The organism is Pilosibacter sp. NGB245 (assembly GCF_057397225.1).
On sequence record NZ_CM171584.1, the window covers coordinates 3,428,874 to 3,542,895 of the forward strand.

123 protein-coding genes, 1 tRNA gene and 1 pseudogene (2 of these 125 only partly in view) are annotated in these 114,022 nt (G+C 47.9%); 55 read left to right on the forward strand and 70 right to left on the reverse strand.

The genetic code is table 11. The annotated features are described in order from the left end of the window. Window positions 1-899 carry the 5' portion of a hypothetical protein gene (locus tag ACXMYH_RS15415; protein WP_055145297.1) on the reverse strand. It extends 28 nt beyond the left edge of the window, so 899 of the gene's 927 nt are visible here — the first part of the coding sequence; the start codon lies at window positions 897-899; the stop codon falls past the left edge of the window. A gap of 47 nt (window positions 900-946) precedes the next feature. Continuing rightward, complete coding sequence (locus ACXMYH_RS15420) at window positions 947-1,825, reverse strand: hypothetical protein (RefSeq protein ID WP_055145300.1); 879 nt, start codon at window positions 1,823-1,825, stop codon at window positions 947-949. A gap of 250 nt (window positions 1,826-2,075) precedes the next feature. Here ACXMYH_RS15420 and ACXMYH_RS15425 point away from each other — a divergent pair, with 250 nt between their 5' ends. The 9 genes from ACXMYH_RS15425 to mobQ all read left to right on the forward strand — a co-directional run bounded on the left by ACXMYH_RS15425 (window position 2,076) and on the right by mobQ (window position 10,412). After that, window positions 2,076-2,285, forward strand: a complete 210-nt coding sequence (locus ACXMYH_RS15425) for a transposon-encoded TnpW family protein (RefSeq protein ID WP_055145303.1) — start codon at window positions 2,076-2,078, stop codon at window positions 2,283-2,285. Then, on the forward strand, window positions 2,282-4,330 hold the full coding sequence (locus ACXMYH_RS15430) for a recombinase family protein (RefSeq protein ID WP_055145306.1): 2,049 nt from the start codon (window positions 2,282-2,284) through the stop codon (window positions 4,328-4,330). Before ACXMYH_RS15425 ends, ACXMYH_RS15430 begins: the two co-directional genes overlap by 4 nt. 83 nt (window positions 4,331-4,413) lie before the next feature. Further along, on the forward strand, window positions 4,414-5,049 hold the full coding sequence (locus ACXMYH_RS15435; protein ID WP_055145308.1) for a CHC2 zinc finger domain-containing protein: 636 nt from the start codon (window positions 4,414-4,416) through the stop codon (window positions 5,047-5,049). Continuing rightward, the gene (locus ACXMYH_RS15440; protein WP_330375650.1) at window positions 5,012-6,337 is read left to right on the forward strand and encodes a DNA primase family protein; all 1,326 of its coding nucleotides are present in this window, start codon (window positions 5,012-5,014) and stop codon (window positions 6,335-6,337) included. Before ACXMYH_RS15435 ends, ACXMYH_RS15440 begins: the two co-directional genes overlap by 38 nt. A gap of 283 nt (window positions 6,338-6,620) precedes the next feature. Beyond that, the gene (locus ACXMYH_RS15445; RefSeq protein ID WP_055145311.1) at window positions 6,621-7,550 is read left to right on the forward strand and encodes a ParM/StbA family protein; all 930 of its coding nucleotides are present in this window, start codon (window positions 6,621-6,623) and stop codon (window positions 7,548-7,550) included. Beyond that, complete coding sequence (locus ACXMYH_RS15450; RefSeq protein WP_055145314.1) at window positions 7,547-7,921, forward strand: hypothetical protein; 375 nt, start codon at window positions 7,547-7,549, stop codon at window positions 7,919-7,921. The genes ACXMYH_RS15445 and ACXMYH_RS15450 overlap by 4 nt, the downstream gene beginning before the upstream one ends. A gap of 203 nt (window positions 7,922-8,124) precedes the next feature. Next, window positions 8,125-8,313: a hypothetical protein gene (locus ACXMYH_RS15455; RefSeq protein WP_055145756.1), complete on the forward strand. Its 189-nt coding sequence runs from the start codon at window positions 8,125-8,127 to the stop codon at window positions 8,311-8,313. A gap of 164 nt (window positions 8,314-8,477) precedes the next feature. Continuing rightward, on the forward strand, window positions 8,478-8,708 hold the full coding sequence (locus ACXMYH_RS15460) for a hypothetical protein (RefSeq protein WP_055145317.1): 231 nt from the start codon (window positions 8,478-8,480) through the stop codon (window positions 8,706-8,708). A 6-nt stretch (window positions 8,709-8,714) separates the two neighbouring features. After that, window positions 8,715-10,412 (forward strand): MobQ family relaxase, encoded by a 1,698-nt coding sequence (mobQ, locus tag ACXMYH_RS15465; RefSeq protein WP_055145320.1) that lies wholly within the window; start codon window positions 8,715-8,717, stop codon window positions 10,410-10,412. A 133-nt stretch (window positions 10,413-10,545) separates the two neighbouring features. Here mobQ and ACXMYH_RS15470 read toward each other — a convergent pair whose 3' ends face one another. Beyond that, window positions 10,546-11,214, reverse strand: coding sequence for a hypothetical protein (locus tag ACXMYH_RS15470; protein WP_055145323.1), 669 nt, complete (start codon window positions 11,212-11,214; stop codon window positions 10,546-10,548). Further along, window positions 11,211-11,771: an RNA polymerase sigma factor gene (locus tag ACXMYH_RS15475; RefSeq protein ID WP_055145326.1), complete on the reverse strand. Its 561-nt coding sequence runs from the start codon at window positions 11,769-11,771 to the stop codon at window positions 11,211-11,213. Before ACXMYH_RS15475 ends, ACXMYH_RS15470 begins: the two co-directional genes overlap by 4 nt. A 401-nt stretch (window positions 11,772-12,172) precedes the next feature. On the opposite strand from ACXMYH_RS15475, the gene ACXMYH_RS15480 reads away from it, so the two are divergent. The 19 genes from ACXMYH_RS15480 (at window position 12,173) to catA (ending at window position 27,790) form a co-directional block, all read left to right on the forward strand. Then, window positions 12,173-12,385: a helix-turn-helix domain-containing protein gene (locus tag ACXMYH_RS15480; RefSeq protein ID WP_055145329.1), complete on the forward strand. Its 213-nt coding sequence runs from the start codon at window positions 12,173-12,175 to the stop codon at window positions 12,383-12,385. Beyond that, complete coding sequence (locus ACXMYH_RS15485) at window positions 12,382-13,050, forward strand: response regulator transcription factor (protein ID WP_055145332.1); 669 nt, start codon at window positions 12,382-12,384, stop codon at window positions 13,048-13,050. The genes ACXMYH_RS15480 and ACXMYH_RS15485 overlap by 4 nt, the downstream gene beginning before the upstream one ends. Window position 13,051: 1 nt before the next feature. After that, window positions 13,052-14,059 carry a sensor histidine kinase gene (locus ACXMYH_RS15490; protein WP_055145335.1) on the forward strand — a complete coding sequence of 336 codons (1,008 nt, stop codon included), beginning with the start codon at window positions 13,052-13,054 and terminating at the stop codon, window positions 14,057-14,059. Window positions 14,060-14,159: 100 nt separating this feature from the next. Next, window positions 14,160-14,840, forward strand: a complete 681-nt coding sequence (locus ACXMYH_RS15495) for an ABC transporter ATP-binding protein (protein WP_055145338.1) — start codon at window positions 14,160-14,162, stop codon at window positions 14,838-14,840. Continuing rightward, window positions 14,840-17,344, forward strand: a complete 2,505-nt coding sequence (locus tag ACXMYH_RS15500) for an ABC transporter permease (protein ID WP_055145341.1) — start codon at window positions 14,840-14,842, stop codon at window positions 17,342-17,344. The genes ACXMYH_RS15495 and ACXMYH_RS15500 overlap by 1 nt, the downstream gene beginning before the upstream one ends. Window positions 17,345-17,386: 42 nt before the next feature. After that, window positions 17,387-17,749: a hypothetical protein gene (locus ACXMYH_RS15505; RefSeq protein WP_055145343.1), complete on the forward strand. Its 363-nt coding sequence runs from the start codon at window positions 17,387-17,389 to the stop codon at window positions 17,747-17,749. 123 nt (window positions 17,750-17,872) lie between these two features. After that, window positions 17,873-19,675 (forward strand): DUF4368 domain-containing protein, encoded by a 1,803-nt coding sequence (locus tag ACXMYH_RS15510; RefSeq protein ID WP_486555865.1) that lies wholly within the window; start codon window positions 17,873-17,875, stop codon window positions 19,673-19,675. Beyond that, window positions 19,672-20,055, forward strand: coding sequence for a TnpV protein (locus ACXMYH_RS15515; RefSeq protein ID WP_158433341.1), 384 nt, complete (start codon window positions 19,672-19,674; stop codon window positions 20,053-20,055). Before ACXMYH_RS15510 ends, ACXMYH_RS15515 begins: the two co-directional genes overlap by 4 nt. Window positions 20,056-20,064: 9 nt before the next feature. Continuing rightward, window positions 20,065-20,244 carry a hypothetical protein gene (locus ACXMYH_RS15520; protein ID WP_158433342.1) on the forward strand — a complete coding sequence of 60 codons (180 nt, stop codon included), beginning with the start codon at window positions 20,065-20,067 and terminating at the stop codon, window positions 20,242-20,244. Window positions 20,245-20,259: 15 nt separating this feature from the next. Then, complete coding sequence (locus tag ACXMYH_RS15525; protein ID WP_158433343.1) at window positions 20,260-20,547, forward strand: hypothetical protein; 288 nt, start codon at window positions 20,260-20,262, stop codon at window positions 20,545-20,547. Window positions 20,548-20,576: 29 nt separating this feature from the next. After that, window positions 20,577-20,879: a hypothetical protein gene (locus ACXMYH_RS15530; RefSeq protein WP_227392427.1), complete on the forward strand. Its 303-nt coding sequence runs from the start codon at window positions 20,577-20,579 to the stop codon at window positions 20,877-20,879. Window positions 20,880-21,291: 412 nt separating this feature from the next. Next, window positions 21,292-22,725 carry a serine/arginine repetitive matrix protein 2 gene (locus ACXMYH_RS15535; RefSeq protein ID WP_173757423.1) on the forward strand — a complete coding sequence of 478 codons (1,434 nt, stop codon included), beginning with the start codon at window positions 21,292-21,294 and terminating at the stop codon, window positions 22,723-22,725. 229 nt (window positions 22,726-22,954) lie between these two features. Next, window positions 22,955-23,485, forward strand: a complete 531-nt coding sequence (locus ACXMYH_RS15540) for a CHC2 zinc finger domain-containing protein (protein WP_486555196.1) — start codon at window positions 22,955-22,957, stop codon at window positions 23,483-23,485. Further along, window positions 23,400-24,839 carry a virulence-associated E family protein gene (locus ACXMYH_RS15545; RefSeq protein WP_227992422.1) on the forward strand — a complete coding sequence of 480 codons (1,440 nt, stop codon included), beginning with the start codon at window positions 23,400-23,402 and terminating at the stop codon, window positions 24,837-24,839. Before ACXMYH_RS15540 ends, ACXMYH_RS15545 begins: the two co-directional genes overlap by 86 nt. A gap of 288 nt (window positions 24,840-25,127) precedes the next feature. Next, window positions 25,128-25,295 carry a transposon-encoded TnpW family protein gene (locus tag ACXMYH_RS15550; RefSeq protein ID WP_081695227.1) on the forward strand — a complete coding sequence of 56 codons (168 nt, stop codon included), beginning with the start codon at window positions 25,128-25,130 and terminating at the stop codon, window positions 25,293-25,295. An 87-nt stretch (window positions 25,296-25,382) separates the two neighbouring features. Then, window positions 25,383-26,045 (forward strand): hypothetical protein, encoded by a 663-nt coding sequence (locus ACXMYH_RS15555; RefSeq protein WP_330384708.1) that lies wholly within the window; start codon window positions 25,383-25,385, stop codon window positions 26,043-26,045. A gap of 73 nt (window positions 26,046-26,118) precedes the next feature. Further along, a complete protein-coding gene (locus ACXMYH_RS15560) occupies window positions 26,119-26,637 on the forward strand; it encodes a ClbS/DfsB family four-helix bundle protein (RefSeq protein WP_173852643.1) in 519 nt (172 codons plus the stop codon). A gap of 42 nt (window positions 26,638-26,679) precedes the next feature. After that, window positions 26,680-27,132: a VOC family protein gene (locus ACXMYH_RS15565; protein ID WP_173852649.1), complete on the forward strand. Its 453-nt coding sequence runs from the start codon at window positions 26,680-26,682 to the stop codon at window positions 27,130-27,132. A gap of 34 nt (window positions 27,133-27,166) precedes the next feature. After that, a complete protein-coding gene (catA, locus tag ACXMYH_RS15570; RefSeq protein ID WP_173852651.1) occupies window positions 27,167-27,790 on the forward strand; it encodes a type A chloramphenicol O-acetyltransferase in 624 nt (207 codons plus the stop codon). A 101-nt stretch (window positions 27,791-27,891) separates the two neighbouring features. Here the strand turns inward: catA and ACXMYH_RS15575 are convergent, their stop codons facing one another. The 37 genes and pseudogenes from ACXMYH_RS15575 to ACXMYH_RS15755 form a co-directional block, all read right to left on the reverse strand. Beyond that, window positions 27,892-29,409, reverse strand: a complete 1,518-nt coding sequence (locus ACXMYH_RS15575; protein WP_486555866.1) for a VirB4 family type IV secretion system protein — start codon at window positions 29,407-29,409, stop codon at window positions 27,892-27,894. A gap of 83 nt (window positions 29,410-29,492) precedes the next feature. Further along, a complete protein-coding gene (locus tag ACXMYH_RS15580) occupies window positions 29,493-30,092 on the reverse strand; it encodes a hypothetical protein (protein ID WP_002593804.1) in 600 nt (199 codons plus the stop codon). Further along, window positions 30,089-30,349, reverse strand: coding sequence for a hypothetical protein (locus ACXMYH_RS15585; protein WP_038292378.1), 261 nt, complete (start codon window positions 30,347-30,349; stop codon window positions 30,089-30,091). Before ACXMYH_RS15585 ends, ACXMYH_RS15580 begins: the two co-directional genes overlap by 4 nt. Before the next feature lie 68 nt (window positions 30,350-30,417). Further along, window positions 30,418-30,768, reverse strand: a complete 351-nt coding sequence (locus ACXMYH_RS15590; protein ID WP_008400380.1) for a hypothetical protein — start codon at window positions 30,766-30,768, stop codon at window positions 30,418-30,420. A 110-nt stretch (window positions 30,769-30,878) separates the two neighbouring features. After that, window positions 30,879-32,600, reverse strand: coding sequence for a DNA cytosine methyltransferase (locus tag ACXMYH_RS15595; RefSeq protein ID WP_008400381.1), 1,722 nt, complete (start codon window positions 32,598-32,600; stop codon window positions 30,879-30,881). Further along, window positions 32,597-32,971, reverse strand: a complete 375-nt coding sequence (locus tag ACXMYH_RS15600) for a DUF7768 domain-containing protein (protein WP_008400384.1) — start codon at window positions 32,969-32,971, stop codon at window positions 32,597-32,599. Before ACXMYH_RS15600 ends, ACXMYH_RS15595 begins: the two co-directional genes overlap by 4 nt. A 15-nt stretch (window positions 32,972-32,986) precedes the next feature. Continuing rightward, entirely contained in the window at window positions 32,987-33,889 is a 903-nt protein-coding gene (locus ACXMYH_RS15605; RefSeq protein WP_008400385.1) for a conjugal transfer protein TrbL family protein, read from the reverse strand. Between the two features lie 17 nt (window positions 33,890-33,906). Continuing rightward, entirely contained in the window at window positions 33,907-34,497 is a 591-nt protein-coding gene (locus ACXMYH_RS15610; RefSeq protein WP_486555197.1) for a hypothetical protein, read from the reverse strand. A 439-nt stretch (window positions 34,498-34,936) separates the two neighbouring features. Continuing rightward, window positions 34,937-35,242 carry a DUF3852 domain-containing protein gene (locus ACXMYH_RS15615; RefSeq protein ID WP_434694180.1) on the reverse strand — a complete coding sequence of 102 codons (306 nt, stop codon included), beginning with the start codon at window positions 35,240-35,242 and terminating at the stop codon, window positions 34,937-34,939. A gap of 43 nt (window positions 35,243-35,285) precedes the next feature. Beyond that, a complete protein-coding gene (locus tag ACXMYH_RS15620) occupies window positions 35,286-35,756 on the reverse strand; it encodes a hypothetical protein (RefSeq protein ID WP_118556219.1) in 471 nt (156 codons plus the stop codon). Window positions 35,757-35,764: 8 nt separating this feature from the next. Then, window positions 35,765-37,468 (reverse strand): DUF8193 domain-containing protein, encoded by a 1,704-nt coding sequence (locus tag ACXMYH_RS15625; protein WP_044944801.1) that lies wholly within the window; start codon window positions 37,466-37,468, stop codon window positions 35,765-35,767. Between the two features lie 96 nt (window positions 37,469-37,564). Then, window positions 37,565-38,173: a DUF6550 family protein gene (locus tag ACXMYH_RS15630; RefSeq protein ID WP_008400391.1), complete on the reverse strand. Its 609-nt coding sequence runs from the start codon at window positions 38,171-38,173 to the stop codon at window positions 37,565-37,567. Between the two features lie 74 nt (window positions 38,174-38,247). Beyond that, window positions 38,248-38,793 carry a hypothetical protein gene (locus ACXMYH_RS15635; RefSeq protein WP_008400392.1) on the reverse strand — a complete coding sequence of 182 codons (546 nt, stop codon included), beginning with the start codon at window positions 38,791-38,793 and terminating at the stop codon, window positions 38,248-38,250. A 22-nt stretch (window positions 38,794-38,815) separates the two neighbouring features. Further along, a complete protein-coding gene (locus ACXMYH_RS15640) occupies window positions 38,816-39,226 on the reverse strand; it encodes a DUF4320 family protein (RefSeq protein WP_118482085.1) in 411 nt (136 codons plus the stop codon). A 17-nt stretch (window positions 39,227-39,243) separates the two neighbouring features. Further along, window positions 39,244-40,116, reverse strand: a complete 873-nt coding sequence (locus ACXMYH_RS15645; protein ID WP_008400394.1) for a secretion protein F — start codon at window positions 40,114-40,116, stop codon at window positions 39,244-39,246. Window positions 40,117-40,118: 2 nt separating this feature from the next. Further along, complete coding sequence (locus tag ACXMYH_RS15650; protein ID WP_008400395.1) at window positions 40,119-41,048, reverse strand: type II secretion system F family protein; 930 nt, start codon at window positions 41,046-41,048, stop codon at window positions 40,119-40,121. Then, the gene (locus ACXMYH_RS15655; protein WP_008400396.1) at window positions 41,045-42,691 is read right to left on the reverse strand and encodes an ATPase, T2SS/T4P/T4SS family; all 1,647 of its coding nucleotides are present in this window, start codon (window positions 42,689-42,691) and stop codon (window positions 41,045-41,047) included. Before ACXMYH_RS15655 ends, ACXMYH_RS15650 begins: the two co-directional genes overlap by 4 nt. Beyond that, window positions 42,685-43,497, reverse strand: coding sequence for an AAA family ATPase (locus ACXMYH_RS15660; RefSeq protein WP_008400397.1), 813 nt, complete (start codon window positions 43,495-43,497; stop codon window positions 42,685-42,687). Before ACXMYH_RS15660 ends, ACXMYH_RS15655 begins: the two co-directional genes overlap by 7 nt. 3 nt (window positions 43,498-43,500) lie before the next feature. Further along, a complete protein-coding gene (gene cpaB, locus ACXMYH_RS15665; RefSeq protein ID WP_008400399.1) occupies window positions 43,501-44,361 on the reverse strand; it encodes a Flp pilus assembly protein CpaB in 861 nt (286 codons plus the stop codon). A gap of 149 nt (window positions 44,362-44,510) precedes the next feature. Next, window positions 44,511-44,969, reverse strand: coding sequence for a prepilin peptidase (locus ACXMYH_RS15670; protein ID WP_008400400.1), 459 nt, complete (start codon window positions 44,967-44,969; stop codon window positions 44,511-44,513). A gap of 1 nt (window position 44,970) precedes the next feature. Continuing rightward, a complete protein-coding gene (locus ACXMYH_RS15675; RefSeq protein ID WP_333491461.1) occupies window positions 44,971-45,168 on the reverse strand; it encodes a DUF6133 family protein in 198 nt (65 codons plus the stop codon). Between the two features lie 90 nt (window positions 45,169-45,258). Further along, window positions 45,259-45,585, reverse strand: a complete 327-nt coding sequence (locus tag ACXMYH_RS15680) for a SpoVG family protein (protein WP_002593823.1) — start codon at window positions 45,583-45,585, stop codon at window positions 45,259-45,261. A gap of 87 nt (window positions 45,586-45,672) precedes the next feature. Then, a complete protein-coding gene (locus ACXMYH_RS15685) occupies window positions 45,673-46,143 on the reverse strand; it encodes a YodL domain-containing protein (protein WP_486555198.1) in 471 nt (156 codons plus the stop codon). Between the two features lie 106 nt (window positions 46,144-46,249). Then, window positions 46,250-46,810, reverse strand: a complete 561-nt coding sequence (locus ACXMYH_RS15690) for a hypothetical protein (RefSeq protein WP_008400406.1) — start codon at window positions 46,808-46,810, stop codon at window positions 46,250-46,252. Between the two features lie 4 nt (window positions 46,811-46,814). Further along, entirely contained in the window at window positions 46,815-47,093 is a 279-nt protein-coding gene (locus ACXMYH_RS15695) for an AbrB/MazE/SpoVT family DNA-binding domain-containing protein (RefSeq protein ID WP_002593826.1), read from the reverse strand. Beyond that, the gene (locus tag ACXMYH_RS15700; protein ID WP_008400407.1) at window positions 47,090-47,350 is read right to left on the reverse strand and encodes a hypothetical protein; all 261 of its coding nucleotides are present in this window, start codon (window positions 47,348-47,350) and stop codon (window positions 47,090-47,092) included. Before ACXMYH_RS15700 ends, ACXMYH_RS15695 begins: the two co-directional genes overlap by 4 nt. After that, window positions 47,347-48,327, reverse strand: coding sequence for a DNA adenine methylase (locus ACXMYH_RS15705; protein ID WP_084770634.1), 981 nt, complete (start codon window positions 48,325-48,327; stop codon window positions 47,347-47,349). Before ACXMYH_RS15705 ends, ACXMYH_RS15700 begins: the two co-directional genes overlap by 4 nt. 50 nt (window positions 48,328-48,377) lie before the next feature. Next, window positions 48,378-49,370, reverse strand: a pseudogene (locus tag ACXMYH_RS15710) (DUF5688 family protein). Between the two features lie 72 nt (window positions 49,371-49,442). After that, on the reverse strand, window positions 49,443-51,116 hold the full coding sequence (locus tag ACXMYH_RS15715) for an antirestriction protein ArdA (RefSeq protein ID WP_215653360.1): 1,674 nt from the start codon (window positions 51,114-51,116) through the stop codon (window positions 49,443-49,445). Further along, window positions 51,103-51,666, reverse strand: coding sequence for a hypothetical protein (locus ACXMYH_RS15720; RefSeq protein WP_118482084.1), 564 nt, complete (start codon window positions 51,664-51,666; stop codon window positions 51,103-51,105). Before ACXMYH_RS15720 ends, ACXMYH_RS15715 begins: the two co-directional genes overlap by 14 nt. Next, window positions 51,635-52,291 carry a hypothetical protein gene (locus ACXMYH_RS15725; RefSeq protein WP_008400413.1) on the reverse strand — a complete coding sequence of 219 codons (657 nt, stop codon included), beginning with the start codon at window positions 52,289-52,291 and terminating at the stop codon, window positions 51,635-51,637. The genes ACXMYH_RS15720 and ACXMYH_RS15725 overlap by 32 nt, the downstream gene beginning before the upstream one ends. A 32-nt stretch (window positions 52,292-52,323) precedes the next feature. Continuing rightward, window positions 52,324-52,590, reverse strand: a complete 267-nt coding sequence (locus ACXMYH_RS15730) for a hypothetical protein (protein WP_008400414.1) — start codon at window positions 52,588-52,590, stop codon at window positions 52,324-52,326. A gap of 625 nt (window positions 52,591-53,215) precedes the next feature. After that, entirely contained in the window at window positions 53,216-54,442 is a 1,227-nt protein-coding gene (locus tag ACXMYH_RS15735) for a hypothetical protein (RefSeq protein ID WP_486555199.1), read from the reverse strand. After that, window positions 54,439-55,155: a type II secretion system F family protein gene (locus tag ACXMYH_RS15740; RefSeq protein ID WP_182426479.1), complete on the reverse strand. Its 717-nt coding sequence runs from the start codon at window positions 55,153-55,155 to the stop codon at window positions 54,439-54,441. The genes ACXMYH_RS15735 and ACXMYH_RS15740 overlap by 4 nt, the downstream gene beginning before the upstream one ends. 10 nt (window positions 55,156-55,165) lie before the next feature. Continuing rightward, a complete protein-coding gene (locus ACXMYH_RS15745) occupies window positions 55,166-56,404 on the reverse strand; it encodes a TadA family conjugal transfer-associated ATPase (protein WP_486555200.1) in 1,239 nt (412 codons plus the stop codon). After that, on the reverse strand, window positions 56,392-57,408 hold the full coding sequence (locus ACXMYH_RS15750; protein WP_142410694.1) for a P-loop NTPase family protein: 1,017 nt from the start codon (window positions 57,406-57,408) through the stop codon (window positions 56,392-56,394). The genes ACXMYH_RS15745 and ACXMYH_RS15750 overlap by 13 nt, the downstream gene beginning before the upstream one ends. 86 nt (window positions 57,409-57,494) lie before the next feature. Further along, window positions 57,495-57,761, reverse strand: coding sequence for a hypothetical protein (locus ACXMYH_RS15755; protein ID WP_486555201.1), 267 nt, complete (start codon window positions 57,759-57,761; stop codon window positions 57,495-57,497). Between the two features lie 671 nt (window positions 57,762-58,432). Here ACXMYH_RS15755 and ACXMYH_RS15760 point away from each other — a divergent pair. The 4 genes from ACXMYH_RS15760 to glgB all read left to right on the forward strand — a co-directional run bounded on the left by ACXMYH_RS15760 (window position 58,433) and on the right by glgB (window position 62,457). Next, window positions 58,433-58,768, forward strand: coding sequence for an ArsR/SmtB family transcription factor (locus tag ACXMYH_RS15760; protein WP_118531285.1), 336 nt, complete (start codon window positions 58,433-58,435; stop codon window positions 58,766-58,768). Between the two features lie 174 nt (window positions 58,769-58,942). After that, the gene (locus tag ACXMYH_RS15765) at window positions 58,943-59,173 is read left to right on the forward strand and encodes a YaaL family protein (protein ID WP_118297602.1); all 231 of its coding nucleotides are present in this window, start codon (window positions 58,943-58,945) and stop codon (window positions 59,171-59,173) included. A 5-nt stretch (window positions 59,174-59,178) separates the two neighbouring features. Next, window positions 59,179-60,516, forward strand: coding sequence for an alpha-amylase family glycosyl hydrolase (locus ACXMYH_RS15770; protein ID WP_118321481.1), 1,338 nt, complete (start codon window positions 59,179-59,181; stop codon window positions 60,514-60,516). 3 nt (window positions 60,517-60,519) lie between these two features. Continuing rightward, window positions 60,520-62,457, forward strand: a complete 1,938-nt coding sequence (gene glgB, locus ACXMYH_RS15775) for a 1,4-alpha-glucan branching protein GlgB (protein WP_329751934.1) — start codon at window positions 60,520-60,522, stop codon at window positions 62,455-62,457. Window positions 62,458-62,643: 186 nt separating this feature from the next. Here the strand turns inward: glgB and ACXMYH_RS15780 are convergent, their stop codons facing one another. The 6 genes from ACXMYH_RS15780 to ACXMYH_RS15805 all read right to left on the reverse strand — a co-directional run bounded on the left by ACXMYH_RS15780 (window position 62,644) and on the right by ACXMYH_RS15805 (window position 68,993). After that, a complete protein-coding gene (locus tag ACXMYH_RS15780) occupies window positions 62,644-63,003 on the reverse strand; it encodes a DUF1667 domain-containing protein (protein WP_118297605.1) in 360 nt (119 codons plus the stop codon). Between the two features lie 3 nt (window positions 63,004-63,006). Continuing rightward, the gene (locus ACXMYH_RS15785; protein ID WP_486555202.1) at window positions 63,007-64,275 is read right to left on the reverse strand and encodes an NAD(P)/FAD-dependent oxidoreductase; all 1,269 of its coding nucleotides are present in this window, start codon (window positions 64,273-64,275) and stop codon (window positions 63,007-63,009) included. Between the two features lie 17 nt (window positions 64,276-64,292). Next, window positions 64,293-65,729: an NAD(P)/FAD-dependent oxidoreductase gene (locus ACXMYH_RS15790; RefSeq protein ID WP_486555203.1), complete on the reverse strand. Its 1,437-nt coding sequence runs from the start codon at window positions 65,727-65,729 to the stop codon at window positions 64,293-64,295. Between the two features lie 211 nt (window positions 65,730-65,940). Further along, complete coding sequence (locus ACXMYH_RS15795; RefSeq protein WP_118531273.1) at window positions 65,941-66,654, reverse strand: MIP/aquaporin family protein; 714 nt, start codon at window positions 66,652-66,654, stop codon at window positions 65,941-65,943. A 187-nt stretch (window positions 66,655-66,841) separates the two neighbouring features. Continuing rightward, window positions 66,842-68,338 carry a glycerol kinase GlpK gene (glpK, locus tag ACXMYH_RS15800; RefSeq protein WP_142410701.1) on the reverse strand — a complete coding sequence of 499 codons (1,497 nt, stop codon included), beginning with the start codon at window positions 68,336-68,338 and terminating at the stop codon, window positions 66,842-66,844. An 88-nt stretch (window positions 68,339-68,426) separates the two neighbouring features. Next, on the reverse strand, window positions 68,427-68,993 hold the full coding sequence (locus ACXMYH_RS15805; RefSeq protein WP_486555204.1) for a glycerol-3-phosphate responsive antiterminator: 567 nt from the start codon (window positions 68,991-68,993) through the stop codon (window positions 68,427-68,429). A 675-nt stretch (window positions 68,994-69,668) separates the two neighbouring features. Between ACXMYH_RS15805 and ACXMYH_RS15810 the strand changes: the two genes are divergently transcribed. Then, window positions 69,669-70,364: a response regulator transcription factor gene (locus ACXMYH_RS15810; RefSeq protein WP_015552872.1), complete on the forward strand. Its 696-nt coding sequence runs from the start codon at window positions 69,669-69,671 to the stop codon at window positions 70,362-70,364. A gap of 11 nt (window positions 70,365-70,375) precedes the next feature. After that, entirely contained in the window at window positions 70,376-72,670 is a 2,295-nt protein-coding gene (locus ACXMYH_RS15815; RefSeq protein WP_486555205.1) for a HAMP domain-containing sensor histidine kinase, read from the forward strand. 79 nt (window positions 72,671-72,749) lie between these two features. Here ACXMYH_RS15815 and ACXMYH_RS15820 read toward each other — a convergent pair whose 3' ends face one another. The 3 genes from ACXMYH_RS15820 to ACXMYH_RS15830 form a co-directional block, all read right to left on the reverse strand. After that, window positions 72,750-73,874, reverse strand: a complete 1,125-nt coding sequence (locus ACXMYH_RS15820; RefSeq protein WP_118531267.1) for a M20 family metallopeptidase — start codon at window positions 73,872-73,874, stop codon at window positions 72,750-72,752. A 172-nt stretch (window positions 73,875-74,046) separates the two neighbouring features. Further along, window positions 74,047-75,402 (reverse strand): MATE family efflux transporter, encoded by a 1,356-nt coding sequence (locus ACXMYH_RS15825; protein ID WP_486555206.1) that lies wholly within the window; start codon window positions 75,400-75,402, stop codon window positions 74,047-74,049. Between the two features lie 5 nt (window positions 75,403-75,407). Next, window positions 75,408-76,574: a M20 family metallopeptidase gene (locus tag ACXMYH_RS15830; RefSeq protein WP_486555207.1), complete on the reverse strand. Its 1,167-nt coding sequence runs from the start codon at window positions 76,572-76,574 to the stop codon at window positions 75,408-75,410. A gap of 331 nt (window positions 76,575-76,905) precedes the next feature. Between ACXMYH_RS15830 and larE the strand changes: the two genes are divergently transcribed. Continuing rightward, on the forward strand, window positions 76,906-77,736 hold the full coding sequence (gene larE / locus ACXMYH_RS15835; RefSeq protein WP_486555208.1) for an ATP-dependent sacrificial sulfur transferase LarE: 831 nt from the start codon (window positions 76,906-76,908) through the stop codon (window positions 77,734-77,736). A 171-nt stretch (window positions 77,737-77,907) separates the two neighbouring features. Here the strand turns inward: larE and ACXMYH_RS15840 are convergent, their stop codons facing one another. Then, window positions 77,908-78,162, reverse strand: coding sequence for a hypothetical protein (locus ACXMYH_RS15840; RefSeq protein ID WP_117513471.1), 255 nt, complete (start codon window positions 78,160-78,162; stop codon window positions 77,908-77,910). 121 nt (window positions 78,163-78,283) lie between these two features. Here ACXMYH_RS15840 and ACXMYH_RS15845 point away from each other — a divergent pair, with 121 nt between their 5' ends. Both ACXMYH_RS15845 and ACXMYH_RS15850 read left to right on the forward strand, forming a co-directional pair. Beyond that, the gene (locus ACXMYH_RS15845; protein ID WP_486555209.1) at window positions 78,284-79,498 is read left to right on the forward strand and encodes a metallophosphoesterase; all 1,215 of its coding nucleotides are present in this window, start codon (window positions 78,284-78,286) and stop codon (window positions 79,496-79,498) included. A 60-nt stretch (window positions 79,499-79,558) separates the two neighbouring features. Further along, window positions 79,559-80,734, forward strand: coding sequence for a M20 metallopeptidase family protein (locus ACXMYH_RS15850; protein ID WP_486555210.1), 1,176 nt, complete (start codon window positions 79,559-79,561; stop codon window positions 80,732-80,734). Between the two features lie 57 nt (window positions 80,735-80,791). Here the strand turns inward: ACXMYH_RS15850 and ACXMYH_RS15855 are convergent, their stop codons facing one another. From ACXMYH_RS15855 to trmB, 5 genes are all read right to left on the reverse strand, one after another. Continuing rightward, window positions 80,792-81,760 carry a P1 family peptidase gene (locus tag ACXMYH_RS15855; RefSeq protein ID WP_486555211.1) on the reverse strand — a complete coding sequence of 323 codons (969 nt, stop codon included), beginning with the start codon at window positions 81,758-81,760 and terminating at the stop codon, window positions 80,792-80,794. Window positions 81,761-82,020: 260 nt separating this feature from the next. Beyond that, window positions 82,021-82,093 (reverse strand) — tRNA-Lys (locus tag ACXMYH_RS15860). A gap of 192 nt (window positions 82,094-82,285) precedes the next feature. Next, window positions 82,286-82,603 carry a thioredoxin gene (gene trxA, locus ACXMYH_RS15865; RefSeq protein ID WP_215701937.1) on the reverse strand — a complete coding sequence of 106 codons (318 nt, stop codon included), beginning with the start codon at window positions 82,601-82,603 and terminating at the stop codon, window positions 82,286-82,288. Window positions 82,604-82,619: 16 nt separating this feature from the next. Beyond that, complete coding sequence (locus ACXMYH_RS15870; RefSeq protein WP_166462232.1) at window positions 82,620-82,757, reverse strand: hypothetical protein; 138 nt, start codon at window positions 82,755-82,757, stop codon at window positions 82,620-82,622. A gap of 54 nt (window positions 82,758-82,811) precedes the next feature. Beyond that, window positions 82,812-83,477: a tRNA (guanosine(46)-N7)-methyltransferase TrmB gene (gene trmB, locus ACXMYH_RS15875; RefSeq protein WP_118531249.1), complete on the reverse strand. Its 666-nt coding sequence runs from the start codon at window positions 83,475-83,477 to the stop codon at window positions 82,812-82,814. A gap of 333 nt (window positions 83,478-83,810) precedes the next feature. Here trmB and ACXMYH_RS15880 point away from each other — a divergent pair, with 333 nt between their 5' ends. After that, on the forward strand, window positions 83,811-84,617 hold the full coding sequence (locus ACXMYH_RS15880; protein ID WP_486555212.1) for an SH3 domain-containing protein: 807 nt from the start codon (window positions 83,811-83,813) through the stop codon (window positions 84,615-84,617). A gap of 115 nt (window positions 84,618-84,732) precedes the next feature. Here ACXMYH_RS15880 and ACXMYH_RS15885 read toward each other — a convergent pair whose 3' ends face one another. Then, on the reverse strand, window positions 84,733-85,647 hold the full coding sequence (locus tag ACXMYH_RS15885; protein ID WP_118531245.1) for a LysR family transcriptional regulator: 915 nt from the start codon (window positions 85,645-85,647) through the stop codon (window positions 84,733-84,735). A 274-nt stretch (window positions 85,648-85,921) separates the two neighbouring features. On the opposite strand from ACXMYH_RS15885, the gene ACXMYH_RS15890 reads away from it, so the two are divergent. The 10 genes from ACXMYH_RS15890 (at window position 85,922) to ACXMYH_RS15935 (ending at window position 95,333) form a co-directional block, all read left to right on the forward strand. Then, window positions 85,922-86,233: a hypothetical protein gene (locus ACXMYH_RS15890; protein WP_015552856.1), complete on the forward strand. Its 312-nt coding sequence runs from the start codon at window positions 85,922-85,924 to the stop codon at window positions 86,231-86,233. A gap of 3 nt (window positions 86,234-86,236) precedes the next feature. Then, window positions 86,237-87,292, forward strand: a complete 1,056-nt coding sequence (locus tag ACXMYH_RS15895; protein ID WP_486555213.1) for a V0D/AC39 family V-type ATPase subunit — start codon at window positions 86,237-86,239, stop codon at window positions 87,290-87,292. Window positions 87,293-87,309: 17 nt separating this feature from the next. Beyond that, window positions 87,310-89,238 (forward strand): V-type ATP synthase subunit I, encoded by a 1,929-nt coding sequence (locus ACXMYH_RS15900; protein ID WP_486555214.1) that lies wholly within the window; start codon window positions 87,310-87,312, stop codon window positions 89,236-89,238. A gap of 39 nt (window positions 89,239-89,277) precedes the next feature. After that, complete coding sequence (locus ACXMYH_RS15905; RefSeq protein WP_015552854.1) at window positions 89,278-89,709, forward strand: ATP synthase subunit C; 432 nt, start codon at window positions 89,278-89,280, stop codon at window positions 89,707-89,709. A 45-nt stretch (window positions 89,710-89,754) separates the two neighbouring features. Continuing rightward, on the forward strand, window positions 89,755-90,063 hold the full coding sequence (locus tag ACXMYH_RS15910) for a V-type ATP synthase subunit F (protein ID WP_015552853.1): 309 nt from the start codon (window positions 89,755-89,757) through the stop codon (window positions 90,061-90,063). A gap of 73 nt (window positions 90,064-90,136) precedes the next feature. Next, the gene (locus tag ACXMYH_RS15915) at window positions 90,137-90,718 is read left to right on the forward strand and encodes a V-type ATP synthase subunit E (RefSeq protein ID WP_436974511.1); all 582 of its coding nucleotides are present in this window, start codon (window positions 90,137-90,139) and stop codon (window positions 90,716-90,718) included. 87 nt (window positions 90,719-90,805) lie between these two features. Continuing rightward, the gene (locus ACXMYH_RS15920) at window positions 90,806-92,572 is read left to right on the forward strand and encodes a V-type ATP synthase subunit A (RefSeq protein ID WP_117470999.1); all 1,767 of its coding nucleotides are present in this window, start codon (window positions 90,806-90,808) and stop codon (window positions 92,570-92,572) included. 14 nt (window positions 92,573-92,586) lie between these two features. Beyond that, a complete protein-coding gene (locus ACXMYH_RS15925) occupies window positions 92,587-93,984 on the forward strand; it encodes a V-type ATP synthase subunit B (protein ID WP_118531237.1) in 1,398 nt (465 codons plus the stop codon). A gap of 12 nt (window positions 93,985-93,996) precedes the next feature. Beyond that, window positions 93,997-94,617, forward strand: coding sequence for a V-type ATP synthase subunit D (locus tag ACXMYH_RS15930; RefSeq protein WP_405578532.1), 621 nt, complete (start codon window positions 93,997-93,999; stop codon window positions 94,615-94,617). Beyond that, window positions 94,614-95,333, forward strand: a complete 720-nt coding sequence (locus tag ACXMYH_RS15935) for a TIGR01906 family membrane protein (protein ID WP_486555215.1) — start codon at window positions 94,614-94,616, stop codon at window positions 95,331-95,333. The genes ACXMYH_RS15930 and ACXMYH_RS15935 overlap by 4 nt, the downstream gene beginning before the upstream one ends. A 48-nt stretch (window positions 95,334-95,381) precedes the next feature. On the opposite strand, the gene ACXMYH_RS15940 is transcribed toward ACXMYH_RS15935, so the two are convergent. Then, on the reverse strand, window positions 95,382-96,227 hold the full coding sequence (locus ACXMYH_RS15940; protein ID WP_118655573.1) for an IS3 family transposase: 846 nt from the start codon (window positions 96,225-96,227) through the stop codon (window positions 95,382-95,384). After that, complete coding sequence (locus ACXMYH_RS15945) at window positions 96,221-96,574, reverse strand: helix-turn-helix domain-containing protein (protein ID WP_118655571.1); 354 nt, start codon at window positions 96,572-96,574, stop codon at window positions 96,221-96,223. The genes ACXMYH_RS15940 and ACXMYH_RS15945 overlap by 7 nt, the downstream gene beginning before the upstream one ends. Window positions 96,575-96,838: 264 nt before the next feature. On the opposite strand from ACXMYH_RS15945, the gene ACXMYH_RS15950 reads away from it, so the two are divergent. Beyond that, window positions 96,839-98,383, forward strand: a complete 1,545-nt coding sequence (locus ACXMYH_RS15950; protein WP_486555216.1) for a D-alanyl-D-alanine carboxypeptidase family protein — start codon at window positions 96,839-96,841, stop codon at window positions 98,381-98,383. A gap of 3 nt (window positions 98,384-98,386) precedes the next feature. Here ACXMYH_RS15950 and ACXMYH_RS15955 read toward each other — a convergent pair whose 3' ends face one another. Both ACXMYH_RS15955 and ACXMYH_RS15960 read right to left on the reverse strand, forming a co-directional pair. Next, window positions 98,387-98,533, reverse strand: coding sequence for a hypothetical protein (locus ACXMYH_RS15955; RefSeq protein ID WP_405578537.1), 147 nt, complete (start codon window positions 98,531-98,533; stop codon window positions 98,387-98,389). Next, a complete protein-coding gene (locus ACXMYH_RS15960) occupies window positions 98,520-99,494 on the reverse strand; it encodes a 3'-5' exonuclease (protein ID WP_486555217.1) in 975 nt (324 codons plus the stop codon). The genes ACXMYH_RS15955 and ACXMYH_RS15960 overlap by 14 nt, the downstream gene beginning before the upstream one ends. 253 nt (window positions 99,495-99,747) lie before the next feature. Here ACXMYH_RS15960 and ACXMYH_RS15965 point away from each other — a divergent pair, with 253 nt between their 5' ends. After that, window positions 99,748-100,152: a VOC family protein gene (locus ACXMYH_RS15965; RefSeq protein WP_147326965.1), complete on the forward strand. Its 405-nt coding sequence runs from the start codon at window positions 99,748-99,750 to the stop codon at window positions 100,150-100,152. A 126-nt stretch (window positions 100,153-100,278) separates the two neighbouring features. On the opposite strand, the gene hcp is transcribed toward ACXMYH_RS15965, so the two are convergent. Continuing rightward, window positions 100,279-101,937 carry a hydroxylamine reductase gene (gene hcp, locus ACXMYH_RS15970; protein WP_486555218.1) on the reverse strand — a complete coding sequence of 553 codons (1,659 nt, stop codon included), beginning with the start codon at window positions 101,935-101,937 and terminating at the stop codon, window positions 100,279-100,281. A 427-nt stretch (window positions 101,938-102,364) separates the two neighbouring features. Between hcp and ACXMYH_RS15975 the strand changes: the two genes are divergently transcribed. Beyond that, window positions 102,365-103,702 (forward strand): TrkH family potassium uptake protein, encoded by a 1,338-nt coding sequence (locus ACXMYH_RS15975; protein WP_486555219.1) that lies wholly within the window; start codon window positions 102,365-102,367, stop codon window positions 103,700-103,702. Window positions 103,703-103,722: 20 nt separating this feature from the next. Next, window positions 103,723-104,370, forward strand: coding sequence for a potassium channel family protein (locus ACXMYH_RS15980; RefSeq protein WP_436972472.1), 648 nt, complete (start codon window positions 103,723-103,725; stop codon window positions 104,368-104,370). Window positions 104,371-104,527: 157 nt separating this feature from the next. On the opposite strand, the gene ACXMYH_RS15985 is transcribed toward ACXMYH_RS15980, so the two are convergent. From ACXMYH_RS15985 to ACXMYH_RS16020, 8 genes are all read right to left on the reverse strand, one after another. After that, window positions 104,528-105,478 carry a M14 family metallopeptidase gene (locus ACXMYH_RS15985; protein ID WP_486555220.1) on the reverse strand — a complete coding sequence of 317 codons (951 nt, stop codon included), beginning with the start codon at window positions 105,476-105,478 and terminating at the stop codon, window positions 104,528-104,530. A 65-nt stretch (window positions 105,479-105,543) separates the two neighbouring features. Next, complete coding sequence (locus tag ACXMYH_RS15990; RefSeq protein WP_486555221.1) at window positions 105,544-106,371, reverse strand: ABC transporter ATP-binding protein; 828 nt, start codon at window positions 106,369-106,371, stop codon at window positions 105,544-105,546. After that, the gene (locus ACXMYH_RS15995; protein ID WP_486555222.1) at window positions 106,368-107,201 is read right to left on the reverse strand and encodes an ABC transporter ATP-binding protein; all 834 of its coding nucleotides are present in this window, start codon (window positions 107,199-107,201) and stop codon (window positions 106,368-106,370) included. The genes ACXMYH_RS15990 and ACXMYH_RS15995 overlap by 4 nt, the downstream gene beginning before the upstream one ends. Then, entirely contained in the window at window positions 107,198-108,022 is an 825-nt protein-coding gene (gene opp1C, locus ACXMYH_RS16000; RefSeq protein ID WP_117471011.1) for a nickel/cobalt ABC transporter permease, read from the reverse strand. The genes ACXMYH_RS15995 and opp1C overlap by 4 nt, the downstream gene beginning before the upstream one ends. Continuing rightward, window positions 108,022-108,963, reverse strand: a complete 942-nt coding sequence (gene opp1B, locus ACXMYH_RS16005) for a nickel/cobalt ABC transporter permease (protein WP_142410725.1) — start codon at window positions 108,961-108,963, stop codon at window positions 108,022-108,024. Before opp1B ends, opp1C begins: the two co-directional genes overlap by 1 nt. A gap of 216 nt (window positions 108,964-109,179) precedes the next feature. Further along, on the reverse strand, window positions 109,180-110,814 hold the full coding sequence (gene nikA, locus ACXMYH_RS16010) for a nickel ABC transporter substrate-binding protein (protein ID WP_486555223.1): 1,635 nt from the start codon (window positions 110,812-110,814) through the stop codon (window positions 109,180-109,182). Window positions 110,815-111,175: 361 nt separating this feature from the next. Continuing rightward, on the reverse strand, window positions 111,176-111,505 hold the full coding sequence (locus ACXMYH_RS16015) for a hypothetical protein (RefSeq protein ID WP_486555224.1): 330 nt from the start codon (window positions 111,503-111,505) through the stop codon (window positions 111,176-111,178). Between the two features lie 5 nt (window positions 111,506-111,510). Then, entirely contained in the window at window positions 111,511-112,083 is a 573-nt protein-coding gene (locus ACXMYH_RS16020) for a LysR family transcriptional regulator (protein WP_486555225.1), read from the reverse strand. A 149-nt stretch (window positions 112,084-112,232) separates the two neighbouring features. On the opposite strand from ACXMYH_RS16020, the gene ACXMYH_RS16025 reads away from it, so the two are divergent. The 3 genes from ACXMYH_RS16025 to ACXMYH_RS16035 all read left to right on the forward strand — a co-directional run. Then, window positions 112,233-113,222, forward strand: coding sequence for a nucleotidyltransferase family protein (locus ACXMYH_RS16025; protein ID WP_486555226.1), 990 nt, complete (start codon window positions 112,233-112,235; stop codon window positions 113,220-113,222). Window positions 113,223-113,289: 67 nt separating this feature from the next. Further along, a complete protein-coding gene (locus tag ACXMYH_RS16030) occupies window positions 113,290-113,967 on the forward strand; it encodes a DUF3990 domain-containing protein (RefSeq protein WP_252197315.1) in 678 nt (225 codons plus the stop codon). Next, window positions 113,948-114,022, forward strand: the 5' end (the start) of a protein-coding gene (locus tag ACXMYH_RS16035) for a helix-turn-helix domain-containing protein (RefSeq protein ID WP_118531220.1). It continues 585 nt past the right edge of the window; the window shows 75 of its 660 coding nt (coding positions 1-75); its start codon is at window positions 113,948-113,950; the stop codon falls past the right edge of the window. The genes ACXMYH_RS16030 and ACXMYH_RS16035 overlap by 20 nt, the downstream gene beginning before the upstream one ends.

Below are 114,022 nucleotides of genomic sequence, written 5' to 3' on the forward strand. Positions count from 1 at the left end.
TTATTCTTTCCCCGGCTCTTATAAACATTATACTGATTTTTACACCTTGCACTGCAAAAAGCGGAGTTAGCCCGGTTACTCAGGAACACTTTCTGACACTGCTTGCACATCCGCAACGGCTTTGTGCTGTCCACCAGCATGAAGCTGAACATCATCTGAATCCCCAACAGCAGGGAATGGAAATCCCAATAGATCGTTGGCCTATCCAACAGCTCTATATGATAGGTGGGTGCAATGCCGCCAAATGCAGCCATAGACTTACGCAGCATATTCCGGCTTTCTTCCTCCATGGAATCATAGTCATTATAATAGAAGAAAGAGGTCAGCATATTAAATGCCCAATCCTTGAGTTGCTGTGCCACCCAATCGTAAGGCTCTGCATACGCCCGCTGGAAGCTCATGGTCTTTGCCATCGGCTCGTCCATAAAGGTCATGGTCAGTGCAATCATTGCCCGGTCGCTGGACACATTCCAACTGGATTCCACACCGTTCTTGACCACATCCAGCTTATCAAAGGGGTAAAACAGGGACAGATACTTCTCCGTCTCCATCGTTTCTTCCTTGATAAAATGGTTCTTTGGCAGATATACCGCCTCATAATCCATAAAGGACGGCGTGGTGGGCAGGGCCGTCATCAGGCCCAGCAGCCCATAGTGGGTAATAAATTCCAAGATTGCCTTTTCTACCTCTGGCTCAGAGCTTTTCTTGCCGTTCATCATCAGCATCCCCACATTCAGAGCATCCAGCACAATGTCCGGGGCTTCCTTGAGTGGGTTATAGACATCCGGCCTGGCATCCTTTGCCGGGGTGATGTATTTCTTCCCGTCCTTGCCTGTTTTGATTTCATAGCGTTCATACCGCACCCAATGGGAACGGGATTGCTCAAAAAATGTATTCATAACGCAAATCCTTCCTTTCGGTCATCTGCTTATCAAATTCAATCAGATCATTCGCTGTCCTTGCTGCTGCCAAGGGCAGCTTTCTTTTTCCTCGGCTTTGATTTGTTCTCCCGGAGGATAACGGCGTCCTTGCCATAGGCTTTCAGCAAAAGCCCATATTCCTCTAAGAACTGCCGTTCCCGCAGCGTTAGGCTTCCACAGTCGTTCTGTTTTTCCAAAAGGTAATCATAAACCGCTCTTTGCAGCTTCTTGTGGATATTCTTTCGGAGCTTTCTAATGTTTCGGTCTGTCTGTCCCCGTATCATACCCACCTGTATGGTGCTGTACTGCCGGATGGACAGGTAATACAGCACTTCCTTCTGATCAATGGTAAGGCTGCGTATCAGCTCAGAAATAAATGAGCTTGCAACCAACTCATGCAGTTCATAGGGGCAAGAAAAAATGATATCCAGAAAATTGCCGCTGGCAAGCTGGCGGTATCGTGGCAGATTCAAATACAGCGGAATCATCTTCGGATTGGGAACTGCCATGTATTCTAACGGAACATCTCCCCGGAGATTTTCATGGTCACGCTCCCGTCGTTCCCGATTCCGATCCAACCTGTCCCATTCGCTGACAACGTATCGAAAGTCGTCCTCTGTTCTTGCAGCATCCTCCAGCCGTGCCAACGCCTCTGCCCGTATCTGGCGCTTTAAGCGTTTTTCGCTGACAGGAGCAGCTTCTTCCTCTTCGTCCTCCAGTTCTACGGTGTAGTCCCTTGGGTTTTCGTCCTGCTCCAGCTCTCTTTCCAGCTCTAAGGCTCGTTCTTCGGAGAGGATTTCCTCTAACTGCTCGTTTTGTATCGTCAGATCGGAGGCTTCATCCCATTCGGTTAGGTCATCACCGTCATCCGGGAACAGGAGAAATGTTCTATTTTCATCTGTCATGACCTCACCTCCGAAAATTTTTTGAATTTCTTTCAAAAACAGTTCCGATTTACACCCCGGATTTCTCCTATTAGTGAGAGGGTAATCTGATAAGCGGTTATTTAGGTTACTTTTTCAACCCGTATCAAGAGAAAGGAGGACGCAAGTTGCGGTAGCTTTATGAAACATGACACAAGATGCCACCGACTTACATCAGTCGGAACCACCATTAGTATATCAAACGAACATGAATTTTTCAAGGAGGAACGCTATGGATAAAAACAAACAGGCACAGTATATGATAAGACGTATTGGCGGCACCACCTACAAGGTGAGAGTCGCTTTCAGTGAAAGTGGGAAAGAGACAATGGAGGATAAAATTTTACGAATGATACGCAACGAAGTAGTTACAAACGACGGAACTTGTGATATAATTGGTGTACCACAAATGAGCCGTCAGTCTGAAAGGAGCGCATCATGAGCATCATTCAGACTGAGGACAAGATCACCGCCTTATACGAACGACTTTCCCGTGACGATGACCAGATTGGGGATAGCAACTCCATTGTGAATCAAAAGAAATACTTGGAGGGCTATTGCGCACAGCAGGGGTACACAAACTTTGCCCATTACACGGACGACGGATTCTCAGGCGGCACATTTGAAAGACCGGCATGGAAAAAGCTGGTGGCAGACATTGAAGCTGGCAAGGTGGCTCGTGTGATCGTAAAGGATATGTCCCGAATCGGACGTGACTACTTGCAGACCGGCTTTTACACGGAGGTTATGTTCCGTCAGCATGGCATTCATTTTATTGCCATCGCCAACAGCGTGGACAGCAACGACCAGAACAGCAATGAATTTGCTCCGTTCCTCAACATCATGAACGAGTGGTACTTGCGTGATCTGAGCCGCAAGCAGAAAACCGCTATCCGTGTGAAGGGGGAATCAGGCAAGCCTACCACCAACAGTGCCATCTACGGCTATAAGAAAGACCCGAACGACAAGCACCATTGGTTGATTGACGAGGAGGCCGCCGCCGTTGTGCGGCGCATCTTCCGTCTGACCATCGAGGGAAAAGGCCCCTATGACATTGCCAGAATCCTTTTTGAAGATAAGGTAGAAGCTCCGGCGGTCTATTTTGCAAGGAAAGGCATTGGCGTTTGGAAAAGTAAGACCGAGTTCGCATATCCTTATAACTGGAGCGGCTATATTGTGGGGCAGATATTGTCTAAGCCTGAGTATATGGGGCATACGGTCAATTTCCGTTCCCACAAGCTGTCATATAAGGACAAGACCTCTATTCCTAATCCCAAGGAGGACTGGCTGATCTTCGAGAACACCCATGAGGCCATTATCGAGCCGGAAACATGGGAGCTTGCTCAGCAACTGCGGAAAACGCCACGGCGTATTGATACCATAGGCGAAGCCAATCCCCTGACCGGGCTTTTATACTGTGCGGACTGCGGCGCAAAGATGTATAATCATCGTTCCAGAGGCGGTACAGAAGGCACTCCGTATCCGTCGGATTTCTTTGACTGCTCCTCTTATACACTGGCACATCAGAAGCATGGAAAGGACTGCTGCGGGCACTATATTACCACTAAGTCGCTGCGTATCCTTATTTTAGAGACAATCCGCACTGTCAGCCAGCTTGCCATAGCAGATCGGGAAAAATTCACCGAGAAGATACGAGCCGCTTCACAGGTCAGGCAGGTGGAGGCGGCCAAAGATGCCAAACGAAAGCTGAACAAAGACCGTAAGCGCCACAGTGAGCTGGATACGATCATTAAAAAGCTCTATGAATCCTTTGCCGTAGGCCGAATTTCTGAGGAACGCTTTGACAGCCTGCTTGCTGAGTACGAAGTCGAACAGAAAAACCTTTCCGCACAGATTGCAGAAACGGAGGAAAGCCTGACGAGCTATGAGGAAGATACTGCCCGTGTAGAGCAGTTCCTTGCTTTGGCAGAAAAGTACACCGATTTCTCCGAGCTGACTACACCGATGATCAATGAATTTATTGATAAAATCATCGTTCATGCCCCGGAGCGCATCGACGGGGACAGAACGCAGGAGGTAGAAATCTTCCTGAAATTCATCGGAAAGTTTGAACTTCCTGCCCCGGAGCTGACAGCAGAGGAAATCAAGCGGCAGGAGCAGCTACGCCAGCATCGCATCAAAAGCCGGGAGCGCTATCAGTTGATTAAGGCCGGGAAGCACACCGTTGGGCAGCCTTTTCAGCTAACCTGTAAGTGCTGCGGTCAGGGATTTGAATCCAAAAGCTCGGCTGCTATGTTCTGCGGACCGAATTGCCGGGCGAAGTTCTACCGGCAGGAAGCGGCAGAAAACAGGCGGCGTGACTGCACTTGTGAAAACTGCGGTAAGACCTTTTCCACCACAAGAAGCAATGTCAAGTATTGCAGTGATGAGTGCCGATATGAGGGGCATATCAAAGGCCAGCGGGTTCGCAATGCAGCGAACAGGAAGGAAAAACTGGCAGCGGAGACAGTTACCTCTCCGGCTTAATATTTCCAATAAAACAATAAATTTTGAGGAAGCGGTTTGCCTTATATCAGGGCAAGCCGCTTTTTCTACGCAAAGGAGGACACATGAATTTATTCGAAACCGTAAAAAACAACGTCAGCCTGCGGGAAGCGGCACAGGCGTATGGCCTTGAGGTCAACCGGCACGGCAAGGCGCTCTGCCCCTTTCACAATGACAGACACCCCAGCTTGTATGTGGCAAACGACCATTATTATTGCTTTACCTGCGGAGAGCATGGAGATGTCATTGACTTCACTGCAAGGTTGTTTGATCTCAAGCCCTACGACGCAGCCATGAAGCTGGTGATAGACTTTCATCTTGACCCGGACAAGCCGCCCAGCGCAGCGGCACTCAATGCAAAGCGTATCCGAACAGAAGCACAGAAGCTCAAAGAAAACGAGCGTCTGTGCTTTTCTGTTTTATCGGACTATTACCGTTGCTTGGAGGAATGGAAAGCATACTATGCGCCGCAAACGCCGGATGAGCCAGTCCATGATTTATTCGTGGAAGCCTGCCACAAGCTCAGTCAGATTGAATATGAACTGAACATTCTCACCTTTGGTGACAGCTATGAGCGTCGGGAAATTGTACAGGACTGGATGACGGATGGTGAAATCATAGCACTAAAGGAGCGTCTGGAACAACTGCGAAAGGAGGAAACCTATGGACGAATTGAATACCCCAATGGTTATGCCGCCTGAAGAAAGCATTCCCGATTGGTATGATGGAAAACGCATCAACGAAGTGCTGTTTTGTCAGCAGTTCTTAAAAAAGCATCCCATGAAATGTGTCAGAGGAAGGCTGTTCACAGTGGATGGACTGATTGAGGACGAGGCGCAAATCGGCAATCTCATTCTGGAGGAGATCTCCGGCTGTCTGACCTCCGGGCTTTCCAAGGTGGTGGCAAATCTGCTGGCCAGTATCAAGCTGCAAGCCTATTCGCCGCCCCTGCCCATCGAGACTGACCGTATCCATGTGGCAAACGGGACACTCTTTCTGGATGGGCGTTTCACCGAGGACAAAAGCTATTGCAACAACCGTCTGAGTGTGGCCTATCTCCCCGATGCACCGCCGCCTGTGCGCTGGCTGCAATTTTTATCCGAGCTGCTTGTCCCGGAGGACATTCCCACCTTGCAGGAGTATATGGGCTACTGCCTATTGCCTACCACAAAGGGGCAGAAAATGCTCCTGATGATTGGTAAGGGCGGCGAAGGAAAGAGTCGAATCGGACTTGTAATGCGCTCCATGCTGGGAGATAACATGAATACCACCAGCATCCAGAAGGTAGAGAACAACCGTTTCAGCCGTGCAGACCTGGAAAACAAGCTGCTGATGGTGGATGACGATATGGATATGAGTGCCCTGCCCAAGACCAACTATATCAAATCCATCGTGACCTCAGAGTGCAAGATGGATATGGAACGCAAGGGTGTTCAAAGCTATCAGAGCCAGCTTTATGTCCGCTTTCTTTGCTTCGGCAACGGCGCTTTAACCGCTTTGCACGACAAGTCAGACGGCTTCTTCCGCAGGCAGATCGTGTTGACCACCAAGGACAGGCCAGCAGGACGAGCCGATGATCCATTTCTGGTGGATAAGCTGACACAGGAGCGTGAGGGCATCTTTTTGTGGTGTCTGGAGGGTCTGCGGCGGTTGATTGGGAACGAGTATCAGTTCACCATCAGCGATAGAGCCAAAGAAAATATGGAGACAGTAAAGCGCAGCAGCAACAATGTGATCGAGTTTTTGCAATCCGAGGGCTATATCCGCTTTAAGGCCGACAGCGAAGCCAGCTCCAAGGCTATCTATGAAGCCTATCTCCGCTGGTGCGAGGACAACGCACAAAAGCCTATGTCAGCAAATCGTATCAGCTCAGAGCTGGCCCAGAATGAACGGCTTTATAATGTGGAGGCTACCAACAATGTGTACGCAGCCGGAAAGCGGGTGCGTGGATTTATCGGAGTGGAGGCGATGAACTTGCTTCCTTATTAAATATGAGAACTGGACTTCAAAACTGCCGTACATGCCGTACACGATGTACGGCAGTTCTCAACTCCGTTTTCAAAAAGCTATTTTACCGCAAAATCAGCGTTCTTTATGTGCAATGTGCTGCGATTACCGCATTTTCTTGCGGTATAAACAGCGATTTGACAAAGCAAACGCAAAATCCAAAGACCAATCGGTGTACAGCGGCGTACAGCACTGGCGTTTACCGTACAGAGCCGTACACAAACAATCTATTTTCAAGGCCGCACAGCGGCAGAAAGGACAAACTATGAACTATATGAACAATAACCCTATAATCATCGGCATCGACCACGGCTATGGGAATATCAAGACTGCACATTGCTGCTTTCCTACGGGCGTGATCATCTCTGACAAGGAGCCGACCTTCAAAAGCAATCTGCTTGTCTACAACGGCAGCTATTACACCGTGGGCGAAGGTCACAAGGAGTTTATCTCTGACAAAATGACAGACGGTGACTACTATATTCTGACCCTTGCTGCCATTGCAAGAGAGCTGAATATCCGCAAGCAGACCTCTGCCCGTGTGCATTTGGCGGCGGGGCTCCCTCTTACTTGGGTCAGCGAACAGAAGGATAGCTTCAAGGCGTACCTGTTGCAGAATGAAATGGCGGATTTCATTTTCCGTGGTGTCAGCTATCATGTGGAGTTTGCCGGAGCGGACATCTTCCCGCAGGGCTTCTCCGCTGTGGCGGACAGACTGCGGGGATTCAAGGGCATCAATATGCTTTGCGACATTGGCAACGGAACGATGAATGTCATGTATATCAACGAGCGCCGTCCGCTATCTCAGAAGTGCTTCACGGAGAAGTACGGGACAAACCAGTGCATGATTGCTGTCCGGGAAAATCTCATGCGGCAGTTTGGCGCATCGGTAGATGATACGATTCTGGAGCGTGTGATTCGCTTTGGGACGGCAGACATCAGCGAACGCTACCTAACTGCTATCCAGAACACAGCGAGGGATTACACCGCAGGCATCTTCCGCAGACTGCGTGAGCATGAGTATGACCCGGAACTGATGAGGCTCTATGTTGTCGGCGGTGGAAGCTGCATGGTGAAGAATTTCGGAGAATATGATGCCAGCCGGGTGATGATCAATGATGACATCTGCGCCACAGCCAAGGGCTATGAGCTGCTGTCTGCACAGAAAATGCAAAAGAAAGGCGATCTTGTATGAAGCAAATCTACACAACAACACTTCGGCTGAATCTGGAGAACGAAGCAGACCGCAGGGCGTGGGAGCATTTGCAGAGCCTTGACAGGCGAGAATATCGTTCAGTCAGCAAGGCAGTCGTTTCGGCGGTCAACGCTTACTTTGACCGTAGCAAGCAGCTTGCCGATGATCCCTATCTGGAAACACGGGAGAAGGAGGACGCTTTCCTCAGCCGGATCGAGGATACCATCTCACGCAGCTTGCAGAGCTGTACGCCGGTAAGCCTTGGCGGTATCCTACAGCTTATGCAGAGCGCACAGCCTGCCGCTGCTCTTGTTTCGGAGGAAACCGAGGAGGACATTTCAGCTGCGCTGGATTTTGCAGACGGCTTTTGAAATTACTTTTCTTGATTTTACTACTATGTTGGTGGCAATACAATCCGTCTTTGCTACCAAATTGGCAATTCTCAGAATGAGGAAAACAATTTACCATCAGTTCTGCAGGGAGTTGGTATCTGTGTGATACCAGTTCCCTGCTTTTTACTATCACGAAGCCGCCCAGCGGCAGAAAGGAGCCAGATATGGCAAATAAAAAGATCATGACCAAGGAAGAATTGCAGGCCAAGCACCGATTGGAGGAGGCACAAATGCGGGATCGGGCGAAAGAGCGAAAGGCCCGTACCAGACGCTTGATTCAGGAGGGCGCTGTTTTGGAGAAAGTATTTCCAGAGGCTCAGCAAATGGAGCTTGAAAAATTAGAGGACTTGTTATATGAGAAGCTACACTAATCTGCGAGGGGCGTTCCGGGCAACCGGGGCGTCCCTTCCTTTTTTATCCCGAAGGGCGCACTTACTCACCACCTGCGAAGCAGGCGGTGGTATCCCTTCCGTTGGTCGGGCTCGTGCGCTCTTCACGAACTGTCCATCGGACACTTCTCCAGAGAGGGCAGGAAATGCCGCAAGTCAGCATTCCCTGTGCAGTCGGCGCTTCTGCTGATGCAGAGATTGCTGCTTGTCGCACCAATCCGGCAGATACTCTGCCCGCCTCCTGCCTGCGAAAACCTGCCACCGGCAGCTTTATCGCAGATATGGGCAGCAATGCAGCCCATTTTCTCTTTGCAAAGAGAAACAGAAACCAAGGGGTGGCGTTTTACCACCCCCTCACAAAATACGAATCGAGGTGAACGCAAATGGCAATTTACCACTTGGAGGCAAAGGTGGTCAGCCGGGGAGCCGGACGCTCCGCCTGTGCAGCCTCCGCTTATCTCAGCTGCTCCCACATCCTCAATGACTATGACGGAGTACAGCACGATTACACCCGAAAGCAGGGGCTTGTGTGGCAGGAGGTATTCCTGCCGGACATGGCCCCACCCGCATGGCAAGACCGAGAGGTTCTCTGGAACGCCGTGGAGGAAAACGAGAAAACCAAGGACAGCCGCTTAGCCCGTGAGTTTGTGGTAGCCCTGCCCATAGAGTTGTCCCTAGAGCAATGGCAGACGCTGTTGACGGACTTCGTACAAAACCAATTTGTCGCAGACGGGATGTGCGCCGATCTGGCAATCCACGATCCTGATCCACCGGGTCATAATCCACATGCCCACATTCTCTTGACGGTGCGCCCGCTTGATGAAAGCGGCAAATGGCAATACAAAACGGAGAAGGAATATCTCTGCAGCCGTGACGGTGAGGAACGGGGCTTTACCGCTGCCGAGTTTAAGGCTGCACAGGCTGACGGATGGGAGAAACAGTACCAGTACAAGGTAGGCAGGAAGAAAGTGTATATGACACCATCCGCAGCTGAGGAACATGGATATGAGCGTGCCAGCAAGTATCCCAAAAGCACCAAATACGGGAGACAGAATCCCATTTCTGAACGCTGGAACAGCGAGGAACAGCTCCTTATCTGGCGCAAAGCATGGGCAGATGTGACAAACAAATATTTGGAGCGATACGGTCATGAGGAGCGCATCGACCACCGCAGCTTTGTCGAGCGAGGCATTGACGAGCAGCCCACCATCCACGAGGGCGTGATTGCCCGTGCTTTGGAACAGAAAGGTATCGTGTCCGACAGGTGCGAACTCAACCGTCAGATCAAGGCGGACAACAGGCTCCTGCGGGAACTGAAGGCGCAGTTCAAGAAAATTACGGAGGCGGTGAAGAACACGCTGCCCGCTATTGCAGAAGCGTTGGAAAAGCTGCGGGAAAATATGCTGATCTTCTGCTATCAGTTAGGGCATATCCGCAGCAGCAAGAAACAGATGACCGGTGCCTTGAATATTCTGAAGCCAAATCTGGCACAGTACCGCTCCCTTGTGCAGCAGATAAAGGAAACAACCAAAGAACGGAAGTCCCTACTGGCTGAAAAGAAATCCCTTCCTGCGATCCACTTTGTCAGGCACCGTGAGCTTGCCTCCAAAATAGCCGAGTTGACGGAAAAGTTAGAGGAGCTAAAAAGCGAAAAGGCTATGCTGCTTCATTCTCTGGAATACCCAGAGGACGCCACAAGCGATATCTTCCAGCGCCAGATTGACCGCTATGAAGATAATCTCAAACGGCTTGAGGCGCAGGAGAATAAGTATGCCGGAGAGCTGGAGGCTGCATTGTCTGAGTATGCCGAGCTGAAAGAGCAAGCTTCCGGCTTTGATTCCTTGCAGCTTTATCTGGAGCGGAAGGCACTTCGACCTGACAGAGAGAAAGCAGCAGCCCAACGCATTGAAGCGGCTTATGGCGACAAGTTCAGTTGGTGGTTGATGGAGAGTGGCCTACGGGATGTGTCTGGCTATCTTGACGAATATGCACAGGAAAAGACAATGGATCGAGAACTGCGGCAAAGGCGGCGATCGGAGCGGCTTGAGCGTAAGATGAAAAACAGAGATATGGAACGTTAAAAGTGCTGGAGGTTGAAACTTCAGGTGAAGTCTGTGACATAGGGGGATGGAGATAATCCCTATACGTCAAGCGTAAAATAAGCACCGGTATGGGTTTTCCATACCGGTGCTTGCAATATTTAATCGAATTCTATCACTTAAAATCAAAAGAGTTTTCCAACAACTTATCAAGTGCTGCCATCAGTTCCGCTCGAACAGCCTCTCTTTCACTTTCTCCGCCTGCATTTTCGATATAGATGGAATAGTTATCAAATGTGATATAGGCGTAATAGATCACAGTCTTAATTCCTTCGCTGTTTGCATTTGTAACGAAGTAGCCAGCTTTAACTGGCGTATCTCCAACCATAGATACATTTCCCTTGCCAATTACGGTAGTATCCATAAGATTGTTCCCAGACAGCGAAACAACAAATTTCATATCGCTGTAATGACCATCAAAGCCAACAAATGCTACATCGTCCAAGGTAAAGAGGGCATCTCCGGAAATCGGAAGATCACCGAAAATAGTCTGAACCTCATCTTTGGTCAATGCTCGTGCTTGCAAGTTCAAACTCAGAGCAGAGGCTACCGTATCTGCTTTAGTGAAAGATATGGTAGTTCCATCACCTAATGTAGCTGTTTCTGTACTTTTGCCGAATAATCCCATACTAAACACTCCCACCACGATTAGACAGAGACACGCAGCAATTGCCCCAAATTTCAGCCAAATGCTTTTTTGTTTCTTTGCCTGATAACTCGCCGTTTCTTCGATATGACGGCTACCAATGCCACCAACGGCGTCAGAGATGTTCTTTCGTGTCATAAATCATACCCCGCTTTCTGTAAATGATTTTTAAGTTTGCTTCTGATTCGGGAAAGGCGAACAGACACATTGTTATTTGTTGTACGAAGCCTCTTTGCAATTTCTGTAATGCTATCTGAGTACCAATACCTTGCTACAAACATAACCCTGCTTTCCTGATCCAAGCTGTCAAGGAAACGATCAATTTCCTGTGACAGCTCCTTTGCATCCACTTCCTGTTCAATAGTAGATGCAGAAGTTAGGCACTCTTCCAACTCATCAAGTGCAACATCATAGTAACTGTTTCGCTTTAGTGCAGTATTTGCGTGGTATTTTGCGGTAGCGATATTGCGGGTAATACGAAAAATATAGGTTCTGAGTGGGTCAGGTCTTTCTGGAGGAATTGCATTCCACGCAGCAAGGTATGTATCATTTACACATTCTTCTGCGTCGGGTTCGCATTTCAAAATGTTGTTTGCAATTCTTTTGCAAGTTGAACCGTATTTTGCAGCAAGTTCAGCTATTGCCTGCTCAGTACGAGCAAAGAACAGTTCAATGATCTTCACATCCTCTAACAAGGTATCCACCTCCTCACCTATGTACTATGGATCTGGCGGACAATCTTACAGAAGCGAGGGAAAATTTCACACCTTTATTATAGTACATTGCAATTCTATTTTCTATCGCCTCAGCAAAATCGTTTGGCACCAGTCGAGGTCGCTCGGCAGTCTGAAAATATGGTCCTTCGGTTTTGGTAGAGTTGCTCGCAGCAGAGGAGGCGTAACAAAAAATTAAAGGTAGCTGCCCGGACAGAATGGGTTGGGTGGAAAAATAAATAATATCCGAAACAGGATGACGGAAATTGTTAGCGCCGAGTTAATTCGTACACAGTTAGTGTTTAAGTGTTTACAAACAGCCCATTGATATTGTTCGTTTGTGCGTATATAATATATATAACTATTTGATGCGGAGGTAAACTATGTTTGAATACATGACAGTACAGGATGCGGCTAAACTTTGGGGAATATCGGTGCGTCGTGTTCAAAAGCTGTGTGAGGAGAATCGCATTGATGGAATTGTTCGGCTACCTCGTGCATGGCTAATTCCCCAAGATGCCCAAAAGCCGGCTGATGGAAGATATAAACAAAATAAAAATGAATTTATAGCTGACAACAAGGAGAACACACGATGAGTAAATTGTTATTAGTGGAGGATGACCAAAGTATCGTATCCTCATTATCAGACTATTTAGGAAATGAAGGGTTCAAAATCGAAAATGCTCCCGGTCAAAAAGAAGCAATAGAAAAATTGGATAGCGACCAATACGATATAGCCTTGGTGGACATTCAATTATCAAACGGAAATGGTTTTTCTGTTTGTTCTGCAATTAAAGAAAGAGGAACTATGCCAGTTATTTTCTTAACGGCTTCTGATGATGAATATAGTGTTGTGGCTGGGTTAGATATGGGGGCTGACGATTATATCAGCAAACCGTTCAGACCAAGAGAACTGCTTTCAAGGATCAACAGCGTATTAAGGAGAACTAAGAACACACAAAACATTATCAGTTACCTCGACTTAGTTGTGGACACAAATCAAGCAACCGTATCAAAGAATGGGAAAGAGATTTTGTTGTCTGCTATGGAATATAAGTTGCTGTTAGTCTTTTTGCGTAACAAAGGTATTGTCCTTTCTCGCAGAAGATTGTTGGAGCTTTTATGGGACACTACTGGGGAGTTTATCAATGATAATACATTGACTGTCTATATGAAAAGGCTACGTGACAAAATTGAAACCAATCCGCAGGAGCCGGAAATCATAATTACCGTTCGTGGGCTTGGCTATAAGGTGGGTTGATATGGACTTTATCAGAAATAAAGAAGTTAAAAGGCAAATTGTTGTCAGCAGTATTCTTATTCTATTTTGGGGCGGCATTGGCATTATCGTTGATAGCAAAGCTGTGTGGATTGTTCTGTCGGCTATCATTTCATCCAGTGCAGTTTCCCTCTTTTTCACATATCAGAGATACAAGAAAATTGCTGATTTTAGTTTGCATATTGATAGGCTGTTACATGGAGATGAAAAAATTTCTTTTGGGCAGTTTCAAGAAGGTGAGTTATCTGTTTTACATGATGAAATATCCAAGATGACAAGACGGCTTATTGAACAGGCAGAAGCTCTGAAAATGGAGAAAGGTAATTTGGCAAATGCTTTAGCCGATATTTCACATCAATTAAAAACACCTTTGACATCGCTGAATATCTTAAATGCTTCTCTGTGTAATGAGGAACTGACTGACGAAGAAAGGTATGAGCTGATCCGCGAACAGACTATGCTCTTATCAAGAATGGAGTGGCTGATAGCCACACTTCTGAAAATATCCAAGCTGGATGCAGGAACGATTACTCTAAAGCCACAGGCGGTATACTTAAAAGATGTGGTAGAAAAAGCAATTCGTCCTCTGGAGATTGCGGCAGAATTAAAAATGCAGACAATCACGCAAGTGATTCCGGCAGAATTAAAACTATCTCTTGATACTGATTGGACTGCTGAAGCCTTGGGGAATGTAATCAAAAACTGTATCGAACATTCACCAGAGGGCAGCACTATCGAAATCAAGGCAATAGAAAGACCTCTTTTGACACAGATCATTATAGAGGATAGCGGAACAGGTTTTCAGGAAAAAGACATCCCCCATTTATTTGACCGATTTTATCAAGGAAGTGGCTCTACAATCGGTAATGCCGGTTTGGGGTTGGCTCTGGCAAAGACGATCATTGTCAATCAGGGTGGTGTCATCCAAGCGAAAAATCGGGAGTCAGGCGGTGCAAAATTTGAAATCTGCTTTTATCGGGGGACTGCTTAATGCAGCCCCTTTTTAAGTGACATTTTTGTAATGAAAAAGTAATGAAGCAGTCACTTGGCTTTGCTATACTGAATTGCAAAAATATATGGAGGAACTTTTTATGGAGATATTAAGAGTAGAGAATATCTGCAAAACCTATGAAATGGACAATGCTCCTGTCCATGCTTTGTCAGATGTTTCTTTTTCCGTCGATAAAGGAGAGTTTGTTGCAATCATTGGAGCATCTGGGTCTGGCAAGTCTACCCTGTTGCACATTTTAGGTGGTGTTGACAGACCGACTTCGGGAAAAGTATTTGTGGATGGACAGGATGTTTATGAGCAAAATGAAGATGAATTGGCTGTATTCAGAAGAAGGCAGGTTGGGCTTGTCTATCAGTTTTATAATCTGATCCCGGTTTTGACTGTCGAGGAAAATATCACGCTGCCGATTCGATTGGATGGGCGTAAAATCAATCAGGAGCGTTTGAAAGAACTGCTATCCACACTCAAACTGGTAAAGCGTAGAAAGCACCTGCCAAGTCAGTTATCCGGCGGTCAACAACAAAGAGTGGCAATCGGACGAGCGTTGATTAACGCACCTGCGATTATCCTTGCGGATGAGCCAACGGGAAATCTGGACACGGAGAACACAAGGGATATTATGAAACTTCTGCGTGAATCCAATGAAGTCTATCGCCAGACAATGATCCTGATTACCCATGACCGTGAAATCGCAATGCAGGCAGACCGTATTCTGGAAATTCAGGATGGCAGACTTGTGAGGGATGAGGTGATACGCTGATGAATATGATTTTCATGCTTACACTCAGGAATCTGTTGTCGAATAAAAAGCGTACCCTACTCACACTTTTAACCATTCTTTTGTCAATCAGTATGATAACCGCTATTCTCTGTGGGGGATGGTCGTTGGTTGATTTTTTGAAAGAGAAAGAAAAAGTGTATGGTGGCGATTATGACTACTACATGGAGGATTTGACTTGGGAGCAGGTTCAAGAGCTATATAGTCAAAACAATGTAGGCGAAGTTTCGCTTCTCCGCTTTGCCGGAAACAGTTTTTACGGGGAGAAATCCAACAGTACAATGCTCTCCGTTGGCGAGATTGACGAGAACTTTACCCAAAGATTTTCGTTAAATCAGTATTTGCTTGCAGGGCGTTTCCCGCAAGATGAAAATGAGATTGTTATTTCAGAATCTTTTTTGAAGAAAAACAACATGAATACAGAGATTGGAGATACGATTTCTTTAACTCTTGGTTCAAGAATTTGGGATGAATATAATGCCCAGCTTTCCGGGCTGACAAATTATAGGGGCGAAGAAGAAAGCTTCGTTCCAACAAAAGAGAAAGCGTATGTAGTTGTTGGTATTCTGTCAGATGTGAATGACTCAAAAATCGCAGCAAACTATAATGCCTTTGCAGGTGTTGACAAAACGGCATCCGATTTTGCTGCGTATGTCAAGGCAAAGAATTTATCCAATTCGATCTATACAGAAGCCGAAGAAGTGGCTGCGGCAGTAGACAGTCATGTAGCAAAGTTTCATTCGGAATTGTTAGTCTATCATGGAATTACCGGGGGTAAAGGAGCTGCAAAACTGATTGCTTTGGTGGTCATGGTCGTTTGTCTTTTGATGGCTGCATCTGCTTCAATGATCAGCAACGCCCTCTCCATTTCCTTACAGGAACGAATTAAGCAGATGGGAATGCTATCCAGTATTGGAGCCACAAAAGGGCAAAAACGCCTTAGCGTATATTTAGAAGCCTTCCTTTTGGGAGTGGTGAGCATACCCTTTGGATTGGTTGTTGGTATCCTGCTATCTGCTCTGTTATTAAGTGTGGTCAGGGCAGCTTTTGGAGAAACATTCACTTTTGGCATCGTAGAACTGTCCTTGAAGGTAAACGGATTGATCCTGCTCGTCAGCGGATTATCCGGCATTGCTTCTTTGTACTTCGGAAGTAGAAAGCCTGTGAAGCAAGCAGCTAAAATTACAGTTATTGAAGCGATCCGCCAGTCTAACAATGCGGTATCAAGAAAGAAATTCCGTGACGGAAAAATCGTTTCTTTGGTTTTTGGCATTTATGGTTCGTTAGCAGCAAAAAATATTAAGCGTAATCCAAAACGCTTCCGAGCGATTACCGGCTCTATTTTCTTGTCGGTGGTAATTGCCCTTTCCTTATATAGTTTCTCTGATTTTATGCTTTATCAGACATCCTTGGATATGAAGGAGGACGGTTCCTGTTATACTGATGTGATTTCGATGATTCAATACAAAGATATTCCTGTCGCAATCGGGGCATTATCGGATGAAAATATCACTGCGGATGTTTCCTATTCTTTTCAGCGATATATGACCGCTGAATTTTCGCAGGAACAAATCAATCCTGATATGCAAGGATATTTTATCAATGGTACGAAAGCAGAGGTATATGTCGTAGGATTGGACGAAGAACATTTTGTCTCTTTTTGCGATGAAAATGGATTCAGTCTGGATGTGACAAATTTCAATCATGGAATTTTGCTCAATCAGACTATGGGATACTATAATTCGGCACAAAATCGGGTAATTGCAGGCTCACCGTTTCTTATTGAACCGGGAACAGAAATCATTCCGCTGGGGGCATCCGAGGATGCCTTGCCGATTATCGTGGAAGAAATCGTTTCAGAAGAAAATGCAAATATCCAATCCATGTTTGTGAGAGATCGAGCTGTCCTCATCGTGCCTTTAAGTTATTTTAACTTGCTGATAGATGATAACGCCTATGTGGAAATGAGAATACAGACAGCACAGCATAAAGAAGCAATGGAATGTCTGGCTGACAGAGGATTTCCGCAAACTGTGGACATTGCAGCCGCAACGAATAATTCCAGACAGGTATATACGATTGCAAAACTGGTAATCTGCCTGTTCTCGATCCTGATGACGGTTATTATCAGCTTGAATGTTTGTAACACTATCTCGAATACGATTCATTTGAGAAGAAGCGAATTTGCTGTTCTGCGTTCTGTTGGTATGACTGCCAAAGGATTAAAATGTACGCTATTGCTCGAAGCTGTTTTGTACGGCGTAAAAGCATTGGTTCTTGCGTTGCCTGTGAGCTTTTTGATTCATTGTGCTATCTACTACTTCATATCGTCGGGTATGACACCATTTGCTTTTTATATGAACGGCGGTATTTATGCTCTTGCAGTTATGGCTGTCGGCGCTATGGTATGTATCGCTATGCTGTTTGCTGTTAGAAGCGTATCAAAGGTGGAAATTGTAGAGGAACTGAAATTGAGCAATATGTAATCATTCAATCTAACAAAGCAACTGAAACAGAGGTAATAGAAATTGCGTAAAAAGAAACTGGTAAAGAGAGTTGCAGGCATTGCTTTGACTGTTGGTGCAGTTATACTTGCCATTGTATGTGTTGGTAAAGTAAATCGCATTCAGAACGAAAAAGATATTATTGGCACATGGAAGGATGCAAATGCTGAGGAGATATTTACCTTTCAAGAAAACGGGGAACTTGCTGTGAGTAAAGATATGCCCGATTCGGGTCTATCCTGCGGTGACGCATATTATAGTTTTTCTTACTCGGATATAATCTGTGTTACACAGGGAAATAGTAGTGTAGAATTTGAGATAGAAGTAGATCAAAACGAATTGAAAATCTTCTTCATGGGACAAGAATATCTGGAATTGGAAAAGTAATGATTACAAATAAAAGAAAACCATTGAGCCGATAATTCGCATCCTTTGCGGACTAACGGCTCTGCATATATTTTGAACGCTATTTTCAGAAACATTGTGTTTTGCAGAAAAGCCCCTTGACAAATTCCATCTCAGAAGAAACTGCTGGAACAATATGCAAAAGAACATGGATTTACCAATCTTGTTCATTTTACTGATGATGGTATCTCCGGTACAAGATTTGATCGCCCAGGCTTTCTTGCCATGATGAAAGAAGTAGAGTCGGGGAAAGTCGGAACGATTCTGATTAAAGATATGAGCCGAATGGGAAGAGATTATCTGAAAGTCGGACAATATATGGAATTGCTGCGACAGAAGAATGTCCGCCTGATTGCAGTCAACGAGAATGTAGACAGCTTCCGGGAGGACGATGATTTTACTCCATTCCGAAATATCATGAATGAATGGTATGCAAGGGATACCAGTAAAAAGATAAAATCAACTTTCAAGGCGAAAGGAAAATCCGGCAAGCATGTGGCAAGTACAACACCGTATGGATATCTGAAAGACAAGGATGATCCGAATGTATGGATTGTTGATGAAGAAGCAGCTGTAGTTGTACGGAGAATCTTTCACATGACAATGGACGGGTACGGACCATATCAGATTGCCAAGGCACTGAAAGAGGATAAGGTTGAGATACCAGCGGTTCATATGGCAAAGAAAGATGCCGGATTATGGAAAGGCAGAGTAGAAGAAATCAAAGATCCTTATGGCTGGGGCTCTTCTACTGTTGCAGGTATTCTGAAGAAAAGAGAGTATCTTGGTCATACAGTGAACTTCAAGACCAGAAAACATTTCAAGGATAAGAAAAGCCATTATGTATCTGAGGATAACTGGACGGTGTTTGAGAACACGCAGGAAGCAATCATAGATCAGGAAACTTTTGACAATGTGCAGAGAATCCGAAGCAATGTGAGAAGGTACCCAGATGGATGGGGAGAAGCCCACCCCTTGACAGGTCTGATGTATTGTGCAGACTGTGGTTCCAAAATGTATGTACATCGAGTAAATAATGGCAAGCGAGTACCACAATATACCTGTTCTGCATATTCTAAAGTTCCGGTTGGAACACTCTGCCAGACACAGCACAGAATTAATGCAGATGTGGTTATGGAGCTGATTAAGGAACTGTTAAAGGCTGTTGCAGAGTATTCACAGCTGAACCGTGAAGAATTTTTGGAAACAGTAAAAAAGGCACAGACTTCACAGCAGTCCAGTGAGATCACAAGATTGAAAAGCAGATTGGCAGAAGCAAAAAAACGTGTGCAGGAACTGGAAAAACTGATCTGCAGAATTTATGAGGACAATATTCTTGGCAAGCTGCCAGATGAACGCTATGCGATTCTTGACGGACAGTATTCTAAAGAACAGAAAGATTTGTCGGCAGAAATTGCAGATATGGAAGCTGAATTATCAGGCTATGAAGAAGGCCGCAGATCAGCGGAGAAGTTTATTGCTCTGGTTGATAAATACCAAAATTTTGAGGAATTGACCACTTACATGCTGAATGAATTTGTAGAAAAGATTGTGGTTCATGAGCGTGACCGAAAAGGAAGCATTGAGACAACTCAGGAAGTGGAAATCTATTTTAACTTCATTGGGAAATATTTACCTCCACATTTCGGTGAGGTGGAAATGACACCAGAGGAAATTGAAGAAATGAAGAAGCGGGAAGCCAGAAAAGACAGGCTTCATCAGAATTACTTGAAAAGGAAAGCAAATGGCAAGCAGCAAGAATACTATGAACGGACAAAGGCAAAAAAGAAAGCTGAGATGGATGCAAAAAAAGAGGAAATCCGTCAGGAAGATATTGCAAAGGGTGTGTTCGTGCCGGTATCACTGCTTCCACCAGCAGAACCGAAGAAAGGAGTTGCATCAGCATGAGCGAATTAGAAAGAATCATTCACGATAACAGTAATGGTCTGGATTATATCCTTGTCGGGGAAATCTATCTGCCACTGATCGCAGTACCCGAAGAGAAAAGAGAGATTGGTTTTTATGGAAGTCTTCACAGAAACTATCTGAAAGATTACAAGAGTGGCTTGTATTCCTATCTGACATTGAGTGGTAAGCTCTGGACGTATCTCGCAGATCTGAATGAGCAGTGTTTGGAACGCAGGGATTTCCTCATGGAACAGATTATGGAGCAGGAAGGCATTACGAAAGAATTGAAAAGCAGAGATCAGATGGAATGGGTTCGCCGGGCAAACAATGCAAGAAGCCGGGTAGATGAAATTATTTTAAATGAACTGGTGTATGTGTAGGAGGGACTTATGAGATACCGGATTGAATACGCAGACGGAAGATGTTGTAATTTTGCAAACAGCAGAAAAGATTTACTGGACTGGCTGAAACTTTTGAAAGATGAAAAAATCGTTGATATCCGAAAGATTTACAAAAGCGGTGTGACAGATTCTGTGATAGACAGCTATCGTAGTTATCTGAAACAGTGAAAGGGGTGGACAGTCATGGTTGTTGTAAGAATTATTGTGAAAATCGTATTACTGCCAGTGCGTATATGCCTGACAATGATACAACTGGTGGTTATGTTCTTCACATGGCTGTCGGCAACGGTATTTCATATCCTGTCGGGGATCATCTGCATTACAGCAGTTTTAGGGTATGGATTCGGACAGGAGACAGGCACAGAAGCGGTCAGGATGCTTGTGGCAGGTTTTATACTTTATATCCTGCCTGTGCTTTCTGGCTGGGCAGTGGTGTGGCTGGAAACATTCAAAATCAGATTGATGGAGTAGACCACTGGAGAAAGGAATAGGATTCTTAAATGAAGATTACAAAAGAGATTGAAGAATTTATCAACCTGACCATAACGGAACATATGGGAAAAGAGTATGCAGACTGGAAACTGAGCCAGCTGTCTGTGACAGAACCAGATGAAGTTGAGGAAGAATATAAAAAAGTGATCGCAACACTTCCACAGGAACAGGAAGAGACCATTACAAAATATTGCGACCAGATATTTAACAGTGGAGCAGAGACAGAAGAATTTTTCTACCGGTTGGGACTGAGGGACGGAATGAAACTTAGGAAGACTGTTAAAATGGTTCTGAAGCAATTATCAGAATGATACATACAGGAATTATCTGAAAAGTGAATGAGTAAAGGAAAGGGCATTAACCGTAAAAAGTTAGTGCCCTTTGTTTTACCCATTTTTATATTTTCACAAAATCCGATGCAGAGGATTTTTGAAAAACAGACGGAACGGAGATCATGCTGAAGGGACAGCGGCAGGAGTTACGTTTTGTCTGCTGGGAGTACAGAGGGCTGGAAGTCCTTTGTGCCCAGATTGCAAAGAGCGGCAGCATCTTGCTGGGGTTAAGGGGCAAAGCCCTTAGCAGGTTAAGGGCGGCAGCCATTGCCCAGTGATATGGCGTTTCGCCATATGGTACTGGGTACTGTCTGTAACGGGGACAGAGACTTTTGGCAGCTTCGCTGCAATCCCCTCCGGGGAAACAACTTGAAAAAAGGAGAGATGTGAATTGAAAGGCACAAGGCATAACGGCAGATCTGGGAAAGACGGTGTTTACAATCCGCTTCACAATGACCGGAGATTTGACCCGGAACACAGTGAGCATATTGACAATGAACGTGTCCGTCAGAACATTTACTGGGACTGCTATCAGGGATATACCACAATGGCAGACCGGGGAAAAGAGGATAATTTTTCTTTTAACCAGATTGAGATGGCATACTATGTGGATCATTACAGCGATTATGTGATTAACCAGAATAAACGTCATGAGAAAGCAAGACACCCCGACAGATGTAAAGGGGTGGAAGATGTTCTGAAAAATAAAAAGACCTGTCCGGAAGAAAGTATCTATCAGCTTGGGACGATAGATGAACACGCTTCTGTGGAAACGCTGGTTTTGGTTTTTGATGAATTCAAGAAAGAGTTCGATGAGCGGTTTGGTTCTAATGTGCATATCATTGACTGGTCACTGCACATGGACGAAGCGACTCCGCATATTCATGAGCGTCATGTATTCGATGCTACGAACCGGTATGGGGAGATTGAACCGAAACAGGAAGCGGCACTGGAAGAACTTGGCTTTGAACTTCCGAATCCGGAAAAGAAAAGATCAAAGACAAATAACCGTAAGGTTGTTTTTGATTCTGCCTGCCGGACAATGTTTCTGGATATCTGCAAACGTCATGGACTGGAAATTGACGAAGAACCGTCCTATGGAGGAAGGCAGCATCTGGAGAAACAGGACTATATCCGAATGAAGCAGAAAGAAGAGATTGCGGTTCAGCAGGAAATGCTCAATCAGCAGAGGGATAAGGTCAATGCGAATCATCTGGAACTTGCAAGGCAGTCAAACCATGTCAGGGCAAATGAAAAGGTTATCCAGTCACAGAAAGAAAAAATAGAACAGCAGGAAAAAGAATTTAAAGAAAATTTCATTTCCAATTCTGACCGGATTCTAAGTCAGGGCGAGCTGCTTGAAGAACAGAGAGAGGAACTGCAACAGCTTACTCTCCGTATTGAAGATGTGGAAAACTTGCTTGACGAAGTATCCAGTGAAGCCTATGACAAGGCTGTGGATAAAGTCGCAGAGGAAACAATGCGGGCTACCAGAAAAGATGACATTCGTCTTGCGGAAGATTCTAAGAGATGGATTCAAAGTCCGGAACGTAAGGCATCACGAAAAGAAAAGGAATATGCGATAAACAGGCTGGACGGTCTGATTAAAAAAATCGAATATGCGATGGAAAAAGCTGTTGTGAGGGTTGTCCGTCAGTTAAAACAGCCAGAGAAGAAAAAAGCCGTTGTTGAAGAAATCAAAAAAGAAGTGAAGCCGTCAATCAGAGAAAAACTTGCATTGAACGTAGCAAAGATTCAAAGAGAAGAGGCAGAGAGAAAACAACTGAATAAAGGAAGATCACATTCCAGTGATCTGGAACTATAAGGGCATTTTGTTGATTCCGTAAAGACAGGACAAAGTGCTTTTTTGTTTTTTGTGAAAACTTGCTTCCCAGATTTGGGAAGCAGATTTAAGAAAGTGAGGAAACGAATTGGGATTATTTGATGAAGTAAAACAGAATGTGACCGTCTGGCAGGCTGCGGAGAGGTATGGGTTAAAGCCCAACAGGAGCGGACTGATCCGCTGCATTTTCCATAATGACAAATCACCCAGCATGAAAGTTGACCGGAGATATTATTGTTTCGGGTGTGGCTGTACAGGAGATGCCATTGATTTTACGGCACAACTGTTTGACATTGGATTGAAAGATGCAGCCATGAAGCTGGCAGATGATTTTGGAATTCCTTATTCCGGCAGGGACAGGGGATCACCGCAGAACAGGAGAAGCGTTTCAGCAAAAAAGCCAGAGCCGACACCAGAAGAACTTTGGCAGAAAAAACATCTGAGATGCCTGAGAGCCTATCTGGATTATCGGAGCCTGCTTCTGAAATGGAAAGAACAGTATGCACCAAAAACATGGACAGAAGAATGGCATGAAAAGTTTATGACTGCTCTCAGGGAGTTGTCAGTTGTTGAGTATTATCTGGATATCCTGCTCTTTGGGGACAGGGCAGATAAGGAAGCACTTGTAAAAGAAAAATGGAAGGAGGTGGAGCGGATTGAGCAATGCGAAAGAGAAGATAAAGGAGATCGCTACAAAAGAACAGAAAGATGCCATGAAAGAAATGCTCCAGATGGTAGATAAAAGCAAAGTCGATGAAGTGAAACAGATGCTGGAATATACACAGAAAGGAACTGCGAAAGCAACGGTTGGAAATTATATGGTTGTGCTGAGAAATGATCCGCTTGTGCGTGAGAGTATGAAATACAATAAGCTGACAGGCAGGATTGATATTGTAAAAAAACTCTGGTGGAATGAGGAAGTCTGCAAGCTGGATGATGATGGCAGGACTTATTTCTACTATTTCTTTGAATGCTATTACAAACTCACAAGTGAAAAATGTATGGATAAGGCACTCCGTATAGAAGCCAACAGCCGGGCATACCACCCGATCTGTGAGTATCTGGAACAACTGGAGTGGGACGGGCAGGAGAGAATCCGTTATGTCCTGCAACGGTACATGGGGGCAGATGCTTCGGATTTTGTCTATGAGGTTGTGAAGCACTTCCTGATGGAAGCATTAAGCAGAATCTACCGTCCCGGTTGTAAAGCAGATGAAATGCTTTGTCTGGTAGGTCAGCAGGGAGCCGGAAAATCCACATTTTTCCGTTTTCTTGCATTGAACGATGACTGGTTTTCTGATGATCTGAAGCAGTTGAATGACAGTAAGATATACGAGCATCTCCGGGGACACTGGATTATGGAAATGTCGGAGATGATTGCTGCAATCAGTGCAAAGAGCAATGAGGAAATCAAGTCATTCCTGACCAGACAGAAAGACACTTACCGGAACCCTTATGATAAATATGAGGAAGACCGGAAGCGTCAGTGTATCTTTGCAGGTTCAACGAACACAAGGCAGTTCATTCCTTTTGACCGTACTGGGGCAAGACGGTTCCTGCCGATTGCCATAGACAGCAGTAAGGCAGAGAAGCATATCCTCGATGATGAAAAAGAAGCCAGATCCTATTTTGACCAGTTGTGGGCAGAAGCAATGGAAATCTACTGGTCAACGGAGAATAAGAGCAGCCTGTTGAAGTTCTCAAAGGAAATGGAGCAGGAGATCAGTGAATACCGAAAACAGTTCACACAGGAAGATACGATGGCAGGAATGATACAAGGCTGGCTGGACACTTATAAAGGTAGTCATGTATGTTCCGTCCAGATCTGGAAAGAAGCCTTTGACCATTTTGACCGGGAGCCGAAAAAATTCGAGACAAATGAGATCTGTTCCATTATGGATACGCAGATCGCTGGCTGGAAGAGAGCCGGAGTCCACAGATTTTCAAAGGAGGGATATGGCAGACAGAGAAGCTGGATCAGGGAAGGAGCAGAAGAAGAGGGTGGCAACGAACCGGATAAAGATGGATTTACAAAGCTGACGAAAGCAGAACAGTTGGAGCTGCCATTTGATCTGCCCGACAGAGAGAAAGGCTGATTTTGATGCCGAAAGGCTACTGATTACCCGGAAATTTACTGCTTGTTGACATTTTTGTTGACACCAAAATCCTTTGTATTTACCGGTGTTTCAGCTACTTTTTAACAGGTGTCAACAAGAACATTCAAAAAACTTTTCAATAGTATTTTGGAAAACAGAAATAACTACCCGAAAAAAGTTTCAAACCCCATGTTGACACTTGCGTTGTCAGCGTGCCGATAAACTCCCGGCAGGGACAGAAGCAAACCTCTCTCTGTCGGGCACAGGAAAGAAAGGAAATAGATGATTATGGAAAAAATGATGAATAAAAAAACAGAAGGAAACACATTTACAAAGAAAATCGGGCAGACAGTATATGTTGTCCGCTATCATTTCAATGAAGATGCAAAGGAAACCATGCAAGAAAAGATTAACCGGATGCTGGTTACAGAAGCAAGCCGAAAGGCAATGCAATAGATGGGGGCAGAGACAATTGGAATTGAGATATGTTTGAGAATGTGATATGATTTGAGCAACAAATCGGAATTTGTGAGGAAAAGGTGAATGAAAAGGCGAATGGAGCAAAAAAGTAAAAATGCGATTTCAATCATAGGTGGTGCAGATGGTCCTACAAGCATTTTTATAGCAGGACATTCAAAAAAGCAACCATTAAAGATTAGAATCAAAAATAGCATATATAGATATAAGAGAAAAAAAGTAGAGAAGACAATAGTTGCAAATTCGCATTCTCTTTCTGAAACAGTGCAGTATGCAAAAGATAAATACGAATTGACAGAAACTGCTCCCACTGATAGAGAATATATTGAACAAATAAAATGTCTAAAAGAGAGTTTGATTTTGCAGTATGAACCAGAACTTTTGGGTGAAATGAAGGATATTCCGGTACCGGATTTTTCTAATGAAGCATCCGCCAAAGAGTATTTGGGTAAAATAAAGACTCGAAGTGAAATGATTGCTGAAATGCCCGATAGTATAATTCCTATGGATTTTCATTTATATAAAATAAGAATCGATGATGATTTTCTTGAAATGGAGATAGATTACACTTGGAATATATTTGGAATGTCTTATTCAGGAAATAAGGCGGTAATGAAAAAATTTAAGAAAATATCCAGAGATTTATATAGTTATTATGGTGTTACTGAGGAAGATATTAAAAATAAGACAAAAAGATATTCGTCACTGGTAACGAACTTGAGTTCATAAATTCCGATTTTTGAAACTGAAAAATATTATATTCACTGTTGAAATAAAAGGTAGAGAATTAAGGAGAATTATATTGAGAACATACGAGAATAAAGATGAACTTAAGAACGAGATAAATAAAAGTTTTGCAAAATACATTTCTGAATTTGATATTATTCCGGAATCATTAAAAGATAAGAGAGTTGAGGGAGTTGACAGAACTCCAGCAGAAAATCTTGCTTACCAGGTTGGCTGGACAACTCTTGTTCTTAAATGGGAATCAGACGAAAGAAAGGGTCTTCATGTCAAGACTCCTTCGGATGATTTTAAGTGGAATCAGCTTGGCGAATTATACCAATGGTTCACAGATACATATGCGCATCTGTCGTTGCAGGAGTTGAAAGATATGCTGAAAGAGAATATTAATTCGATTTATGAAATGATTGACTCATTAAGCGACGAAGAGTTATTCGAGCCACATATGAGAAAGTGGGCCGATGAAGCAACCAAAACAGCGGTCTGGGAAGTATACAAGTTTATACATATTAACACGGTTGCTCCGTTCGGAACATTTAGAACTAAGATTAGAAAATGGAAAAAGATAGCACTATAACTTCAAGTTTTACGAAATAAAGAAATTGTAGGAGGAATATATATGGTTGGAAGAATTTATCACGTTGGATTAACGGTTTCTGACTTGGATCGCTCGATTGCTTTCTACAGAGACATCCTTGGACTTGAATTTCAAGGAGAAATTTTTATGGAAGGCGAAGAAACAGATAAAATGTTTCGTAGAGCAAATTGCAAAGCAAGAGTTGCTTATTTGAATGGCTCCAAGGCTATTGAGGCACCGCCAGTTGAGCTGATTCAGTTTGTAGATAGCAAAATCCATAAAGAGCAATCAGACTTGTTTACGACATCTATCTCAGAAGTATGCTTTTACACGGATGACATTGATTCTGTCTACAAAACCCTTATCGAAAATCATGTGGAGTGTTTGTCTGAACCGCAGCATTTTGATTTCAGGGCAGATGGATTTGGGGAAAGCAGAGCGTTTTATTTCAGAGACCCGGATGGAATCATTCTTGAGATGATGCAGCCTTTGTAAAAGGACAATAATCAGAATTTGGGAGGGAACTTAGATGGTATTCGAAAAAATTGATAGAAGTAGTTGGAAACGGAACGAGTATTTTGAAAATTACTTTACGAATATACCTTGCACATACAGTATGACTGTTAAATTGGATATTACACAAATAAAAAAGAAACGAATGAAATTATACCCTGCGATGCTGTATTATCTTGCAACGATTGTAAACCGTCATTCAGAGTTTAGAACGGCAATTAATCAGGAGGGTGAACTGGGAATATATGACGAGATGATACCCAGCTATACCATATTCCATGAGGACACAGAGACATTTTCCAACCATTGGACACCATACATACCAGATTTTGAAGCATTTTCTATGGCGTATGCGAATGATATGCAACGGTATGGAAGCAATTATGGAATGATAGGAAAACCAGATGTACCCGAAAATGTTTTTAATGTATCGATGATACCATGGTCAACCTTCGATGGCTTTAATCTGAATTTGCAGAAAGGATATGATTATTTGATTCCTATTTTTACGATGGGGAAATATTACAGAGATGATGAAAAAATCATACTTCCTCTTGCCATCCAAGTGCATCATGCAGTGTGTGATGGATTTCATATCTGCCGGTTTGTCAATGAACTGCAAGAATTGATAAATAGTTAACTTCCAGTTTGTAGAATTCAAAAATTTAATATGAAATGTGAGATAGAGCGTATGGAAATAATCTATACGTTCTATTTTTTTTGCCTTTTTGAAAAAAGTGATTAAAAAACTATTGACATTTTGTTACTGGCTATGATAACTGCAGAATCTTTTTTTCGCACACGCTTCATAAAATTTCTAACATACTCTACTGCAGTCAGGTTGGAAAGGAACAGATAAAACTCATCCAGACTGGCTGCCGTATTGCCTTGTGTCAAAAGAACATCGCTCATAAACGAAAGCACATTAAAAAGCAATGCATTTTTAAGGCTCCTGCTGGCCTGTAACAGTCCTTTTACCCCAAAGGTAATGAAGCCATCATCGGTGATATTGGTATGTCCATTAAAGAACTTGCTCTCAGCTCCCACACACATAGAATTCAGCCCAAGAAGAATACTCTGAATCATTTCTGCTGTATAAAGCTGTCTTCTGTTTTCGTCAAATCCCTGATATTCTTCCTCAATGAACGCATAAAGATCGGAGAGAACTGGGTAATCCTCCGCAGCCAGGCATTCAAAATCACTTTCGTCTGTAATCCCCCATCTGGTATATAACTTCTGCAGCATGATCTCAATCACATCGATTTCCCTGTCGGAAAAATCCTTGTAGCTTCGGAAAAAGTCCTTTAAGAAACTGATATGCTGGGATAATCTGGACCGGATGCGAAAGGTCTGAGGTGCATCCAGATCCTCCGGGCTTCCCGCTTCGTCCCAGGTTTTCGGTTCCAGAGGGTTGATAATGAACTCCCCACTCATTAAGTCGATAAAACACCCTCCCAGATTATTGGTCAGATCTTCATACTCCATTTCCGGATCCAGAGCGCAGATATGCATTCCGGACTCCCTTAAATTCGTCAGCAGCAATTTAAGCAGATAGCTTTTTCCCTGTCCGCTGTTTCCCAGAATCAGGATATTGGCATTCGTCTTATCATCTGCTCTCCGGTTAAAATCCACCAGTACATTACTCCCAAATTTATCTCTCCCAATATAGAACCCATGAGGATCCGTCTTTCCTGAATAGTTAAAGGGATACAGATTCGCCACACTGCTGGCCGGAAGCACTCTCTCAAACTGATCCTTAAACAGGTTATAACCGCTTGGCATTACACACCGGAACCCCTGTTGTTGACGGAGGATCAGTCGGTCTACATTCAATTTTGACCGGATCAGTTCCGTTAGTACTTCTGTTTGAAGAAGCTTCAAATGCTCCAGATCATGGGCACACAACTCCAGATATACTGCCGTATGGAGGAGGGGTTCTCGGTTACGGTGCATCTGGGCTACGATGGTAGTTACATCCTGTAAATTACTTTCAGCCAAAACAGTCTGCTGTAAATCACTGGTATTGCTCCGATCCATCCGGTTTTTGTTGGCTGCATTACTGATGATCTTCCGCTCCTCAACGGGTGTCACATGACGGGTATAGATCCGCAAGGTTACACCATCTTTCTCCCCTAAATGTGAAAGAATTGCCTGCTCTTCCGTAGCAGTCGGGTACTCCCGCAGTGCCCAGACACAACGATAGGTGTTACCGCAAATAAAATGATCTGTTTCAAATTTAATGACAGACGGGGCAATCATATCCAGAAATTCCTGGATACGCACATTATCTTCCCTGTCATCAACTGCTGTTCTTCCTTTTTTCAAGTCATCTCCTCCTCACTCTAAATCTCTGGTATGATCCACCGCTCCCCGTCAAAGTCTTCAAACTTCTCTGTGGTCACGTTCTGCTCATAGTAAACAGCCAGGATACGTTTGATATCCTCTTTATCTGCCCGTTTAACAGAAAAACTCTGTTCCTTCAGGGATTTTTCAATCCTGGAAAGGTACGGAAAAATATCCGATTCCTTTTCATCTTTTAACCGCAGCATAATCAGAAATTCACGGGCTGTCGCCATCTGCACCTGAATCCGGTCCAGATGGGTCTGATCCTGTTCCAAAAGACGGCGTATGACTGGATTCTCTTCCTGCTCCATCTGACTTTTCAGAAACCGCTTGTTGTCTTCAAAGCTTTCCCTGCTGTTTAGACACAGCATCTCAATCTCTGCCACTCCTTTTAGTACAGTCATAAGAGCATAGATTCTTGCCCCGACACTAGATTCGGACAAAACAGAAATATTCGTTGGTTTTACAATAAAATACACCAGCTCCCCCTGTCCGTAGGTCACCAGACTGTAGTCTGTAATCTCCTTTGCACCAATGAACTGCCGTGTGGAGAGGCGCTTCTCTGCCTCTTTTTTCGCTTTTCGTTTCTCCCTGCTCATTCATACCTCCACTCAAAAAATTGCTGACGCATAAAAAAATACGCACAGGCATACCGGATAAAATCCAGAATGCTGGTATCTTCAAAGCGGATCGTCAGAAATCCATATACCCCTGTCAGAACACAAGGGAACATAAATCCCGCCTGCGTAGCTGCTAAAATGGAGACCAATCCGCAAATACCAAGAATCCCAATGTCCCGAAGCTGCCATAACCAAAGTGTTGCTTTTGATTTCAAATGGTCCGGATAAATATACAACCGATCACCTCCAAATAATAACCGCCGGCATGATGAAGCTCTGCCGGCGGTATGTTCGATCCTTCCTCTTATTCAGTTTCCTCAAGTTCTGCCTTTCCCTCTGTCTCCTGCATCTCTCCAGATACTACATGTTCTTCCTGCGAAAGTACATCTTCAATCAGTCCGATCACAAATTCTTTCTGGCTCTGTCCTGTCTTTTTGAGGTATTTTTTTAACCTCTGAAAAAACTCCTCTGATACCTGAAATGCCAGTGTCCTGGTTCCGTTTGCCATCTCTCTTTCTCCCTTCTCAAAGTGGTCTTTTAGAATCCGTTCCATATACTCGTTCAGCTTGATTCCCCATTCTTCCTGTTCTTCCCGAACTTTCTTATGCAGGGATTCTGGAATCATGGCGCATAAATTTTTCTTACGCTCTTCCATTTGACTCTCCTTTCCTCGTTTTTACAAACCAAGTATATCCATAAAGAGATGAGATAGCTATGACGATACCCAACAAAGATTGCCTGAAAACGGAAGCAGAACTACCAATCTTATGGTTCTTTCTCCTCCTTCATCTTGCGCAAAAAATAAGCGATACCACGGAGAACAAAATCCACACACGGTATCGCTACGCTATTTCCAAGAGCTTTATAACGGGCACTGTCCGAGGCACCAGGGATATCTGTCCAGTGATCCGGAAAACCCTGCAACCGTTCACACTCCAAAGGCGTCAGTCTCCGGATCAGTTTCCGGTTCTCAACAATACATTTATCTTCGCTGACATATTGATTATTAATCCCCTTATGATCTGTATATCCAATGGTTCCTACCGTATTCTGATACGGCTCACACACCAGATCCGTAGCATCCTTATGCTGTCTGGCACTCTGAGTCGCTGTTACCCGATTTTGCAGAAATTCATCACTTCTCTGGCGGCTGAACACTGCATGACGGTCTGCGCTCGTAAGAGTATAGGATATATCCGGCTGGCATCCCAGACCATTTCCTCCATTTTGTACTTCCCGATCAATGATATTTCCGGCAATACAATAACTCTCCGGCATATCTGAAACCAGTGGGACATTGTTTCCTCCTGTTCCATACCGGGCTGACATGGTAGGGGCCACCTCATGCGGACCTGTATATCTGGCATCAATCCCGTGATTCTCAAACAGAATCTGGTAATTGTTCCCGCCGGTTTCTGCCTCCTCTGTAAGGGCTAGATCCGGAGTTTCCTCTGCCCCAGCACTCCCCTGCTGGATGCCCATCACCAAAGGCGGATGACCACTCATCCCTGCCCGCAGGGTTGCTGTTACATCGACCGAAACATCCATACGCTCTCCTCCTTGGTCATTGAGGCACAGACACTCTTCTTTTTCTGCACTTTCAAACTTCCTCATCCCCCCTGCCACAAAGGTCTGCATCTGCAAATTGGTCGTTGCCATCAAAGCTCCGGATATTCCATTAAGGTTGATTGTTTCTTCCCTCTGATCAATATGAACCGCAAAAATATCCACCTGTTTTTCCTCTGCTACTCTACTCCCGCCTGAATCCGCAGAGCTGTTTCCAGCTGCGGCGGTAACTCCTTTCCCCTGATCTTGGCCCTCCGCAGGATCCCCAGGCAGGCGTTCCTGCTCAAATAATATCTTTGGTGCGGTGAGTCCTCCAAAATCTGCGACAAGGAAGATTCTACGGCGGCGCTGGGCGACTCCCCAGTATTGAGCATCCAAGACTCTCCAAGCCAGGCTGAATTGATCTCCCAAAATGGCAGCCCCAGCAGATTCCCAGCGCCCGGTGTCAGGTCGAGGCACATGACAGGTACTGTCCTTGATATGGACAATCTCCTCGATGACCGCCCGGAAATCTTCTCCATTTGCGGAACTGAATGCTCCAGGGACATTTTCCCAAACGAGGTATCGAGGTCGAATAAAGTCATCTGATACCCCTCGTCTTTCATCCTCTGCTCTCATCTCCTTTACTATGCGTACCTGGTCCATAAACAGACCGGAGCGCTCCCCTGCCAATCCTTTCCGTAATCCGGCTACTGACAAATCCTGACAGGGGCTGCCTCCGCAGATTACATCCACAGGCGGCAATTTTGCTCCATCCAGTTTTGTAATGTCCCCTACATGGATCATATCTGGAAACCGGAGTTTGGTTACCCTCATGGGAAACGGTTCTATCTCACTGGCCCATACCGGTACACCTCCACAGTGAACTGCCGCCAAAGGGAATCCTCCAATCCCGTCAAACAGACTCCCCAGTGTCATCATCCGCCCATCTCCATTCCCTTTTGTATCGGTACTTCACATAGTTCCCATCCAATCTCCTGTTCGCTGACCCGTCTAAGCGGAATCTGAAGCTGCCTTGCTGCACGGATTTCCTGCTCCATTCCTGAAGACAGTTCACTTCCACACACCCAGACTTCCTCACACACCTTCAAAATCCGAAGCCCCATATCTGTTCCCAGCTTCCTCTCTTCTGGGACTCCATCATCCAGCATCTGCGGATATAACAGATGGGAGGCAATTGGCGTAACCCCCTGGTTCATGGCATAACGACAGGCTGCCTTTGCAAATGCTACATTCCGCTCAACATCTCCAGAATACGGAGATGCAATATACACCAGTTTGTTGTGTTCCATCCTTCACCGTCCTCTCTACTTAGAAACCACTTGCACAACCGTCCTTGTTAGGTTCATAGCTCCCTGCGCTGCATAGACTGCTCCCATCACATTTGCTTTGGTTCCCGTTTCCAACCCAAACTGCCCCGCAATCCGAGGAATCTCACCTGCCGATAACATAAGTCCCAGACCAAGCAGTGCCTGATCCTTAACGACCATCAGACCTGCGATCAGGACCGTCGCCTGTAAAAATGCGGTCAGGCACAGACCGATTACCTGCTTGCACCAGCCAACAAATCCATCAATATATCCCCTTGGCACACTGAATAAATAAAGGCTCCCTACTGCAATCTGGATCAGCAGGATCCCGCCCCGTTTTAAGTTCGCAAAGAACACTTTGATTACCGCATAACCCATGAGGATCAGGAGAAAAATCATAAAAATCGGGCTGCTGATACTTCCGATTCCACCAAAAACTCCAGATGTGGCAGCTTCTTGCCAGGTAGCAGCATCCTGAAGAGACTGCACAATCCCTGCCGCAACTGTCCCAATATCTTCTCCCAATCCTGTAATACCGGCTGTAAAACTCCCCTGAAGTGAAATACTGAGCTTATAAAGTTCCACTGGAACAGTCGTAAAAAGGCTGGCTGCCAGGAATCCTTTGATTACATTCAGGGCAGTATCGCGTATGCTTCCCCTGCCATTCTGATATTCAATTCCGCATTCAAAGGCTGCCACTACGATTCCCGTCACATAAAGTGCCCATGCCAGATAATAAAAAAGAAGCACAACAGACTGTACCCAGCTCATTTCAAACAGTTCAGCCCCCATGCTTCCCATCTGCATGAAAAAATCCCCCAGAAATCCAACAATCTGACCATACAGCCAGTCAATGATCTGTCCCAGAACCGTGTCTGCAACAAAATCCCAGATAAACAAGTTTTAACCACCTCCCCTTAACACATCTTCTGTCCCATTTGCATAGTTTCCTCCGGTTCCTGAAACACTTGCAGATAGGTTTTTATCGCTTCGCTGAGTACTTTATAATCCTCTTTTCCGGGCTGATATACATACCAGCCGATCTCCTTTCCATAGGACCAGATGTGGGGATTTACCCCGTCGCGAAAATTGGGATTAGTCGTTTTTTTCAGCCCCCACACATCTCCAAATTTCACAACCATGCTGTCGATCATTCCTTCATTCCGATTCAAAAGGGTCACTTTCAATCGGTCATAATGATCCGCAACCATGCCTGTCTGAAAGTTGATTTTGACACGGATCTGATCCGTCAGCCTTCCATAACAACAATTCCCGACAAACCTTGGTTCTGAAAAGTTCGCTCCCGTTCCAAATAATTTTTTAAGTTCTCTCTCAAAAAACGTCATGCTTTCCTCCTCCGACCTATGTGGGTTCTCACGTTCTTCCCCTTCTTTCTTTCCTGCCATTTTTCCTGGTTCCACCTTCTGGCAAACGCTTCCTGTCCATAATGCAACTGTTTCTCCCTCTCTTGTAAGCAGTTCATCCATCCTTCCAATCAGTCTTTCCATATGCGCCTGCCAGTGCTTCCAATCCCGTTCCTGAAACCAACCGCCCCACAAAACTCCCGACTTCTCCTGCTCTTTTGCACATTTACGGCTGTAAAAAAGAGTTTCCGACAGATATTCCCTTACCCACTGAAGGGATTCTTTTGATGCTGTAAAAGAAGACAGGGAGGAAAACTTTTTATCCCCCCTGATTCCATCCAGTGCAGAAAAATCCTTCTCCTGGAATTTTACAATTAGTTCTGCCACTGCCATTGGGCTTGTATGAGACACCCCTTCTGACACTTCCGGAGGGGCATTCCAAGAATCTGCCCTCAACCAGTCAATCATCTGCTGAAGCTTCACATCTCCTTGTTCCGGAAGATGGTTCCGTATAAGACCAATGGCATCCAGCCCAGTATCAGACTCAAACGCAGTAATTCCCCAACATCCCATGACATCCCTCCTAAATTCCGAGAATCTGCCAGATATAAAGCGGTGCAGTTAGGGTAAATACCAGACAGGCAAACAGAATTGCAGGTGCTGCCCATTCAAACTGTCCGTGCTTCCGATAATCAAAGTATGCCGTTCCCAGTTTTCCAAAAAAGAACACGGCAAGGATCAGATCTATAGCGGGAAATACAACATGATCGACAACTGTTTTAATCTGTTGGGATGCCGTCTGCCAAGTTCCCTCAATCGCACCGGCTACATCGCCCGATGCATATACCGGAACGCAGAACAAAACTACCAGTACGAATACCATGCACATAACTGCTGAAATTTTCTTTGTTCTCATTTATTTTTCCTTTCTACTAAGATTGTGTGAGTTTCAGCCCCATTCTTTGCTGTCTTTCAAGAAGAGGAGCCAATTCGATAATATCCGGATGTTCCTGAAACTTTAGATCTCCCCGAAAGCCAACTTTTAAACTGCTAAACCGCTTTGCCTCCTCCTGCAAAGAAGTAGGTGCATCTAGTGGAAGTTCCTGATTCCACCGAACCCATTCCCCATTTTGAAAACGTGGCTGCAATCTCAAAATCACATAGGATTCCGGAACAAATACAGGATAATACCTTAATACTCCTCCAACTCCATAGTAAGGCTTCCCTTCCATCATCACTGTCTCTTGCATTAATTCCAGTGTATCCTCTAAAGATGTACAAAACCAGCACTCCTTATCACCCATCCTTCGTATCCTGCCATCCCGCAGAATATCTTCCAAATGGTCACGGGTTGTGTAATGATACAAAAATCCCTTTGGTTTCTCCGTCTGTTGATATGACATACTTCCTCCTACTCTGGTTTCTGTGGTGCGATATGCCAGTCACTCCACAAGTTCCCATCAATGGTAATAGAATCATTCAGATTCATGGAGAGCATTCCAGCCGGTGTCCAGCAATCCAGCAGCCAAGTATATGGCGTATAACTTCCGTCCGGATACCAAATTGGTGTAAAATGCGTTCTCCTCTCATAGGTACTGTAACCATTTTTCTTAAACTCATGGGTCATATCATAGCCGACATTCATCCGCTCCAAAAGCCTCCAAAACCTCTCATACTGAAATTCCGGAAAATAAGTCACCGCATTCTGCGCAGATGTCACTGCAGAACTCTGATTGGTGCTGACATGAGTTGTTACCTTTTCCTGGAATCCATAACCGGATTTCATCGTCCTTCCCGTAGCAGTAGGGGACTTTTCATCGGTTGTAATTCTCATATCTGCAGTCAGGCTTGCGGAATATCGGTCCAGATCAAACTCCCACCAGCCATGGTCACACCAGTACCCGTCATCATCCTCATCCCCGCTGTGCCATACCCAGTATTCCCTCCACCATGGTCTCCACACACCCCAGGATGCAGAGGTTACTTCTGCATTGGAAGGAACCGAAGGTCTTGTAAACTCGTCATTCCGGTCATCCGCATTGGGATCTGGCGGTGGATTTTCATCCAGATCCACAACCTTGATGTGAAGAGTTCCTTTACTTGTTCCTCCTCCGCCCCGCACACGGACGGTCATCGTCATAGTCTGAGGCTGCTCCGGTGTTGTCCAGCGGATCCAAGCCAGCTGACTGTCGCCAGACGGATAATATACCTCCCCTACCTCATAGCTTCTTCCCCCTACGGAAAATGTTACGGATACCGGATGATCCGGATCACTCTGCCCGCCGCTTACCTCTACTGCCGTAATCACTTCCGTATTCGTCCGATATTCATAATCATAAGTCGTGATTTCCGGTTCTTCTGGAGGCACATCCCGGAACCGTACAATACCAAGACCCAAGGAACTCTTTATTTCACTGTTGGAACGGACTCCCGATGTCGGACCGCCCCAGGCCGGATATCCCAGATCTGGTGTTTCCAAAAACATGGAAAGCGGCAGGTTCTGAAATGCCACTGTTGGAAGGACAGTACGAAGCCCACCACTTAACATCTCATCATAGAGCGCTGCCTCTGTTGCTGTAACCGCAATCAGGGTTCCCTGAAATTTAAGGAAACTGATCGGCTCCAATAAGAGCCTATACTCCCCTCCCACCAGTGTGTCAAAGTCCATTCCGGTTAGTCCGGCAATGCTACGCACCACCTGTTCATCTGTAAAATAGCTTTTTATCTGCTCAATATTAGCTTGCCCCAAGCTTTTCGAGCTGATGATCCTTGGTAGGGGCTGTGCCGGATTCACATACTCATACGGATTGGTGTCGATCATCAGGGCACTTCCTTTGGTATATGACATTTTACTGACTTTCCCAAAGGAGTAGGTAATATTGGGATGCTTATTTGTTAAGTCAATCGGTCTTGTTACCGGATCATGGCTCTCTGCCCGGATTACGGTAACCCGCACTCCTTCATTTCCCGGTGACCAGGAATTCTGGATGGTCCCCTGTCCCATACTTCCGCCACCTCCATCCAGGTTCCCGTCCCCTACCGCATAAACCTGGATGGAGAGTATCAAAGACAGTAAGATTGAGACTGTAAAAAACACATATTTCTTCTGTTTCAAGTATCCTCCTTTCCAACCACGGGAAGCCTTGTTTCCTTCCCTGGTTTCTGGGAAAAGAAAAAACACCACATTGATGCGGTGCTTCCTCTTTCTGTCTTAATCCATAATGCCAATCTTATTCCCGTTTTCATACATATCTTCTGCTGCAGTTCCAGAGCCTCCTCCTCCATGATTTTCTACCCAGCCGAATCCTGGAACATAGATCTGGTTCCCGGAAGTATCTCCTGCCTGCGGCTGTTCCGGATCTGCTACCGGTTCGGACGGTTTTTCTACCGCTTCATGATCCACCGGAACCGGAGGGGTATCCTGCTTTGTACCATCCGGTTTTTGTGTTGGATCTGTCAGGATCTCCTTGCTTGGCGGTTCTGGTTTGGTTGGTTTCGGTTGGATACTCTGCGTTGTCTGATCAGTCTGTGGCGCCCGACTGTCCACCGCCTGAGTGTCTGTTTCCTGATTTTCTCCGATTCCCTGATGAATCACAAGGCTCTCTTCTTCTCTGGACACTACTTTACTTTCCTCTTCCTTCTTTTCAAAATCTCCAGGATCTACAATCAATTCTGTTTCCGTTTCCCCTGTTCCTGGCAGAACATCTTTACCTGACGGTTTCGAACCAAACTGCATTCCTATGGCAGCGATCAGGCCGATTCCTATGAGCACGCCACCCAAAATTGCCAGATTCTTTTTCATCTTCTCTGTCAGTTTCATAATTCTGCTCCTCCTTTATCCTGTTTTGTTATGCACAACATACTATACAATCCTCTCAAAGTCCAGGTCATTCCCTAGAACACCTCTGTATATCCAGCCTGTACCTTCAATGTGATCCACATGGATGGAAGAATCCGGCCGCCAAACCGAACCGGAACCTCCAGTCTAACAATAGCATCTGCCTCAAACCGCTGCGCATGGGCTGGATCTGATGGGGCCAGAGGTGCATTCCGAAGCGTCACTTGCAGGCTGTCTATGGCAAACTCCATTGCAGTTCCAGTATCCGCATACTTTATATGCCTGCCGCCAGACAATCGGGTCCCTATGGTTTCATCCAGATAATCATAAATGTCCCCTTCATTCAGATCTTCTTCCCAACTTCCCTCTCCAAAAGGAACATAACTGCCAGAATATCCCTCCCTGACTCCATGATACACACCTGCATAATTATCATTGACTGTGGAGATGACAGCATCCTCCACGGCTTCCCGCACACCTGCCGCAATAATTTGAAGCCGGAAATACTCACTAATCCCACACATCAGAATAATCAACGAAAGAACAATCCCGATGGTCATGGGAAATGAGGAGGCTCGCCTGTCTCTCAGTATCTCTTTCATCCGTTTCCGCAATCCCTCCACCTCATTTCCAGTAAACTTCTGATTTTCCAGCTGCCTGTGCGCGAAGCGTAACCGGAAAAGAAGCAAACTCGCCAAACAGACCGATATTTGTATCCATCGTCAGGGTAACGGTAACCTCTTCATTTAACTGGATTCTTCCATGACTGGACCATAAAATGTCCGGATAAAGCCCTGTTTTTTCTGACAGCACAGCGGCACGGCGGCTTGTCTCTGTACCTACGCGCCCGCTTACCTCTGCTTCACGCACCAGTTCTGTAGCGAAGGTATCCAACTGCTGTTTCTGAATAAAAATCGGAAGCACACGCATGGCAAGGGCAAGCACCATGACCGCACACAAAACCAACACGATCACATCCACATATCCTTCGCCCCGTCTTTCTGACAGTGCTCTCCATAAACGATGACTCCTCATCCTCTCCTCCTTCCTGTCTAAAACATTCCTCCGAGGCTCTCCAATGCCACATAGCAGATAATCGCCAGGTAAGTCAGCAGAAAACATACCAGCATGACAAAGGAAAAAACACGGATCTTAGGAGGGATTTTCTGTGCCTGTGCTTTTAATCTCTGCAGTTCGATCTGCTTAAAATCATGAGCCAGCATCTGAAAATACACTGTGCTGTCATCCCCTCGAAGGACACCAATCAATCCACGTACCACATCGGACAGCATGGGCGAGTTCAGTCTTGCCTCGAATCGTGTCAGCGCCGCTTCATAATTGGAGGAACGCATATCCGCCAGAAGAATATCTAACTCTCCAGTCAGCGCTGGTCCCGCATTCCCCTTGAACCGCTCCAACATACCGATCACATTACGGCTTGCTTTCAGTTCCTGTTCCATAGTCGCCACCATTCTCGGAAGCTCCCCCTCTATCTCTTCCCGCTTTGCCTTTAAGGTTTCATCCGCTTTCTGATTTTCCTTAAAGTAAAGAAGTAAGGCCAGCACAACCACGACAGGAACTAGAAGTGGAAAAAGAAATATGCAGGGAATCGCTCCCAAAAGAACTGCGCCTGATTTTACCAGAGCATACGCCTGATACACTTCCGGGGTCATATTCATTCCACTGGCTTTTAACACATTCTGCATCCTGCTTCTCTTATATGCATCCATCCGGATGAAACCAGACAGTCGCACTGCTAGGATCATAAAATAAGTTTCCAATGTCTTTGCCGCTTTCCGCTCCTGTTTTACCGTACCCAGCATGGCCTTCGCCGCACCCATGGTAGGTAACTTTAGAACAGACGCAGTTAAAAAGAAAAGTCCCAGAGCTAAAAACAGCCCGAATAAAAACAACAAGCCTTCCATAGCTACCTCCTGTATTCAATGGGACGGGTCAATTTCACTACAAAGCCAGCGGATATAAAAATAGCCGCTGCAGTAGCAGCCAGAATACACTGTCCCAGTACCGTATGCATCAGTACATCATACCAATCCTGATTCAGCAGATACATAAGAGGAATATTGCCTACTACAAACACAACCATGATCATAAACTCTTTTCTTGGTTCTGCGATCATGTATTCCAGTTCTGCGTTCACGTTCCGCATATCCGACAGCTTTGATACGATGGGCGGCAGTGTAGTCTTTAAGCTCCGGTCATGCTGGCAGTCACTGACCGCATCGCACCACTCCCGAAACACCTCATTATCAATCCTTCCCCGCAAAATCCGAAGGGCGGCCTGAACATCCGGATTTACCATTTTAATCTGGATGAGAAAATCCTGAAATACTCTGGACACTGGAGGATTTAAATATGCTGTATTCTCCTCCACCGCCGTCACAATATCTTCTGTCCTCAGATATGCTGTGGTAATGACCGAAAGCGCCGTTTCCAGTTCTGCAGACACATCCCTTTTATAATGATTGGCAGTCAGTTTCACATACCAGAATGGCAGAAATAAAAAACCCACTGCCATCACCGGAGCCAGGAAAAAATTCCCTAACAAAATGGCAATGGATCCCCCAGCGCAAAACAGTGCCAGAGCAACTGCGCAGATGAAGGAAAACCGGTTCCCCCTGCCCGTCATTTGAAGAATGTTCTGTGCTTCCTTCAGTTCCCTGCGCAAAATCCCTGATTTTTTTCTTCCTGATGATTCCCTGATGTCTTCCCGCAGACTTCGTTTGGGATTCAATAAAAATCCAAACAGGCTGTCCGTAAACTCCACTGGCTTCATTTCCAGCAGTAAAAATACACCCACGATCATTCCTGCACACGCCAATAGCTGAATCGCCGTCATCCGTTCTCCCCCTCTCTATCCTTTTTTACATTCAAAAGTCCTGCCAGCGTTTCCTGCGGCATTCCATTCTCCATCAGCCGTCTTGCCAGACTGTCCGAAATTGGGTTGATTTGTCTATGATGCCCCACAATTACAAACTTTCCATCCTCCACTCTGTTTTCCGTAATCTGATATTGAAACAGCGGACGGTATCGTCTGGTTCCATCTGCCAGAATCTCACACTCCATGATTTCCATTAAACGGCGTTCCTTGTTTTCCAGCTGTTTGCAAAATGCGATGATCGGATAGGCTTCCGTTACAAATCCCATCAAAGTCTCATCGCTCATATCCACAGCACGTTTACACAGGGAAACCATGCGGCGGTAGGTTGCCTCACAGCTCATGGAATGGATGGTTGTCACAACCGCAACACCGGTTCTGGCTGCCTCCTGTGCCGCATTCGCTTCTGGTCCACGCATTTCTCCTACCACAATAATATCCGGATTAAAGCGTAGCGCCATATCAAGAAGTGCAATCTGATCTACTCTCTGCCTCTCATTCTCGCTGTCACGGGTCAAGGTATGAATCACGGAATTGACTACCCTCCCATCCTTTCTGCGTACCAACGCCAGCTCCCTTGAACCATTCTCAATACTGTAAATACGCTTACCGTCCGGAATTGTGGTCAGAAGCCAGCCTAACAGTGTGGTTTTTCCGGAGCTTGTGGCTCCCGCCACACACACAGAGATTCCATACCGGATGCACTCCGATAAAAAATCCAGCATCTGACTGGTTGCCGTTCCTCCCTTTATAAAGTCCTGTTTCTTCATGCTCTGGGGATTCACAATTCGGATCGAAGCTGCCACCCCGACATCCTCATCAACAAGAGGTGTCTTCAGTACAGCAATACGGATATTTTTACTTAAATGTCCCAGAACGCTTGGACTCGCATCATCCAGCACCATTCCAGACACATGCAACATACGCCGAATGACATTGATGGCATGTTCGGGGCTTTCAAAATGCTCTTTCAATTTTTCTGTCACTCCACCAGAATACTGGACCTCCACATCATCCCAGGCATTTACATCGATCTCCTCGATTCCTTCCCCGTAGATGTACTTTGTGAGAAAACCGAACTCTGCCATTTCTGAATAAATCGCATCAATCAGCTCATCCGTGGTTTTTCCCGGTACTTGTATACGGTTATCCTGAATATACTTCCCGGCAAATCGGCGGATCTGTGCTTTTATTTCTTCGTTTCCATCTCCGGTTACCAGATTACTATATTCTTTGGAAAGATACGCCTGTATCTCCTGCAGCACGGACTGAAAGTCACGCCCTTCATCCTCCGATGCAAAAAACAGGTCATGGGTACGGAGAGAACGACCTCCCGTTTTTTGAGTGCGCAGAGGATCCTCTATGTCCTCCTCTTCTGACCAGATATCCTCCTTTCCATGCATCTGTCCTTCACAAGTCTGTTCCGACAGGCTATCATTTTGGAGGTTTTCTTCTGTCTCCTCCCCTCCATCCAAGCCATCCAAAGAAGCCTCCGTTTCCATGATCTCCTCCGGAAGATGTCCAGAATCCTGTCGTGTTTCTTCCCGAACAGCTTCGGGAAAACCCGCAGAAAACGCGGCTTTGCTGCGTCTTTCCCCTAACATCCGAACACCTCCTTTGTGATTGCTTCCATGGTTTTTCTAAACCCTTTACTGTCCTTTAGTACCAGTTCTTTCAGAAGGTTCCCTTCCAGAACCTGTGCCTTTACTTCCTCGGAATGAGGGATCTGGAATGCCACATTGCCGAGCACCCGTTCAATGTGTTCGCTGGCCTCATTGGGATATACATTGCTCGCCACTTTATACTGCTTTTCTGCATCCCACTGACTGTCCTTAAGAAGCGGAAGCTGGCTGGAAAGATAACTGATGGATTTCAGATCACAGTTTACCAGCCGCAGCACTGCATCTGCCTCCATCAAGGCAATGGCCGAAAGAATGTCATTGGCAATACAGCTTCCACAATCAACGATGATATAGGGAGCGATCTTTCTCAAACACTGCAGTAATTCCTCTGCCTGTGGCCGCTCGTAAGGTGGGTATGTGTATTCATTTTCCCCCTTCCTCATTCCAAGGATTGTTAGATGGCGTATTTTTTTATGAGTAATACAGTTATGGCGTACCAACGATTCCGACACATGGGTTGCTGCCAGAACACTCCCCAGAGAATGCTCCTCTTCCAGGTCTCCAGGAGGACAGATACAGGGAAGCATCGGTGTATTCATATCACACAGAAGGAGAGCTACATCCTTCTTCTGCATGGCAAGACGCGCCGCCAGCTTCACTGCTGTCGTGGTTTTACCAGATCCAGGACTTCCCCAGACTGCCAGCATTTGATTCTCATTTTCCGGTTCCCAGTCAGGAGAGCTGTCCCCGGCTCCCCTGCTGAAAATACTGTTTTTTAGAAAATTCAAGGCTTACTCCACCCCGCTTTCCTCTGTTTCGCCCTGTCTGGTTTCCTCCTGCTCCTCTGCTTTGGTTTCCTCTGGCTCCTTATCAGAATGATCCAGTGCCTCGTTTTCTTCCGCTTCTCCTTCCATATCTTCTGGAGGATACAGTTCCGTTAACATCTGGTTTTGCGCTTCCAAAAACTGCCCTGCACTCTTTTCATCCCCGCGATACACCAGAGATAAATGCAGTTTTCCATCTGCCTCCAGTTCTGCCAAAACCATTGACTGCTCTGGTGTTACCAGCAAGGTAACGGTTCCAGGCAGCTCACGATCCGCTCCATCTTCCAGTTCTTCTCCCGTATTTGCGTCATATCCACTGTTTGCAGTCACAGCAATGACCTCCACATACTGAAGTTCCGCAGGAATTACTGTTTTTCCCTGCTTTCTATAATCTGGAGCTATGACTGACACAATATCGCCGCTCTTTAGCTTTCCGGACAATCCATTGGCAAATGCCTTAACCGTAACAGAGATTGCCTGCTTTTCTCCTGTCAGATGATAGAGATAGGCATTTTCTGCCGCCGGCTCTTCTGCAATCTTGGATGTCAGGATGTAATCTCCTGGCGCCAAATCTGCAGATGCAAATGCCCCAACTACAGTATCCGAATGCTTTACTACATCATCCGGCAGGTTATAACTGCCAACCTCTATGGTCTTTACCATGTCAGAAGTAATTTCTTCTCCCACTGAAATTGGTTTTACTACACGGACAATTTCCGTCTTTTCACTCATAGCCTTATTAAACAATGGTGTAACTGCAAAGCAGATGATCAAAGACAGCACGATGCAAAGCACACCAAGTACAGTCCTGTTTTTCAAAAATCGCATTTCATCTCCTCCAACTCTTTTCCTTATTTTGATTCCTTTTTAACCAGTGTTCCACTGACTGCTGTCTTCCTATTTTCTGTTGTGGTATACGATGGCCGCAACCATTGTAAGCGGCACTGCAACACAAACCATGATCCATAATTTCTTCTTCATATCATCCATCCTCCTAATCTCATACAATAAACAGCTGCCGCTCCTCCTGCCAGAAACGGTCCCACAGGAAATGCTTCTTTATCTCGTTTTCCCTTGAACCGATTCCACAGGCAGACCATACAACCATACATCACAAATCCTGTCAGTCCTAAACAGGAAGCAGTCAGGCTTGCCGGAAGTCCCAGTACCAAGCCGGTTGCTCCTGCCAGCTTGATATCACCGCCGCCCATTCCACCTTCCCTCTTGCAAAATAATGCAACTATGAGGTATGGCACTGCCCCTAAAGCTCCAAGCAGCTGTCCGGGGGCAAAGTTCAGAAAGGAAAGCAGGGCAATCCCTGCCTGGAATCGGTCCGGAATAATCCGGTACCGAAGATCCCAGGCAGAAACCGCAATAAGCAGCGAGAAAAAAAGCACTGCCTGTACCGCCTGAAGCAGCGATATCCTGATCTCCATATCAACCGCTATAGTCAAACATTTCCTGCACCCTGCGTACCAGTGTAGGAAGTACGGTATCATTAAACAGTGCATAAAGACCTGCCAGAAGCAGTGCTCCCAGCACAACTGCGATCAGGATCTTAATGGCTGTGTCCACATATCCCTCACCGGATGTATCCTGAAGCTTGTTTTTTACATTCCACATATGCATAACCATTGCATTTCGATAATTTACCAGCTGTCTTTTAATATTCTTCATTTGATCTCCTCCATTGATTTTCTGTTTTTGTTCTCTGTACCCCTTAAATCAGACCATGTTCTGCCCTGGATTTTGAGGGGGTGCTGTCTGTAAGGTAGATGCCTGTGCCATGGACAGTGCCTCTCCATAAGCTCCCAATACCGCCTGTTTCAGCTCGTTGCGGAATTCCTCCGTCACAGGAAAACAGATATCCTTGTATCCATCCTGTGTTTTCCGGCTGGGCATAGACATAAAGAGCCCATCCTTACCTCCCTCGACGATTTTGATTCCCCGGACGGCAAAACATCCGGCGATTGTGGCGGATGCATAGGCTCTGATCCCGCCCTGTACTCCTGGTGGATACATAGATGTAATCCGAACGTCTAAATCTGGCATACTGATTCTTCCTCCTTTGTTTTTTTCTGCTCATAAACCGTTCCTTTCTGGATCTATTTCAGTCAAGCAGACAGACAAAACTGCATGCTAAAACTGCATGGTGTGTATGAATTCCTCCGCCAGTTGCGACTCTGTAAAATCAATTCTCTTAAAGTCATAACGATCCACATAAAAAAAGGAACTCCCTGTTTCATCATAGAGTTCCAGCACATCACTAATGGATAGCCCATGACCTGTATAACCGGACGGCGGATGATACCGGAATTTATCATAGAGTTCTTCCAGGTCATTGGTGTCAGATGCCCCTTCATAGACTTTGATATAAAAATCCGGCTTGGGGGAGCCATATTGCTGCTCCATCTGGAAAAGTGCAAGGAACTTCATATGCACATCCACATCTCCTCTCAGTTGCCAGATGCGTACATCTTTTAGCCCCTTTGCCGATTCCATATCTTGCTGGCTATTTGCCAACCGGTCGTAGATCCCGTCCTGCCACTGAATTTTTTGGATATTCCTCTGCTTACGCAGGAAGCTTTCTAATGCTTCATTCTGAAACATGGGATCCACTACTGCACATCCTTCCGTCACACGACCTACCCGGTTCCCATAATACCGGATCACTCCATTTTCAATCTGAATCTGCTTCATTTCCCTTCCCTCATTTCTAAATCATCTCCATCCCCCCGTCCTTCTGTACCTGTTGAAACTGTTCCAGACTCTGCACATCGGGAAAGATCATCCTTCCCTCTAACATTTCCAGTACGGCAAAATCATCCCTGTCGCAGATCAAAATCCGATACTGGTAGTCCTTCTGCATCATTACATAGCTCCATACTTCCTCTGGATTTACCAGCCATACCCCTGACGCATAGCGTCCATCCGGCAGAAAACTGTATCCAGAATATTCAGGGGAATGTCCATGTAAATCCAGCGCCCCAAATGGACGGATCTGGGAGAGCTGGAGTCGTTCCTTTTCCCCCAACAGTTCTGGCCGCAGCACACCAACCACATCCCTGTTCCAGCAGTGCCATGCCTCCCCAGTAGATAGGGAAACCAGATGGGCAATGGAGTGTCTGGGATTTTCTGTTTTCTGGATATTCGTACAGAAAAAAAGCTGCCCTGTGTAATGCTCTGGTAATACCTTTGAGGGAAGAACCACCACCCGGTTCTGGATAGATGCCTCCTTTTCTGTCTGCATACAATCCTTTTCTGTGAATTCCTGCATGATCTTACCCCTCCTTTTTCTGCAGCAGTCTGCTCAGTTCTCCGATTAGATCCAGTCGGAGGCTGTCCGGCATAAACTGAAATGCAGTACGGACATATGCCTCCACTGCCTCCGGAGACTGATCTCCCACCTCGATAACCTCTACCTTCCGAACTGTAATTTTTCCACCCGCCATTCCCAGACAAACAATATCCCCATACTCCAGCTTTGCCGCTTCCCTCATAGATTTTGGAATCAGGACACGTCCCTTTCCATCCACTAAACGATACATCGGTTTACTCATCTGGTCCTTTTCTCCTTTCCCATCAATGCCTCCACTTCATTGGGTTCAATCCCCAGTTCATCGAACACCTTCAGATAAGGTTTGCAAACCGTCTGTACCGGAGCCTCAATACCAATCAGAATCACTCCGGGGACTGTTTCTATCATCAAATCACAATCAAGCGGAATCCCAGCCGTCAGTAACAGTTCACTAGGCACAGAAAGGACACCGTTTTCCTTTTTTTGCACCATTGTTTTTCTCTTGTTTTCTGTTCTCATAGCACCTCTCTTTCCGGACAGATTTCTTCCCGGATCTCATAATGATCCGTTTCTCCATCTCCCCACATTCCAAATAGATCCAGCTGTCTTGGTTTTGACCGCTCCCTCTCACCAGGATCATAATTGGTAATAATGACCTCTGGAAACTCACAACCGCCCTCATACCTCTGAGCCAGGTTATTGATGCGGGTAACAGCTGTAATAAAATATCCTGCATACAGTTCCCGGATGAAATCGCAGTCATTGTAACTGACCATCCACTTCCCCCTGCTCCCTGTCAGAGTGTCTCGGAGCCGTTTGTGATCCTCTTTTCGGAATACCACTGCATAATGACCTTCCGTCTCATAATAGGGCGGATCGCAATAAAAAAAGGCACTATCCCGGTCATACTGCCGAATCAGTGCCTCAAAGTCTTTATTTTCTATTACGGTATCTGCCAGCCTGCGGGATGCCTGCCAAATGGTGTCAAAGCAGTTTCTCACATCAAACGGACGGCAGCCAAAGGACGTGCAGCCACTTCCATAGCTGTACCGAATTAGTTTAAAAAATGCAGCCGCCCGTTTTACATCGGTTACCTCTGCATTTTCCAGCAGGATTTTTTTCACTTCCTCATAATCCGGCGGCATCAGATGCTTCTCTGCCAGCTCCAGCTCCTCAATTAAAAATCGGGTATCCGGTTCCTGCTTTTCAATAAAATTACGGATTACTGTAAATTCATCCCTGCTGTTTAACGGAAGAAATCCGAGTTCCTTAAGGAATGCCCCCGTGCGGTTCTTGACGCAATAAAACAGATTTGCCAAGTTAGAGTTATAATCATTATAAATCTCCATACACCGGTCATCTGGTGGTTTTCCAAATAGTACCCAACCACCTCCGCCAAACACCTCAATGTACCGGTCATAACTTGCAGGAAACATCGTGTAAATCAGGCTGCGGAGTGCTTTCTTTCCGCCAACCCATGAAATAAAACTGTTGATTCTGCATCCCTCCTAACATCCACAATACTCATGAAACATATAACTGAGTCCTACGAAAATACCGGTGACATCCCAGGTTCAAAGTCCAGCTTCTCTGCCTGTTCTACTGCCTTTTCCAGTCTTTGGGCTTCCCTATCAAATCGATAAACTGAATTCCCCAACTTCTCCTGTGGGGTCACGGCTTCCTCATTTACAGCTTCAACCATCGCATTCAGTTCAGTTACGCTTACATTCTCTGTTTCTTTTAGAATAATCGTTTCATGAATCGATGACGGAATCACGATCAAATCTGATCCCAGCTTTTCTGCAATAAGAGACATCACTTCTTCGTCACACATATAAACCGCCCCATTGACCTAATTTGAATTCGTCAGAACATACATCATTGCATTGGGATCCACATCCTCTAAATATTCCAAACTACCTGCTTTTACATCTCCCAGTTCATCAGAATACATTTTTGCCAGCATATCCTGTAAATCCAAAAAACAAGGAGGATTGCTCTGCTTCATGTTTTCCCAGGCATCCTGCTTTAACTGCTCCTCACTGACTCCCAACCACCTCAGCCTGTCATAATTAATAATGGCACTTCCGGCCTTTTCTCCATCCACCAACACATGAAATCCATAAACCAGTGCCAGATCCTCTCGTATTTCATGAGGACAGCTTGCCAGAAAATCTATATTTTCCTGTGCGTTGCGGACATAGACGGTCAGACTCTTCTTTATCGTTTCATAATCCCATTCCCTGCTTGAAATGCCATCTATGCTTATCTCTGCTTCCTGGCACTTCTGATAATCCTGAGCAATTTTCTGCCACACATCCTCCAGTTTCTTTCCATCCTCAAGTTCCTGATAATAGGATTCCAGATATAAAAGCGGAACGGATGTATAGCTTTTAGTGCCTGGAAGGTATACTCCCTGCAATTTGATGTTGTTATTTTTTAACACCTCCATGATTTCCACTTTTCTTTCCTGAAAAGATTCCGGAAAAAATCGTTTTAAATTCTTTTTTGTTAATTTCAAAAATTCTTCATATGTCATTTTCTATTCTCCTTCACACCTCATTCTTATTAGTTTCCTCCATTTGATCATCAAGCACGTTCAACGCTTCCCTTACTGCATTTTCATTCCCTGTTCTGTGTTCTGCTGTGTCTGTATTGGAAAATCTTCATTACGGGTAATCATTCCGTAGGTTGTCTGCACACTTTCCAACAGCCCAAGCTGACGTTCCCCATATCCTTGAAAATCAAATGTAGCAAATGCTGGATCATCAATATTGAACTCCAATTCCCGAAACAGATACCTTGCATACGAAGCCATGGAATACATCTGTGGATCATAGGAATAACAATCCAGGTTTTCCGCAATCCGAAGAGCCTGTTCCAAGCTATCGCATTGCTCTAGTTCCAAAGCTGCCTTGAATTTGCAAAGCGTTCTATCATCAGGAAATTCCTGAAGCTGTCTTGCCAGTTCATTCAATGTCTCAATGTCATCTGTCTGCTTAACGGATAATCCATGCACTGTGCTGATGCTCTCCGTAATGATACAGTCATCAAAAGTTCTCTCGTTTAATCTGTTCAGCGCCCACTGAAACCCCAAATCTGTAGTTGGAAGTTCCAACCAGGTTCCCTGTTCTTCTGGATATTGAGATCCGACCAGGCGAAGAGAAAAAATCCCTCCGGCCACTCCGTCAATATCGGGAAGGTGAATTCCATCATAAATATCTTGATACGAAAGAGCATTCTCAAATACATAACCTTTTGAGGTAAATATGCCCATTTCCTCCTTACGCTGATCCATCCCCACTCTTTGCGGATCCAATAATTCTCTTATATCCACTTCAAGCATATGGATCCACTCTAATCTGTCTTCCTCTAGGTAGAATTCTCCCAGTTTCCTGTCATCTATAATGCCTCGGAGGAATTTAAAGCACTCCAGGTTATAACAAAGATGGAGTAACTCTTTTATCCCAACTGGAACATCTATATTTTCTTCCTGACGCATCTGAATGGCGGCTTCATAAGTTTCTATCTGACCGGAGTCCATATGAGTAACCAGACAAGCTAATACATTGACTTCTTCTAAGGTAACAGACGCTGCCTTTTCCAATATATTCTTAAGAAAAGATGGCCAGTTCCCCAGAAGTTCAATCCGGTAAGGCTCATTTTCATGAATAAAGGCTCTCATCTTTGCATCCTTCAAAAAAGCGGGTTCTGCTGGAAGCCTCAGCTTCGCCCCTTGATAACTCCGCTCTGGGAAATATGCTTCTGAATAAATGGCAACATCCAGGGCTGGTTTTAATGTATGTGCCGTCCCTTTCAAAACCTCTTCCGGACATACAAAGTAATCCAGTCCCTCATTTCCAAGAAAAACCATAAGTTCTCCATCTGGTACCAGGATCCTTGTCTCTTGCATTTCTCTGATAAAGCCTCCAGCAGCAATCATTCCCCATGTTTCTGCTAAACTCTGAACCTCCTCATGTGTCAGTTTATCCTGTGAGTCTGCCTGCAGTACACTCCATAATCTTCCCTCATAAGCTTCCAGATCCAGTGATAGGCTAACCGGCTTATGCAGCCTCTTTGCATTATTAAAGTATGTCATCAATTTCTGATTTCTTTTTCCCAACAATCCTACACCTTCCATATGGTCGCGTATAAAAGACGAATAGTTTTCCATCTCATAAGCGGTCAGATGAATACCTTCCTCTGTACTATTCAGAGAATATATCTCTCCTTCTATGGGGCTGAACAATCGAAGGGTATAAAATTCTCCATCATAATGCTCCAAAAACAATCCCTCCTTTCTGAACGGCTGGTTCCTGCTCTTCTCCTTTCAAACCTTCTTCTGTGGTCAGAAAGAATTCATCTCCACTGTTCCAAAAGCTGACATACAGTTCTCCCTCTGGAATTTTGATTCCCCGCTGTTCAAATCCTTCTCCCCACCCATCACTTTCCTGACCTTCCCAGTACTCCTTTACTGCTTCAATCTCCCTTTCAGAAAGCTGGTTATGACTTTCTACTTCCAGAACTCCCCATAGTTCCCCCCGCCAGACTTCCACGGTAGGCTTCATACTGTAAATTTTTTCTTCTAACTTTGGATCATCCAGATAGACCGCCAGCCCCCTATCTCCTTCTTCCTCAAGATTTTCCTCTGCAATCCGTTTCAGGATCTCCGTCTCATAGCTGCACAACTCAGCTGGAAATACCTCCTCTCCGTATTCCTCCAAATTTCCCCAGTCATCTTTTGTATACATGGTAGCTATCAAAGGACTGAAAAACCGAAGTACAGAACGCTCCGTTGTTTTTTCACTGATGCTGTCCGATTTTACTCCTGTCAATACTTCTTTCCTCCTCTCGTAAAACTCTGCTTCCATGCCTGCGAATCACACAGGCCGTCATAATCCATTCAAATACTCGGTCGCTCACCAACTCTGGATCTGTAAGTTCTGATAAACGAATATGACTGCTTCCCTGATACAGATCCCTTGCCATATGAAACAAAACGTAGCCATCCAAATCAACACCGTGGATATGAATTTTGGAAAAATGAATCCCCTCCTGGTCAATTGCCGCTAAAGCTCTGCTACACAAAAATCGATCTGCGGAAAGAAGATAGACCGCAGAACAGGTCGCTGCTTCTTCAATGGCTCTGTTACACTTCTCTCCCATAGCCAAAAACCGTTCTCTATGACCACTTTGAAAAAAGCACGGATTTCTTCTCCCTGTCAGACGGCACACGCGGCTTACAAAGGTGCTGACAGCCACTTCCTCTGCCAACACCTCCAGAAGCTCATAAAACGGGACACAATCGGTAACACGGCGTTCACACGGGCTTCTCTGATTTTCCAGACAACCAGAAAGGTGACTGATAACCATTCCGCTCCTTCTTGGACGAAATCCTGGTATATGCTGCATTTCCTTTTCCAGCCCAGCATAACGTGTATCACTCATAAATCGAATCATTGTCTCCTACCTCCTCAATATCTCAATTTCTTCTACCCTAATGTCATTCCTCCATATCCTTGTTCTTTTGATTCTAATAATGTTTCAACCGCCTCCTCCCTTGTACGAAACATTCTCCACGGTGAAACTCGATGATAAAGTCCAGTATGACTTCGTACTCCAAAATACCTCCCGTCATAACTCTCTACCGTATATTCGCAGGTACTTTTTTTTGTTTTGTTTGTGATCATCACACAGGTATCTCCCTTATTCCATCCATAAGGAAAGCCCGAATCTTCTTTTAGCTTTTTTTCATCCATTTTCTTCAATTACCACACTCCCCTTTTCTTTGAACTTTTTAACGCCAAAAAGCCAACCATGTTCTAGTAAATAAAACATGATTGGCTCATCTGCTTCTAAATATATAAATACCAGTTATCCCCTTAAATCTTTTTCTCCTTATGATTTATCCACAAGGTTGTCCAGACTTACCTTTTAAGATCACACCTAAAGCGACAATACGAGTACAGATTCCAGATGTTGGCTAATATTGGATAATCTTTTCGATACTTGAACTTTGTTCTATACCTTATATTTTGTCTGGTGCACCAGCAATGAATATCCTTCATCATCATCGAATCTCCCATACCTATACGCTCGCCTAATATATTAATCTTATACTCATCCATCTCTGTTTTCGCAAATAAATAGAACCATACATTATAATATCTGATTCTATACACCTTGCAATCATCACTGTACTTCATACACACTCCTGTTTATACTGTTTCTCTATTTCCACTATTTCCACTGTATCTACATAATATATAGCGTGAATTAGGGGGTAAATATTCCGACAAGGATCAGCACAACTTCTATGACTCCGACGCCATCTTCTTCCATAAGAAATCTTTTCAACTGCATACACTTACCTCCAAACATTTTTTACAGTGACAAAAACGCCGGTGCGACTACCATGACCATCACAACTCCCAGCATGAGAAACATCGGGATCAGAAGTTTTGTGGACGCTTCTTCGCCTTTTCTGAGCGCAAGATCTTTTCTCTGACGGAATGCCGCCTCCATCTCCTCCTCAAGAAGCCTCCTCAGATCCTTTCCCCCTGTGCTCACACCGTTTCCGAGCAGAGACGCAAATTTCATATAACTGCCGATCCCGATCCGACGCCCGAATTCCGCATAGGCCCGGATCTCCGGCGTTCCCGTCTCCATCTGGTTTAATGTCGTCTGCATTTCCCGGTACACAGGATGACGCTCCTGCTGTTTTTTCTTCATTCCATCCATGACCTGTTTCTTCCAGGCCTGTCTCACCGGATATCCGGCTCCCGTTAATACAAGGAAACCGGACAGCAGTTCCGGATAGTCCAGGATCATGTGCTCTTCCCACTGTTTCCGCTTTTCTTTTTCATCACTTTTTTCCTTTAAGAATAAACATAAAGCTGCCGCGATCCCAAGAAAGATCAGACCTCCATTTCCGCCGCCGGATGCCAGACGGTAATGGAGTGGCTGTCCCTCAAAGCTTTCAGGAAGACTGACCGCAGTCTTCTCCAGGTTCTCCCCCGCGAGTTTCTCCAGAAACGCTTCAAATTTCTCCCCCACCGTCTTTTCTTCAGGAAAAACTGTAGCCTTTATCTCTGCCCGCAGGACTGTGGTTCCATTGGATATCCCGGCATCAAGGACCACCTCCTCCCCCGATTCCGGCACTTCAGAGCCGATCAGCCCCATATCGCTCAAAAGCTCCGGTTTTCCGGATTCCCACTGTACCGACAATCCATACGGTTCCAGCCTGCCTGTCAGCTCCAGATCATGGCGCACCTCGGAGAGAGACTCATTCTCCCCCAATATCTCTCCGATCAGGCATTCCATGATCTCCGGAAACTTTTCCTGCATTTCATCTGCCGACATTTTTCGCTCCGGGATCGTGACTGAGATTTCCTCCTCCCTTTCTCCCAGTCCATCCACCAGAAGATCATACTGACGATCTCCTTCGCCGTATCGTTTTCGCTCCAGAATCGCATTTCGCGCCGGATCCCCCAGCTTTCTGTTCACTTCCGCCGCTCCATAGAGCGCAAATCCGGTCACGACACATGCCGCATACTTTCCATACTCTTTCCCGTACTTTTTTAACCTGCCTTTTTCCACCTTCTCACTCATATCTCGATCTCCAGGAAACTTTTTGCCAGCTGACAGGATACCAGATAGATCCCGAGACAGATCGTCATCAGGATCCGTCCTCCCATGGTCGAATACAAAATCTCAAAAAATCCCGGTGACGTAAGTTCAATGTAGACCACGATCAGGATCGGGATCGCGCTCATGATCTTCTGCTCCATCCGCCTCGATGCGGTTGCCGTCAGGATCTCCTCCTGGATCCGAATTTTTTCTCCGATGATCTCCGCGGTCCTGGCGATGATCTTCATCAGTTCCCCGCCGCTTTTTCTCGCTGCAAGAAAAACATCTGAAAAATTTTTCACATCGTCCAGGCCGCTCCGCTTCGCAAAATCCCCCAATGCCTCCTCGAACGTCAGATTCAGGCGCACTTTCCGCAGGATCAGACGGATTTCCTGCGCGATCATGGAATCACTCCCATGGATCTCCTCCATCTCCTTTAAGCTCACCGCAAACGCATTTTCCACCGAATATCCGGCATTCAGTCCCGAGGCCACTGCCAGGATCGCATCCTTAAACTGCCCCCGCAGGGTCTCCAGCCGCCTTTTCTTCAACTGCTTTCTCAACATAAGAGGAAACAGCATTCCAACCGGCAGCAACACCAGAAAAAGCCCTGCATTCCGGTAAAAAACATAGTCCATCACCGCAATGCCAAGAATCCCTTCTGCCCCGTAGATCCCCCATTCTTTTCTGCTCAACTCATACGTCTCATACATCATACCCTGCAAGTCGGAGCTTTTCCCTGTGTTTGAGTGCTCCGACCCGTTCAAGGCTTCCTTCCACTTTCCTCCTGTCCCCGATCCGGCTCTCCGGGCACTTTGTCTCCCTGAAAGCGAAAAGGGGATTGAGGATGATCTCGCCGTTTTCAAACCGGTCCACCTCCTCGATCGCTGTTATCTTTCTCGTCTTATCCCGCATTCTCGCCACATGCACCATGACATCCACCGCCGACGCGATCTGACTCCGGATCGCCGGAAGCGGCAGATCTGTCGCCATCAGCACCATCGTTTCCAGGCGTGCGAGCATGTCTTTTACACTGTTCGCATGACCGCTGGAAAAGCCGCCGTCATGGCCCGTGTTGAGACTCTGCAAAAGGTCCAGCGCCTCTTTTCCGCGCACCTCGCCAACGATAATCCTGTCCGGCCGCATGCGGAGCGCCGCCCGGATCAGCTCCCCGATCCCGATGGCCCCGGCTCCTTCCGCATTCGCGTCCCTCGTCTCTAACCTTACCAGGTTCTCGATATGGCTTAACTGCAGTTCCGCCGCGTCCTCGATCGTGATCACCCGCTCACCGGATGGGATAAACTCTGAGAGTGCATTTAAGAGTGTCGTTTTTCCCGCTCCGGTGCCGCCGCTGACAAAGATGTTGTAGCGCGCCGCAACAAGCGTCTTCAAGAGATCCGCTGCCTCTTTTGAGATGCTTCCGTATTCCATGAGCCGTTCCATCGTCACCGGCTCCGGAAATTTCCGGATCGTCAAGATCGGTCCGTTTAATGCGATCGGTTCGAGGACCACATGGACTCTCGATCCGTCTGACAATCTGGCATTTGCAAGCGGCGTTGATGTATTGACGATCCTGTTCACACTGCTGACGATCTGCTGGATCAGATCTTCCAGCTGCTCCCTGGATTCGAAAGACTTTTCCCACCGCCCGATCTTTCCCCCTGTCTCTACGAATACCTGGTCCGGACCATTTACCATGATCTCTGTCACCCGCGGATCATCCACCAGCTCCTGCAGGATATCAAGACGCCGGAAAGAGTCAAATAACTCCCTGTGGAGTTTCAGCCGTTCCCCCAGAGTCAGCGGGAATTCTCCCGGCTGCTCCTCCAGACAGGCATCCATCTTCCGGTCGATGAGGTCCGCGATCTCTTCATCCGACATCTGCCGCTCATATGTCATCTCCGCCAGGATCTGTTCCCGCAGGATCTTCTTTAATTGTCCCATAAGTTCCTCTGTCCTTTCAGCAGACTCCTGACAAAATCTCCCATATCTCCCCACAGAAGCTCCTGTGGAAAATGTTCCATCCTTCTCCCTCCGGTCACCATCGGCACATGGATCTTCTGGATCTTTTCTGCGACAGCGTTATTTCCCGTTGTCTCCAGATACTCCTCAAATTCACGCATTTTTTCCGCAGAAAACGGATCTTCTCTGATCGGTGCGTAAACGACCTGACATTTTTCCAGCAGCGGCAGGGCATCCCGCCCGTAATCCCCGATATCGAGGACAAGTGTCGTATAATTTCCTTCCCGAAGGATCCGTTCCATGAGATCCGCCATCTCCTGCGCGGTAAGCTGTGCATAATCCTGAGGGATCCGGATCGGCGGGATCCATGCCATATCTCCCAGATAGTAGACAAGTGAGTTCAGCCGTACTATATGAAACCGTTCCTGCTTATAGTAGTAGATAAGGTCCGAGAGATCCCGCTTCCAGCGCTCATTTAACAGACCGGTAAAACCGGTAAAAGTATCCAGCGTCACAAACAGCACCTTTTCCTCTTTTGCCAGGATCTGACCGATCGCCAGCGCCAGACAGGTCTTTCCGCATCTTCCGACCGGCGAATAGACGCCTATGATCCGTCTGGACTGATCCACGCTTCCTGCGGTATTCGGGCGGATCCCCGGGATCTCACTGTAGACCGCCATCACCTCCCGGATAATATCGTCCCCGGACTGGAACTTATAGATTTCTTTCCCTGATTCCATCTGCCGTTCTGTTTCCTCCGACATATAGATCTTCTGTCCGGACGGAATTTCGGAGATATCCCCGGAATCCGTCCGCTCCCCGGAAAGCAGGACATCGATCTCATGTTTCGCGGCATATTCCGCCAGCTTTTCTTTCGAGGTAAACGCCTGTGCAGTGAATACTCCCCGCTCTTTTCTGTTAACATAATCCGACAATCGTTCCGCGTATCTCGTATCCGCGTCATAAACCGCCATCATCTTTTTCATACTTTTTCCTTTCCCCTGCCGGAGCAGACCCGGCATATGATCGACAGGACTGGTTTCCCAGCCTTCAAGACTCGCGGTCCTGCCTGCTATCGGATCAGCAGAAACAGACAGTAGCCCGCGAACAGATACGGCCCCAGCCGCATAAGACTTTCCTTTTCAAAATATCCCGGATATTCCGTGATCTTTCCATTGATCCCGGACTCCACCGCAAACCGCGCGATCCTCTCTAACCGCGGCCAGACGGTTCCCTGTCTTGTCATCCTGCAGGCTGCAGATACAGCCGCGATCACAAATCCAAGACCTAAGATAAAGATCCCGTCCCAGAGTCCTGAAAATCCGACAATCAGCCCCATAAGCTTGATATCTCCCGCGCCGATCATCCGGCAGAGAAAAAAGAGATAAAACACAGCGCATGTCCCGGCAAACCGCAGAACGAAGACTCCCGCGGGAATGAGCACAGAGTTTATCTGTGTCTGTCCGTCCACTCTGTTGCCCATGCAGGCCGACACGATCCCGGCTGCGATCCCCAAAAAGATCTGGACGTGAAAGATCTTTCCATACCTTCAGTCCGTCACGGCCGCAGACAGTAAAATCGTAAATAATATCATGACAGGATCATCTCCTTTCTCAAAAAGGTGAAGAATTCCCAGTACTTTTTCCATATAGATCCTTTGTGAAAATATCTTCACTGATGCCAGACTGGCGGTACTGGTCTTCGTAACATAAAAAGGATTTCATGCCCTGAAAACGGGCATCCGGCGAAGCTACCGGTCATACATCTGCTATTTAGAAATGAAGAACTCATCTCTGAATGTGCCACTATTATCTCTGAATTTTGAGCGAAAGTCAATTTCGTTTTCGTAAAATCAAGGTGACGTTTTTCGTCAATTTTCACCAAAAATTATTATGTCACCTTTCATTTTCCAGAAATGTTGAACAATTCATTGACGCGATTCATGAAAAATGGTAAAATGCAATTAAGTTTAAATTTTTAAACCAAAACCTTCAGGAAAGGAGAGAATTCATGACCTCAGACAATCTTCTGGGCGATATCTTCGAAGAGTGCATTCCTTTATTCATCGCGCTCGGAGACCGGACAAGACTCACGATCCTGCAGTGTCTCTTTGAGACGCAGACCACCGGCGAAAGCCGGATCCCCGGTTTGAACGTCAATGAGATCACAGACCGGACAAGTCTCTCCCGTCCGGCTGTCTCTCATCATTTAAAGATCTTAAAAGATACCGGCCTGATCGATGTTTTAAAAAAAGGCGTCTGCAATTACTACTATCTTACAAACAAAAGCGCCATCGATAAGCTCGGCCGCTTAAAGAAAGAGCTTGAAAAATATCCTGAATCCTGAATATTCCGGATGAATGGATCTCATACTACCAATTACAGGAACCACAGATCTTTCCGCGGACAGGCACGCCGTGCGGCAAACCGGTCTGCAGACAGGATCTGACAAAACAGGGGCGCAGCTGCCCGGATCTGGCAGCTATACGCGCCGGAAATAAAGGAATTGGAGTATGATACGATGTTTTTCTCTAAAAAATCAGCTTCCCAACAGGCATTCAGCCGGGAGACAAATGAACTGAAGCGCCAGATCGAACTCAGCAAAACGGCGATCCTATCCGCCCAGAACCAGTTCGAACAGGTCGTTGACCCGACTCTGGTCGACTGTTACATCTATGAGCTAAACGCTGCGCAGCTCCGGTATCAGTTTCTTCTCCGACGCCTGAAAAAACGGGAGCTTCAGGAGGTCTGATAACCATGCATACCTGGTACGAACAGGCTGTCTTTTACCATATTTATCCCCTCGGACTTCTGGGGGCTGAGAAAACGAATACACTTACAGAAACCGCCCACCGACTCCGTGATCTTGAGGCCTGGATCCCGCATATCCGCGCCTTAAACGGCTCCGCGATCTATATCGGTCCGCTCTTCGAGTCATCCACACACGGCTACGACACAAGAGATTTCCGCCTTGTCGACAGGCGCCTGGGCACAAACGAGGATTTCGCCCATTTTGTGCAGCTCTGCCACGAAAACGGGATCCGCGTTGTGGTGGATGGTGTCTTCAACCATACCGGACGCGAATTTTTCGCCTTTCAGGATATCCGTGAAAAACGCGAAGCTTCCCCTTATAAAGACTGGTATCGCGGCGTCAATTTCGGTTGGGGAAGTCCTCTTGGCGATCCGTTCGGCTACGAAGCCTGGCAGGGGCATTTTGAACTTCCGTGTTTAAATTTATGGAATCCGGATGTCCGCCAGTATCTGTTTGACTCGATCCGCTTCTGGGTCGACAATTTTGATATCGACGGGATCCGTCTGGACTGCGCGAATGTCCTGGATTTCGGGTTCATGAAAGAGCTTCGTGAAAAAACTTCCGCCATGAAACCGGACTTCTGGCTCATGGGCGAGGTGATCCACGGCGAATACAGCCGCTGGGTCAATCCGGAAATGCTGCATTCCGTCACAAATTACGAGCTCCACAAAGCTCTCTACTCTGGTCACAACGACCACAACTACTTTGAGATTGCCCACAATGTGAGGCGCCTGGAGGCAGTCGGGAAATCGCTTTACACCTTCGTGGACAACCACGATGAGGACCGGATCGCAAGCAAGTTAAATCATCCGGCGAACCTCTTTCCGGTGTACCAGCTTCTCTTTACACTTCCGGGAATCCCTTCCATCTACTATGGAAGCGAGTGGGGGATCGAGGGAAAGCGCTCCAGAACATCCGATGAAGTCCTGCGCCCGGCGCTCACTTTATCCGGCATGGACGGAAAAGCTCCGGAACTTATTTCCCACATCGCGGCGCTCGGAAAGATCCATGCGGAACATGACGCATTCCACAGTGGCTCTTATAAAGAACTTCTCCTCACCAACCGGCAGTATGCATTCAGCCGGTCCGGAGAACACGGCACTCTCATCTCCGCCGTCAATAATGATGAGCAGCCGGCATCCATCTCGATCCCGCTGCCATGCGCGGCTTCAGATGCCGTATCCCTGCTGCCCGGGGAAATCCCATTCTCCCTTGAAAACGGCAGACTTTCCGTCACGCTCCCGGCAAACGGCGGCGCGATCTTTAAACTTCAGGAGGTTTAAGTGATGACAAGAACAAAGAAAACCAAGGCTCCTGCCAAAACAAAAGAAATCGGTCTCGGTTTCATCACCGAACTGGACCGTTACCTCTTCGGTCAGGGGACTCATTATAAAATCTTTGAAAAACTCGGTGCTCATCAGAAAACATATAAAGGAAAAAGCGGCATGTATTTTGCCGTCTGGGCTCCGCACGCAAAAGCGGTCGGCGTTGTAGGCGATTTTAACGGCTGGGATCCGGATGCCGCACCAATGTCACCGTTAGCCGACTCGGGGATCTATGAGACATTTATTCCGGGCGTCGGCCTTGGAGAACTCTACAAATTTGCGATCACCACACAGGATGGAAAGATCCTGTTCAAAGCTGACCCGTATGCAGTCCACGCAGAATTCCGTCCGGGAACCGCTTCCATCACGGAAGACATCAGCGGTTTTAAATGGGAAGATGCAGGCTGGATGGACGCGAGAAAAAAAGCTGATCCTGTAAAATCCCCGATGGCGATCTACGAAGTTCATCTCGGCTCCTGGAGAAAGAAAGACCGCCCGCAGAAGGAAGGTTATTATACATATATGGAGGCAGCCCACGAGCTGGCCGACTATGTGAAGAAGATGGGCTACACCCATGTAGAGCTCATGGGAATTGCAGAACATCCTTATGACGGTTCCTGGGGCTACCAGGTCACCGGATACTACGCACCGACCTCCCGTTACGGCACTCCGAAGGAGTTCATGTACTTCGTAAACTACCTTCATAAAAAGGGCATCGGCGTGATCCTGGACTGGGTTCCGGCTCACTTCCCGAAAGACGCCCATGGACTTGCCGACTTTGACGGACAGCCGCTCTACGAGTACGCGGACCCGCGAAAGGGAGAACATCCGGACTGGGGCACAAAGGTCTTTGACTACAGTAAAAATGAGGTTAAAAACTTCCTGATCGCGAATGCCCTCTACTGGGTGGAAAACTTCCACGTCGACGGGCTTCGCGTGGATGCCGTTGCATCGATGCTGTACCTGGATTACGGCCGCAGCGATGGAAACTGGGTTCCGAATAAATACGGCGAGAACAAAAACCTCGAAGCGATCGAGTTCTTCCGCCACTTAAACAGCGTCCTGACCGGACATCTCACCGGCGCCATGATGATCGCCGAAGAGTCCACCGCGTGGCCGGGCGTCACAAAGGCACCGGAGGAAGGCGGCCTCGGCTTTACCTTCAAGTGGAACATGGGCTGGATGCACGATTTCCTGGAGTATATGAAACTCGACCCGTATTTCCGGAAATTCAACCACAACAAGATGACCTTCGGTATCACATACGCCACCAGTGAGAATTATATTTTAACCCTGTCTCACGATGAAGTTGTCCATCTGAAATGCTCAATGATCAACAAGATGCCTGGCTTAAACGGTGACAAGTTTGCGAACCTAAAGGCCGGATATACGTTTATGATGGGACATCCGGGCAAGAAGCTGCTCTTTATGGGACAGGATTTCGGTCAGTATCACGAGTGGGATGAGAAAGTCGCCCTCGACTGGTATCTCGCCGACGAGCCGCTCCACAAAGATCTGCAGAAGTATTATAGCGATCTGCTGCATGTATACCAGAAATATCCGGCATTATGGCAGCTCGATTCCGACTGGAACGGCTTCCAGTGGATCAACGCAAATGACGGCGACCGCAGCATCTTCAGTTTTATCCGCCGCGATGAGACCGGAAAGAAGAATCTCTTATTCATCATCAACTTCACTCCGGTTGCCCGTGACGATTACCGTGTAGGTGTTCCGAAATCCGGAACCTACTCGCTGATCCTGAATTCCGAACACGGACTTTATAAACGCGGAGAGCACGCGTTCTCCGTCCGCTCCAAAAAGAGCGAGTGCGATGGTCAGCCATACTCCTTCGCATATCCGCTGCCGGCGTATGGGGCTGCGATCTTTAAATTTAACTAAAATATCAGAAATTGTCTCACCTTCACAATGGTGAGACAATTTCTGACAAAAAAGGACCTCGCAAAATCCTGAATCATGGATCCGCGAGGTCCTTTTCCCAAAATACTGTCCATTTTCCATGAAAACCAGCCGGACAGCACCTTGTTCATAACCCATACCATCTGCATTTACTGATCGCAATAAACCCTATTCCACATTCTTTGTCGCCACAACGTCCACTCCCGTTCCGGCAACATCCTTCAATATCACATCCCCGATGTGGACCGGAGCTGCGACCTCAACCGTCTTTAACGCTTTCACACAGTCGAAGATTTTTCCTTTCGGAATATCTTCCTTCGTCTTCACCGAAACCATATCGATGCTTCCGCCGGATACCCGCACAGTGGAAGTCACGATCCTCGTCGGATTTGTCACTTCTTTCCGCCCGTAGATCTCGCCGCGCTTGCAGGTATTCCCTGTCACGCTTACGACCTCACCGCCGTCCATCGTCACGACAAGAGGACAGCCCATCGGACATCCGATACATGTTAATCTTCTTTCCTCCATCGCCTATGCCTCCTCGATCTTGATCGTGATCGTCTTCAGATCCGGATACTTCAAAAGATCCGCTTTTTTAAGTTTCAGTTCTTCCATCTCACCCGGTGCTACGACCGGGCGTTTTCTGTGGATCACACGCTCATCGCCAAAGTACGCGCTCACATAGCAGTTCTTATACACACCGCCAACACGGAAACGGACCGTAAGTTCCTCGTCCATTCTCGCCGGATCGATGGTTCCCGGAACCGTATAGCGGACACCTTCGACCGGATTTAAAACGATCTCCTGAGCTCCCGATGTCCGGTTTTCACCCTGTTTCACATAAGCTGCCGCGTTCTTTCCGGCGATCGCCGCCTCCTCCGATACAAAGTCCACAAGATCATGTACATGGAGCACATTTCCGCAGGCGAAAACACCTTCGATGTTCGTCTCCAGGCTCTCGTTGACCTTCGGACCGGATGTCACCGGGTTCATGTCCACGCCCATTCCTCTTGAGATCTCGTTCTCCGGGATCAGTCCGACAGAGAGGAGCAGCGTATCACAGCTGTATTCCTCCTCCGTTCCCGGGATCGGCTTTCCTTTTCCGTCTACCTGCGCCAGCGTAATTCCTTCCAGCCGTTCTTTTCCTCTGATGTCTACAACCGTATGACTTAACTTCAGCGGAATTCCGTAGTCATCGAGACACTGGACGATATTTCTCTTTAAACCGCCGGAATAAGGCATCAGCTCCGCGACAACCTTGACTTTCGCGCCCTCAAGCGTCATTCGTCTCGCCATGATGAGACCGATATCTCCGGATCCCAGGATCACGACTTCGCGTCCCGGCATATATCCCTCAATGTTTACAAGCCTCTGGGCCGTACCTGCAGAGAAGATTCCCGCCGGTCGATATCCGGGAATATTTAAAGCGCCTCTCGACCGCTCTCTGCATCCCATTGCGAGGATCACTGCCTTCGCCCGGATCTCGAAGAGACCTTCTTCCCGGTTCATGGCTGTCACGATCTTCTGCTCACTGATATCCATGACCATGGTATTCAGTTTATACTCGATATTTAATTCTTCTGCCTGTTTAATAAACCGTCCCGCGTACTCCGGACCCGTGAGTTCTTCCTTGAAGGTGTGGAGTCCAAAGCCGTTATGAATGCACTGGTTTAAGATTCCGCCTAACTCCCTGTCACGTTCCAGAATCAGAATACTCTCGATTCCGTTTTTCTTCGCGGAAACTGCAGCGGCAAGACCGGCCGGTCCGCCTCCGATGATCACAATATCATACGATTTCATGCTCTGACACCTCCCTTTTATAACGAATCCTTATTGATTCCCTTGACGATCTGCGAGTTTCCGCCGGATTTTGTGATCTCAAACATGCTCTTATGGCATTCTCTCGCAAGGATCTCCATAGTTCTCGGGGAACAGAATCCTGCCTGGCAGCGCCCCATTCCGGCTCTCGTTCTGCGTTTTACTCCGTCTAAGGATTTTGCGCCTAAAGGTCTTCGGATCGCATCGATGATCTCGCCTTCTGTGATCATCTCGCATCGGCAGATAATATTTCCGTACTCTGGTTTTTCCTTAATTAACTGGATTCGTTCTTCCTTACTTAAAGTATTCGGATTCAGAACACCTTTTCTCGTCGCGATGAAGTTCTCTTTTTCCTTGAGATCCATCTTCTCTTTCAGGATATCCGCCACCATCTCACCGATCGCCGGGGAGCTTGTCAGACCCGGAGACTCGATTCCCGCACAATCGATAAATCCTTTCGCGTCCTCCAGTTCACCGATCAGGAATTCATGTCCGTCCTCATGGGCACGGAGTCCTGCGAAGGAAGTGATCACCTGGCGCATCGGAATGTTCTTCACATTCATCTCTGCCTTTGTGATAACCTCATTTAAGCCCTCTCTCGTCGTATTGGTTCCCTCTTTATTCTCAATATCGATCGCTGTCGGTCCCACCAACAGATTTCCGTGGACCGTCGGAGTCACGAGAACGCCTTTTCCGTATTTTCCGGGAAGAGCAAACACCGTATGGCTCACATGATTTCCGGCAGTTTTATCGAGCAGACAGTAATCTCCACGTCTTGGGGTGATATGGATCTTCTTGTTGCTTACCATATTGTGGAATTTGTCTGCGTAGACACCCGCCGCGTTCACGACATACCGCGTCTTATACGTGCCCTTGCTTGTCCGGATCTCCCAGCCGTTTTCCACCGGTCTTAAGTCGGTGACCTCCGTATCAAAATGGAATTCTACTCCATTCGCGTTGGCATTCTCCGCCATCGCGATATTTAAGTTAAACGGACATACGATTCCGCCTGTGGGCGCGTAGAGAGCTGCGCATGCCTCATCGGAAATATTCGGCTCCATTGCCCGCAGTTCTTCCCGGTTTAAGATCCTGAGACCCGGAACTCCGTTTATGATTCCTCTTTTATAAAGAGCTTCAAGCCCCGGCATCTCGTCTTCATGCAGGCAGACTACCAGTGAACCATTTCTCTTAAACGGAAAATCCAGGTCCTTCGACAGTTGTTCCATCATTTCATTTCCGCGTACATTGAGTTTTGCCATCAGGGAGCCTTCCGCCGCGTCATAGCCCGCATGGACAATAGCACTGTTTGCCTTGGAAGTACCGCAGCAGACATCCTCCTCTTTCTCCAGCACACAGATTTTTGCCTGATAGCGCGACAATTCTCTCGCAGATGCCGCCCCGGCTACTCCTGCTCCGATTATGATCACATCATACATTTACCGTTCACTCCTTTACATCCTGTCTCTTTTAGAAGATTTCCGCCATATCCCACTTGGGAATCCGGCGGCGTCCGTCCTTGAGAGAAAAGAGCCCGCCAAGTAAACGCATACCCTTATGCGGTTATCCTGTCAGGCTCTCTCATCTCACGCCACAATTATCCGATTGTCAAGCTGTACTGCACCGGGCACAGCCCTCTGTTATTTTATCCTACCACGGGATCGCTCCATAAAGGAGAACCGCCACGATTGCGCCGATGATCGGTCCAACGATCGGAACTACGAGACCGTAAGAGAAGTTGGAATCGCCTTTGCCCTTGATCGGAAGGACTGCATGTGCAAGACGAGGTCCTAAATCTCTTGCTGGGTTGATCGCATAACCGGTAAGTCCGCCGAGGGACATACCTACGGAAACGATGATTCCGAATACGAAGAGTTTATCAACACCTGTGGAAAGTCCTGTTACATTGCCGATACCTTTGATCGCGAAAACGAGGATAAATGTACCGACTGCTTCGCTTAAAATGTTTAATCCAGTGTTCGGGATCGATGGACCTGTACAGAATACGCCAAGCTTTGTTCCCGGATCTTCTGTAGCGTCAAACTGTCCCTTGAAGAGCAGGTAAACGATCGATGCGCCGACAAATGCACCTGCCATCTGTGCGATCACATATCCGGGCACCATAGACCATGCGAAACTTCCGTCAACCGCAAGAGCGATCGTGAGCGCAGGGTTAAAGGATGCGCCGGAAGCTTCTCCGAAGATAAATGCCGGTACCAGAACCGCAAGGCCCCATGCCAGTGTGATCTGGACAGCTCCTGCGCCTTTCATTCCGGACTTGTTAAGGTTTACGTTTGCAACAACACCATCACCGAGGATGATAAGCATCATGGTTCCAAGAAACTCTGCAATATAAGGCAGCATAAAAAATCCCCCTTTTTGTTGTTTTAGTCATCTCCGGCTTTCGTTCCCCCCCAAAGCCGGAGACAGTTTTCTGTTTTTTCAAAACTTTCTGTTTTGTTTCAACAGCTTTGAGCAATTATTCCATTCAAGTCCGTTCTCTGCAAGCCGCAATTCTTACCCGAAACCTTTTCCTCATTTTATATCTCGTTTAGTCTTCCTTCGCCCATCCGTAAGCGTATTTCACAGCCTTATTCCAGCCTTTGATCCGTTTTTCTCTCTCAGCGGCTTCGATCTTCGGCTCGAAGGTCTTATCGATTGCCCAGTTCTTGATGACGTCTTCCTTGCTGCTCCAGTAACCAACTGCGAGACCTGCAAGATAAGCGGCACCCATAGCTGTCGTCTCTACGCACTGTGGACGGTTCACCGGCGCGTTGATAATATCGGCCTGTGTCTGCATTAAGAAGTCGTTGGCACTTGCGCCGCCGTCAACCTTAAGAGCCGCAAGCTCAATACCGGAATCTGCCTTCATCGCTTCCAGAACGTCGTTTACCTGGTATGCGAGGGATTCCAGAGTCGCACGGATAATGTGGTACTTATTGACACCGCGGGTGATTCCTACGATCGTTCCGCGCGCGTACTGATCCCAGTGCGGAGCTCCGAGACCTGTGAATGCCGGTACAACATAGCAGCCGTTCGTATCCTTTACTTTCTTTGCCATGTACTCGGAATCCGGTGCGGAATCGATAATTCTTAACTCATCGCGGAGCCACTGGATCGCAGCGCCTGCAACGAAGATAGAGCCCTCAAGAGCGTAGTTGACTTTTCCGTCTAAGCCCCATGCAATTGTTGTAACAAGACCATTCTTTGAGAAGATCGGCTTCTCACCGGTGTTCATTAACATGAAGCAGCCGGTTCCGTATGTATTCTTTGCCTCGCCAGGATTGAAGCAGGTCTGTCCGAACAGTGCGGACTGCTGGTCACCAGCAGCTCCTCCGATCGGGATCGGTCCGCCGAGGTAAGACGGATCTGTCTCGCCGTAAATGCAGCTTGACGGCTTCGGCTCCGGGAGAATACACTTCGGGATATCGAGTTCCGCTAAGATCTCATCATCCCACTGCAAAGTATTGATATTGAAGAGCATTGTACGGGATGCGTTGGAATAGTCTGTGACATGAACCGCGCCCTTTGTAAGTTTCCAGATCAGCCATGTCTCAACCGTACCGAATAACAGCTCGCCCTTCTCCGCTCTTTCTCTCGCGCCCGGTACATTGTCAAGCAGCCATTTTACTTTTGTGCCTGAGAAGTATGCATCGATCACGAGGCCTGTTTTCTCTCTGAACTTGTCGGTCAGGCCTTTTTCTTTTAAGGTGTCGCAGTATTCCGATGTTCTGCGGCACTGCCAGACGATCGCGTGATGGATCGGCTCTCCGGTATTCTTATCCCAGACGATCGTTGTCTCACGCTGGTTCGTGATACCGATGGCCGCGATATCCGCTGCGGTGGCACCGATCATATTCATCGCCTCTACAGCAACCCCCAGCATACTTGCCCATATCTCGTCTGCATCGTGCTCTACCCAGCCCGGCTTCGGGAAGTACTGGGTAAACTCTCTCTGCGCTACACTGCACATCTCACCTTTTTCGTTGAACAGGATACACCTGTTGCTGGTTGTCCCCGCGTCGAGTGCCATTACATACTTTGCCATACCAATTCCTCCTTCAATATAGTTTTTCCCATGCTTTATCTCAACTGCCCTTTTCCCGGCGTTGAAACAGCTTGTGTTATCAGTCTATTCACAGCTTCCAGACTTCATGATTCGTAGATGAAACTGCCATCGCTCCTGCTGATAGGGCGCTCATAACGGATTCTTTCTCGGAGATCAGTCCACCCGCGATGATCGGCGCTTTCGACACCTTACACATCTTTGAGATGACCTGCGGCATGATTCCCGGAAGAACCTCGATATAATCCGGCTTCACCTGATGCTGCTGTCTTAAATTTTCATACGCCATGGAATCCAGTAAAAAGCACCTCTGGACCGTTATGAAATTCAGTTCATTTCCCCTTCTGATCAGTGGGACCTTTGTACTAATAATCCCGTCTGCCTCTGTCGACATTTTAATGAAGTCCACCACAATCTCCTTGCTGCTTAAGCCCACGACCAGGTCTACATGCACGATTGCGATCTTCCCAGCGTCCTTTAGGCGTTTTACGATCGTCCGGATCGTACAGATATCGCCGAACAGGACGAATACCACTCGGATTTCTTCCAGAGAACAGCAAAGTTCCAGATCATCCATGTTTTTGATCGCTGCGATGATCGGGGTTTCTTCCAATGCCTGATAAAAATAATGTTTCACTAAACTTTTCTCCATTTCTCAAAAAGAAAAGGAGCGCACCAAGCAACAGCTAATCGTTAGCTGATTACATTTTGCTCTCCTATCACGGCTTCTTTTTTAAGTTAACTCAATCATAGCATATTGCACAATTATTATCAACCATTTCACGGCAAAATATATATTTTGTACAAACCTCACAAAATTTTCTATATTTTTTTATTGTTTTAACCTCTTGCGTGATTATTTGTCCCTCGCTTTCACAACATTATACACAAATTTTTGCGTTCATATTTTTTTACCTATGTCACTGCATCAAATCGCCGCGTCGTACCAAAAGCTTTTCTGAACTGAAAATTCTGTACAATACAGTAACTCCTTTGTTACTTTTCATGGGTAGGAATTTTCTGAACTGAAAATTCCGTATGATACCGTTATGGCCGCGGATTTTGCCGATTCGGAATGCGAAGCATCGGCAAAATCCTGTTACAGTGCGCGGGCATAGAGTACCCGTGTACTGTAACACCCCTTTACATCTCTACATAAAAATTTAAGAACGTTCCTTATGTTTTTGCGTCATTTTTATGCTATACTGGATTATGATGTATTTTTTCTTTGATTTGATTTTTTCGTAACTGGAAATATGGTCAGTTACGATTTTTCATCTTTTATTATGTCTGATATGAGGAGGAATCGATTATGCCAACCATTCTCGTCTGCGATGACGACAAACAGATCGTAGAAGCGATCAATATTTATCTGACCGGCGAAGGTTTCAATGTAATTAAGGCCTACGACGGCTACGAAGCGCTGGAGCTTCTGGAGAAGAATGAAGTAAACTTAATGATCGTGGATGTCATGATGCCTGGGCTCGACGGGATCCGCACCACATTAAAGGTCCGCGAGACCAGCAGCATCCCGATCATCATCCTCTCCGCGAAATCTGAGGATACCGACAAGATCTTAGGCTTAAATATCGGCGCTGACGACTATATCACAAAGCCGTTTAACCCATTAGAGCTGGTAGCCCGCGTAAAATCTCAGCTCCGCCGCTACACCCAGCTCGGAAATTTAAACCAGCAGGGCAGCTCCCAGGTCTACAAGTGCGGCGGACTGATGATCAACGATGAGAACAAGGAAGTTACCGTCGACGGAGAGCCAATCAAGCTGACCCCCATCGAGTACAACATCCTGCTTCTTCTCGTGAAGAACGCGGGGAAGGTTTTCTCTATTGACCAAATTTACGAAAAAATCTGGAATGAAGACGCAATTGGTGCAGATAACACTGTTGCCGTCCACATCCGCCATATCCGCGAGAAAATCGAGATCAACCCGAAAGAACCCCGCTACTTAAAGGTAGTCTGGGGCGTCGGCTATAAGATCGAGAAACAGTAAGGAGAGTCCAGATGGCAGAAAAAAAGACAAACTCATTTTTCAAGCGTCTCGTCGGCTTCCTTCACTTTCTCTTTGCCTGCGTGACACTCGTCGGAATCGGGTTCATGTATTTAAACAGCAACTACGGCCGGGGTCTCGACTGGATCAAGACGGAGACCTTTGAACAGTCCCCGGATTTCAGCAAAAAAGTCCAGGCAGATATCACAAATATCTTCGATTATGTCCAGTATCAGGATATTTTCGAGGTAAACGGTGAGGTCGACTACTCCCAGGTCGTCCTGGAAGTCACCACGGGACCTGGCGGTGAGAAATCCTACACTCTGGACGATATTATCCAGTACGGAAAATCCCTGGGCTACTACATGGACGAGTCCGACAACTACGCGTTAAAGGGCGGTCCGGAGACTCTGTCCGAGGAAGACCAGGAACAGGTCTATGTCCGCTACCGCTGCTACCAGTCTGAGGAAGACTTAACGAGCCCGGATCAGTCCTTCTCGACGATGCCGGACCTGACGTATGAGATCTTAAGGCGTTTCTCTTCCTACTACTCGATCTACTCGAGACTCATGAGCGACTTTACGAATCTCTATTTCCGCGTGGCGTACTACTCAAAAAATAATGCGATCTATGAGATCCATACCAACGCGCCGGAGATGTCCAACGATGACATTATGGCCATGGGAAGATATATCTACTATTCCGGAGACTCCAACGACCTTGCGGTCCGGACGAACTTCGAATCCAACTTTCCGAGTATCCCGGCGCTGATGTCGAAAAATAACCCGTACAACGGCAACAGCTACTATGTGGTCATCGGTCTCGACACATCCTATAAGGCGAACGATGACTATGCCCAGGCATATACCGCCTATAATAAGTCCCGCGTGAATTTCTCCAACGGACTTTATATTACGATCGCGGGACTTGCCGGTTCCCTCGTGACCTTCGCATTCCTGCTGTTCCTGTCCGGACATGCGTCGATCTCTGACCGGACCATCACGCTTTACCCATTTGACCGGACAAAAACGGATTTCATGCTGCTCCTGATGGCATTCGTGTCCTACCTCTGCATCCACATCATGGCGCCGGTGACATCAAAGCTCCTGCACCTGGTAGTGACATCAGATTACTGGGACCGCGCGAACCTGCTGGTGGCCTTCGGATACCTGTATTTCTGCGTCATCCTGACCTTCTTCAGCCTGATCCGCAGATACAAGGCGGAAACCCTCTGGAAAAACAGCTTTCTGCATGATCTTACAGAAACACTCTCCGAGAGCACGTTCCGCTACCGGATCACAATAGGCTTTGTGCTGTATCTTGCATACAACATATTCATGATCACCGTGGGGGCATTCATGATCTTCCATCATGAAAATTCCGTTTTCCAGTTCATGCCGTTCATCTTCGTGATGATCGCCTGGATCGCCGGAAACCTTCTGGTATTCTACTTTATCTACCGAAATGCGAACCAGACTGACAAGATCCATGCCGCCATCGAAAAACTCGCCTCCGGGGAGACGAGCTACAAGGTGGATGTCAATGATTTCTCGAGTCTGGAGGCGGAACTCGCCGAAGGACTGAACCGTATCAGTGACGGTCTGGAGACAGCTCTTGCCGAACAGGTAAAGAGTGAACGCCTGAAGGCCGACCTGATCACGAACGTGTCCCACGATATCAAGACACCGTTGACCTCCATCATCAACTATGTTGACCTCATCAAGCGCCAGCACATTGAAGACCCGACGGTTCAGAAATATCTGGAGGTTCTGGATCAGAAATCCCAGAGGTTAAAGACTCTGACCGAGGATCTTGTGGAAGCTTCCCGCGCAAGCTCCGGAAATATCAAGCTGGAAATCACAAATATCGATTTCGTAGAACTTGTCCAGCAGACGACCGGAGAATTTGAGGAAAAATACGCGATCCGCCATCTGGAGATCGTCAACACACTTCCGAACGAGGTCATCATGATCGAGGCAGACGGACGAAGGCTATGGCGTGTCCTTGAAAACCTCTATAATAACGCATTCAAGTACGCGTTAGAAGGAACCCGCGTCTACGTTACAATCGAGGACCATGGCGCCGACGTTGTGTTCACGATCAAGAATGTGTCCGCAAACCCGTTAAACATCAGCCCGGATGAGCTCACCGAGCGATTCGTCCGCGGTGACGTTTCCCGAACCACGGAGGGAAGCGGACTTGGACTTTCCATCGCGAAAGACCTGACAACTCTTCAGGGCGGAAAGTTCGAGCTGATCATCGATGGCGACCTGTTTAAGGCGCAGATCACGTTTCCGATCAAAAACTAAATAGCTTCTTATAAACAGAGAGCGTACCACCTTTTTTAGGCAATACGCTCTCTGTTTATATCTTATGTATTGAAATCTCTCAGATCGTCAGCACAAACGAAGCCAGCATCGCGATCCTCGGAATATACTGGTCGATCAGGATGTACTCGTTTGCGGAGTGGGCCCCGTCACCGGCTGCGCCGAGACCGTCAAGGGTCGGGATACCCAGAGCAGACACCTCGTTTCCATCGCTGCCGCCGCCCACAAACTGATGGGAAAACTTAAGCCCGACCTTCTCGCCGCAGATCTTCGCCTTCTCAAAGAGCGCCATGTTCGCCTCCGTCTCCTCCATCGGCATCTTGCTGTCCCGTTCGATGACTTCCCTTGTGGTTCCCGGAACCGTCGTCCTGATCTCGTTGATCGCCTTGCGGATCCTGTCGCCCTCGGCGGCTGTCTTTACACGGCAGTCGATCTCGATCTCTGCCTCTGCCGGGACAACGTTCGGTTTTGTACCGCCGCTGCAAACGCCCACATTGACGGTAGTTCCAGCCTCGTAATCTGTCAGTTTCTGGATTGCGAGGATCTCATGCGCCAGTTCCTCGATGGCGTTAATCCCCTCTTTATGGGCATTTCCTGCATGGGATGCCTTTCCATGAATCCTTACGGTAAAACGGACAAGGCCTTTTCTTCCTGTCTTTAAATCTCCGTTCGCTGTACACGGCTCGCAGACAAGCGCCGCCTTCGCGTCCTTCGCAAGCTCACAAATGATATCGGTGGACTCAGCACTTCCGGTCTCCTCGTCACCATTAAAGATGAATTCCAGCCTCTTTCCCGGATCGATCCCAAGATCCTTATATGCCTTTACAGTCCAGATCGCGGAAATAAGTCCGCCTTTCATGTCATAAACACCCGGTCCGTGGAGCTCATTTCCTTCTGTATAATACTTCAGCGCACCGATGAGATGTACGGTGTCATAATGACCGATAAACAGGATCTTCTCCGTACCCTTTCCATACTGGAACCGCACCGGACAGTGTCCGTTCTCCGCTTCGTAGACAAAGCTGTCCTCTCCTGTGCGCTCCTTGATCAGCATGATCAGCTTTTCCCGCACCTTTGCCAGAGCCTCAATATCTGAAGTGCTGGCCTCTGTCAGGACTAGAGATTTTAAGTCCTCAAAGATCTCCGTCTCATGTTCTTTTAAGTAAGCAAGTATTTTCTGTTCCATGATTTCTGTCCTTTCTTCTGTAATTGATACTGTATGCCCTTCCGGCCAACCAGATCGATCCGTTTCCATTTTACATCAAATCTGAACCATCGGAACTATTTTTTCATATTTCATAAAATCTGCCTGCACTTTTGTACAGCATTTCTCAGTCCGGAGATTTCCTATCCGTATATTACTTCTTTATCACGCGGACCTTCTTCCATTTTCCTGTCAGATACCATCCAAACGAGATCACATAATTCGCGGCCCAGCCAAGGGGAACCGCCATCCATGCTACCTGGATTCCATAAATCGGCGCAAACAGGTTCGTCACGCTGACACGGATCGCGAGATTCACGAGGTTTGCCACCGTAAATGCCGTCACATCACCTGCGCCGCGCAGCAGACCATCCGTGGACGCCTTGAGGCCGATAAACGAGTAGAAAAACGATAAGAACTTCACATAACTGAGTCCCACCGAATACGCCTCACTGCTGCCGCTGTCAAGGAACAGGGATACGAACGCGCCTCCTGCCAGCTGGTACATCACGCAGAGCACAGCACCCGCCGTCAGGACGATCACATAGCACATCCGGTAACCTTCCTTCACCCGGTCGATCTTTCCAGCCCCCATATTCTGGGCTGTGAAGGTTGACATAGCATTTCCCATGGCCAGCATCGGCACGATACTCAAGGACTCGATCCGCATGCCTGCGGAGTATCCGGCGATTGCCGTGGAGCCGAAGCTGTTGATCACAGACTGGACCAGCAAAATTCCGATCTGTACGATGGACTGCTGCAGCGTGGACGGAACGGCGATCTTCACCATGGAGACCGCCATCTCTCCGCTGTAGAGACGCACCGGCTCCTCGGCAGGATACCCCTTTAGCTTCCGCATCAAAAGAAGGAAGGAGATCACCGCCGAGATTCCCTGTGCGATCAGTGTCGCCAGCGCAACGCCCCGGACACCCTGCTTGAAAACGATCACAAGGATCATGTCCAACGCGATGTTTAACAGGGAAGAAAAGATCAGAAGGTACAGCGGCTTCTTTGAATCTCCCAACGCGTTGAAGATCGATGCCTGAACGTTATACATGAACAGGAACGGCAGTCCGATAAAGTAGATCGCCAGATACAGCGCCGCGTCGGAGAAGATATCCTCCGGTACGTTGACGAGATTCAGGATCCGGTTGTTGAACAGGATCCCCACTGCTGCCAGAAACGCCGCAATCCCAAGGAAATTGAACATCGTCGTGTAGACTGCCGTCTTCATCTTCGCGAGTTTTCCCGCCCCCAGGAACTGGGAGATCACCACGGGGCTTCCGATTCCGCCGCCGATGGCGATGGCGATAAAGACGTTCGTGATCGCATAGGATGCGCCAACCGCCGCTAACGCCTGTTCCCCGACGAATTTTCCTACCACTACTGAGTCCGTGATGTTGTAAAACTGCTGAAAAAGATTTCCGAGTATCATCGGAAGCACGAAGAAAAGCAGGGATTTTCCCGGATTGTCCGTCAGCATGTCATATTTTTTTCTTGTCTCTTTCATGTCTGTCAAAACGTAATGATGGAAGCCAATGCCAGTTTCGCTCTGGAAAACAGCGTCTCAGCTACCGCATACTCCTCCATTGAATGATTGTTCGCTCCCTTGACGCCCATGGCGCAAACTACCGGAACGCCTTCCGCCGCAGCCAGGCAGGAATCGGACCATCCGCCGACTTTCTTTGTCTGCAGCTTTCCGTAACCGATCATGTCTGCCGCCTTCTGGACATGGCGGAAAAGCTCCAGATTTTTCTCCGATACCGGCATTACCGTACTCGGCTTCGTCCAGGTCACATCTGCCGTCGTGTCCGGGACAGTTCTCGTCTCCGCAATCTTTTTGATCGTCTGAAGTGTTTCCTCAAGGCGCTCAAAGCTGTCGTAGCGGATATCGATTCCAACCTCACAGGACGCAGCCACTGCGTTTGCAACCGTTCCGCCCTGGATCACACCTACATTCACAAAAAGTCCATGTTCAAAGTCATGAAGTTTCTGGATCTCGATGACCTTATGCGCCATCTCCAAAATTGCGTTTCTTCCGCGCTGTGGATCATTTCCAGCATGGGCCGCGACTCCGTGAACGGTGAGTGTCACACGGCAGGAACCTTTTCTTCCGACAACGAGTCCGTCATCGATAAATCCCGTCTCAAAGTTGAATGCCGCCGCGCATCCCGCGCAGAGTTTCCGGATCTCTGACTCCGCATTTGTCTGACGGTGTCCGTTCTCCTCATCTCCCGCAAAGACAACGCGGATCGGGCGTTTCCCATATCCGCATCCATGGAGCGCCTTTAAAACGTAGACAGCGATCACAAGTCCCGCCTTCATATCCAGAACTCCCGGTCCGTGGGCATTTCCGTTCTCATCGATGCGGAACGAATTTTTCTCCAGCGTGCCTTTCGCGAATACCGTGTCCATGTGTCCGATCAGGACGATGGGCTGGCCTGCTGCCTCTTTATTCCATACACCTGTCAGGAGGTTTCCGAAACGTTCCATCGGGATCACAGCTGTCTCCACTCCGGCACTTTCCAGTTCATCCTTTAAGACCGCACCTACCTGGTCAACGCCCTCTTTATCCGGGGTTCCGCTTTCGATAGAAACGATCTTTTCCCATAGCGACAGCATCTCGTCCCTGTGACGGTCTATATACGCGGATGTCTTCACGATTAGTTCTCTGTCTTCCATAGCCTGCATCCTCCTTGCCATTTTATTCATCTATGATATAACAAACATACTGAAATGAAAATACTGAAAATCTATAAAAATCGGGAATTCTGCCTGACGGTAACACCTTCCCGGTTACAAGCTTGACTTCTATGTCTCTGCGAATTATAATGAGTGAATTAAACCTACCAATTTGCTATGAAGATATGACCGCTCGTACGAGGCTGCTAAGATAAACGCTCCGCGAGGATGTGCAGTGATTCTGATAGGAATATGTCAGCTTCTCTGACCAGAATCACGCGGCAAGTCTCACGGACGTTCAACTTGAATATGAAAGGACGGAGAATTCCTTATGAACAACACGATCAACGTTTCCATAGACTGCGTTCCGGCCGCACTCCGAGAATTTTTTGCGGAACATTCTACCATCGCTCTGGCTTTTTCCGGCGGAACGGATTCCTCTTATCTTCTCTATGCCGCAAAGGCCTGCGGAGTAAATGTACATGCCTACTATGTCTCCACGCCGTTCCAGCCGCAATTTGAGTTAGATGACGCGAAGCTTCTCGCTGAATCGTTACACGCGGACATGACGGTCCTGCCCTTTGATGTGCTGACAGATAAAGTCGTAAAGAGCAACCCGAAAGACCGCTGCTACTACTGCAAGAATCAGGTATTCGGCGGAATCCTGAAAGCCGCAAAAGAGGACGGCTTTACCGAGATCATGGACGGAACGAATGCCTCCGATGACGCCGGTGACCGCCCGGGCATGCGCGCTTTAAAAGAAATGAAGGTACTGTCCCCGCTGCGCCTTTCCAGAGTGACAAAAACGGCACTCCGGGAATACTCCCGAAATGCCGGATTATTTACATGGAACAAGCCCGCCTACGCCTGTCTTGCGACGAGAGTTCCATCGGGAATTTCCATCGAATCTTCTGTATTAAAGGATGTGGAATGGGCGGAGAAATCCCTCTCCGACCTTGGATTCCGTGACTTCCGCGTCCGCGTGTACCCGGATCCTGCTGCCGGTGATACAAAACCCGACGCGCCGTGGTGTGCGAAGCTCCAGCTCACCGAGGACATGATCCCGAAGCTTATGGAGCAGCGGAAGGAGATCTGCGCGCTCTTAAAGCAGAGATTTACGGATGTGACACTGGATCTTGTAGCGAGAACACCGTCGATGTAGGGAACGTCTCCCACATCTGTACATCAGATCTAATGCTCTGTATACGCAGATCAGCTAAAGTCTATAAAACAAGGAACGAGTATAACCGGCTTAACTTCACCGGTCATACTCGCTCTTAAAATATTTTTCACCCCGGAAACTTCCGGGCCTTTTTGTATACAGGATTCCTCTCTATGTCACCTCATTCAGCCACGCTACTGCCGCTTTGATCCCGTCCTCGCTGAATTCAAATTCCTGATACGTCTTTTTTTCATCTTCCGTCACAGAAAAAATAAACGGCCCCGGCCAGGTGACCGCCTGGATCTTATCCGGCTCGCCTTCCTCTCCGCTGATCTTCCGGATCATAAAATTCGTTCCCTTTTCACTTCCGGTAAATGTTGTCTTCTTTAAATATGGAATGGAGATCATTCCTGTCAGATCGATCATAACAACCTCTTTTCTTCTTTTCCATTGCAAATTGCTAAAGTGTTCGCTATACTTACACCATAAACCACCGTACAGGAATCATTATACACCATTCCTGTCCATGAAGCATCAGGAGTATCTCATGTTAGCTGTATTTTTATCTCCGATCTACCTGTTATTTCAGGCATACATTCTTTTATGGCTCTACGCCTGGGCGGATTCCTGCTCCCCGGCGCTTCATTCACTGTTTTTCAGGATCCCTGTCACAGTCCTCTATCTGTTTTTTGCCGTCAGCCCGCTGACCGGATTTCTGATCACAAAAGAACCACTTCACCATTTTCTCCGGGTGATCAGCAACTACTGGCTCGGCACTCTGGAATATATCCTGCTTTTTATCATCACCTTCGACGTGATCCGCCGTGTCACCGGCCATTCCTTCTTTATGAAATACCGGTATCCGGCCATGCTGCATACCATGCCGAAAAATCTCGTGATTTTTGGCGGCTTTGCCATTGGCCTGATCCTTATGGTCAGCATTTACGGTGTCCTGCATGCAAGACGGGTCTATGTGCGGCAGGATCCGGTCGTCATCGAAAAGAGTTCTTCTCTTCCGGGACTTAAGATCGCCCTGATCGCAGATCTTCACCTTGGATATAACTCCACGAAGTCCCATGTAAGAAAGATCGTAGACACCATTAACTCCCAAAATGTCGATCTCGTCTGCATTGCCGGAGATCTCTTCGACAATGATTACGACGCGATCAAAGACCCAGATAAGGTGGCTGACATTCTATCCGATATCAAGAGCCGGTACGGCACATACGCCTGCTGGGGCAACCATGACGTAAGCGAGAAGATCCTCGCCGGATTCACATTTCCACAGAAGGAAACGATCGTCCGGGACGGGCGGTTTACGGAATTTCTGCACCACGCCGGTATCACGATGCTGGAGGACGAGACCGTCTGCATCGATAATGCCTTCTATCTTATCGGCCGCCGGGATAAGGATATGGCAAAAAAAGAACAGCTCTCGCGGAAAACCTTTGCTGAGATCACCGAACCTCTCGATCCCTCACTTCCCATCATCGTCATGGATCACCAGCCGGGAGAATTGTCAGCGGCCTCCGATGCCGGTGTCGATCTGGACCTCTCTGGCCACACCCATGACGGTCAGATGTTTCCGGCAAACCTTGTGGTCCATTTTCTCTGGGAAAACGCCTGCGGAGTCCTGAAAAAGGGGGCTATGACGTCTATTGTCACCTCCGGTGCCGGTGTCTGGGGACCGGCGATGCGGGTCGGGACTAACAATGAAGTCGTGATCGCAAATGTGTCGTTTGATCCAGCCACAGACCAATAAGCTGTTGTTCCGATAAGTTGTTCCTATAAATAGTATAAACGAGAAAAACGGAGGTTTTATATGAAAGAATTTGTCAAGTCCATCACAAGTCCTTATGAAAAAGAACTGATCGAAACACGCCGTTACCTGCACCGACACCCGGAGCTCTCCTTTCAGGAGACAGACACTGCCGCTTACATCCGCAGCACCCTGAATGCCCTGGGCGTCCCGCTGATGGAAGGGATCTCCGGAACCAGCACGGTCGCTGTCATAAAAGGTGAAAAAACCGGTCCATGCATCGCGTTCCGTGCGGACATCGACGCGCTCCCGGTGGAGGAAGAAAATGATCTCCCGTTTAAGTCCGAGGTTCCCGGCGTTATGCATGCCTGTGGACACGATATCCATACCGTAGTCCTTTTAACCTTCGCAAAGGTTCTCACAGCCCATCCGGAGCTTGTCCGTGGAACTGTGAAGCTGATCTTTCAGGCAGCCGAGGAAAAGCTCCCGGGAGGCGCTAAGGCGCTCTGCGAGGAAGGTGTCATGAAGGATGTCGATCTCATCTATGGTTTCCACTGTGCTTCCGCGTTTCCGCTCGGCACCATCGCCGTGACTCCCCGGGCGTATTCCGCAGCGATCGGTATTTATGAAGTGAAGATCCATGGAAAGGGCGGTCATGGCGGTTATCCGCAGAATGCCCTGAACCCGGTCCCCGTGGCCTGCATGGTCGGATCTGCTTTAAACCAGATCCTGGCTGAGAAAAAGAATCCGCTGGAAGGCGGTGTTCTTACGGTTTCCTATATAAATGGCGGCCAGTATCCGAATATCATCACGGATACCGTGACTCTCGGCGGCAATGTCCGCACTTTAAACAATGACCTAATCGACAAAGTCTTTGACTCCATCCACTCCATCAGCAGGGGGATCTGCGCCGGATTCGGCCTCACCTGCGATGTGACCACGACTCTGGGCTATCCGGCAGCCATCAACGTGCCGGAGGAGATCGAAACGATCCGCAGTGTCACAAGAGACCTCGGATATACCGTCTACGAACGCCCGGATGCCCTTGGCGGTGAAGATTTTGCCTACTATCTTCTTGAGAAGCCGGGTGCCTACTTCCAGATCGGAATGGCTGATCCCGAACGCCCGATTACCTCTTCCCCGCACCATAACTGCCATTTCCAATTAGATGAGCGCGGAATTTCAGAGGCGCTTGAGATGGAGCTTGGTCTGTACCTGCGCGTGACAGGACAGATGTAACCGTATAGAAAAAGCGGCTGTCATATCGGCAAAGTTTTGCCGGGCAGCCGCTCTTTTTTATAAATCCTTCGCTCCAACAAGTCCGTAGGCCGACTCCGCGCTCCTCACAGCCCTCAGGATCGCCTCCGCCATAACCTGGGCGCCGAGGGTTCCGACCATATCCTGATCTGCCTTCACATCGCCCACAGACAGCGCGTAGATGCTGTCTCCATCGGAAGAGGTATGAACAGGACGGATCGCCCGCGCATAGCCGTCGTGGGCCATCCCGGCGATCTTGCAGAGGCTGCTCTTCGGGAATGCCGCGTTCGTGATCACCGCACCGATGGTCGTATTCTCTGTCGCGCCAGTGAACTTGTTCTTGACCACTTCATAGCTCTTATAAACGGCTTCTTCTGTGTCCGCAAATGTCTTCCTGTCCGCATTTAAAATACCAGCGACCTTCTTTCCGTCCTTCCAGTCATAGATATCGCCTCTCGCATTCACCGCAACGATTGCGCCGACCTTCAGATCACCAATCTGCACCGCATAACTTCCGATTCCGCCCTTCATGCAGAGAGACTTGTCCCCCAGCTTTCCGACGGACGCACCTGTTCCAGCGCCGAAGTTTCCATCCTGATAATTATTCTTCTCCGCGCCCTCGCACGCCGCATATCCCATGGCCTTATCCGGTCTCGTCTTAAAATCCCCGACCATCAGGTCAAACAGGCAGGACTCGCATACAAGCGGCACCTTCGTGATTCCCACATCAAAGCCGATCCCACGTTCTTCCAGATACTCCATAACGCCCCCAGCCGCGTCCAGACCGAACGCACTTCCGCCGCTGAGTAAAACTGCCTGGATCACGTCAGCTGCCGCCATAGGCTTTAAAAGCTCTGATTCCCTGGATGCCGGACCGCCCCCGCGGACATCCAGCCCAGCTGCCGCTCCACGCTCGCAGATAATAACCGTACACCCGGTCCCCGCTTCTTTATTCTCTGCGCTGCCGATCCTGATGTTTTCGATCTCTGTGATCTTGATTTCTTTCATCCTTTTAATCTCCCTTTAATTACCTGTGATTCCGAAACAGGATCCCCTAAATGAGGATCCTGTTGGTAAATTTTTCATAAACTTCTTCTATTTATATAGTATATCACATTTTTAAATTAAATTAAAATCATAAAATCGCGAATATATAACGGGTAACAAGTATTTGAACGAATGATATGATTATTGAATGATTCGATATCAGTGTAACAAAAAACACCGTCCCGGCGGCTTATCATCCGCTAAAACAGTGCTTTTTTTCGTGCACCTTCAGGGATTCGAACCCTGGACAAATAGATTAAGAGTCTACTGCTCTACCAGCTGAGCTAAAGGTGCTTGGTTTGTTGTTTTTCTTTGTTTTGTTTGCCTCATCCGTGGCACGTTTTGTATTATAGGATAAACCAAGAAAAAAGTCAACACCTTTTTTGAAATTTTTTTAATTTTTTTGTTTTTCAAAAAACAGGTACAAATAAAACGATTAAAAAAGCCAGCAAACATGCGGGTTTGCCGGCTTTTCCATTATATTTCCTACAACATCTCTTTGATCGCATTTTCCAGAACTTCTTTATCCTGAAGTCCAACGCTCTTGGAAAAAACTTCTCCGTTCTTAAAAAGGATGATCGTCGGGATAGACATAACTCCGTAGCGGGCAGCAATATCACTGTTCTCGTCTACATCGAGTTTGCCGATCTTTACTTTTCCGTCGTACTCCTCAGCGAGCTCTTCGATCACCGGAGCCATCATACGGCACGGGCCGCACCATGTCGCAAAGAAATCCACAACTACCGGGATATCGGATCCCAGAACATCAACATCAAAATTTGCGCTTGTAAATACTGCTTCCATGTTATTTTCTCCTTTTTTATTTTTTCTTTTTGCCGCAGACCACAGCGTTCGCCTCGTCAAAACACTTCTTGACCCGGATAATCTTCCGGTTCAGTTCTGTCTTGTCGCAGGTTGTCTGCGCGAGCCACCGCTTCAGACATGTCCACATACTCATCCGTCACACAGCCTTTTTGCCATTTCTCATTTAATATATGCAGACATTCCCGGCTTATTCAGCCTGTTTTGCGGTAACCTTCTTGTCGCGACAGGCCGTCAGCTTACAGATCGGCTTGCCCTCCGCGGAGAACTTCGTCTCGTACTCTGTCATAACATTTCCCTCGGCCATATCACTGTGGTGAAGATCAAATGTATGGGATGTCACCTGCCAGCCTGCCTCCGGAATGGATTCTAACGAATAGCGGAACAGGTCCTGATTATCAGTCTTAAACTCGATGATTCCGTCCGGCTGTAAAATCTTATCATACACGGCAAGGAAACGGTCCGATGTCAGACGGCGCTTCGCGTGGCGGTCCTTCGGCCACGGATCCGAGAAGTTTAAGTAGATCCGCTCCACCTCATTCTCCGCGAACACCTCCGTAAGCTCTAAGGCATCGATCCTCATAAAATAAATATTAGAAAGCTCCAGCTCCGCGCGCTTCTGAAGTCCGCGAAGCAGAACGCTGGAGTAACGCTCGATTCCCACGTAATTGATATCCGGATTCATCTGGGCAAGCTCCATGATGAATTTTCCTTTTCCCATTCCGACCTCAATGCGGATCGGATTATCGTTTCCAAAAAATTCATGCCACCTTCCTTTCAGTGACTGCGGATCCTGGACCACATATGGGCTCTCAGCAATCTCTTCTTCAGCGCCTTTGATATGGCGTAATCTCATAATGTATTTCCTCCTGATATTGCTTGTGTATCATTTTATCATTGAAAGCCTTATTTTGCAAGGTAACAGTGACGCGCAGAATTTTTCTTTCAATATATCTTTTGGAAACAGAGAATTCTTAAATTGTTCAAAAATTTTTCGTGCAATTTTCCTACTGTTCCAGTATAATAAAGATAATGGCTGACAAAATCGCTCTTTTCGTGTCTGCGATCGTTTCATCAGGCGCACAGCATTACATAGAAGAAAACGGCATCTGTGAGTATCCGGCACCTTCACCGGCACCGGATTTTTACCTTCACGCGCCGTTAAAATACATAAAACGGAGGGATTTATATGGCAAGAAACGACATTCCTAACGGATGGGATAAGATCCGTCAGAATGTTCAGGAGACCGAGCGTCTCATGGGACAGAAACAATACAACCAGTCCATGATCAAGGCAAAACAGACCGTGGAATACATGGTTAAGCTCCAATGTGAACAGGCGGGGATCATGGAAGGCTCCATGGACTCTATGATCCGCGAGCTCTACAACAACGGCTGGATCTCAAAGTCCACCACCGAGCACTACTTACAGATCTACGACATCGGCACAAAAGCCGCCAAAAACGGCGATAACGGTGCCTACAATGCAAACCAGGCCTACCACGTGCTGTCCCAGGAGATCTACTCCTTTGCAGACAACGGAAAAGCGGCCCGCGGCAGACGCCCGTCCGGGGCCCATTCCCAGCAGTCAAGACGAGCTTCCGGTTTCGGGCGCTCCGGAAGTGGCATCCAGCCCACAGACCTCTTAAAGTTTGTCGTCCCGATCGTCCTCGTGATCATCCTGATCATCCTGATCCGTGTCCTAACGCCGAAGAAACCGGCTACAGAGGAGACCTCCGCACCAGTGATCACAACGGAAGCAGCAGAGACCACAGTCTCGGAAACCGAACCGGAGAGCACAACTTCCGGCTCTTCCTACAAGACAACAACGACCTTAAACGTCCGCAAAGAACCGTCCACCGACGCGGACCGCATCGGAAAACTGGACCCGGGCGCATCCGTTGAATATCTCCGCGACCACGACGATACCTGGGCCGTCATCAAGTACAACGGACAGGAAGCCTATGTCGCGAAGGAATTTCTGACAGCGGAGTAATAACTTATTGGAATATCAAATTCAAAAAGCTCTAAAGCCAATATTTAGGGCGGGATTCCGATGGATCCCGCCCTATTGCTGACTTCAGAGTTCTTTTTTCATTTATACTACATTCTTACACCGTCACATCTCCCATCCCCGACGGGTCTTTCTCAAAATACTTACAGAAATAATTCACAAACTCATCCACCACCGGCTTATTTCCTGCCTGCTCAAACACTGTGACCACAAGATCCCGCCTGCAATTCGGGTAACGGATCGGGATCAGGACAACACCGTGCCCCGGCTTTCCACCCCAGGCTTTTTCCGGCCAGAAGCCGATTCCAAGCCCTGCCGCGATCAGGTTTCGCACCGACTCCGGACTGTTGCTCTCGAACACCGCCTGAGGACGGATCCCCGCTCTCCTGCAGAAATCATCGCAGATCCCGCGGAGCTGCCAGCCGTTTCCGAGACGGATGAAATTTTCTTCCTTCACTTCCCGCAGATCGACGGTCTTATGCTTCGCAAACTTTGAATCCGGCGGCACTGCCAGAAAAATCTCCTCCCGCAGATATTCCCGTCTTACCACACCATCCGGAAGTTCCTGCGGATGCGGAGGCGTCACAGATATAGCGATCCTTGATTCGATATGGATATCACAGTTCTCCGTCATCTCAAGCTGGGATACCTGAAACTGGACATCCGGTTTCAGGGCCCGATAGGAAATAATACTGTTCGTAATGAGGTTCGACGCGGACAGGAAATTTAAATAGATCGTGCGCTCTGATGAATAAACCGACTCCCAGAGCTCATCCTTTAGATTATCGATGGATTCCAGAATCGGGATCAGGCGTTTTTTCAGGAGTTTCCCCTGTTCGTTGAGCTCGATCCGGTGATTTTTCCGGTCAAAAAGGCTTACGCCGAGCTCCGTCTCCAGACGCTTGATGGACTGGGACAATGCCGGCTGGGCAATATGCAGATCTTCTGCCGCTTTTGTCAGATTTTCATACCGCGCTGCCGCCAAAAAATACCGAAACTGCTGGATTTCCATATCATTCCCCCTTTTTCTTTCGCGCCTTAACGATTTTGTTAATTTTGTGCTAATTTTTCGTTCATTTATGGCATTTTCGTTTCATTATAACATTCATGTTATAACAGCATAATTATTATATATTTGAAATTCCTGATTTTCAAGTTATATTATGATGTTACCGGGGTCAGACACCCAGGAAAACCTGACTTGAATTTTACCGCATAAAATTCCCGGGTATCTGGCCCCATCCCCCTGGATGAGGGAAAATCCTTCTCAGAAAGGAGACAAATCAATGAACAATATCATCAATCAGCTCTCCCAGATCGAAGAAAAGACTGTCGCGATCTTAGACGGCGCTGCCGACAAGAAAAAAACTCTTGCAGCAGAATATGAGGCAAAGACGAAACAGTTTGACGAGGAGCTGAATCATGAAACCGAACTGGAAATCCAGTCCATGCGCCAGAAAATGGAGGCAGAAGCCGCCGCGGAGCTTGACAGGCAGAAAACCGCCGCCGGTGACCAGATCGCCCGCCTGGAACAGCATTACGAAGAAAAGCATTCCTGGTATGTGGACTCCCTCTTCCGTTCTATGACCGAGGTGTGATCTATGGGAAGTCTCATCACTTACAGTGCGATCGCTGCCAAGCTTGCCGCGATGCGCGGGCATTTCCTCACGGATGATGAGTTCTCGGTCCTCGCGGGAATGGAGAATGTACCAGCTGCCGTCGAATACCTGAAAAGTTCTCCCGCCTATAGGGATGTTTTTTCCGGTGTCGAAAATGAGGAACTCCACAGAAGTAAGATCGAAGAGCTTTTGTGGCACTCCCTCTACGGTGATTTCTCAAGGCTGTTCCGATTCGCAAACGGAACCCAGAGAAAATTTCTGGATCTCTACTTTCTCCATTTCGAGATCGATGTCATGAAACGGTGTCTGAGGGACGCGGTTTCCGGAAAACGCTCAGATTTGAACTTTAAGAGCTTTGAGCCCTTCTTCCGAAAGCACTCCCACCTGGATTTCACCGCTCTGACTGATTCAAAAGATCTGGACGAATATCTGGACAGCATTCAGAACACCCCTTATTATGGTCCGTTAAAGGACTTAAAGGATCAGGGCATCACTTCCCTGTCTGAGTTCGAATCTGCTCTGGACATCCTGTACTTCATCCGTTTCTGGAAAAGTTTAAAAGACCAGCTTTCAAAAGACGACCGGGAGGCCATCGCCGACTGTGCCGGTGAAAAGATCGATCTTTTAAATATTGAATGGCTCGCAAGAGCGAAACGCCACTACAAATTATCTGCCGATGCCATTATGGAGCTTCTGATCCCCGTATGGCACCGTTTAAAAAAGTCTCAGGCAAGGGAGCTTGCCGAAGCGCCGTCTATAGAGGAATTTGACCGGATCCTAAAGGGGACCCGCTACGGAAACCGGATCTTTCTGGCATCCGTCGAAGAGCAGGAGAATCCGGAACTGCATTCCCTGTTCCGGGCGCTTCTGGATGCTGTGTACAGCAAATCCGGACGGAATGATCCATATTCCGCGGCTGCGTTAAACAGCTACTTCTACTTTAAGGAAGAGGAGATCAGAAAAATCATCACCACCGTTGAGGGGATCCGTTACAGCCTTGGCAGTTCAGAAATTCTCACCTGCCTGGCAGAAAGTTAGAAAAGGGGGTATGCTCTGTGATCGAAAAAATGAAATTCGTCAGCATCTCCGGGCCAAAGAACGATCTGGACCGAATGGTCAACCAGTATCTCTCCCACTATGAGATCCAGCTGGAAAACGCGCTGACCGAATTAAGATCCGCATCAAAATTAGAACCATATCCCGGAACCAATCCATACCGGGAACCGCTTCAGAAAGCGCAGAAACTTCTCGCTTCCTGTCCCGGCGCAAAACAGCAGGAGATTTCCACCGGAACAATGCCCGTGGAGAACGCCATCACACTTGTAAATGACATGGATACGGAGCTCGCCGCCTCCGATGGGGAGCGGGAGTCCTTAAAGGCAAAAGAAAAAGAAGTCTCTTCCCTGTTGGAGCAGGTACGCCTGTATGTGGAACTGGACTTCGATATTCCGGCAATTCTGAAGCTGAAGCACATCAAATACCGGTTCGGACGTATCAGAAAGGAAAGCTTCCCGCAGCTTCAGGCATTCGCCGACCGCTCGGATGAGACGATCCTGTTCAAATGCCACGAATCAGACCACTATATTTCTTTGCTCTACTTCACACCGGATATCACCTCCGACCGGATCGACACCGTCTTCTCGTCCCTGCAGTTCGAGAGGATCTATCTCCCGGATGAGTACGCCGGAACCCCGAAGACCGAGGTCGAACGTCTGGAAAACGAGCTTGCAAGTCTGAAAGCAAAGGAACAGGCCTTGGACGCAAAAGATTCCGAGTACCTGCTGACGAGACAGACCAGTCTCCGGGATGCCAGCCAGGTGCTGAAATCCTATGAAGCAAACTTCAATGTGAGAAAGTATGCGGCATGCACCCATGATAAGGATCATCCGTTCTACATTCTCTGCGGCTGGATGACAAAAGAGGACGCGGAAGCTCTCCACAGGGACCTCGCAAAGGACGCGGACACCTTCTTCGTCTTAGAGGACAGCAAAGAGCACGTGACCAGCATTCCGCCCACCAAGTTAAAAAACATTCCGCTGCTGCGGCCGTTTGAGATGTTCGTAAAGATGTACGGACTTCCGTCCTACGACGAGTTTGATCCGACGCTTCTGATCGCCATCACCTACTCCATCTTCTTCGGCTTCATGTTCGGAGATGCGGGACAGGGACTTGTCCTTCTGATCGGAGGTTTCCTGCTCTATAAGTTCAAAAAAATCGATCTGGCAGCCATCATCTCCTGCTGCGGATTCTTCTCAACGATCTTCGGATGCCTCTTCGGAAGCGTCTTCGGATTTGAAGATGTGATCCCGGCGCTGTGGTTAAAGCCGACCGAAGCCATGACGGATCTTCCGTTTGTGGGTCGTCTGAACACCGTATTCGTCGTTGCCATTGCTCTCGGCATGGGAGTCATCCTCTTTACGATGATCTTAAACATGACTACGAGCTTTAAGAACCATGACACCGAAAAGACCTGGTTCGATACAAACGGTCTCGCAGGCTTTGTCTTTTATTTCAGTCTTGCAGCCACCATCGTGATGTTCATGAGCGGACATACACTTCCGGCGGCAGCGATCCTGATCATCATGTTCGTCCTGCCGCTTCTCGTGATGTTCTTTAAGGAACCGCTCACAGCAGTTCTGGAAAAGAAATCTGAGAAGATCTCCGGTGGCGTGGGAATGTTCATCACACAGGGATTTTTCGAGCTGTTTGAAGTACTCTTAAGCTACTTCTCCAACACGCTTTCCTTCGTCCGTGTGGGCGCCTTCGCCGTCAGCCACGCAGCCATGATGCAGGTTGTTTTAATGCTCGCAGGCGCAGAAACCGGAGCACCGTCCATACCGGTCATTGTTCTCGGAAACCTGTTCGTGTGCGGCATGGAGGGCCTGATCGTCGGGATCCAGGTACTCCGTCTCGAGTACTACGAGCTGTTCAGCCGGTTCTATAAAGGAAGCGGCCGGGAATTTAAACCGTTCTACGAGAAATAAAAATAAATGGTAAAATACAGATTTTAGGAGGTCATCGTCATGACAATCGCAGTAAAACTTCTTTTAACCGTTGCACTTATCTTCAGTATTGCAGTCCCCTTCGGAGCTTTCGCCGCAGGTGAAAAGACGAAAGGACGCTATAAAACAGCCCTCGCGGCCAACACTGTAATGTTCTTCGGAACCATGCTCTTCGCCGTCTGCGTACTCTTTGGCGGCACTGCATTCGCAGCCGAGTCCACAGCTGCAGCCGGCGGCATCTCCACCGGTATGGGCTACATCGCAGCTGCTCTTTCCACCGGACTTTCCTGTATCGGCGGCGGCGTTGCTGTTTCTGCGGCAGCATCCGCAGCACTTGGCGCTATCAGTGAGGATTCCTCCATTCTTGGTAAATCTCTTATCTTCGTAGGTCTTGCCGAAGGTGTCTGCCTGTACGGACTTATCATCTCCTTCATGATCATCGGTAAACTTTAATGCCTGATAACATGGCTGAACTATTACCAGGAATGGAGACCGGCTATGAGAATGTATTTGATCAGCGATAATACCGACACGCTGACCGGCATGCGGCTGGCGGGCGTGGACGGTGTGATCGCAAATGAAAAAGAAACGCTGGAAAAGGCGTTGAACGAAGTATTAAAAGACAAAAATATCGGGATCATCCTGCTCACCGAAGCTCTCGGAAAGAAGTATCCGGAGCTGGTTAAGACGGTACGCACAGAACATAAAAAGCCGCTTCTCATCGAAATTCCGGACCGCCACGGAACAGGACGGCGGCCCGATTTCATCACGGCATATGTAAATGACGCGATCGGACTAAAGTTATAGTATGCACACAGCGGTTCCGTCCGCAGGCAACAGCGATCCGGAACCGCTGCAGATCGATATTGGAATCAAGGAGGTGGCTGCTTTGACAACCGAAGAAAAGTTACAGCATTTTGAAGACATCTGCACAGGCGACGCATTAAAGAAATACGAGCAGGCAGTCTCTGATTATACCGCTTATGAGGAAAAAATCCTGAATGAGCATAAAGAAAACGCCAGAAAGCAGGCAGCATTGCAGATCGCTGCCGAAAAAGAGCGGATCGCACGGGAGACCAACAAGAACCTGTCCTTAGGCCAGATCGAAATCCGCCGTTCCTATAGCAGAAAAGATGAGGAACTCCGCGGAAAAGTCTTCTCCGAGCTTCGCGACAGGCTGGCGCGGTTCATGGAGACCCCGAAATATGACGCACTCTTAGAGGCGCAGATCAAAAAAGAAAAAGCATTTGCAGGATCCAGTGAGATCCATATCTATATCGACCCGTCCGACAGGGAAAAGCAGAATCTTTTATCCTTAAGGACCGACTGCGACATCCGCGTCAGCCAGTACCCGTTTCTCGGCGGCACGCGGGCCGTCATCGCCTCGAAAAATATCCTGATCGATAACTCCTTTGAGACGAAGCTCAAAGAAGCTGAACAGGACTTCCAGTTCTCACTGTAACTGTGCGATACGTTTCCGCGGGCAGCGCGGTACACGCGCAGACCTGCCGGCCAGTTACTTTTTATAACATTTTTGGAGGAAATCAACATGGCTGCAAAAGGCACAATTTACGGGATCAACGGCCCGATCGTCTATATTGCCGGTGATTCCGGTTTTCAGATGAATGAGATGGTCTACGTCGGAGAGGCAAACCTCGTCGGCGAGGTCATCGGACTGACCTCCGAACGCACAACGATCGAGGTCTATGAGGAGACCACAGGTCTGAAGCCTGGAGAGCCGGTCACAGGAACAGGAGCTCCTGTCTCCGTCACACTTGCCCCCGGCATTATCACAAATATTTTTGATGGAATCGAACGTCCGTTAGCCGCTATCAAAAAATCAAGCGGCTATTATATTGACCGCGGTGTTCATGTAACATCCCTTGATACAGAAAAGAAATGGCAGACCCACATGACCGTAAAGCGCGGTGATCATGTCTACGGCGGCACCATCATCGCAGAGGTCCCGGAGACGAGAGCCATTACCCATAAAGTCATGATCCCGCCGGATCTGGAGGGCGATGTCCTCTCCGTTGTCTCCGACGGTGAATATACGATCAATGATACACTGCTCACGATCATGACAAAGGACGGAACGGAAAAAGCGATCACTATGACACAGAAATGGCCGATCCGCATCCCGCGTCCGACCGTAAAGCGCTATCCGGCATCCAAACCGCTGATCACAGGACAGCGTATCCTTGACACCCTGTTCCCACTCGCAAAGGGCGGCACGGCGGCGATCCCGGGCGGATTTGGTACCGGAAAGACCATGACCCAGCACCAGATCGCCAAGTGGTCCGATGCCGATATCATCATCTACATCGGCTGCGGCGAGCGTGGAAATGAAATGACACAGGTTCTGGAGGAATTCAGCGAGCTGATCGACCCGAAGAGTGGAAACCCACTGATGGAGCGGACTACGTTGATCGCCAATACCTCCAACATGCCGGTTGCCGCCCGTGAGGCGAGTCTTTACTCCGGCCTGACACTTGCAGAATACTACCGCGACATGGGATACAACGTAGCGATCATGGCAGACTCCACCTCCCGTTGGGCAGAGGCTCTCCGTGAGCTCTCCGGCCGTCTGGAGGAAATGCCGGCCGAGGAAGGTTTCCCGGCTTATCTGGCATCCCGGCTGTCCCAGTTCTATGAGCGTGCCGGAATGGTCCAGAACTTAAACGGAACGGAAGGTTCCGTATCCATCATCGGAGCCGTATCCCCGCAGGGCGGCGATTTCTCCGAGCCGGTCACACAGAACACCAAGCGTTTCGTCCGCTGCTTCTGGGGACTTGATAAGAACCTCGCCTACGCGAGACACTTCCCGGCGATCCAATGGCTGACCAGCTACTCGGAATACCTCACGGATCTTTCTTCCTGGTACTCTGAGCATGTGGATAAAAACTTTGTCAATTACCGTAACCAGCTCGTCACGATCCTGAATCAGGAAAGCAGCCTGATGGAGATCGTAAAACTGATCGGATCCGATGTTCTCCCTGATGACCAGAAGCTCGTCCTCGAGATCGCCAAGGTTATCCGTCTCGGTTTCCTTCAGCAGAACGCTTTCCATAAGGAAGATACCTGTGTTCCGCTGAAAAAGCAGTTTAAGATGATGGAGATCATCCTTTATCTCTATAAAAAATCCCGTGCCCTCGTTGCCATGGGCATGCCGGTATCCGTCCTCAAAGAAGAAAAGATCTTTGAGAAGATCATTGCCATCAAATATGACGTCCCGAATGACCGTCTCGACATGTTTGACGACTATAAGAAGCAGATCGATGACTTCTACAATTCCGTCATCGAGCGCAACGCATAAGGAGGCAGATCACAATGGCAGTCGAATATCTTGGCCTTAGTTCCTTAAACGGCCCTCTTGCCGTCCTCGAAGGCGTTTCCGGGGCATCTTATGATGAAATCGTGGAAATGACCGTCGACGGAAAAGAAAAGAAGCTCGGACGCATTATCGAGGCGTACGAGGATAAAGCCGTGATCCAGGTGTTTGAGAGCACCGGAAACATGGCATTGAAAAACACTCATACCCGTCTCACCGGACATCCAATGGAGATCGGCGTCTCCGCCGATATGTTAGGCCGTACCTTTGACGGTCTTGGAAATCCCATCGACGGTCTGGGACCGATCTTAGCTGATAAAAAACTGGATGTAAACGGAAAACCGTTAAACCCGGTGGCCCGTGAATATCCGCGTAACTACATCCGTACCGGTATCTCCGCCATTGACGGTTTGATGACCCTGATCCGCGGACAGAAGCTCCCGATCTTCTCCGGAAACGGACTTCCCCACGACCAGCTGGCAGCGCAGATCGTCATGCAGTCCTCTCTGGGAGACAATTCCGATGAAAAGTTCGCCGTCGTATTCGCAGCTATGGGCGTCAAGTACGATGTTGCCGAATACTTTGAACGTACCTTCCGTGAGAGCGGCGTCCTGGACCATGTTGCCATGTTTATTAATCTTGCAAATGACCCGGTCGTCGAGCGTCTGATCACACCGAAGGTTGCCCTCACAGTTGCCGAATACCTCGCATTTGAAAAGGGCATGCATATCTTGGTCATCCTGACGGATATGACCTCCTACGCTGAGGCGCTGCGTGAGGTCTCCTCCTCAAAGGGCGAGATCCCGTCCCGTAAGGGATATCCGGGATACTTATACAGTGATCTGGCATCTCTCTATGAGCGCGCCGGAATCGTCGCCGGAGTCAACGGATCTGTCACACAGATCCCGATCCTTACCATGCCGAACGATGATATCACCCACCCGATCCCGGACCTTACCGGTTACATCACAGAAGGTCAGATCGTTCTGGACCGCAACTTAAACGGTCAGTCCATCTACCCGCCGATCAGCGTGCTTCCGTCCCTGTCCCGTCTTATGAAGGACGGCATCGGTGAGGGATTTACCCGTGAAGATCATCAGGATGTGGCAAACCAGCTGTTTTCCTGCTACGCAAAGGTGGGCGACGCGAGAGCCCTCGCATCTGTTATCGGTGAAGATGAGCTCTCCCCGATCGATAAAAAGTATCTGGAATTCGGCCGGGAATTTGAAAAACGGTTCATCGGACAGGATATCCATGACAACCGTACCATCATCGACACCTTAAACATCGGCTGGGAGCTTTTAGGACTTCTTCCGAGAGAAGAGCTCGACCGTATTGACACGAAGATCTTAGACAAGTATTATAAACCTGCAGACGCCGCTTCAGACGCTTCATAAGGAGGGGATCTCATGAATCCGAACACATTCCCCACCAAGGGAAATCTGATCCTTGCGAAAAACTCCCTCGCCCTTGCGACTCAGGGGTACGGACTGATGGATAAAAAGAGGAACATCTTGCTGCGGGAGCTTATGGGCCTGATCGATCAGGCAAAAGTGATCCAGTCCGAGATCGATTCCACGTTTACCGCCGCCTACAAGGCACTCCAGAAGGCCAATATCGAGATGGGAATCCACTATGTGGAGGAGATCGCAGGTTCACTTCCCGTCACGGATGATATCCGGATCAAGGCGCGCAGCATCATGGGAACGGAGATCCCGCTTGTCGAGTATACACCGTCAAAAGATGAAAAACCGCCTTATTCGTTTTACAGCACCAGCGATTCGCTGGACGAGGCGCGGATCGCCTTCGAGCGCGTGAAGGAACTGACCGCAGACCTCGCAACCGTGGAGACATCCGCCTACCGTCTTGCCGAGAGCATTAAGAAGACCCAGAAGCGGGCCAATGCACTAAAGAACATCACGATCCCGTCATACCAGGCACTTGTGAAGGACATCACCAACGCCCTGGAGGAAAAGGACCGCGAGGAGTTCACAAGACTAAAAGTAATCAAACGGAGTACCACGAAATGACAAAAACAGCAAAGACCATTACCTACGCCGCCGGGATCTTCACCGCGTTCTGGCTGATCATCGCGTTTCTTATCACATCCGTGGAGGCAGTCACCTACTGGACACCAGGATATTACGAGAAGGAATACACGAAATATCAGGTTCTGAATGATCTTCCTGAGATGACCATGGATGATCTTTTAGACGTTACCGATGAAATGATGGCATTTCTTCGCGGAAAGCGTGAAAACCTTCACGTATACACCACCATGGGCGGGGAATACCGGGAATTCTTCAATGACCGGGAGATCGCCCATATGAAGGATGTGCAGGGACTCTTTATCGGCGGATTATGGCTTCGCCGGATCGGGATCCTGATCACCCTATGCTTCGCGTCCCTGGCTTATTTCTGGGGGCATAAGAGCTCAGAGCGGACAGAGGCGTTAAAACGCCTGATCCCGAAGTCCCTCTGCATCGGCACCGGCGCAGTCTTTGCCGTGGCTTTAGTTTTGATCGGCATTATATCCACAGACTTCACGAAATATTTTATTGTTTTCCACAAAATCTTTTTCAACAATGATCTGTGGGTCCTCGATCCACGCACCGACATGCTCATCAACATCGTTCCGGAAGGTTTCTTCTTCGATACCGCCGCGCGGATCGCGCTGGTGTTTGCGGTGATCGTTGGGATGTTTTTTGTTGGGAATCTGGTATTATATAAAAGAGCCGGCAGGTAGATTGAAGTGACCCCCAAAAGTTAGACAATATTTTGAAGTAAAAATTGTTCAAGCAGCCGAAAGGGCTTGCTGTCTGTGAATTGCAGGCGGCAAGCCCTTTAGCTTTGCCTTGATCCTGCGGTTGTTGTAGTAATCCAGATATTCGATCAGTTCCTGTTTGAAGTGTTCCATGGATTGAAATTCTTGCAGATATAACAGTTCACTTTTGAGCAGTCCGAAGAAATTTTCTATCACAGCATTGTCCAGACAGTTTCCCTTGCGGCTCATGCTCTGTCGGATCCCCTTCTCGCGAAGCATCCGCTGGTACTGCTTGTGTTGATATTGCCAACCCTGATCAGAGTGGAGAATCAGGCGTGTTCCGGCCGGGATCTTTGCAAACGCCTCGTCCAGCATGGTGGTTACCATGCTGAGTACAGGATGATCCGATATGGTGTAACTGACCAGATCGCTGCTGTGCAGATCGAGAATCGGGGACAGGTAGAGCTTCTCTCCAAACAGGCTGAACTCCGTCACATCCGTGACCCATTTCTGATTCGGCTTTTCGGCATGGAAATCCCGATTTAGCAGATTTGGTGCGATTTTGCCCACTTCTCCCTTATAAGAGCGATACTTCTTCATCCTGACACGGCAAACTAAGCCCAACTCTTTCATAAGCCGCTGGACAGTCTTGTGGTTCACAGAGAATGTACGCTTGCGAAGTTCTGCCGTGATCCGGCGATAGCCGTATCGACCCCTGTTTTCATGGTAAATCGTTGTGATTTCTTCCTTAACAGATGCATATTTGTCTTCTTTCTGCATCTGCTTCAAATGATAGTAGAAAGTTGCACGGGGCAGTTGAGCGATTGAGAGCAGAATACTGAGTGCGTGTTTTTGCCTTAGCTTCTGAACTACCAGCGTTTTTTGTGCTGGTGTCGCTCGTCTTCCAAAACCAAGGCTTGCAAATTTTTTAGGTAATCGTTCTCCGCACGCAGTCGCTGCACTTCGGCCAGCAGATCTTCTTCTACCTGCTTCGGCAGCTGCTTTGGCGGACGACCCTTACTGCTGCGGCCACGCCGTTCGACGGCAAAGCCTTCCGGCCCTTCCTCCAGATAGATTCGCTCCCATGATTTGATTCGATCTCTGCTGTTTACCTCAAATCTACGACAGGTTTCGCTGTAACTTAATTTCTCTTCCTGCATAGTTTCAATCACCAGTTTTTTGAATTCCGGCGTATATCGTTTGTTTGGTACTCCTTTTGGCATAACAAAACACCCCACTTGTTAGATAGTATACCATACTGTCTAACAAATGGGGTGCAGTTCAGATCTGCCGGTTTTTTTATATCATTTATCGGTTGCAGCCCTGTCTTCAAACTGCTATAATCCATAGTACGAGTACTGTGATCATTCAATCCTTCACAATTACAGGCAAAAATCCATTCCTGATCGGCTGTGCCGATGGGATTTGAGACATCAAAACAGCCGCCACGTCGGGTAAACATGGCGGCAATTTTTTCAAGGAGTTCCATGAAACGAATTTTAAGTATTTTTCTCTGTCTGACGCTGATCCTCGGCTTTTGTCCGGGACAGACGGCATATGCGGCGGCTGAGTGGCCGTCGGAGATCTCGATCTCAGCGGACGGCGGGATCCTAATGGACATCAATTCGGGAGCGGTTTTGTTTGAGAAGAACAGCCATGAACCGTATTATCCGGCAAGTATCACAAAGATCCTGACGGCACTGATCGTGATTGAAAACTGTGGGCTTGATGAGACCGTGACGTTCTCCAACACAGCGGTGAACTCTCTTGAGCCGAACTCCTCCATTCTGGGGGCCCGCGCCGGAGATACGTTAAGTGTCCGGGACTGTCTTTATGCCCTGCTTTTACAGTCCGCGAATGAGGTTGCAAACGCTCTGGCCGAACACTGCGCAGGCAGTATTGATGCTTTTGCGGAGAAGATGAATGAGAAGGCGGAGGAGCTTGGATGTACGGACTCCCATTTCGCAAACCCGAGCGGTCTGAATGATCCGAATCACTATGTGTCCGCTTATGACATGGCACTAATCGCGAAGGCGGCATTTAATAATCCGACATTTGTAGAAGTTGATTCCACAACATACTATGACGTTCCTGCGGGGAAATTAAAGCAGTACCCGGATGGCTGGCGCTACTACGCCCACCACAGAATGCTGCGGCGGAATGATTCCCTTTATTACGACGGTGCCATCGGCGGAAAGACCGGTTACACCCTGCTCGCGGGAAATACATTGGTGACATGCGCGGAACGCGATGGAATGAAGCTCATAGCTGTCGTTCTCAATGGTCACCAGACCCATTATTCCGACACAAAAGCACTGTTTGACTATGGATTTAAAAATTTCAAGTCCGTTCCGGTTGCGGATCAGGACAGCACTTACAGCAAGGTGGCTGATGACCTGACGATCTCCGGGATCTTTTCCGGGAGTGCTACAAGACTCACGGTAAATAAAAACAGTGCAGTGACTTTACCTGCGGATGGGAACTTCTCCGATGTGACTTCCACACTGGACTACGACCTGACTGACGATGCACCGGATGGGGCGATCGCACGGATCGATTACCGCTATGGGGATAAGCTTGTCGGACAGGCTTATCTGGAGGCGACTGTGACACAGGGATATGTGCCCGGAGCGGTGAAACAGAGCACGGATACCGCGGAGACTGAGACTGTGGCTGAAACCGTTCCTTCTAAGGCACCTGACAAGAAAACCGAACCTTCCTCTAAAAAAACGGGCAGCAATAAGACATCCTGGACCTCCTCTCCTGCTTTCGGCATTGTTAAGAAAGTCCTGATCGCTGCCGCTGTCATCGGAGCCATTGGCGGCGCCGTCTTCGGAATCATGATCTATCAGGAAAATAAAGCCCAGAACGAGCGTTTTCTCCGTCATCAGCGGCGCGAAAAACGTTTAAAGGAATGGGGATATTCTTCCACAGAATTTGATATGATCATGGAAGAGCACTTAAGATCCAAGTCTGGGATTAAGCAGCCGGGATTCCGGGAGCGGCTCAGAGATCGTTTTCGGAGACGATAAGTTTTATTTTATGTAAACTAAAAGAGCAGATGTATGCTTTTTGAAGCAATACCTCTGCTCTTTTTCTATCTTTTCACATCCGTTTTGTTCAGGAGCAAAGTGCTCCATTGCTGCCATATCTTCCGGGCTGCAGCCTTTATTCCACTCCATGGAGTTTCTTCTGCCTGCTTTTCTCCGCACGGCGGATCCGGGCCTCCTCTTTTTTCAGGAAAACAGCTTCTGCACCTTCCTCATCCACCGGTTTTACCGTCTTTACGGCAAAAACTCTGCCGTCCTCCGACTTTTTCATCCGGATTTTTCCTTTCATCATACCGTGTTCCGGACATGTTGCAAGACACAGATAATAGCGCTGTCCTGAGGAAAACCAGCGGATCTTCTTCCGCAGCATCCGACGGCATTTCGTGCAGATGATATCCGTCACCCGCTTTTCCTCCATCGCCTCTTCCTTCGTGTCAAACATCTGTGACACGAACTTCGTGTACTCCGGGAAACGCAGCGTGAACTCCTCATCCTCGCTCTCCGGCGGCAGATAATAATCCACAGACACGTAATCTTTCACGGAATCAAAATCCATCGCCTGCAGCACCCGCCCCGTATATTCCGCGTCCCCCAGTGCCCGGTGGAACGGCGCGTCCACATCAAGCGCAAAGGACTCCACCGCTTCATCAAGCGAAATTCTCGCCTTTCCGTCCTGATAGCACAGGCTGTACAGTTTCTGGACATCATAAAAAAGGAACGGTTTCGGGAACGGAATCGTCATCCCATGATAGATCATGTTCCTCTGCAGTTCCGTAAGGTCCATACTTCCCCAGGTGCAGAATATGCAGTCCTCGCCGCACCATTTAAGGAAATCCTCCATCACCGCCGCAAACGGCTCTCCATCCCGCTCTAACTCTTCGATTGAAACATGGGTCACCTCAGAGATGATCCGGTGCATCTGGCGGTACACGCAGGGACGGATGATCCGGTGAAACTCCGCAACCTTCTCACGCTTTTCATTCAGTTTTACTGCTCCGATCTCAAAGATCTCAAAAGGAAGCCGCTCCACAGACGCTTCTTTACCGCCCGGGTTCTGGTTCCATTCCAAATCAAATACAATAAAATTTTTCATAATACAAGAGTATAGCACAGTTTTTTCTGCCCGTCACTGAGAAAATTGTTGCTGTACACGGGCAGGGATCAGTCGCTTACTTTTTTCTTGCACTCTGTTTCAAATAATCCTATAATAAGCATAGTTTGAGATAGAAAAACTACAGCAACAGCGTTTCCGCCTCTGTAGGATCACTCAGGTAAGACCATCTGCTTCTGATCTGGTGCTTTTATCTGGAGATTTGCTGCGCTGGAACGCGGAAAGGATTCTTATCATGAAACACATCACAGGACTTGCGCATATCGCGCTTTTCACAAAGGATCTTGAAGCATCCGTAAAATTCTACGAATGTCTCGGTGGAAAAGTAACCGGACAGGCTGATGTCCAGAAGCCACTCGGAACAAACCACATCAAGATCGTCAGCATGCCGGGCTTTGACCTCGAGATCATCGAGCCACATGACGGCACTGATGTGACCGCCCAGGGCGGTCTCTTCCCGCACATCGCAATCGAAGTCAATGACATCGACGCTGCCATCGCAGACTTAAAGGCAGCCGGGATCACAAACTTCCGGGGCGGTGTCGACAAGGCAGCTGACCTCCCGATCTTCGGCGGCATCCGCAACGCGTTTTTTATCGGACCGAACGGAGAGCAGCTGGAGCTTTTACAGCATCTGTAAAATTTGGTTGACCGCAGATCATGCGGATCACTGTAATTTAAGTACATAATTAAAGTCCCCGGATAAGGAACTACCGCAGCTGGTCAACTGACCGATGGCACATTCCCTATCCGGGGGCTTTTTATCTTATCCCAATAACGCCTTCAAATCCTCCTCCGGTGTCGTCACTGGACCGATTCCGTAGTTCTCCACAAGGAAATTCAGGATATTCGGGGAGAGGAACGCCGGTAAGGACGGGCCGAGGCGGATATTCCTGATCCCAAGATGCAGGAGTGTCAGGAGAATACACACTGCCTTCTGCTCATACCAGGAGAGCACGAAGGACAGCGGAAGCTCGTTCACCTCGCACCCAAACGCCTCCGCCAGCGCCATAGCCACCTTGATGGCACCGTAGGCATCGTTGCACTGGCCCATGTCCATGATCCGCGGGAGACCGCCGATATTTCCAAGGTCCAGATCGTTAAAGCGGAACTTTCCGCATGCTAACGTCAGGACAATGCTGTCCGCCGGAGTCTGCTTTACAAAATCCGTATAGTAGTTTCTTCCCGGCTTCGCGCCATCGCAGCCCGCAACGAGGAAGAAATGTCTGATCGCGCCGGATTTTACCGCGTCGATGACCTGATCAGCCATGGAAAGGATCGTTCCATGTCCGAATCCTGTCATGACCTGAGTTCCGCCGTTGATTCCCGTAAACTGGCGGTCTTCCTGATATCCGCCGAGTTCCAGCGCCTTCTCGATCACCGGGGTAAAGTCTTTCTCATCATCAATATGAACCATTCCCGGATATGCTACGACCTCCGTCGTGAACACGCGGTCCGCGTAGGATTTCTTCGGCGGCATCAGGCAGTTTGTGGTAAAGAGGATCGGAGCCGGAATATCCGCAAATTCCTTCTGCTGATTCTGCCATGCAGTTCCGAAATTGCCCTTTAACTGCGGATACTTTCTGAGCTCCGGGTAAGCGTGGGCCGGCAACATCTCGCCGTGGGTGTAGATGTTAACGCCTTTTCCCTCTGTCTGCTTTAAGAGAAGCTCCAGGTCCTTGAGGTCATGTCCCGTCACAACGATAAACGGTCCTCTTTCTACTACAAGCGGTACGCTGACCGGGATCGGAGTCCCGTAAGTTCCCGTGTTTGCTGCGTCCAGCATCGCCATGCAGGTGAGGTTCACCTCGCCGACCTTCAGGACCGTCGGGAGCAGGCTTTCGACGGTGCCGTCTTTTGCGATCTCCCGAAGTCCCGTTAAGAAGAACTGGTTTACCATCTCATCAGATGCCCCCAGCATCAGCGCATGGTACGCGTACGCCGCCATACCCTTTAATCCGAACAGGATCAGGGATTTCAGGGAGCGGATATCAGGGTCCATGTCCCACAGCAGACCGAGATTATAATCATCCGTATCTTGCACACTTGCTGCCGCACAAGCTGCATTCTCTGCCACACCTGACTCTCCCACTGCCTTTTCGCGCGGTCCTGCACTTTTCTTCACTAGCGCTGCGAGCAGCCGCTCCTTCTCCCTGTGCGTCTTCTCAATCTGCGCCCGGATCGCGTCATCATCAAAGCTTACATTCGTAAGTGTCGTAAAAAGCCCCTCGATCACCGTGCGGTACACTCGATCTCCCGGACATTCCACGCCTTCTGCCGCTCTCGCAAGCCCGATCATCGCACCTACAAGCTGGTCCTGCAGCCTTGCTGTCTCCGCCGTCTTTCCGCAGACACCCGTGCTCCCGGTACATCCCGCGCAGCCTGCGGTCTGCTCACACTGATAACAAAACATTTTCTGATCCATTTCATATACCTCCATATATTTCCCCGACTCTTCCCGCGTGACTCCAGGCAGCCCATACAAGCAGCCAACACTGTCTTCGCAGTTTTGCCGATCTCAAATTATCCTGACACACCTGCCGTCCCTGCGGCAGCCATAACCGATAAGTCATCATGTTTCCCTGTCCGGCACCGCCGAACCATGTACGCATTATATCCGCGAAATCAGCTTTCGTATGTTGTAATTACAACATTTTTAAACAGACCACCTGGAAATAATTTCCACACGTCCACCTCTCACACTTTTCGCAGACCAGAACGGATCCAGCCGCTCTTTATAATTTCCTGTGCGAATCAGGAATTTTCAGAACTTTAAAATCCATAAATTTCGCTTTTCTTTACATCCATAAACGTTTATAATGGAACAAATGCTTTATGAAAGGATTCAGATTATGTTTCGTATTCTTTCCGCTTTCAGGCGGTTAAATTCATTTCAGATCATTGTTTTAGGCTTTGCCTTCGTGATCTTGCTCGGCGCCGGCATCCTGATGCTGCCGGTATCCTCCGCGGACGGAAGCTGGACTCCATTTGTAAATGCCCTGTTTACCTCCGTCACCTCCGTCTGCGTGACCGGTCTTGTGGTCTGTGACACCGGAACCTACTGGTCTTCCTTTGGACATGCCGTAATTCTGCTTCTGATCCAGACCGGCGGTCTCGGCGTTGTGACGATCTCGGCTTCCTTTACGATCCTCTCCGGAAAGAAGATTGGTCTTTCCCAGCGGAGTATCATGGCGGAATCGGTCGCTGCCCCTCAGCTCAGAGGAGTTGTCCGCCTGACCGGTTTTATTGTAAGAGTCACTCTCGGTATCGAAGTGATCGGCGCTCTCCTGATGGCACCTGTATTCTGCCGCGATTTTGGTCTTTTCCGGGGACTTTGGATGTCTTTATTTCACTCTGTATCCGCATTCTGCAACGCCGGAATCGATCTGCTTGGTGTCCGGGGAGCATATTCCTCCCTGACGTCCTACGCATATGACCCGCTGATCAATCTCGTGATCATCCTGCTTATCGTGATCGGCGGAATCGGTTTTCTGACCTGGGATGATATTTACAGAAACCGGCACCATATTTCCCGATACCGGATGCAGAGTAAGGTCATCCTCTCCTACTCACTGGCACTGATCTTTATCCCGGCTATCCTCTTCTTTTTTCTGGAATTTCAGGATATCCCGGTCGGAAAACGGATCCTTGTATCCTTATTCCAGTCGGTGACAACGCGAACTGCCGGTTTTAATACAGCGGATCTTTCCTCCATGCGGGAATCCGGCCAGTTCCTTATGATCCTTCTCATGCTGGTCGGAGGAAGTCCGGGATCCACCGCCGGCGGAATCAAGACGACCACTCTGGCCGTTCTGATCTCCTGTGCGACTGCTGTCTTTGCCAGAAAGGACAGCCCGGAAATGTTTAAACGGCGCATTGTCCCCGATATTGTCGCCACAGCGATCGCGATCCTTTTCATGTATACAAGCCTCGGTATCCTGTGTGCCATGACGCTCAGCATTCTGGAAAGCCTGCCCCTTATACCGTGCCTGTTTGAGGCGATTTCTGCGCTTGCTACGGTAGGCTTGAGCTTCGGGATCACCCCGACACTTTCCGTTCCATCGAAGCTGATCCTGATCGCATTTATGTTCATCGGACGCGTTGGCGGACTCACGATCATCTACGCGACCATGTCCGGGTACAAGATTCAGTGCGGAAAATTCCCGCAGGAAAAAATTTCCGTCGGATAAATATATTTAAGGAGAAAATTATGAAATCAATTCTTTTGATCGGCCTCGGCCGTTTTGGAAAACATGTTGCCATGCATCTTCACAACCTCGGACACCAGGTCATGGCCGTTGACAGTACGGAGGAACGCGTCAACGCAGTCCTTCCCTATGTGACAGAAGCACAGATCGGTGACAGTACAAACGAGTCCTTCCTTTCCTCTCTGGGAATCCGCAATTTTGATGCCTGCATCGTCGCGATCGGCGATAATTTCCAGAGTTCCCTTGAAACAACGTCACTCTTAAAGGAGCTCGGCGCAAAGCTCGTTGTCTCCCGCGCTTCCAGTGATGTTCACCAGAAATTTCTTCTGCGGAACGGTGCCGATCAGGTCGTCTACCCGGAACAGCAGCTTGCGAAATGGACTGCGATCCGCTTCAGCTCCAACCACATTCTTGATTTTGTCAATCTGGAAGGCGACTACGATATCTATGAGGTAGATCTTCCGGAACGCTGGGTCGGCATGAGCGTAGGTGAGATCGATATCCGGAAAAAATACGGCATCAACATCATTGCCGTCCGTCGAAACGGCACCCTGGATTTCTCCGTCAAGCCGGAAACCAGCTTCGAAGACGGCGATACGATCCTGGTTCTCGGACAGTATCGGGATCTGCAGAAATGCTTTAAAATTTAATATCCTGTTTGTTCCAATGCGCGCCTGCGAAACCTGCCGCCGGCAGCTTCTTTCGTATGCATGGCAGCATAAAAAGCCATTTTATGGATATCTCCTGAATTTTAGGACTTTCCCATAAAATGGCTTTTTATTGACATTTTTATTTCACATCTGTTATTTATCTATCCACATATTCCCCATAGGCGATCAGCGGATCCCCGGCTTTCACGCCAAGACTCACCGTCTGGTACAGAACGATTCCCGGATAGTCTGCCCGATACTCCAGTAAAAGGTTTCCCCAGATATCTCTCACCGTTCCCAGAACCGCACCTCCCGCGAACGTATCTCCTGCGGAAAATACCGGATACCACAACCCATCTGTCTCTGCCTCCAGATACTCTGCTCTGGTCACATTTTTCTGCTGCACTGTATGAACCTCTTCACCGGAAAGAAGTCCCATGCGGATCATAATATTCTTCACATCCCGCTTATATGCCTGAACTTCGCTGTCCGTAAATCTTCCGCCGCCTCCGCGCTCCATGAGGATCGCTGGAAGACCTCTTTGGCAAGCGCTGCTATACGCGCCGGTGGTCGATGTGGAGCTGGCACGCACTTCCATATCCGCTGCCATTGCCATGTTCGCAGACACCCTGGCGATCTTTTCTCCTGCTGCCACATTATAATAGACAAACGGCATAACCTCTTCACTGGTATCCCCCGCATGAAGATCGATATAGTAGTCCGCCTTTGACTGGAGTTTTTCCGTGATCGTCCACGCGATCCGCTCCGACAATGTCCCATCCTTTTTCCCCGGAAATACCCGGTTCAGATTTTTTCCATCTTCAGGCACGAAAAAGCGCACATAATCCCGGAATGCTGAAGGATTTGCCACATGAAGGCAGATCACATTCCCCGCAATATCCTTGGGATCAAGCTCTCTGGAAAGCTCGGAAAGCGCCTGCACGCCGATATATTCCGCTCCATGGACTCCCGCTGATATCATCATCGTAGGTCCCTCCTTTGTCCCGCAGATAAGTGTTAGCGGAAGTTTCTGTCCGCCGCCTTCTATTTCCAGCCACCCAGTCTTCTTTTCTCCTGCTTCTGCACAGATCATTCCGATCTCCAGCATATTTCTGCCACCTCCTGAGCATATTTTCTGCTGCGCACTGTAACTGTTCAATGCACTCACAGCTACTATGCACTTTCTTCCCTTTCTTTTACGTCCATTTCATCATCGTACTCTTCATCAAACTCAATAATGGAATCCAGCAGCTTTCGCGCATACACATCCGTAGTCTGCGCGATCCGGGATACCGGGATATGTTCCGTGATCCGTCCTTTATATAAGAACATGACTTCGTCGCAGAGATATGTGACTGATGTAAGGTCGTGGGTGATAAACACATACGTCAGCTCCAGTTTCTCCTTCAGCTCCTTTAAGAGATCCATCACCTGCACCTGCGTGTGCGCGTCGAGGGAAGAGATCGCCTCATCAAACAGAATGAACTCCGGCTCACACGCCACGGCACGGGCGATGCAGACACGCTGAAGCTGTCCCCCCGAAAGCTCATGCGGAAAACGGTCGAGAAACGTCTCATCCAGGCCGACTAACTCCAGAAGTCTGCAGTATTCCGCGCTCCGGTCCGTCCTTTTCCCACTCTTCCGTTCCTTCACCCGGATTCCTTCCGCCAGAATATCCCGGATCCTGAACCGCGGATTTGCAGATGTCGTATAATCCTGGAATACAACGCTGAGCATGTTCTGAAGATTCTTCTTTCCATCTCGTGACGCATACACATTTTTTCCTTCCAGCAGATATTCCCCGCTGTCCGGCTTTAACAGACCGCAGATCACCCGTCCAAGCGTCGATTTTCCACTTCCAGATTCACCTAAGATTCCAAGGCAGCTTCCCCGTTTGATGGATAACGACACATCAAACAGTACCTGTGTCCTGCTGACACCAAAGATCTTTTCCTGCCGCTCACTGCGGAAGCTGACGCAGATATCTCTCATCCGGATCATGCCGCACCTCCATTCTCATGTCCAATGCTTTCCCTGTATTTTTTCATGACTGCCGACCGTTTTTCCACCAGAAGTCTCGTATATGGATCTGACGCATGATGCAGGATATGGGAAAAGCTTCCCCGGTCCGCGATCGTTCCGCTGTTCATGACCACAAGGTCGTCCGCAACCTTAGAGATCGCACCGAGATCGTGGGTGATAAAGATCATTGCCGTATCATGCTCTTTCTTGATCCGGACAAATTCTTCCAGGATCTCATACTGGGTGATCGAATCGATGGCAGTTGTCGGTTCATCCGCGATCAGAAGTGCCGGTTTTAATGCCATCGCGATCCCGATCATGATCCTCTGCAGCATGCCGCCGGAGAGCTGATGCGGGTATTTCTGAAGCGCCTCCTCCGGATTACGGATCCGCATGCGTTCCAGTGTCTCCAGTGACTTTTCTCGGATCTCGTTCGCATTCCAGTCTGTATGGGTCGCAAATGTCTCCCCGATCTGGCTTCCGATCCGGTAGAGTGGGTCAAAACACGTCATCGGGTTCTGTAGGACGACAGCGATCTCACTCCCACGGATCTTTCTCATGGACTCCCCACTTTCCTTTAAGAGATCCTTTCCCCCAAACCAGGCATGACCGGAGACGGAGAAATTCTTATCGAGAAGTCCCAGCATCGCCTTGATGCTCATGCTCTTTCCGCTTCCGGATTCGCCGAGGATCCCAAGGCACTCCCCTCGCTGAACCTCAAAGTTTACATGGCGGACAAGCTCTTTTTCCGGTCTGCGCGGAATTTTTAATGTTACACACAAGTCTTCCGCCCGTATCACTGTACTCATACATTCACCTCCTTCGGATCAAGAACATCCCGCAGAGCGTCTCCCATCAGGTTGAAGGCAGATACCAGGATCACGATCGCGACACCAGGAACGATCATCTGGGTCGGATTGCTGGTGAGGACATTTTTTGCCTCATTTAACATCGCTCCCCACTCCGGTGTCGGTGCCTGTACACCGAGTCCCAGGAATGAAAGCGTGGAAATATTGATGATCGCCCAGCCCACATCGAGTGACGCGAGAACCGCGAGGTCCGCCGCGATGGACGGCACCAGATGGCGGAACAGGATGAATCTCTCCGGAGTTCCCACGCATCTGGAAAACTGGACGAAATTGCGGTCTCTGTGCTGCATGACTCCGGTCCGGATCATTCGTGCATACCAGGCCCACTTGATGAACACATTCGCCAGGATCACATTCTGGACATTGATGCCGAGAAGCGCCACCACCGCAAACACCATGATCTGGCTTGGGAAGGAAAGCATGACATCGACCGTCCGCATGATGATCTCCTCCGGGATTCCGCGGAAATATCCCGCCAAAAGTCCCATAAGAGCACCAAGACCGATGGTTCCAAGCATCGTCAGGACTGCCAGCCCCAGTGTCGGTCGGATCCCATAGATCATTCTCGAAAGAATGCAGCGGCCAAGGTTGTCCGTTCCAAGCGGATATTCAGCCGAAAATCCGGCAAATTTGTTTAGAATGTCCGTTTCATACGGATCGTTCGGCGCAATAAACGGAGCGAAGATCCCAACGAGCGCTGTGAGGAGAACGATCGCCACGGTGAACATTGCAGTCCTGTTATGTAAAAAGCGCTGAAGCATTAATGTTCCTCCCTTCTCATACGCGGGTCTGATACCGTCTGTAAAATATCGAATAACAGGTTGAAAACGACAAACAGGACTCCGATCAGAAGCACATATGTCTGGATCACCGGATAATCCCGGTTAAAAATAGAACTGATGCAGAGCGTCCCGAGTCCAGGCCATGCAAACACATTTTCCACCACGATCGTTCCTGAGATCAGCTGCGGAATACTCATTCCGACTGCAACGATACAGGTGTGCATGGAGTTTTTCAGGATATGTTTTACAAGGATCAGCTTCTGGGGCAGCCCCCTGACATTCGCGTAAAGGACATAATCCTGCTTCATATTTTCCAGCATGTTGTTGCGGATCAGACGGATATAGGTAGAAATATAGCTGAGTGACACCGTAAAAGCAGGCAGGATCAGGTGTTTCCATGTCCCGTTTCCACTTGTCGGAAGAAGATCCAGCCTGATGGATACAAGCCACATGAGAAGAAGTCCCACCCAGTATGCCGGCATCGCCGTTGTCATAAAGACGATGGCTCTCATGATCTTATCGAACCATCCATCTTTATAGACAGCGCAGAGAAAGCCGATCGGCAGACTTAAAAGGATCACCATCACGAAAGAAACGCCCGCCAGCTGGAGTGTCGCAGGCATGCATCTTGCCAGTTCACCCGCCACAGTTCTTTTCGGATTTACATAACTGATCCCAAAATCTCCCCTCAGGCAATCCGCAAGCCAGGAAAAGTACCGCACAAGATATGGCTTATCAAGTCCCAGCTCTGCACGGACTTCCGCGATGGCCTCTTCTGTTATGATGGGCACCTGGCGGACACGCAGCGCTACCTCCGCCGGATCCGACGGGATCAGGTTGATAAATACAAAGCATACAAATGAAATCACGATCAGAAGCGGGATCGCTGAAAGGACTCGCTTAATGACGTATTGTTTCATGAAATGAAAATCTCCTTTCCTTTTTCGAACATCACAAAAACTCCAGGTATATGCACAACAAGCCGCCCAGATGGACGGCCTGTCAGATCGGGCTTTATCTCAGTCTCCGACTGAGATAAACGCTCCGCGAGGATGCGCAGTGATTCTGTAAAGAATATGTCAGCTTGCGCTGACCAGAATCACGCGCCAAGTCTCACGGACGTTCGACTTGAATTTTTACTCAAAATAGAAATCCGCGAACGGAACTTCGTACTGGGTCTGTGTGAAATGGAAGCCCTGAAGATCCGAACGGTAGATCGCCTTGTTGCACTCATATGTGAGCGGAATGTATACCGCGTCCTCATGGAGTCTTGTCAGGACAAATGTGTAGAGTTCCTGGCGTTTTGTCTCATCGGTGGATACAAGAATATCCGTGATCGCCTGGTCGATATCCGCCTTATCTTCAAGTCCGAGCTGCGCTGCATAGTCACCGTAAACCGGCGCGCGCATCGCTGCCAGGGAAGACTGCGGATCATACGGCATACCCCAGCAGATATTGAATACCATGTCGAAATTTCCTGCCTTCATGTTATCGCGATAGGACTGCTCCTCTTCGCCATGGATATTTAAGGAAATTCCGATCTTCTGGTACTCACTCTGCAGATACTCAGCGATTGCTTTCTCTGTTACGCTGTCACTGTTGTAAAGAAGATCAATGTTTAACTTCTGACCGTCTTTTTCACGGATCTTGTCCGCTCCAACGACCCATCCGGCTTCGTCTAACATACTCTGGGCAAGCTCCACATCGTATGCGTACGGCTCAAGGTCGATATCGCAGTATGGAACTGTTTTCGCAAACAGAGTGTCTGCCGGCTGCTCAAGTCCATAGAAGATGCCGTCGGAAATTGCCTGCTTGTTGGTCGCGTGCTGAAGCGCCTGGCGGACTTCCTTATCCGCAAGGACATCTCTTGTCGTGTTTAATACGATCTGACGGGTAGATGTCGGGTCAGAAAGGGATACTGTAAATTTATCGTTTCCTGTGTACTGGTTGATAGCATCCGCGTCAATCATGTTTTTACCGAAAATCATATCGATCTCGCCCTTCTCCAGCGCAAGAATTCTCGTCTGGTTATCCGGGATCACCTTAACTGTGATCTTTTTGATCTTCGGCTGTTCGCCCCAGTAATTTTCATTTGCCTCAAAAACGGCATATTCGTCTGTCACAAAGTCGGTCAGCACATACGGACCTGTTCCGATATAGGCGTTGACTCCATCTTTTGTGCTTCCATCCTTCATCGCTTTCGGAGAGATCATAGCAAACGGTCTCGTAACACCAAGCTCTGTTAAAAGCGGGTAGTACGGCTCGGAAAGTTCGATCACGAAGGTCTTGTCATCCGGTGCCGATACACCCACGAGAAGGTTCATCATCTCCAGCCATGTATGGCGGTCCTTATTCTCGATGATCGCGTCAAAGTTTGCCTTGATCGCATTTGCGTCGCAAACTTCCCCATCAGAGAATTTCACACCGTCACGGATGTGGAATGTATAGGTCTTTCCGTCATCACTGATGTCCCAGGATTCTGCCAGGCATCCCTCATATCCATCCGCTGTAATATTTACAAGTGTCTCATAAAGCATCTCCTGGGCATACATTTCTCCTGCGTAGAGATGTGGATTTAAATCGCGGATATCGCGATAGTTTACAAATACAAGTTCTTCTTTTCCTTCAGAAGCACCGGCTTCTGATGCTGCGGCACTATTCTCTGCTCCTGCTGCTGCCGTTGTCTCTGCTGTGTTTCCTGCTCCGCCGCATCCTGTCAAAGATGCCGCCATAAGACCTGCCAGGCACAGGCTAAGTACTCTTTTTTTCATGTTGTCCTCCTCTTGAGTATGTGTGGGGGATCTTTACATTTTTGCAATCCCCGCTTGTGTCTGTTTTTCGCAGGAATTACTATACCATGGTTAGTTAAAACTTACCAATGCCATTTCATGGGGGATTAGTTATAACAAAAGCGTATAGCAATGAGGATTTTTTATATGATATCGCTCATATAAATACCATCTGCTATACGCTTTTCATTTCAAGTCGAACGTCCATGAGATCTGGCGCGTGATTCTGGTCAGCGTAAACTGATTTATTCTTCACAGAATCACTGCGCATCCTTGCGGATATCCATTCCAGATCGGTTCCTTCAAATACGCAGGCCTGCTGAACCGTTACTGACTAACATCATCACTGTAAATATGTCTTCAGTTTCCCCAGATACTGCTCTGCCTCCGCAGACAGCGAGGCATTCTCCGCCGCCACAAACCCGAATGCCAGGAATGGCTCACAGTCCTCGATTTTAAGTGCTTTGATTCCGTATTTCCGGTAACCTGCCGGGACGATATCGATCCCCAGGCAGCACACATCGGAATGCAAAAGCAGGTTATTGATCATATAATCACTGTTTGTATAAAACCTGTCATTCATATGCTGTTCCGAGATGAACGCACCAACGCTGATCCGCTCGATATGATGTTCCATGGCAAAGAAATCTTCCGTCTCCGTCACAAATTTCATACCCTTCAGCTCAGAAAAGCGGATGGTTTCCCGTTCATATAAGGGATTGTTTTCCCCACATAAACGCAGATTCCTCTGAGTGCCAATTTATAAAATTCCAGTTTTTTATGCCACATGATATGCTGAAAACACGGCATCTGTGCTTCCGCGAAATAGACGATCCCGATCTCTGAGATCCTTGCCGCCACGTTATCTGTGATCTCCTCCACAGTTCCTTCCCGGTATTCATATTTTATCTGCTCTCTACCTCCCTGATACAGCTGCACCATCAGTTTTGTGAGCAGGCCACTCCTGTAACCGGACACCGAAAATCTTCTCCCGTTCGGCCGCTCCGACATCGAACGGATGACATTGGAGTGTTTTAAGATGCTCATCGCATGACCATAGAGCTCTTCCCCCTGTGGTGTCATCTTGATTCCCTTGTTGCTTCTCTCCAGAAGCGTCACATGCAGCTCTTTTTCCAGACTGTTTAACACGCGGCTCACATTCGGCTGTGTTGTATATAATTTCTCTGCCGCGCGGTTCAGGCTCCCATACTCCACCGCCGCCGCAAAATATTCCAGCTGTTTGATCTCCATTTTTAATTCCTTCCCGTTCATAAACATGCGCTGCCGTACAGTTGTCTGTGATATGTTAGCATAGGCTAACTTTTAAGGCAAGCAATTTTTCTTGCCAATGACGGTAATTCTGGTAAAATGTAATTATCTACGACAGAGGAGTGACATCCATGGTTACATTAAATGATTATCTTTATTCCGGCGATACCATGTTCAAAATTTTAAAAAACTACAGCCAGGACCTGAAGAAAGAGGCAAAATGCACCGGCAATGAGATCGACCTGATGCATGCGAACTTTCTGCTCCAGATCCGGGAGCTGCTCGAGCACAATGATTTCCTTACTGCCCAGTCCCAGAAGATCCGGGAATTTTATATCCATATGGCGAAGGAATATCCACTTTTGGCCTTTAACTTCAAAGGGCGCATCAAATCCCTGATCCGCGCGGAGGCAAAGTTCAACGGCTACATTGTTGAATATATCTACGATTACTATATGGAAAATAAGGCCTACCCGTCGATTTCCGAGCTCAAGCAGCGCCTCAGCTGTTTTCGGGACCTGATCGCGTACCGGATCGTGACTTCCCTGCCGAAATGCTATCTGAAAGCTGACGAATCTCAGGAAGAAGCTGACCTCCGATACCTCTACCAGATCGCCAACGAACTTCCGGGCTTTCTCGAAGAGCGGGGATTTACCGCGGAACCGGCCTACGGTGTGAAGAAAAGCACCTCGCCGTTATTAAACGATGATGTGAAGCCTTACTATCGCGACTATATCTGTGGAAATACTTCTGAGGACTACCAGTCACTCCACATCACCTTCTACGACAACAGCTCCCGCAGCTACATGGAAGTCCAACTCCGCACCAAGCACATGGATGACATCGCAGAGATCGGTGTTGCCAACCACTTAAGCTACGAGAAGCGCCAGGAGGGCGAGCGTGCCCGCCGCGATGAGATCCCTGTGGGCGAATGCGTCTACTTTGACGAAGCCTACGAGCGCTGCCGCCGCCTCGTCACCTTAAACCTTGCCGACCTCGACGTAAACATGTTCTCCGCCATCAATAATGACCTCGTAAACGATGGCTGCGGCCTCTACCGCGGACGCCTGATCCTGCCCTATGAGCATTTGTCGAGACATCAGAATGAGCTGGTGGATTAGAGTTGCCGCAATTTAAGTTGCTTTTTATACTCCTGTGGGAGTATAATCAAATCAGGAGGTGGATCTCATGGAAAAAATGATCTATCATGGTTCTGATCATATTATCGAACACCCTGAATTCGGATATGGCAAAACATACAATGATTATGGAACAGGATTCTACTGCACTGAAAATCCAAATATGGCAAAAGAATGGGGTGTTGGCATTGATCACAACGGTTATGCCAACCAATATAAAATTACATGTGATGGTCTTTCAATTTTTGATTTAAACGCATCTAAATACACCATGCTGCACTGGCTTACGATTCTGCTGGAAAACCGGGAATTTGATACTTCCACACCACTTGCTGCTGAATCAAAAGAATATTTGCTTACCACCTTTCATACAGATTATAAAGCTGCAGATATCATTGTCGGTTACCGGGCTGATGACAGTTACTTCTCTTTTGCATCTGACTTTATTAATGGCGCAATCTCCTACCGCCAGCTTTGTAACGCTATGCGTTTAGGAAAACTTGGACAACAGTTTGTACTCAAAAGCGAGGCAGCTTTTAATCGTCTTGAATTTATTGGCTATGAAATTGCAGACGCAAAAGAATGGTACAAGAAAAAAGCGTTTCGTGATCAATCCGCACGCCGTCAATATTTTGATACCGAACGAAACCACCGACAACGGGGGGATTTATATATCACCACTATTTTGGATGAGGAGATGAAACCTGATGATCCACGCTTACGATAAAAGTTATCTCTCTTCCGCACAAAAAAATCTTGCCCGAATGCTGGATTATATGGTC

What these genes read in the sequence shown, in the direction of transcription:
- ACXMYH_RS15420 (WP_055145300.1), bottom strand. Translation starts at nt 1,825, where the DNA reads ATGACAGATGAAAATAGAACATTTCTCCTGTTCCCGGATGACGGTGAT.
- ACXMYH_RS15425 (WP_055145303.1), top strand. Translation starts at nt 2,076, where the DNA reads ATGGATAAAAACAAACAGGCACAGTATATGATAAGACGTATTGGCGGC.
- ACXMYH_RS15430 (WP_055145306.1), top strand. Translation starts at nt 2,282, where the DNA reads ATGAGCATCATTCAGACTGAGGACAAGATCACCGCCTTATACGAACGA.
- ACXMYH_RS15435 (WP_055145308.1), top strand. Translation starts at nt 4,414, where the DNA reads ATGAATTTATTCGAAACCGTAAAAAACAACGTCAGCCTGCGGGAAGCG.
- ACXMYH_RS15440 (WP_330375650.1), top strand. Translation starts at nt 5,012, where the DNA reads ATGGACGAATTGAATACCCCAATGGTTATGCCGCCTGAAGAAAGCATT.
- ACXMYH_RS15445 (WP_055145311.1), top strand. Translation starts at nt 6,621, where the DNA reads ATGAACTATATGAACAATAACCCTATAATCATCGGCATCGACCACGGC.
- ACXMYH_RS15450 (WP_055145314.1), top strand. Translation starts at nt 7,547, where the DNA reads ATGAAGCAAATCTACACAACAACACTTCGGCTGAATCTGGAGAACGAA.
- ACXMYH_RS15455 (WP_055145756.1), top strand. Translation starts at nt 8,125, where the DNA reads ATGACCAAGGAAGAATTGCAGGCCAAGCACCGATTGGAGGAGGCACAA.
- ACXMYH_RS15460 (WP_055145317.1), top strand. Translation starts at nt 8,478, where the DNA reads ATGCCGCAAGTCAGCATTCCCTGTGCAGTCGGCGCTTCTGCTGATGCA.
- mobQ (WP_055145320.1), top strand. Translation starts at nt 8,715, where the DNA reads ATGGCAATTTACCACTTGGAGGCAAAGGTGGTCAGCCGGGGAGCCGGA.
- ACXMYH_RS15470 (WP_055145323.1), bottom strand. Translation starts at nt 11,214, where the DNA reads ATGACACGAAAGAACATCTCTGACGCCGTTGGTGGCATTGGTAGCCGT.
- ACXMYH_RS15480 (WP_055145329.1), top strand. Translation starts at nt 12,173, where the DNA reads ATGTTTGAATACATGACAGTACAGGATGCGGCTAAACTTTGGGGAATA.
- ACXMYH_RS15485 (WP_055145332.1), top strand. Translation starts at nt 12,382, where the DNA reads ATGAGTAAATTGTTATTAGTGGAGGATGACCAAAGTATCGTATCCTCA.
- ACXMYH_RS15490 (WP_055145335.1), top strand. Translation starts at nt 13,052, where the DNA reads ATGGACTTTATCAGAAATAAAGAAGTTAAAAGGCAAATTGTTGTCAGC.
- ACXMYH_RS15495 (WP_055145338.1), top strand. Translation starts at nt 14,160, where the DNA reads ATGGAGATATTAAGAGTAGAGAATATCTGCAAAACCTATGAAATGGAC.
- ACXMYH_RS15500 (WP_055145341.1), top strand. Translation starts at nt 14,840, where the DNA reads ATGAATATGATTTTCATGCTTACACTCAGGAATCTGTTGTCGAATAAA.
- ACXMYH_RS15515 (WP_158433341.1), top strand. Translation starts at nt 19,672, where the DNA reads ATGAGCGAATTAGAAAGAATCATTCACGATAACAGTAATGGTCTGGAT.
- ACXMYH_RS15520 (WP_158433342.1), top strand. Translation starts at nt 20,065, where the DNA reads ATGAGATACCGGATTGAATACGCAGACGGAAGATGTTGTAATTTTGCA.
- ACXMYH_RS15525 (WP_158433343.1), top strand. Translation starts at nt 20,260, where the DNA reads ATGGTTGTTGTAAGAATTATTGTGAAAATCGTATTACTGCCAGTGCGT.
- ACXMYH_RS15530 (WP_227392427.1), top strand. Translation starts at nt 20,577, where the DNA reads ATGAAGATTACAAAAGAGATTGAAGAATTTATCAACCTGACCATAACG.
- ACXMYH_RS15540 (WP_486555196.1), top strand. Translation starts at nt 22,955, where the DNA reads ATGAAAGTTGACCGGAGATATTATTGTTTCGGGTGTGGCTGTACAGGA.
- ACXMYH_RS15550 (WP_081695227.1), top strand. Translation starts at nt 25,128, where the DNA reads ATGGAAAAAATGATGAATAAAAAAACAGAAGGAAACACATTTACAAAG.
- ACXMYH_RS15555 (WP_330384708.1), top strand. Translation starts at nt 25,383, where the DNA reads ATGAAAAGGCGAATGGAGCAAAAAAGTAAAAATGCGATTTCAATCATA.
- ACXMYH_RS15565 (WP_173852649.1), top strand. Translation starts at nt 26,680, where the DNA reads ATGGTTGGAAGAATTTATCACGTTGGATTAACGGTTTCTGACTTGGAT.
- catA (WP_173852651.1), top strand. Translation starts at nt 27,167, where the DNA reads ATGGTATTCGAAAAAATTGATAGAAGTAGTTGGAAACGGAACGAGTAT.
- ACXMYH_RS15575 (WP_486555866.1), bottom strand. Translation starts at nt 29,409, where the DNA reads ATGATTGCCCCGTCTGTCATTAAATTTGAAACAGATCATTTTATTTGC.
- ACXMYH_RS15580 (WP_002593804.1), bottom strand. Translation starts at nt 30,092, where the DNA reads ATGAGCAGGGAGAAACGAAAAGCGAAAAAAGAGGCAGAGAAGCGCCTC.
- ACXMYH_RS15590 (WP_008400380.1), bottom strand. Translation starts at nt 30,768, where the DNA reads ATGGAAGAGCGTAAGAAAAATTTATGCGCCATGATTCCAGAATCCCTG.
- ACXMYH_RS15595 (WP_008400381.1), bottom strand. Translation starts at nt 32,600, where the DNA reads ATGATGACACTGGGGAGTCTGTTTGACGGGATTGGAGGATTCCCTTTG.
- ACXMYH_RS15600 (WP_008400384.1), bottom strand. Translation starts at nt 32,971, where the DNA reads ATGGAACACAACAAACTGGTGTATATTGCATCTCCGTATTCTGGAGAT.
- ACXMYH_RS15610 (WP_486555197.1), bottom strand. Translation starts at nt 34,497, where the DNA reads ATGGAAAGACTGATTGGAAGGATGGATGAACTGCTTACAAGAGAGGGA.
- ACXMYH_RS15615 (WP_434694180.1), bottom strand. Translation starts at nt 35,242, where the DNA reads ATGTGCATGGTATTCGTACTGGTAGTTTTGTTCTGCGTTCCGGTATAT.
- ACXMYH_RS15620 (WP_118556219.1), bottom strand. Translation starts at nt 35,756, where the DNA reads ATGTCATATCAACAGACGGAGAAACCAAAGGGATTTTTGTATCATTAC.
- ACXMYH_RS15630 (WP_008400391.1), bottom strand. Translation starts at nt 38,173, where the DNA reads ATGAAACTGACAGAGAAGATGAAAAAGAATCTGGCAATTTTGGGTGGC.
- ACXMYH_RS15635 (WP_008400392.1), bottom strand. Translation starts at nt 38,793, where the DNA reads ATGAAAGAGATACTGAGAGACAGGCGAGCCTCCTCATTTCCCATGACC.
- ACXMYH_RS15640 (WP_118482085.1), bottom strand. Translation starts at nt 39,226, where the DNA reads ATGAGGAGTCATCGTTTATGGAGAGCACTGTCAGAAAGACGGGGCGAA.
- ACXMYH_RS15645 (WP_008400394.1), bottom strand. Translation starts at nt 40,116, where the DNA reads ATGGAAGGCTTGTTGTTTTTATTCGGGCTGTTTTTAGCTCTGGGACTT.
- ACXMYH_RS15650 (WP_008400395.1), bottom strand. Translation starts at nt 41,048, where the DNA reads ATGACGGCGATTCAGCTATTGGCGTGTGCAGGAATGATCGTGGGTGTA.
- ACXMYH_RS15655 (WP_008400396.1), bottom strand. Translation starts at nt 42,691, where the DNA reads ATGTTAGGGGAAAGACGCAGCAAAGCCGCGTTTTCTGCGGGTTTTCCC.
- cpaB (WP_008400399.1), bottom strand. Translation starts at nt 44,361, where the DNA reads ATGCGATTTTTGAAAAACAGGACTGTACTTGGTGTGCTTTGCATCGTG.
- ACXMYH_RS15670 (WP_008400400.1), bottom strand. Translation starts at nt 44,969, where the DNA reads ATGGAGATCAGGATATCGCTGCTTCAGGCGGTACAGGCAGTGCTTTTT.
- ACXMYH_RS15675 (WP_333491461.1), bottom strand. Translation starts at nt 45,168, where the DNA reads ATGGTTATGCATATGTGGAATGTAAAAAACAAGCTTCAGGATACATCC.
- ACXMYH_RS15680 (WP_002593823.1), bottom strand. Translation starts at nt 45,585, where the DNA reads ATGCCAGATTTAGACGTTCGGATTACATCTATGTATCCACCAGGAGTA.
- ACXMYH_RS15685 (WP_486555198.1), bottom strand. Translation starts at nt 46,143, where the DNA reads ATGTTTCAGAATGAAGCATTAGAAAGCTTCCTGCGTAAGCAGAGGAAT.
- ACXMYH_RS15690 (WP_008400406.1), bottom strand. Translation starts at nt 46,810, where the DNA reads ATGCAGGAATTCACAGAAAAGGATTGTATGCAGACAGAAAAGGAGGCA.
- ACXMYH_RS15695 (WP_002593826.1), bottom strand. Translation starts at nt 47,093, where the DNA reads ATGAGTAAACCGATGTATCGTTTAGTGGATGGAAAGGGACGTGTCCTG.
- ACXMYH_RS15700 (WP_008400407.1), bottom strand. Translation starts at nt 47,350, where the DNA reads ATGAGAACAGAAAACAAGAGAAAAACAATGGTGCAAAAAAAGGAAAAC.
- ACXMYH_RS15725 (WP_008400413.1), bottom strand. Translation starts at nt 52,291, where the DNA reads ATGATTCGATTTATGAGTGATACACGTTATGCTGGGCTGGAAAAGGAA.
- ACXMYH_RS15730 (WP_008400414.1), bottom strand. Translation starts at nt 52,590, where the DNA reads ATGGATGAAAAAAAGCTAAAAGAAGATTCGGGCTTTCCTTATGGATGG.
- ACXMYH_RS15735 (WP_486555199.1), bottom strand. Translation starts at nt 54,442, where the DNA reads ATGAGTGAGAAGGTGGAAAAAGGCAGGTTAAAAAAGTACGGGAAAGAG.
- ACXMYH_RS15745 (WP_486555200.1), bottom strand. Translation starts at nt 56,404, where the DNA reads ATGGGACAATTAAAGAAGATCCTGCGGGAACAGATCCTGGCGGAGATG.
- ACXMYH_RS15750 (WP_142410694.1), bottom strand. Translation starts at nt 57,408, where the DNA reads ATGAAAAAGATGATGGCGGTTTATGACGCGGATACGAGATACGCGGAA.
- ACXMYH_RS15755 (WP_486555201.1), bottom strand. Translation starts at nt 57,761, where the DNA reads ATGGGGCTGATTGTCGGATTTTCAGGACTCTGGGACGGGATCTTTATC.
- ACXMYH_RS15760 (WP_118531285.1), top strand. Translation starts at nt 58,433, where the DNA reads ATGACCTCAGACAATCTTCTGGGCGATATCTTCGAAGAGTGCATTCCT.
- ACXMYH_RS15765 (WP_118297602.1), top strand. Translation starts at nt 58,943, where the DNA reads ATGTTTTTCTCTAAAAAATCAGCTTCCCAACAGGCATTCAGCCGGGAG.
- ACXMYH_RS15770 (WP_118321481.1), top strand. Translation starts at nt 59,179, where the DNA reads ATGCATACCTGGTACGAACAGGCTGTCTTTTACCATATTTATCCCCTC.
- glgB (WP_329751934.1), top strand. Translation starts at nt 60,520, where the DNA reads ATGACAAGAACAAAGAAAACCAAGGCTCCTGCCAAAACAAAAGAAATC.
- ACXMYH_RS15780 (WP_118297605.1), bottom strand. Translation starts at nt 63,003, where the DNA reads ATGGAGGAAAGAAGATTAACATGTATCGGATGTCCGATGGGCTGTCCT.
- ACXMYH_RS15785 (WP_486555202.1), bottom strand. Translation starts at nt 64,275, where the DNA reads ATGAAATCGTATGATATTGTGATCATCGGAGGCGGACCGGCCGGTCTT.
- ACXMYH_RS15790 (WP_486555203.1), bottom strand. Translation starts at nt 65,729, where the DNA reads ATGTATGATGTGATCATAATCGGAGCAGGAGTAGCCGGGGCGGCATCT.
- ACXMYH_RS15795 (WP_118531273.1), bottom strand. Translation starts at nt 66,654, where the DNA reads ATGCTGCCTTATATTGCAGAGTTTCTTGGAACCATGATGCTTATCATC.
- glpK (WP_142410701.1), bottom strand. Translation starts at nt 68,338, where the DNA reads ATGGCAAAGTATGTAATGGCACTCGACGCGGGGACAACCAGCAACAGG.
- ACXMYH_RS15810 (WP_015552872.1), top strand. Translation starts at nt 69,669, where the DNA reads ATGCCAACCATTCTCGTCTGCGATGACGACAAACAGATCGTAGAAGCG.
- ACXMYH_RS15815 (WP_486555205.1), top strand. Translation starts at nt 70,376, where the DNA reads ATGGCAGAAAAAAAGACAAACTCATTTTTCAAGCGTCTCGTCGGCTTC.
- ACXMYH_RS15820 (WP_118531267.1), bottom strand. Translation starts at nt 73,874, where the DNA reads ATGGAACAGAAAATACTTGCTTACTTAAAAGAACATGAGACGGAGATC.
- ACXMYH_RS15825 (WP_486555206.1), bottom strand. Translation starts at nt 75,402, where the DNA reads ATGAAAGAGACAAGAAAAAAATATGACATGCTGACGGACAATCCGGGA.
- ACXMYH_RS15830 (WP_486555207.1), bottom strand. Translation starts at nt 76,574, where the DNA reads ATGGAAGACAGAGAACTAATCGTGAAGACATCCGCGTATATAGACCGT.
- larE (WP_486555208.1), top strand. Translation starts at nt 76,906, where the DNA reads ATGAACAACACGATCAACGTTTCCATAGACTGCGTTCCGGCCGCACTC.
- ACXMYH_RS15840 (WP_117513471.1), bottom strand. Translation starts at nt 78,162, where the DNA reads ATGATCGATCTGACAGGAATGATCTCCATTCCATATTTAAAGAAGACA.
- ACXMYH_RS15845 (WP_486555209.1), top strand. Translation starts at nt 78,284, where the DNA reads ATGTTAGCTGTATTTTTATCTCCGATCTACCTGTTATTTCAGGCATAC.
- ACXMYH_RS15850 (WP_486555210.1), top strand. Translation starts at nt 79,559, where the DNA reads ATGAAAGAATTTGTCAAGTCCATCACAAGTCCTTATGAAAAAGAACTG.
- ACXMYH_RS15855 (WP_486555211.1), bottom strand. Translation starts at nt 81,760, where the DNA reads ATGAAAGAAATCAAGATCACAGAGATCGAAAACATCAGGATCGGCAGC.
- trxA (WP_215701937.1), bottom strand. Translation starts at nt 82,603, where the DNA reads ATGGAAGCAGTATTTACAAGCGCAAATTTTGATGTTGATGTTCTGGGA.
- ACXMYH_RS15870 (WP_166462232.1), bottom strand. Translation starts at nt 82,757, where the DNA reads ATGAGTATGTGGACATGTCTGAAGCGGTGGCTCGCGCAGACAACCTGC.
- trmB (WP_118531249.1), bottom strand. Translation starts at nt 83,477, where the DNA reads ATGAGATTACGCCATATCAAAGGCGCTGAAGAAGAGATTGCTGAGAGC.
- ACXMYH_RS15880 (WP_486555212.1), top strand. Translation starts at nt 83,811, where the DNA reads ATGGCAAGAAACGACATTCCTAACGGATGGGATAAGATCCGTCAGAAT.
- ACXMYH_RS15885 (WP_118531245.1), bottom strand. Translation starts at nt 85,647, where the DNA reads ATGGAAATCCAGCAGTTTCGGTATTTTTTGGCGGCAGCGCGGTATGAA.
- ACXMYH_RS15890 (WP_015552856.1), top strand. Translation starts at nt 85,922, where the DNA reads ATGAACAATATCATCAATCAGCTCTCCCAGATCGAAGAAAAGACTGTC.
- ACXMYH_RS15895 (WP_486555213.1), top strand. Translation starts at nt 86,237, where the DNA reads ATGGGAAGTCTCATCACTTACAGTGCGATCGCTGCCAAGCTTGCCGCG.
- ACXMYH_RS15905 (WP_015552854.1), top strand. Translation starts at nt 89,278, where the DNA reads ATGACAATCGCAGTAAAACTTCTTTTAACCGTTGCACTTATCTTCAGT.
- ACXMYH_RS15910 (WP_015552853.1), top strand. Translation starts at nt 89,755, where the DNA reads ATGAGAATGTATTTGATCAGCGATAATACCGACACGCTGACCGGCATG.
- ACXMYH_RS15920 (WP_117470999.1), top strand. Translation starts at nt 90,806, where the DNA reads ATGGCTGCAAAAGGCACAATTTACGGGATCAACGGCCCGATCGTCTAT.
- ACXMYH_RS15925 (WP_118531237.1), top strand. Translation starts at nt 92,587, where the DNA reads ATGGCAGTCGAATATCTTGGCCTTAGTTCCTTAAACGGCCCTCTTGCC.
- ACXMYH_RS15930 (WP_405578532.1), top strand. Translation starts at nt 93,997, where the DNA reads ATGAATCCGAACACATTCCCCACCAAGGGAAATCTGATCCTTGCGAAA.
- ACXMYH_RS15935 (WP_486555215.1), top strand. Translation starts at nt 94,614, where the DNA reads ATGACAAAAACAGCAAAGACCATTACCTACGCCGCCGGGATCTTCACC.
- ACXMYH_RS15945 (WP_118655571.1), bottom strand. Translation starts at nt 96,574, where the DNA reads ATGCCAAAAGGAGTACCAAACAAACGATATACGCCGGAATTCAAAAAA.
- ACXMYH_RS15950 (WP_486555216.1), top strand. Translation starts at nt 96,839, where the DNA reads ATGAAACGAATTTTAAGTATTTTTCTCTGTCTGACGCTGATCCTCGGC.
- ACXMYH_RS15955 (WP_405578537.1), bottom strand. Translation starts at nt 98,533, where the DNA reads ATGGAGTGGAATAAAGGCTGCAGCCCGGAAGATATGGCAGCAATGGAG.
- ACXMYH_RS15960 (WP_486555217.1), bottom strand. Translation starts at nt 99,494, where the DNA reads ATGAAAAATTTTATTGTATTTGATTTGGAATGGAACCAGAACCCGGGC.
- ACXMYH_RS15965 (WP_147326965.1), top strand. Translation starts at nt 99,748, where the DNA reads ATGAAACACATCACAGGACTTGCGCATATCGCGCTTTTCACAAAGGAT.
- hcp (WP_486555218.1), bottom strand. Translation starts at nt 101,937, where the DNA reads ATGGATCAGAAAATGTTTTGTTATCAGTGTGAGCAGACCGCAGGCTGC.
- ACXMYH_RS15975 (WP_486555219.1), top strand. Translation starts at nt 102,365, where the DNA reads ATGTTTCGTATTCTTTCCGCTTTCAGGCGGTTAAATTCATTTCAGATC.
- ACXMYH_RS15980 (WP_436972472.1), top strand. Translation starts at nt 103,723, where the DNA reads ATGAAATCAATTCTTTTGATCGGCCTCGGCCGTTTTGGAAAACATGTT.
- ACXMYH_RS15985 (WP_486555220.1), bottom strand. Translation starts at nt 105,478, where the DNA reads ATGCTGGAGATCGGAATGATCTGTGCAGAAGCAGGAGAAAAGAAGACT.
- ACXMYH_RS15990 (WP_486555221.1), bottom strand. Translation starts at nt 106,371, where the DNA reads ATGATCCGGATGAGAGATATCTGCGTCAGCTTCCGCAGTGAGCGGCAG.
- ACXMYH_RS15995 (WP_486555222.1), bottom strand. Translation starts at nt 107,201, where the DNA reads ATGAGTACAGTGATACGGGCGGAAGACTTGTGTGTAACATTAAAAATT.
- opp1C (WP_117471011.1), bottom strand. Translation starts at nt 108,022, where the DNA reads ATGCTTCAGCGCTTTTTACATAACAGGACTGCAATGTTCACCGTGGCG.
- opp1B (WP_142410725.1), bottom strand. Translation starts at nt 108,963, where the DNA reads ATGAAACAATACGTCATTAAGCGAGTCCTTTCAGCGATCCCGCTTCTG.
- nikA (WP_486555223.1), bottom strand. Translation starts at nt 110,814, where the DNA reads ATGAAAAAAAGAGTACTTAGCCTGTGCCTGGCAGGTCTTATGGCGGCA.
- ACXMYH_RS16015 (WP_486555224.1), bottom strand. Translation starts at nt 111,505, where the DNA reads ATGAAATTTGTGACGGAGACGGAAGATTTCTTTGCCATGGAACATCAT.
- ACXMYH_RS16020 (WP_486555225.1), bottom strand. Translation starts at nt 112,083, where the DNA reads ATGGAGATCAAACAGCTGGAATATTTTGCGGCGGCGGTGGAGTATGGG.
- ACXMYH_RS16025 (WP_486555226.1), top strand. Translation starts at nt 112,233, where the DNA reads ATGGTTACATTAAATGATTATCTTTATTCCGGCGATACCATGTTCAAA.
- ACXMYH_RS16030 (WP_252197315.1), top strand. Translation starts at nt 113,290, where the DNA reads ATGGAAAAAATGATCTATCATGGTTCTGATCATATTATCGAACACCCT.